The sequence below is a fragment of the Natronomonas marina genome (assembly GCF_024298905.1).
Classification (GTDB): Archaea; Halobacteriota; Halobacteria; order Halobacteriales; family Haloarculaceae; genus Natronomonas; species Natronomonas marina.
Genome location: NZ_CP101154.1, coordinates 1,418,744 through 1,531,726, shown reverse-complemented (window position 1 = coordinate 1,531,726; position 112,983 = coordinate 1,418,744). Strand labels below are relative to the sequence as shown.

At 61.1% G+C, this 112,983-nt stretch carries 109 protein-coding genes and 3 pseudogenes (1 of these 112 running past the window's edge); 65 read left to right on the top strand and 47 right to left on the bottom strand.

Going from position 1 to position 112,983, the window contains the following annotated elements:
* Both NLF94_RS08235 and NLF94_RS08230 read left to right on the top strand, forming a co-directional pair.
* Positions 1–1,148 carry the 3' portion of a hypothetical protein gene (locus NLF94_RS08235; RefSeq protein WP_254840985.1) on the top strand. 46 nt of this gene lie to the left of the window's left edge, so the window shows 1,148 of its 1,194 coding nt (coding positions 47–1,194); the start codon falls outside the window, past its left edge; it ends in the stop codon at positions 1,146–1,148.
* Between the two features lie 20 nt (positions 1,149–1,168).
* Entirely contained in the window at positions 1,169–1,546 is a 378-nt protein-coding gene (locus tag NLF94_RS08230; RefSeq protein WP_254840984.1) for a hypothetical protein, read from the top strand.
* Here NLF94_RS08230 and NLF94_RS08225 read toward each other — a convergent pair whose 3' ends face one another.
* Positions 1,547–1,909, bottom strand: a complete 363-nt coding sequence (locus NLF94_RS08225; RefSeq protein WP_254840983.1) for a DUF5658 family protein — start codon at positions 1,907–1,909, stop codon at positions 1,547–1,549.
* 866 nt (positions 1,910–2,775) lie between these two features.
* Here NLF94_RS08225 and NLF94_RS08220 point away from each other — a divergent pair.
* Positions 2,776–3,801, top strand: a complete 1,026-nt coding sequence (locus tag NLF94_RS08220; protein WP_254840982.1) for a Cdc6/Cdc18 family protein — start codon at positions 2,776–2,778, stop codon at positions 3,799–3,801.
* A gap of 21 nt (positions 3,802–3,822) precedes the next feature.
* Here NLF94_RS08220 and NLF94_RS08215 read toward each other — a convergent pair.
* Positions 3,823–3,963: pseudogene (locus NLF94_RS08215) on the bottom strand (SOS response-associated peptidase); the annotation flags it as partial.
* 104 nt (positions 3,964–4,067) lie between these two features.
* Between NLF94_RS08215 and NLF94_RS08210 the strand changes: the two are divergent.
* The 5 genes from NLF94_RS08210 to NLF94_RS08190 all read left to right on the top strand — a co-directional run bounded on the left by NLF94_RS08210 (position 4,068) and on the right by NLF94_RS08190 (position 7,014).
* Positions 4,068–4,379: a hypothetical protein gene (locus tag NLF94_RS08210; RefSeq protein WP_254840980.1), complete on the top strand. Its 312-nt coding sequence runs from the start codon at positions 4,068–4,070 to the stop codon at positions 4,377–4,379.
* Between the two features lie 5 nt (positions 4,380–4,384).
* Positions 4,385–4,882, top strand: coding sequence for a type II toxin-antitoxin system VapC family toxin (locus NLF94_RS08205; protein WP_254840979.1), 498 nt, complete (start codon positions 4,385–4,387; stop codon positions 4,880–4,882).
* A gap of 229 nt (positions 4,883–5,111) precedes the next feature.
* Positions 5,112–6,053: a hypothetical protein gene (locus tag NLF94_RS08200; RefSeq protein WP_350355853.1), complete on the top strand. Its 942-nt coding sequence runs from the start codon at positions 5,112–5,114 to the stop codon at positions 6,051–6,053.
* Between the two features lie 2 nt (positions 6,054–6,055).
* Complete coding sequence (locus NLF94_RS08195; RefSeq protein ID WP_254840977.1) at positions 6,056–6,370, top strand: DUF8156 family protein; 315 nt, start codon at positions 6,056–6,058, stop codon at positions 6,368–6,370.
* Positions 6,367–7,014: a ribonuclease H-like domain-containing protein gene (locus NLF94_RS08190; protein ID WP_254840976.1), complete on the top strand. Its 648-nt coding sequence runs from the start codon at positions 6,367–6,369 to the stop codon at positions 7,012–7,014. Before NLF94_RS08195 ends, NLF94_RS08190 begins: the two co-directional genes overlap by 4 nt.
* A gap of 94 nt (positions 7,015–7,108) precedes the next feature.
* Here the strand turns inward: NLF94_RS08190 and NLF94_RS08185 are convergent, their stop codons facing one another.
* Positions 7,109–7,501, bottom strand: a complete 393-nt coding sequence (locus NLF94_RS08185) for a winged helix-turn-helix domain-containing protein (RefSeq protein ID WP_254840975.1) — start codon at positions 7,499–7,501, stop codon at positions 7,109–7,111.
* 1,498 nt (positions 7,502–8,999) lie between these two features.
* Here NLF94_RS08185 and NLF94_RS08175 point away from each other — a divergent pair.
* The 4 genes from NLF94_RS08175 (at position 9,000) to NLF94_RS08160 (ending at position 12,750) form a co-directional block, all read left to right on the top strand.
* Positions 9,000–9,824 (top strand): transposase, encoded by an 825-nt coding sequence (locus NLF94_RS08175; RefSeq protein ID WP_254839087.1) that lies wholly within the window; start codon positions 9,000–9,002, stop codon positions 9,822–9,824.
* Between the two features lie 481 nt (positions 9,825–10,305).
* Positions 10,306–10,764, top strand: coding sequence for a nucleotidyl transferase AbiEii/AbiGii toxin family protein (locus NLF94_RS08170; RefSeq protein ID WP_254840973.1), 459 nt, complete (start codon positions 10,306–10,308; stop codon positions 10,762–10,764).
* 1,032 nt (positions 10,765–11,796) lie between these two features.
* A complete protein-coding gene (locus NLF94_RS08165; RefSeq protein ID WP_254840972.1) occupies positions 11,797–12,315 on the top strand; it encodes a DUF7342 family protein in 519 nt (172 codons plus the stop codon).
* Between the two features lie 63 nt (positions 12,316–12,378).
* Positions 12,379–12,750, top strand: coding sequence for a toxin-antitoxin system TumE family protein (locus tag NLF94_RS08160; protein ID WP_434085395.1), 372 nt, complete (start codon positions 12,379–12,381; stop codon positions 12,748–12,750).
* A gap of 371 nt (positions 12,751–13,121) precedes the next feature.
* On the opposite strand, the gene NLF94_RS08155 is transcribed toward NLF94_RS08160, so the two are convergent.
* From NLF94_RS08155 to lhgO, 3 genes are all read right to left on the bottom strand, one after another.
* On the bottom strand, positions 13,122–13,607 hold the full coding sequence (locus NLF94_RS08155) for an NUDIX domain-containing protein (RefSeq protein WP_254840970.1): 486 nt from the start codon (positions 13,605–13,607) through the stop codon (positions 13,122–13,124).
* Between the two features lie 844 nt (positions 13,608–14,451).
* Positions 14,452–15,309: a dTDP-4-dehydrorhamnose reductase gene (gene rfbD / locus NLF94_RS08150; RefSeq protein WP_254840969.1), complete on the bottom strand. Its 858-nt coding sequence runs from the start codon at positions 15,307–15,309 to the stop codon at positions 14,452–14,454.
* Between the two features lie 31 nt (positions 15,310–15,340).
* Positions 15,341–16,546, bottom strand: coding sequence for an L-2-hydroxyglutarate oxidase (lhgO, locus tag NLF94_RS08145; RefSeq protein ID WP_254840968.1), 1,206 nt, complete (start codon positions 16,544–16,546; stop codon positions 15,341–15,343).
* 110 nt (positions 16,547–16,656) lie between these two features.
* Between lhgO and NLF94_RS08140 the strand changes: the two genes are divergently transcribed.
* The 3 genes from NLF94_RS08140 (at position 16,657) to NLF94_RS08130 (ending at position 19,328) form a co-directional block, all read left to right on the top strand.
* A complete protein-coding gene (locus NLF94_RS08140; RefSeq protein ID WP_254840967.1) occupies positions 16,657–17,127 on the top strand; it encodes a dTDP-4-dehydrorhamnose 3,5-epimerase family protein in 471 nt (156 codons plus the stop codon).
* Between the two features lie 3 nt (positions 17,128–17,130).
* A complete protein-coding gene (locus NLF94_RS08135; RefSeq protein WP_256558723.1) occupies positions 17,131–18,204 on the top strand; it encodes a glucose-1-phosphate thymidylyltransferase in 1,074 nt (357 codons plus the stop codon).
* A 194-nt stretch (positions 18,205–18,398) separates the two neighbouring features.
* A complete protein-coding gene (locus NLF94_RS08130) occupies positions 18,399–19,328 on the top strand; it encodes an NAD-dependent epimerase/dehydratase family protein (protein ID WP_254840965.1) in 930 nt (309 codons plus the stop codon).
* A gap of 16 nt (positions 19,329–19,344) precedes the next feature.
* Here NLF94_RS08130 and NLF94_RS08125 read toward each other — a convergent pair whose 3' ends face one another.
* Positions 19,345–20,769 carry an oligosaccharide flippase family protein gene (locus tag NLF94_RS08125; RefSeq protein ID WP_254840964.1) on the bottom strand — a complete coding sequence of 475 codons (1,425 nt, stop codon included), beginning with the start codon at positions 20,767–20,769 and terminating at the stop codon, positions 19,345–19,347.
* Positions 20,770–20,779: 10 nt separating this feature from the next.
* Positions 20,780–21,877: a glycosyltransferase gene (locus NLF94_RS08120; protein ID WP_254840963.1), complete on the bottom strand. Its 1,098-nt coding sequence runs from the start codon at positions 21,875–21,877 to the stop codon at positions 20,780–20,782.
* A 312-nt stretch (positions 21,878–22,189) separates the two neighbouring features.
* On the opposite strand from NLF94_RS08120, the pseudogene NLF94_RS08115 reads away from it, so the two are divergent.
* From NLF94_RS08115 to NLF94_RS08100, 5 genes and pseudogenes are all read left to right on the top strand, one after another.
* Positions 22,190–23,062: pseudogene (locus NLF94_RS08115) on the top strand (IS5/IS1182 family transposase).
* Positions 23,063–23,176: 114 nt separating this feature from the next.
* Positions 23,177–24,541: a sulfatase gene (locus NLF94_RS08110; protein ID WP_254840962.1), complete on the top strand. Its 1,365-nt coding sequence runs from the start codon at positions 23,177–23,179 to the stop codon at positions 24,539–24,541.
* A 1,069-nt stretch (positions 24,542–25,610) separates the two neighbouring features.
* A complete protein-coding gene (locus NLF94_RS08105; RefSeq protein WP_254840961.1) occupies positions 25,611–26,216 on the top strand; it encodes a hypothetical protein in 606 nt (201 codons plus the stop codon).
* 1,210 nt (positions 26,217–27,426) lie between these two features.
* Complete coding sequence (locus tag NLF94_RS20940; protein ID WP_350355869.1) at positions 27,427–27,630, top strand: transposase; 204 nt, start codon at positions 27,427–27,429, stop codon at positions 27,628–27,630.
* A 424-nt stretch (positions 27,631–28,054) separates the two neighbouring features.
* Positions 28,055–28,532: pseudogene (locus NLF94_RS08100) on the top strand (transposase); the annotation flags it as partial.
* A 383-nt stretch (positions 28,533–28,915) separates the two neighbouring features.
* Here the strand turns inward: NLF94_RS08100 and NLF94_RS20935 are convergent.
* The gene (locus NLF94_RS20935) at positions 28,916–29,092 is read right to left on the bottom strand and encodes a DUF4277 domain-containing protein (RefSeq protein ID WP_434085389.1); all 177 of its coding nucleotides are present in this window, start codon (positions 29,090–29,092) and stop codon (positions 28,916–28,918) included.
* 755 nt (positions 29,093–29,847) lie between these two features.
* On the opposite strand from NLF94_RS20935, the gene NLF94_RS08095 reads away from it, so the two are divergent.
* Both NLF94_RS08095 and NLF94_RS08090 read left to right on the top strand, forming a co-directional pair.
* The gene (locus NLF94_RS08095; protein WP_254840960.1) at positions 29,848–30,753 is read left to right on the top strand and encodes a glycosyltransferase family 2 protein; all 906 of its coding nucleotides are present in this window, start codon (positions 29,848–29,850) and stop codon (positions 30,751–30,753) included.
* 669 nt (positions 30,754–31,422) lie between these two features.
* Entirely contained in the window at positions 31,423–32,643 is a 1,221-nt protein-coding gene (locus NLF94_RS08090) for an IS4 family transposase (RefSeq protein ID WP_254841409.1), read from the top strand.
* A gap of 28 nt (positions 32,644–32,671) precedes the next feature.
* Here NLF94_RS08090 and NLF94_RS08085 read toward each other — a convergent pair whose 3' ends face one another.
* Positions 32,672–32,968 (bottom strand): hypothetical protein, encoded by a 297-nt coding sequence (locus tag NLF94_RS08085; protein WP_254840959.1) that lies wholly within the window; start codon positions 32,966–32,968, stop codon positions 32,672–32,674.
* Here NLF94_RS08085 and NLF94_RS08080 point away from each other — a divergent pair.
* From NLF94_RS08080 to NLF94_RS08065, 4 genes are all read left to right on the top strand, one after another.
* On the top strand, positions 32,962–33,522 hold the full coding sequence (locus tag NLF94_RS08080) for a hypothetical protein (RefSeq protein WP_254840958.1): 561 nt from the start codon (positions 32,962–32,964) through the stop codon (positions 33,520–33,522). The two genes, NLF94_RS08085 and NLF94_RS08080, sit on opposite strands and share 7 nt — an antisense overlap.
* A 278-nt stretch (positions 33,523–33,800) precedes the next feature.
* A complete protein-coding gene (locus NLF94_RS08075) occupies positions 33,801–34,025 on the top strand; it encodes a hypothetical protein (RefSeq protein WP_254840957.1) in 225 nt (74 codons plus the stop codon).
* 31 nt (positions 34,026–34,056) lie between these two features.
* Entirely contained in the window at positions 34,057–35,373 is a 1,317-nt protein-coding gene (locus tag NLF94_RS08070; RefSeq protein WP_254840956.1) for a sulfatase, read from the top strand.
* Positions 35,373–36,464, top strand: coding sequence for a glycosyltransferase family protein (locus NLF94_RS08065; RefSeq protein WP_254840955.1), 1,092 nt, complete (start codon positions 35,373–35,375; stop codon positions 36,462–36,464). The genes NLF94_RS08070 and NLF94_RS08065 overlap by 1 nt, the downstream gene beginning before the upstream one ends.
* Positions 36,465–36,754: 290 nt before the next feature.
* On the opposite strand, the gene NLF94_RS08060 is transcribed toward NLF94_RS08065, so the two are convergent.
* The 3 genes from NLF94_RS08060 to NLF94_RS08050 all read right to left on the bottom strand — a co-directional run bounded on the left by NLF94_RS08060 (position 36,755) and on the right by NLF94_RS08050 (position 40,558).
* Complete coding sequence (locus NLF94_RS08060; protein WP_254840954.1) at positions 36,755–37,810, bottom strand: Gfo/Idh/MocA family protein; 1,056 nt, start codon at positions 37,808–37,810, stop codon at positions 36,755–36,757.
* Entirely contained in the window at positions 37,803–38,945 is a 1,143-nt protein-coding gene (locus NLF94_RS08055; RefSeq protein ID WP_254840953.1) for a glycosyltransferase family 4 protein, read from the bottom strand. Before NLF94_RS08055 ends, NLF94_RS08060 begins: the two co-directional genes overlap by 8 nt.
* 350 nt (positions 38,946–39,295) lie before the next feature.
* A complete protein-coding gene (locus tag NLF94_RS08050; protein WP_254840952.1) occupies positions 39,296–40,558 on the bottom strand; it encodes a glycosyltransferase family 2 protein in 1,263 nt (420 codons plus the stop codon).
* A gap of 187 nt (positions 40,559–40,745) precedes the next feature.
* Between NLF94_RS08050 and NLF94_RS08045 the strand changes: the two genes are divergently transcribed.
* From NLF94_RS08045 to NLF94_RS08025, 5 genes are all read left to right on the top strand, one after another.
* A complete protein-coding gene (locus NLF94_RS08045; RefSeq protein WP_254840951.1) occupies positions 40,746–41,714 on the top strand; it encodes a nucleotidyltransferase family protein in 969 nt (322 codons plus the stop codon).
* Positions 41,715–42,613: 899 nt separating this feature from the next.
* A complete protein-coding gene (locus NLF94_RS08040; protein ID WP_254840950.1) occupies positions 42,614–42,904 on the top strand; it encodes a UPF0175 family protein in 291 nt (96 codons plus the stop codon).
* Positions 42,905–43,417 (top strand): PIN domain-containing protein, encoded by a 513-nt coding sequence (locus tag NLF94_RS08035; protein WP_254840949.1) that lies wholly within the window; start codon positions 42,905–42,907, stop codon positions 43,415–43,417.
* A 232-nt stretch (positions 43,418–43,649) separates the two neighbouring features.
* Positions 43,650–44,552 carry a hypothetical protein gene (locus NLF94_RS08030; protein WP_254840948.1) on the top strand — a complete coding sequence of 301 codons (903 nt, stop codon included), beginning with the start codon at positions 43,650–43,652 and terminating at the stop codon, positions 44,550–44,552.
* Positions 44,549–45,802 (top strand): hypothetical protein, encoded by a 1,254-nt coding sequence (locus NLF94_RS08025; protein ID WP_254840947.1) that lies wholly within the window; start codon positions 44,549–44,551, stop codon positions 45,800–45,802. Before NLF94_RS08030 ends, NLF94_RS08025 begins: the two co-directional genes overlap by 4 nt.
* A 118-nt stretch (positions 45,803–45,920) precedes the next feature.
* Here the strand turns inward: NLF94_RS08025 and NLF94_RS08020 are convergent, their stop codons facing one another.
* Together NLF94_RS08020 and NLF94_RS08015 are read right to left on the bottom strand one after the other, a co-directional pair.
* A complete protein-coding gene (locus NLF94_RS08020; protein ID WP_254840946.1) occupies positions 45,921–46,358 on the bottom strand; it encodes a PIN domain-containing protein in 438 nt (145 codons plus the stop codon).
* Positions 46,355–46,651 (bottom strand): AbrB/MazE/SpoVT family DNA-binding domain-containing protein, encoded by a 297-nt coding sequence (locus NLF94_RS08015; RefSeq protein ID WP_350355850.1) that lies wholly within the window; start codon positions 46,649–46,651, stop codon positions 46,355–46,357. Before NLF94_RS08015 ends, NLF94_RS08020 begins: the two co-directional genes overlap by 4 nt.
* Positions 46,652–46,841: 190 nt before the next feature.
* Here NLF94_RS08015 and NLF94_RS08010 point away from each other — a divergent pair, with 190 nt between their 5' ends.
* The 4 genes from NLF94_RS08010 (at position 46,842) to NLF94_RS07995 (ending at position 48,428) form a co-directional block, all read left to right on the top strand.
* Entirely contained in the window at positions 46,842–47,030 is a 189-nt protein-coding gene (locus NLF94_RS08010; RefSeq protein ID WP_254840944.1) for a hypothetical protein, read from the top strand.
* Positions 47,031–47,238: 208 nt separating this feature from the next.
* Positions 47,239–47,433, top strand: a complete 195-nt coding sequence (locus NLF94_RS08005; RefSeq protein WP_254840943.1) for a hypothetical protein — start codon at positions 47,239–47,241, stop codon at positions 47,431–47,433.
* Positions 47,430–47,804, top strand: coding sequence for a DUF7718 family protein (locus NLF94_RS08000; RefSeq protein WP_254840942.1), 375 nt, complete (start codon positions 47,430–47,432; stop codon positions 47,802–47,804). The genes NLF94_RS08005 and NLF94_RS08000 overlap by 4 nt, the downstream gene beginning before the upstream one ends.
* A 435-nt stretch (positions 47,805–48,239) precedes the next feature.
* Positions 48,240–48,428, top strand: a complete 189-nt coding sequence (locus NLF94_RS07995) for a hypothetical protein (RefSeq protein ID WP_254840941.1) — start codon at positions 48,240–48,242, stop codon at positions 48,426–48,428.
* A gap of 84 nt (positions 48,429–48,512) precedes the next feature.
* On the opposite strand, the gene NLF94_RS07990 is transcribed toward NLF94_RS07995, so the two are convergent.
* Positions 48,513–49,637: a DUF1616 domain-containing protein gene (locus tag NLF94_RS07990; RefSeq protein WP_254840940.1), complete on the bottom strand. Its 1,125-nt coding sequence runs from the start codon at positions 49,635–49,637 to the stop codon at positions 48,513–48,515.
* 55 nt (positions 49,638–49,692) lie between these two features.
* Positions 49,693–49,917 carry a YgaP family membrane protein gene (locus NLF94_RS07985; protein ID WP_254840939.1) on the bottom strand — a complete coding sequence of 75 codons (225 nt, stop codon included), beginning with the start codon at positions 49,915–49,917 and terminating at the stop codon, positions 49,693–49,695.
* A 145-nt stretch (positions 49,918–50,062) separates the two neighbouring features.
* Between NLF94_RS07985 and NLF94_RS07980 the strand changes: the two genes are divergently transcribed.
* The 5 genes from NLF94_RS07980 to NLF94_RS21120 all read left to right on the top strand — a co-directional run bounded on the left by NLF94_RS07980 (position 50,063) and on the right by NLF94_RS21120 (position 53,205).
* Complete coding sequence (locus NLF94_RS07980; protein ID WP_254840938.1) at positions 50,063–50,335, top strand: hypothetical protein; 273 nt, start codon at positions 50,063–50,065, stop codon at positions 50,333–50,335.
* Between the two features lie 43 nt (positions 50,336–50,378).
* On the top strand, positions 50,379–51,206 hold the full coding sequence (locus tag NLF94_RS07975) for a DUF6159 family protein (protein ID WP_254840937.1): 828 nt from the start codon (positions 50,379–50,381) through the stop codon (positions 51,204–51,206).
* Between the two features lie 283 nt (positions 51,207–51,489).
* Positions 51,490–51,798 (top strand): hypothetical protein, encoded by a 309-nt coding sequence (locus NLF94_RS07970; protein WP_254840936.1) that lies wholly within the window; start codon positions 51,490–51,492, stop codon positions 51,796–51,798.
* Between the two features lie 253 nt (positions 51,799–52,051).
* The gene (locus NLF94_RS07965; protein ID WP_254840935.1) at positions 52,052–52,732 is read left to right on the top strand and encodes a DUF7342 family protein; all 681 of its coding nucleotides are present in this window, start codon (positions 52,052–52,054) and stop codon (positions 52,730–52,732) included.
* Complete coding sequence (locus tag NLF94_RS21120) at positions 52,732–53,205, top strand: toxin-antitoxin system TumE family protein (RefSeq protein ID WP_491562646.1); 474 nt, start codon at positions 52,732–52,734, stop codon at positions 53,203–53,205. The genes NLF94_RS07965 and NLF94_RS21120 overlap by 1 nt, the downstream gene beginning before the upstream one ends.
* Positions 53,206–53,235: 30 nt before the next feature.
* Here NLF94_RS21120 and NLF94_RS07960 read toward each other — a convergent pair whose 3' ends face one another.
* From NLF94_RS07960 to hemG, 6 genes are all read right to left on the bottom strand, one after another.
* Positions 53,236–53,514: a DUF8152 family protein gene (locus NLF94_RS07960; protein ID WP_254840934.1), complete on the bottom strand. Its 279-nt coding sequence runs from the start codon at positions 53,512–53,514 to the stop codon at positions 53,236–53,238.
* Positions 53,511–54,209 carry a sugar phosphate nucleotidyltransferase gene (locus NLF94_RS07955; protein WP_254840933.1) on the bottom strand — a complete coding sequence of 233 codons (699 nt, stop codon included), beginning with the start codon at positions 54,207–54,209 and terminating at the stop codon, positions 53,511–53,513. The genes NLF94_RS07960 and NLF94_RS07955 overlap by 4 nt, the downstream gene beginning before the upstream one ends.
* Positions 54,210–54,258: 49 nt before the next feature.
* Entirely contained in the window at positions 54,259–54,597 is a 339-nt protein-coding gene (locus NLF94_RS07950) for a hypothetical protein (protein WP_254840932.1), read from the bottom strand.
* Positions 54,594–54,911, bottom strand: coding sequence for a MarR family transcriptional regulator (locus NLF94_RS07945; RefSeq protein WP_254840931.1), 318 nt, complete (start codon positions 54,909–54,911; stop codon positions 54,594–54,596). The genes NLF94_RS07950 and NLF94_RS07945 overlap by 4 nt, the downstream gene beginning before the upstream one ends.
* Before the next feature lie 111 nt (positions 54,912–55,022).
* Positions 55,023–55,187, bottom strand: a complete 165-nt coding sequence (locus NLF94_RS07940) for a hypothetical protein (protein ID WP_254840930.1) — start codon at positions 55,185–55,187, stop codon at positions 55,023–55,025.
* A gap of 265 nt (positions 55,188–55,452) precedes the next feature.
* Positions 55,453–56,040: a menaquinone-dependent protoporphyrinogen IX dehydrogenase gene (hemG, locus tag NLF94_RS07935; protein WP_254840929.1), complete on the bottom strand. Its 588-nt coding sequence runs from the start codon at positions 56,038–56,040 to the stop codon at positions 55,453–55,455.
* 287 nt (positions 56,041–56,327) lie between these two features.
* Between hemG and NLF94_RS07930 the strand changes: the two genes are divergently transcribed.
* The gene (locus tag NLF94_RS07930) at positions 56,328–57,206 is read left to right on the top strand and encodes a CPBP family intramembrane glutamic endopeptidase (protein ID WP_254840928.1); all 879 of its coding nucleotides are present in this window, start codon (positions 56,328–56,330) and stop codon (positions 57,204–57,206) included.
* A gap of 94 nt (positions 57,207–57,300) precedes the next feature.
* Here the strand turns inward: NLF94_RS07930 and NLF94_RS07925 are convergent, their stop codons facing one another.
* Together NLF94_RS07925 and NLF94_RS07920 are read right to left on the bottom strand one after the other, a co-directional pair.
* Positions 57,301–58,815: a phosphoenolpyruvate carboxykinase (ATP) gene (locus tag NLF94_RS07925; RefSeq protein ID WP_254840927.1), complete on the bottom strand. Its 1,515-nt coding sequence runs from the start codon at positions 58,813–58,815 to the stop codon at positions 57,301–57,303.
* Positions 58,816–58,943: 128 nt separating this feature from the next.
* Complete coding sequence (locus NLF94_RS07920; RefSeq protein ID WP_254840926.1) at positions 58,944–61,073, bottom strand: DUF4129 domain-containing protein; 2,130 nt, start codon at positions 61,071–61,073, stop codon at positions 58,944–58,946.
* 113 nt (positions 61,074–61,186) lie between these two features.
* Between NLF94_RS07920 and NLF94_RS07915 the strand changes: the two genes are divergently transcribed.
* The 3 genes from NLF94_RS07915 to NLF94_RS07905 all read left to right on the top strand — a co-directional run bounded on the left by NLF94_RS07915 (position 61,187) and on the right by NLF94_RS07905 (position 64,066).
* Positions 61,187–62,596 (top strand): DUF58 domain-containing protein, encoded by a 1,410-nt coding sequence (locus NLF94_RS07915; RefSeq protein ID WP_254840925.1) that lies wholly within the window; start codon positions 61,187–61,189, stop codon positions 62,594–62,596.
* 109 nt (positions 62,597–62,705) lie between these two features.
* Positions 62,706–63,176, top strand: a complete 471-nt coding sequence (locus tag NLF94_RS07910) for a DUF8163 family membrane protein (RefSeq protein WP_254840924.1) — start codon at positions 62,706–62,708, stop codon at positions 63,174–63,176.
* On the top strand, positions 63,173–64,066 hold the full coding sequence (locus tag NLF94_RS07905; protein ID WP_254840923.1) for a DUF7982 domain-containing protein: 894 nt from the start codon (positions 63,173–63,175) through the stop codon (positions 64,064–64,066). The genes NLF94_RS07910 and NLF94_RS07905 overlap by 4 nt, the downstream gene beginning before the upstream one ends.
* 12 nt (positions 64,067–64,078) lie before the next feature.
* On the opposite strand, the gene NLF94_RS07900 is transcribed toward NLF94_RS07905, so the two are convergent.
* Genes NLF94_RS07900 through NLF94_RS07890 form a run of 3 tightly spaced genes read right to left on the bottom strand, consistent with a single transcriptional unit; the run spans position 64,079 to position 66,442 of the window.
* Positions 64,079–65,125: an AAA family ATPase gene (locus tag NLF94_RS07900; protein WP_254840922.1), complete on the bottom strand. Its 1,047-nt coding sequence runs from the start codon at positions 65,123–65,125 to the stop codon at positions 64,079–64,081.
* Complete coding sequence (locus tag NLF94_RS07895; RefSeq protein ID WP_254840921.1) at positions 65,118–66,164, bottom strand: DUF4350 domain-containing protein; 1,047 nt, start codon at positions 66,162–66,164, stop codon at positions 65,118–65,120. Before NLF94_RS07895 ends, NLF94_RS07900 begins: the two co-directional genes overlap by 8 nt.
* Positions 66,164–66,442 carry a DUF8044 family membrane protein gene (locus NLF94_RS07890; RefSeq protein WP_254840920.1) on the bottom strand — a complete coding sequence of 93 codons (279 nt, stop codon included), beginning with the start codon at positions 66,440–66,442 and terminating at the stop codon, positions 66,164–66,166. Before NLF94_RS07890 ends, NLF94_RS07895 begins: the two co-directional genes overlap by 1 nt.
* Before the next feature lie 123 nt (positions 66,443–66,565).
* Here NLF94_RS07890 and NLF94_RS07885 point away from each other — a divergent pair, with 123 nt between their 5' ends.
* The 4 genes from NLF94_RS07885 to NLF94_RS07870 all read left to right on the top strand — a co-directional run bounded on the left by NLF94_RS07885 (position 66,566) and on the right by NLF94_RS07870 (position 68,813).
* A complete protein-coding gene (locus NLF94_RS07885) occupies positions 66,566–67,087 on the top strand; it encodes an OB-like fold-containing membrane protein (RefSeq protein WP_254840919.1) in 522 nt (173 codons plus the stop codon).
* On the top strand, positions 67,080–67,583 hold the full coding sequence (locus NLF94_RS07880; RefSeq protein WP_254840918.1) for a metal-dependent hydrolase: 504 nt from the start codon (positions 67,080–67,082) through the stop codon (positions 67,581–67,583). The genes NLF94_RS07885 and NLF94_RS07880 overlap by 8 nt, the downstream gene beginning before the upstream one ends.
* Positions 67,584–67,736: 153 nt before the next feature.
* On the top strand, positions 67,737–68,327 hold the full coding sequence (locus NLF94_RS07875; RefSeq protein ID WP_254840917.1) for a DUF7342 family protein: 591 nt from the start codon (positions 67,737–67,739) through the stop codon (positions 68,325–68,327).
* A gap of 3 nt (positions 68,328–68,330) precedes the next feature.
* Entirely contained in the window at positions 68,331–68,813 is a 483-nt protein-coding gene (locus NLF94_RS07870) for a toxin-antitoxin system TumE family protein (protein ID WP_254840916.1), read from the top strand.
* Positions 68,814–68,834: 21 nt separating this feature from the next.
* On the opposite strand, the gene NLF94_RS07865 is transcribed toward NLF94_RS07870, so the two are convergent.
* From NLF94_RS07865 to NLF94_RS07855, 3 genes are read right to left on the bottom strand one after another with little or no spacing between them, the layout of a single operon-like run.
* Positions 68,835–69,503 carry an ABC transporter ATP-binding protein gene (locus tag NLF94_RS07865; RefSeq protein ID WP_254840915.1) on the bottom strand — a complete coding sequence of 223 codons (669 nt, stop codon included), beginning with the start codon at positions 69,501–69,503 and terminating at the stop codon, positions 68,835–68,837.
* 50 nt (positions 69,504–69,553) lie between these two features.
* The gene (locus NLF94_RS07860) at positions 69,554–71,209 is read right to left on the bottom strand and encodes a sodium/phosphate symporter (protein ID WP_254840914.1); all 1,656 of its coding nucleotides are present in this window, start codon (positions 71,207–71,209) and stop codon (positions 69,554–69,556) included.
* Entirely contained in the window at positions 71,202–74,111 is a 2,910-nt protein-coding gene (locus NLF94_RS07855) for an FtsX-like permease family protein (protein WP_254840913.1), read from the bottom strand. Before NLF94_RS07855 ends, NLF94_RS07860 begins: the two co-directional genes overlap by 8 nt.
* A 322-nt stretch (positions 74,112–74,433) precedes the next feature.
* On the opposite strand from NLF94_RS07855, the gene NLF94_RS07850 reads away from it, so the two are divergent.
* Positions 74,434–75,357, top strand: a complete 924-nt coding sequence (locus NLF94_RS07850) for a WD40/YVTN/BNR-like repeat-containing protein (RefSeq protein ID WP_254840912.1) — start codon at positions 74,434–74,436, stop codon at positions 75,355–75,357.
* Positions 75,358–75,369: 12 nt separating this feature from the next.
* Here NLF94_RS07850 and NLF94_RS07845 read toward each other — a convergent pair whose 3' ends face one another.
* From NLF94_RS07845 to NLF94_RS07825, 5 genes are read right to left on the bottom strand one after another with little or no spacing between them, the layout of a single operon-like run.
* On the bottom strand, positions 75,370–76,596 hold the full coding sequence (locus tag NLF94_RS07845; protein ID WP_254840911.1) for an ABC transporter permease: 1,227 nt from the start codon (positions 76,594–76,596) through the stop codon (positions 75,370–75,372).
* Entirely contained in the window at positions 76,593–77,822 is a 1,230-nt protein-coding gene (locus tag NLF94_RS07840; protein WP_254840910.1) for an ABC transporter permease, read from the bottom strand. Before NLF94_RS07840 ends, NLF94_RS07845 begins: the two co-directional genes overlap by 4 nt.
* A complete protein-coding gene (locus NLF94_RS07835) occupies positions 77,815–78,564 on the bottom strand; it encodes an ABC transporter ATP-binding protein (RefSeq protein ID WP_254840909.1) in 750 nt (249 codons plus the stop codon). The genes NLF94_RS07840 and NLF94_RS07835 overlap by 8 nt, the downstream gene beginning before the upstream one ends.
* Positions 78,565–78,618: 54 nt before the next feature.
* Complete coding sequence (locus NLF94_RS07830; RefSeq protein ID WP_254840908.1) at positions 78,619–79,422, bottom strand: NEW3 domain-containing protein; 804 nt, start codon at positions 79,420–79,422, stop codon at positions 78,619–78,621.
* Entirely contained in the window at positions 79,422–81,845 is a 2,424-nt protein-coding gene (locus NLF94_RS07825) for a hypothetical protein (RefSeq protein ID WP_254840907.1), read from the bottom strand. Before NLF94_RS07825 ends, NLF94_RS07830 begins: the two co-directional genes overlap by 1 nt.
* Before the next feature lie 222 nt (positions 81,846–82,067).
* Between NLF94_RS07825 and NLF94_RS07820 the strand changes: the two genes are divergently transcribed.
* Positions 82,068–83,240, top strand: a complete 1,173-nt coding sequence (locus tag NLF94_RS07820; RefSeq protein ID WP_254840906.1) for a PGF-CTERM sorting domain-containing protein — start codon at positions 82,068–82,070, stop codon at positions 83,238–83,240.
* A gap of 49 nt (positions 83,241–83,289) precedes the next feature.
* Here the strand turns inward: NLF94_RS07820 and NLF94_RS07815 are convergent, their stop codons facing one another.
* The gene (locus NLF94_RS07815) at positions 83,290–83,928 is read right to left on the bottom strand and encodes an IS6 family transposase (RefSeq protein ID WP_254840905.1); all 639 of its coding nucleotides are present in this window, start codon (positions 83,926–83,928) and stop codon (positions 83,290–83,292) included.
* A 92-nt stretch (positions 83,929–84,020) separates the two neighbouring features.
* On the opposite strand from NLF94_RS07815, the gene NLF94_RS07810 reads away from it, so the two are divergent.
* From NLF94_RS07810 to NLF94_RS07800, 3 genes are all read left to right on the top strand, one after another.
* On the top strand, positions 84,021–85,529 hold the full coding sequence (locus NLF94_RS07810) for a stage II sporulation protein M (RefSeq protein WP_254840904.1): 1,509 nt from the start codon (positions 84,021–84,023) through the stop codon (positions 85,527–85,529).
* A gap of 155 nt (positions 85,530–85,684) precedes the next feature.
* Entirely contained in the window at positions 85,685–86,965 is a 1,281-nt protein-coding gene (locus NLF94_RS07805; protein WP_254840903.1) for an RNA-guided endonuclease InsQ/TnpB family protein, read from the top strand.
* Between the two features lie 249 nt (positions 86,966–87,214).
* The gene (locus tag NLF94_RS07800; RefSeq protein ID WP_254840902.1) at positions 87,215–87,685 is read left to right on the top strand and encodes a PadR family transcriptional regulator; all 471 of its coding nucleotides are present in this window, start codon (positions 87,215–87,217) and stop codon (positions 87,683–87,685) included.
* A gap of 14 nt (positions 87,686–87,699) precedes the next feature.
* Here the strand turns inward: NLF94_RS07800 and NLF94_RS07795 are convergent, their stop codons facing one another.
* The 3 genes from NLF94_RS07795 to NLF94_RS07785 are packed head-to-tail and all read right to left on the bottom strand — an operon-like array spanning position 87,700 to position 90,727.
* Positions 87,700–89,433, bottom strand: coding sequence for a GMC family oxidoreductase N-terminal domain-containing protein (locus NLF94_RS07795; protein ID WP_254840901.1), 1,734 nt, complete (start codon positions 89,431–89,433; stop codon positions 87,700–87,702).
* Positions 89,430–90,530, bottom strand: a complete 1,101-nt coding sequence (locus tag NLF94_RS07790; RefSeq protein WP_254840900.1) for a hypothetical protein — start codon at positions 90,528–90,530, stop codon at positions 89,430–89,432. Before NLF94_RS07790 ends, NLF94_RS07795 begins: the two co-directional genes overlap by 4 nt.
* A complete protein-coding gene (locus NLF94_RS07785) occupies positions 90,527–90,727 on the bottom strand; it encodes a hypothetical protein (protein WP_254840899.1) in 201 nt (66 codons plus the stop codon). Before NLF94_RS07785 ends, NLF94_RS07790 begins: the two co-directional genes overlap by 4 nt.
* 336 nt (positions 90,728–91,063) lie before the next feature.
* Here NLF94_RS07785 and NLF94_RS07780 point away from each other — a divergent pair, with 336 nt between their 5' ends.
* Positions 91,064–91,636, top strand: a complete 573-nt coding sequence (locus NLF94_RS07780; protein WP_254840898.1) for a hypothetical protein — start codon at positions 91,064–91,066, stop codon at positions 91,634–91,636.
* On the opposite strand, the gene NLF94_RS07775 is transcribed toward NLF94_RS07780, so the two are convergent.
* The 3 genes from NLF94_RS07775 to pdhA all read right to left on the bottom strand — a co-directional run bounded on the left by NLF94_RS07775 (position 91,618) and on the right by pdhA (position 95,440).
* Positions 91,618–93,018: an ACP synthase gene (locus tag NLF94_RS07775; RefSeq protein ID WP_254840897.1), complete on the bottom strand. Its 1,401-nt coding sequence runs from the start codon at positions 93,016–93,018 to the stop codon at positions 91,618–91,620. The two genes, NLF94_RS07780 and NLF94_RS07775, sit on opposite strands and share 19 nt — an antisense overlap.
* A complete protein-coding gene (locus tag NLF94_RS07770; protein WP_254840896.1) occupies positions 93,015–94,199 on the bottom strand; it encodes a thiolase domain-containing protein in 1,185 nt (394 codons plus the stop codon). Before NLF94_RS07770 ends, NLF94_RS07775 begins: the two co-directional genes overlap by 4 nt.
* Before the next feature lie 98 nt (positions 94,200–94,297).
* The gene (gene pdhA / locus NLF94_RS07765) at positions 94,298–95,440 is read right to left on the bottom strand and encodes a pyruvate dehydrogenase (acetyl-transferring) E1 component subunit alpha (protein WP_254840895.1); all 1,143 of its coding nucleotides are present in this window, start codon (positions 95,438–95,440) and stop codon (positions 94,298–94,300) included.
* Between the two features lie 410 nt (positions 95,441–95,850).
* Between pdhA and NLF94_RS07760 the strand changes: the two genes are divergently transcribed.
* The 4 genes from NLF94_RS07760 to NLF94_RS07745 all read left to right on the top strand — a co-directional run bounded on the left by NLF94_RS07760 (position 95,851) and on the right by NLF94_RS07745 (position 102,613).
* Positions 95,851–97,608, top strand: a complete 1,758-nt coding sequence (locus NLF94_RS07760) for an acyl-CoA dehydrogenase family protein (protein ID WP_254840894.1) — start codon at positions 95,851–95,853, stop codon at positions 97,606–97,608.
* Positions 97,609–97,699: 91 nt separating this feature from the next.
* Positions 97,700–98,884: a hypothetical protein gene (locus tag NLF94_RS07755; protein WP_254840893.1), complete on the top strand. Its 1,185-nt coding sequence runs from the start codon at positions 97,700–97,702 to the stop codon at positions 98,882–98,884.
* A 25-nt stretch (positions 98,885–98,909) separates the two neighbouring features.
* Positions 98,910–100,910, top strand: coding sequence for a hydantoinase/oxoprolinase family protein (locus NLF94_RS07750; protein WP_254840892.1), 2,001 nt, complete (start codon positions 98,910–98,912; stop codon positions 100,908–100,910).
* Positions 100,907–102,613 (top strand): hydantoinase B/oxoprolinase family protein, encoded by a 1,707-nt coding sequence (locus NLF94_RS07745; RefSeq protein ID WP_256558722.1) that lies wholly within the window; start codon positions 100,907–100,909, stop codon positions 102,611–102,613. The genes NLF94_RS07750 and NLF94_RS07745 overlap by 4 nt, the downstream gene beginning before the upstream one ends.
* Before the next feature lie 408 nt (positions 102,614–103,021).
* On the opposite strand, the gene NLF94_RS07740 is transcribed toward NLF94_RS07745, so the two are convergent.
* Positions 103,022–103,549 carry a type IV pilin domain-containing protein gene (locus NLF94_RS07740; RefSeq protein WP_254840891.1) on the bottom strand — a complete coding sequence of 176 codons (528 nt, stop codon included), beginning with the start codon at positions 103,547–103,549 and terminating at the stop codon, positions 103,022–103,024.
* A 130-nt stretch (positions 103,550–103,679) separates the two neighbouring features.
* Here NLF94_RS07740 and NLF94_RS07735 point away from each other — a divergent pair, with 130 nt between their 5' ends.
* Entirely contained in the window at positions 103,680–104,147 is a 468-nt protein-coding gene (locus NLF94_RS07735; RefSeq protein WP_254840890.1) for a MaoC/PaaZ C-terminal domain-containing protein, read from the top strand.
* Positions 104,148–104,149: 2 nt separating this feature from the next.
* The gene (locus NLF94_RS07730) at positions 104,150–105,019 is read left to right on the top strand and encodes an amidohydrolase family protein (RefSeq protein WP_254840889.1); all 870 of its coding nucleotides are present in this window, start codon (positions 104,150–104,152) and stop codon (positions 105,017–105,019) included.
* Here NLF94_RS07730 and NLF94_RS07725 read toward each other — a convergent pair whose 3' ends face one another.
* Both NLF94_RS07725 and NLF94_RS07720 read right to left on the bottom strand, forming a co-directional pair.
* On the bottom strand, positions 105,020–108,091 hold the full coding sequence (locus NLF94_RS07725; RefSeq protein ID WP_254840888.1) for a PAS domain S-box protein: 3,072 nt from the start codon (positions 108,089–108,091) through the stop codon (positions 105,020–105,022).
* A gap of 67 nt (positions 108,092–108,158) precedes the next feature.
* Positions 108,159–108,794 carry a helix-turn-helix domain-containing protein gene (locus NLF94_RS07720; protein WP_254840887.1) on the bottom strand — a complete coding sequence of 212 codons (636 nt, stop codon included), beginning with the start codon at positions 108,792–108,794 and terminating at the stop codon, positions 108,159–108,161.
* A gap of 88 nt (positions 108,795–108,882) precedes the next feature.
* On the opposite strand from NLF94_RS07720, the gene NLF94_RS07715 reads away from it, so the two are divergent.
* The 4 genes from NLF94_RS07715 to paaD are packed head-to-tail and all read left to right on the top strand — an operon-like array spanning position 108,883 to position 111,413.
* The gene (locus tag NLF94_RS07715; protein ID WP_254840886.1) at positions 108,883–109,824 is read left to right on the top strand and encodes a Phenylacetic acid catabolic protein; all 942 of its coding nucleotides are present in this window, start codon (positions 108,883–108,885) and stop codon (positions 109,822–109,824) included.
* A 2-nt stretch (positions 109,825–109,826) separates the two neighbouring features.
* Entirely contained in the window at positions 109,827–110,156 is a 330-nt protein-coding gene (locus tag NLF94_RS07710; RefSeq protein ID WP_254840885.1) for a phenylacetic acid degradation protein PaaB, read from the top strand.
* Positions 110,153–110,986: a 1,2-phenylacetyl-CoA epoxidase subunit PaaC gene (gene paaC / locus NLF94_RS07705; RefSeq protein WP_254840884.1), complete on the top strand. Its 834-nt coding sequence runs from the start codon at positions 110,153–110,155 to the stop codon at positions 110,984–110,986. The genes NLF94_RS07710 and paaC overlap by 4 nt, the downstream gene beginning before the upstream one ends.
* The gene (paaD, locus tag NLF94_RS07700; protein WP_254840883.1) at positions 110,979–111,413 is read left to right on the top strand and encodes a 1,2-phenylacetyl-CoA epoxidase subunit PaaD; all 435 of its coding nucleotides are present in this window, start codon (positions 110,979–110,981) and stop codon (positions 111,411–111,413) included. The genes paaC and paaD overlap by 8 nt, the downstream gene beginning before the upstream one ends.
* A 12-nt stretch (positions 111,414–111,425) precedes the next feature.
* On the opposite strand, the gene NLF94_RS07695 is transcribed toward paaD, so the two are convergent.
* Positions 111,426–112,655 carry an RNA-guided endonuclease InsQ/TnpB family protein gene (locus NLF94_RS07695; RefSeq protein WP_254840882.1) on the bottom strand — a complete coding sequence of 410 codons (1,230 nt, stop codon included), beginning with the start codon at positions 112,653–112,655 and terminating at the stop codon, positions 111,426–111,428.
* Positions 112,656–112,799: 144 nt separating this feature from the next.
* Between NLF94_RS07695 and paaE the strand changes: the two genes are divergently transcribed.
* Positions 112,800–112,967, top strand: coding sequence for a 1,2-phenylacetyl-CoA epoxidase subunit PaaE (gene paaE / locus NLF94_RS07690; RefSeq protein WP_254840881.1), 168 nt, complete (start codon positions 112,800–112,802; stop codon positions 112,965–112,967).
* The last annotated feature ends 16 nt before the right edge of the window (positions 112,968–112,983 follow it).

Here is a 112,983-nt window from a genome sequence, read left to right as displayed (position 1 = left end):
GCACAGCATTGAGAACACTCGGTACGGCCGGCGTAGTCGCTACCGGTGCAGGACTGGGGTCGTACATGCTTTCCGGACGGGGTGCCGCGCTCAACGTCGCTATCAGTGCGACCAACCCGTCCTCCGTGGCCAACGATCGGGGGGACCTGTCGAAGGTCACGATCGACCCGACGTTCCGCGTCGAGTGGGAGAACTTCGACACCGCCATCGGCAAAGTGTTCTACGTCATGGAAGCCAGAGTCGGCTCCCAGACCGACTGGTCGCCGGTGTTCCGCTCGACGCCGTGGCTGACGCCCGGTGCGTTGCCCGGCGTCACCAGGACAAAACCTGGAACGACCGGGCACTTTGAGTACACCGACAAGATTAGTGATATAATGTTGCAGTCATCACAGGATCGCAGTGCTGTTGGTGAGGACCCCCGATCACTTCCGCGATCCATTCAGATCGCCAACGAACTCGGGCGGCCCGACTACAGCAGTGCGTCGGGATACCCGAGTGGCGTTGACTCTGACTCCTATCTCGGCGGCGGGTCGGTCGGGTCCGCTGACGATGCCTACACAGAGCTCGACAATGGGAGAATCGCCAAGCCGGAAGGTGAGCCCGCAGAGACCGGCTCATCCACGCTCACCAACAACGGCGGCAGCCTGCCGCTGGTCAACAACTTCCCGGGGGCAGCGAGCGGATATTACGGAGCCGCGTCGGGGACCGACCAGTTCGACACGGGCCAGGATGATTCCTCCACGACAACCAGCGTAGAACTCCGCTACACGTTCGCGCTGCAGACCATCAACGAAAGTGCGGTGCAGTACTTCGTCTCGGGCGACCTGTCGAACGATTACAATGGCGACGTGCCTACAGCTGCCAGGGAAGATCCCCACCTCGAGAACGTTCGGCCATCGGACATCAAGAGCGACAATGGTGGGAACTCCGTCCTAGTTATGGACGGGAACGACGGATATCCCTCGATAGAGGATAACGGAGCCGGCAGCCCGGCTGAAAACAATTACGACGCGCTTCAGGCCGTCGCTGACTCACATCCCGCGGTCATCAGCACGACGGCCGCGTTCGACGTCACCGTCGAGAATCAAAAAGCAGGGAGTGGAGTCACTGGAGATTCCAACACTGGAGCGAGCGGAGGCGGGCAGTAATCACACTGCGAGCTCGGTAGATGGTCCGTTCAAAGGACGACCAGGATTCGCGACGCCGAGGCATCCTCCTGGTGCTGGTGATAGTCGTGCTGCTCGGTGCGGGACTCGGCATCGTCCCGTTCGTGAACGAAGACCAGTCGGGTACTCTGGGCCCGGTGGAATCGACGCCAACGCCGACGGAACCGTCGGGCGACGCACCGCCGACATCGTCGCCGAACGGGACGACGCCGTCACCAGCGGCCACAGACACAGCACCGCCGGCCACGGACACACCGACGCCTGACGAACCGAGTGTGACTCCGGACACGCCGGATGAACAGGAGGGTGGTGACAGTGGGGACACGTCGAGTGATCCCTCGTCAGGAGTGACGGGGTCGAGCAATCCCGACGCCGAGTGATCAGGCCCAGAGAAGCCCGATATTGACCGCAGTGGTGAACACTCCCACGACTGCGAGCAGTACCATCGGGGCGTAGTACAGTACTGCGTCGCGTTCGATACGACTCCCGTAGAGGCTGACGCCGAGACATACAAAAAATACGGTGAGCTTCAGGCCGATCAATCCGGCGTGTCCATACATGCCGACGAGCCACCGAATCAGCACATTCGTCTCGACAACGCCCGGAGTGGAGATAATGGCGATCGTGGACAGACCGTCACCAACGCCGTACGTCAGTAGCGCGATGCCCCACAGCAGGTACCACTCCAGTGGTTCGGAGAGATGCCCGGCCCACGCATCATGGACGGGTTGCGAAGTGGCCATCAGGGCCCCCGATTAGATTCTAACCCGACTGTCATGTCTTTCTGAAACTCCTATACTTTCCAGAACGGTCCCAGCAGTGATATAGTCGCGTTCAGTTTCAGTTCTCGAAAGTCACGGCCGAGATGGGACCGGTGCTCTTCGTGGGCCAGTCCGTGGACCGTCTCGGGGTTGAGCCCCTCGCCTTGTTTCCTCGGTAGAACGCGGTTGAACACGCACCGCTAAGCGCGTGGCATTTCTCCTAACGCCTCAAAGAACGTTTTTGAGGACCCCTCTTGCGATGAGACGCGGAAATCTTAGACCGGACGGTCGGTCCGGACCACCGTCGCCGACCAGCAGCCATTCGGTGCGAGACAACCGGTCTCACTCCGGTGACATCGTTGGAGTATCGAAGGACTGGAACTGATCGCCGACGGTCTCCCTGAGGGACCGCTCTATCGGGTCCCGGTTCGGAGGCAGTCGCGTTAATTACGACGCGTCGAGCAACGGAGGTCATTCTTCTCGAAACAGTACGAGCAAGCGTATGAGAGCGAGACCTATCGCTCACACATCAGGACCGAAAGGCGTAGTGCCTGTGGATTCTAGACGGCATGGTCGGAAATCAAGGCTAACCGGCCCACTGAGCGGTACGGATAATGCCGCCGGGGTCGATCAAGTGTTAATCCCGACGATACAAGTAGCGACTGCCAGCACCATCTTGACAGTTGGTTTAAATTACATCAAATAAGAGATTCCCGGAAACAGCTATTTTATACAGAGTCGCACCACAGCGCTACGTCTATCTTGCCAGATAGGGGCGAAGTAGATTTTCCGGAAACGACCCGGTCACGTTTTTATGACTAGCCTGAAAATCCACCTACCAAGTATAGATGATACGCGATGCTCGCGTCCTCCGTGCCGGGTTCGTCCCTCGGGAGGTCGAGCACCGCGACGCCGAGGTCAACCACCTCTCCAGCGTCCTCGAACCCATCACGAACGGCGAACCCGCCGACACCGCTCTCGTCACCGGCCCCAGCGGCGCCGGCAAGACCTGTATCTCCAAGTTCGTCACCGAACGGCTCCGCGAAGAGGTCCTCGACGTCGAGGCCACCTACGTCAACTGCTGGCGCAACTACACCCGATTCCGGACCCTCTACCAGATCCTCGACGACCTCGGCGCCACCATCGACATCCACCGACAGTCGACGCCGCACGACGAACTCGTCGACCGCCTCCAGCAGCACGACGGCCCGCGAACGGTCGTCATCCTCGACGAGGTCGACCAACTGGAGGACCCGGGCGTCATCTACGACCTCCACAGCCTCCCGCAGTTCGCGATCATCTGCATCGCGAACACCGAAGAAGAGCTGTTCAGTCGCGTCGACGACCGCCTCGTGAGTCGGCTCCGATCCAGCGAGCACGTCAGGATGGACAGGTACCACGACGAGCAACTCTTCGACATCCTGAGCGCCCGCGTGAAGTGGGGCCTCGACGAGGACGTCATCACTGACAACCAGCTCTATCGCATTGCTGATGCGGCCGCCGGCGACGCCCGCCTCGCCATCGGCATCCTTCGAACAGCGGCTAGCACGGCCGATCGCGAGCACCACGAGCGCATCACCGACGATATGCTCCTCGATGCCGCCGAGGATGCTCGCGCCCAGATCAAGCAGAAGAGCCTCGATTCACTCACCCCGCACCAGCGCGTCGTCTACGATATCGTCCGCGACCACGGGCCTCTCGGACCGAGCAAGATTCACGAGTACTATTCCGAGGCAGTTGACGACCCCCGGACGAAACGCACCGTCCGCACGTACCTCTCAAAGATGGAGCAGTACAACCTCCTCGAGGCGGAGGGGACGAGTCGGGACCGAGAGTACTCGCTCGTCGATTCGGCAACCGCATCGCCGATGTAGTGACCGTGACGCCGTCACCTATCACGAACTGAATTCGCCGAGGCCCGATTGCTCGTGGTCCAGCGGCTCGATGACCTGGGGATCGTTGTTGCCGAGGTTGTTGACTCGCGTCGGGATCTCGTAGGCATCCAGATCATCTTTCGGGTACAGCTGGCACACTTTCAAACTGTGGAGGGCTCTAGTCGAGCTCTATTTTATGAACTATTACATGCGAACATCTTATGCTTCATGAGACGCTACATCCGCACGACATCAGGAGGGTCAGGATGAGTAGCAACGATACCAAACACGTCCAAACTGAGTTGAGCGAGGAGGAGTACGAGCGATTTCGAGAATTCGCTGAGGAACACGGACTGTCGCTCAAAGAAGCCAGTCACGAGGCGTTGATTGAGTGGGTCGAACGTCAACAACAGGCCGATCCGAACGATGCAGCCTTTACAGTTCTCGATGAGCTCGATAATTCGTCGCTCCCACGGACAGCACAGACAGACGCCAGAGAAGAAGACGATCTCGTTGAGGAGTGGCACGGCAACGATGAATCGTTCGCTCTCGCTGAGGACCCCTCCTCAAACTCCTAACTCTGATGGCAGAACCAGTTGAGACACCGATTGGCACGGTGACCGCTGAACACTTTCGACCGGGTTCGATACGTCACCAAGTCGTCTGTGGCCCGAAGTTCCTCTATGCGCTGTTCAATCCGCAGGATCAGATGCATCCCATCTCACGTGCATTCATGGATTTTGTCCGCGACGGTGATCTCCCATATCGACGACTGGTCGTGAACGACCATATCGTCGACGAAGCTGCGACCCGCCTCAAAAAACAGGCGTCGATGCGAAACGCCGCGACGTTTCTGACGACGCTCGATAAGAGTGATCTCTATCAACTCGAATCAGTTACTCCGGAGGTATTCGGTGATGCGACGGACACGTTTATTGAATGGACCGACCTCGATGCTTCCCTGACTGATTTCATCGTCGCGTCACACATGGCCGAGTTAGAGGTCGATCACATCCTCACGTACGACCGACATTACGACACCTTCGACGTTACGACGCTCCCCTATCGGAGTCAAAAGTAAATGTTAGCCAACACGATGTTGGTTAACCAACGTGCGACCCAATAGAAGACGGTTTGTTGGTTAAAGACAGTAGCATGAACCACTGGCAATTCAGGAAACGATCTCGGAATCGGTCGATCGATTCAGAAAATACAGAGACTGAACTGGGGTTCGCTTCCATCTCATCCCTTTCCTGAAACGCGGAAACACCACGCCGCGGCTTATCGGGGATGGGGACAACGAATCGGGTATGCGAAAACACACAACATCGAATCGATTGGTAGCGGATCAGCCGACACGGGGCGCTGACCGTAATCGGTCCCTCGCTGACCAGGCCGATCCGCCGACGGGCGAAATGCTACTGCCCTCGCTCGACGACGGCATCACACTGCTCGATGTGAAGGGCGGCCGCGGCATCCCACTCCTGCAGTCGCTCGTGCTCGACCATCTCGTCCTGCACGACGGGCCCGCCTTCTGGGTCGACGCAAACGGCCACGCGACGACGACCACGCTCGCCCGAATCGCGCCTAGTCAACGGTTGCTCGACCGAATCCACGTGGCACGCGGGTTCACCGTCTACCAGCACTACGGCGCCGTCTGTGAGCTCCCGACAGCGGTGAACGAGATAATCCAGTCGTCCACCGCCGATATCGGGGCAGCCAGTCGACGGGCACCAGGTCGCGACGAGGAGACGTCGCCCCACACACCCTCACTGATTGTCGCGCCGGCCGTCGACGCCCAGTACCGCGCCGACGACACACTCTGTGAGACCCACGCCGAGACGCTACAGGCTCGAACCCTCGCCCGATTGAGGAGCTACGCCGACGGGTACGACATCCCGGTGCTCGTTACCCGAAACGAACGAAACGAATTCACCGCGCCGGTTGCGCGGGCTGCCGATCACCACCTCGAATGCGAGCAGACCCGGATGGGGCCACGGGTCGTCGGCAAGGACTTCGAGACGCTCGTCTACCCCGTCGACGACGGCGCGTACTACCAGACGACGCTCGCGTACTGGCAGCAGCTGCTCGCGGCACGCGCCACGCAGGTCGGTATGGAACCGACGACGCCGGCGTCGTCGACGCCGACCCCGGAGGGTGTCGGGACGGGCGTTACAGCTGACGGTGAGACCGTATCGGCCACCGCGGACCCCCTACTGGACGCGTGGAGGGGCGGCTTTGGAGGCCAATAGCGATGGGGCGTACGAACCCAACCTACCGTGATGCACTCCGGGCCATCGAAGAGCGCTGGGCGGCGTTCCGGCGGGCCCTCCGGCGTCGCGACCAGCCGCGATTCGACCGGCTGTTCGAGTACGCCCGCGAGCACGCCGACGCGTGCGGACTGTTGAACCACCAGAACCCGCTGCTGCCGGCACTGCTCAGCATCGATCTCGAACAGGAAGCCCGCCTCGACGACCACGAAGAACGCCTCGAAGAACTCGAACGGGCACTCGAACAACGGGAAGCGAGCCACGAGCGGGAACACCACCAGGATGGAGCCACGGAATGACGGGGCTCGACACCGTTGCGTTCGATATCGAGACAACCGGCTTTGACGTCGACGATCAACTGACTGTCGTCGGGTTCGACACGGATATTGGCTCCCGGATCTTTCTCAATACGGACGGGCAAGCACCGCCGTCAAATCTCGAAGCACGGGTCAACGAAGAACTGGCGACCTCAGTCTCGATATCGGTCCAGCAGACTGAACGGGCCTTGCTGTGGGAGATGAGTACGTTCGTTGAGTCGACACTCGCGCAGCGCGATGCGAAACTGGTCGCATATAATGGCGAACGATGGAACGGCGGGTTCGACCTCCCGTTCCTCCGTACACGGCTCTGTTACCACGAAATCGACTGGCCGTTCACTGGACTGCCGTACATCGACGCGATGGATGTCTTCGAGACACGGTTCAATACGTCGGGTGAGACGCTAACTGGCGTCTACGAAGAGCTCATCGGAAGTGGGTTAACCAGGCTTGATCCGTTCGCAGACAGCAAGGAAGCGGTTGAAGCGTGGGAAGCGGAGAACTTCGAGCCGCTCGTCCTCCACAATGTCGCGGATATCCGGCGGACACGGTCTTTGATGCGGCTAGCAGAGCGATACTGCTCGAAATCTGATTTCTCGATGAAATCGCTCGATCCAGTGGTGTGAGCGGAGTACTCTTTCGGGGCCAGCGTTCTGTGACGACAGCACAGCCAGTCTCCGTTCCGTTGGTCAGTAGCGTATCGACGAACCTCCGCTGGTCTTATGAATAGGCGTCGTTGAACTCCCGTTCACGGTGCATCAGCTCTTCGACACCGTGCTCAAGAATACCCCGCCCCATTGCCGTCGGCCGGTAGTACGTATAGAAGCCCTGGCTGTCAGCGGTCCGCCGCTGGCGCTTGTCGACGAGCCCGACGTCGACCAGTTCGTCGAGATGGTAGTGAAAATTGTGGGATTCGACATCGACCGCGGCCTTGAGATCGGCAGCACTCAGTTCGTCGTTGGCGACGAGCGTGCGGAGGATCCGGAACCGCGTCGGGTGGCCAATCGCCTGTTGCATCGCGAGATACTCCTCGAGCGTCAGCCCGCTATCCTCGGGAAGCGGCGGCTCGGGCTGGCGAACCTCCTCAGTTGGCTGGCGATCGGTGTCGGCCATTTCGGGGGGTCTCAGGTCCTACGTTGGGACGCCACGTACTTGGCCGTTCTCGACTAGAATATTCCTGAAAACACCGATATTTATCACCACTTCGGGAATTCGCCGCAGCGAAACTAAAACGAGCGTTGGAGAGGGATGGTTTCAGCGAATCTCAGGCACAGTCGACTAGTGCGAGAACAAACTGCAGCACTTTCATACAATGTATGAACATCGAGAGGCAGCGCCGCTGTCACTAAGGACCCTATCCGCATACAATATATGCACATGCCGCGAACGACGAGTACGATTCCTGAGGACCTGCATCGACTAGTTGAAGGGAGCGTCGAAGCCGGAATCTTCGAGAACAAGAGCGATGCCGTTCGGTGTGTATTACGGGAGTACTTCGATCGCAACGAAGCTGCTCGCAATGCGGCAGCCGTACATAATTACGACACGGAGGATGCAAGCCTTGGGACAGCAGCTCGGTTAGCGGATGTCTCCCGGTCCGGTATGCGGACGGTTCTTCGCGAGCATAATGTCGAGATCGAAGCCACCGATGAGCCTGAATCGGGGGCCCAAGACGGTGACGCATCCGACAACCAGTCAGCGCTTGACGCCTTCGACCCCTCTGAATAGCGGTGAGTGTCGCTGCGGCTGTACGGCGCACACACCACTATCGGTCGGCGATACGGCTGGAGACACGCTATACTCATCTAGGAACCGATAACTTCCGCGAACACAGAGCGCCGTTGCCCCGAAATAAATGGTTAGTTCCGATTCGTTCTGAATCAGCAGACTGATATCCATCAGGGGGAGCAAGGCAAGTGACATATCACAGTCCAGGAGGCCTGAGCAGGCTAGATCGCTGCGGCGAGCGCGCCGATGGGCGCGCCCGCGCTCACACAGCGGTTGACGCCCGTGTCTGGCTATAGCGGTGCTGTGTCGGCGCTGTGTTCGCACACACGGAGTATCGCTATGCTCTAATACTGTTGTAAATTGTTCTCCAAGATGCTATACCTGCATGTCTATGTGCGGAGGTGATATCAGAGAGTGGTGTCGTTTGAGAGCAAGAGCGTTGATACATTACTTCGGCCGCGGACGGAGCTGTGTCTCGGCGTGAACGGTTCGAAGCAGTACCCTTGAGGGTTAAACGCCCCCGAAATGTAATAATACCGCTGTGCCAAGCAGACTAAGTCGCTTCAACGTTCGTCCTTAGCTAAGCCGGCAGAGTCGAGTGACTGCCGTTTTGCCGAATCGACAAACTCGGATGAGAACCGCTTAGACACCAAATTCGATCTCGGCACCCGGTAACTTCCGTCTAACGACCGTCCCTACGCTTTCATGCGAGTCTTCTTAGCTAAAGACAGATGGTCGCTTCAACAGGTGGCCGGCTGAAACCCGGAATTGTACTCCAGGCAATTTCTGTCTCAAGAGAGGTATTCACTGCTCTATTGAAAATGGAAGACAGCGGCAGGATTACTCCGTAACGGTTTGAGGAAATGAGGTCGAGAAGGCGATTATGGGCGTCGCGTTGCTCGACCTCGTTGAGACAGCACTACGTGTAGCTAAACAAGCGTTGGGGAATCGAGCGGGCAAGCCCGACTCGGGCGGGCTTGCCCGCGAGGCCCACATCGTCGCGCACTGTATTCGCAAAGAAGAAGGTCACAGCTACGCCGAACTCGTTGATCGAGTGAGCCTCATGCCAGCGGTGTGTGATCGGCTCGGCATCCACCCAGACGCACCGCCTGATCCAACCACGTTCTACCACTCCTTCGACCGCTACGCGATGTACGTCTGGCGGGCGTTGCTGCGCATCTCCGCGCAGCAACACCCGCAGTCTGGTCACGCCGCATTAGACAGCACGTTCTTTGAACGGGAACAAGCCTCACAACACTACCTCCAGCGGTGTGGGCGAAGCGTCAAGACGATCAAAGCGACGACGCTGACCGATACAGAATCGTTGGCGGTGCTGGATGTCCACTGTTGTATCGAGCGTGAACACGATACAAGGGCTGGCCCGCGGGTCGTCCGCCGGAACGCGGACGACCTGCGGGCCGTCGCCGCCGATAACGGCTTCCAAGACTGGCACACTGAGTACGAGGTCGCTGCACTGGACATCGACTACCTCGTTCACTACCGCGGTTCAACAGCGAAGGCAACTGCGAATAACGCACTCATCCGGGCAAAGGGCTACACGCAGCGATGGATGGCAGAAACGTCCTACTCGACGGTCAAGCGAACACAGGACTCCGCCCTGCGTTCGCGGTTCTGGTACCGACAGTTCCGTGAGATCGTTCTCTTGTTCGCTCTCAACAACCTCAAGAAGCTCGCCAAAACGTTATGATCCTACTGCCGTACCGCATTTTCAATAGAGCACGAAAAAGAAGTTTCTGGACACGGAATAGAGGTTGACCGGAACTATGACGACAAGGTTCTGAACCACCCTATCTCGGGGAAGCCTATAGACGGCCCGTATATCGAAATAGTGACTGAAAAGCTAAAATAACCAGGAAAGCCAGCTTGTCTCCACAGAACAGGTCCTGACTAACCAGTAGTCTGTAGTGGCTCATATCACCTACAAAACAGTTGTTTCGCCAGAGTCGGTCACAGCACGTACGAATCCAGATATTCGGATCGTGAACCATCGATATCAACGTCCATGTGGATGCGAGTTGGGCTAGTGAGCACTTCCCAGCGACACCGGTAGAAACTCCATTTCGGCAATCGAACACCTGGAATACACGAAGAGCAGGGTCGGCTTCGTCCAGAACTTCCTCCGCGACAGTCAGGATCGAATCAGCGAATCCGAACCCACCAAGTATCGCATGCACGAGGTGTTCCAAGTCTATGTCGATGTGATTCCGGATACCACCGAGCTAGACGGGTTCCGAAACGTATTCGGGTTCAAGCCACCCGCCGAACCGCTCCTGGCACCGGTCTTCGAAGCGGACAAGGGTTCGCCGTTGGCAGAATACGTGTCGTGGTCGCCGTCTGCCGAGAAACGGATCGTCTCACCAGAGTTACTGGCCGCGATGAAAATCCGTTCGCTCCCGGACAGAGATACGCGTCACAAACGAGTGAAGGACCTCGCTGACCTTCACGGCCTCCTCTGGTACGTCACAGACTACACGGACGTGAAGACTGGCGCATTGGAATACGTCTCCGACTCCGATGTGGCGCAATTTGTGGACGCGGTAGACGACTCCATATTTGAAGACGCAGCAACACTACTTCAGATTGAATCACAACTCATTAGCGACTCTATCAATCGGTTACTCCGGTGATCGGTATCCACCGGTGACCGAACAACTGTGTTCACGGGTGAACTACCCCTGGATACTCGCTCCGCGAGCGAGGGGCTTCTTGCTCCCACGACGCGCTGTGCAGAAACAATCGCAGTCCCCGTCGGAGCGCAGTCTTCGCAGGCGTTACTTCGGAATGAGCCACTCCTGACGTCCTGATTATCCCGTAGAATCTGAGCGGAGGCAGGAGACGCTCTGTATAGATGGCGGGGGGGGCGCCCTTCAAGCGTGCCGTACTCGATGAGTCGCTCAAGGAACGTACGGATCGTCGTCGGGTCGAAGTCGGTCCGCTTCGAAGCTACTGCACTGGTGGGTCTGCACGCTGACGAGGCCGCCACCGCGGCGAGTGGTCCTCGGTCGCCCGTCGGTGTCTACGGGGGCGGGGGAGCGAGGCTCCCCAAGATGTGGGATCAGGAGACCTCGCTGGTAGGGTCCCGCTCGCCGGTCGGACTGACTTGCTGGCTCGGTCCGTCGATAGTCCTCGGCCTTGGACTCAGAGCGGTCCCGGGCCATCGAGCTGCCGGCAGCCGAGTGGCGGGTGTCGCCCGGCCGGGCGTCGTAGATCAACTCGATGGCGGCCCCGAGCAGGTCGGGCGGTGTGGTGGCGCGCTCGATGCTCGACAGTTCGGCCAGGACGGGGTGAGTGCCGTTGGGGGCGACTAGACGGCCTGCGTGTAGCCATCGGTCAGTGGGCTCGGAGGTCTGAAACGGACCGTACCGGTGACGGCTTTCACCGATCGAGTATTCGAACGACGATGTCTCGCCGCTCGTCTGCTTGCTCGAAGTGTATCAGCAGCCGTCCACACAGCGCCAGTCGGCTGTTCGACCATATCGAGACAGCGTCCGCGACGACAATCGACTCTCCCCCACGTCAGCAACTACGGTAAAGCCTGGAGTCTTCGCCTCGTGGTTCTGTAAGCAAACTGGCTTGGGTCGTCGACCCGACAATACGGAACTTAAAAAATATAATTTGGCTTCAGAAGAAATATGTTGGATTGACCCGTTGGTCGAAGTATGTCTGACGACGCTCGTCGCGACGGTCCACCCCCATTCGACCGGCCATTCGACGACGAGGACACGAAACAGCGCGTGTACGGCGCGGTCCTGCATGCACGGGAGCCGATGACGGCCGCCGAGATCGCCGAGCGTGCAGACTGCTCGGAAGCGTCCGCACGGACGCACCTATCTTTCTACGCCGACCTCGGCATCGTGATACACCATGACGGCCGCCCAGCGCGATACGAGCGCAACGACGATTACTTCGAGTGGCGGCGAATGAACGAACTGGCGAACGAACACACCGTCGACGAACTACAGGCTCGGGTCTCGGAGCTCACCGACCAAATTGAGGCATACCGCGAGGAGTACGAGGCTGACGCGCCCGCTGACGTCGATGTTCTCGACTACGACGCCGAGCGCGTTGACGACGTGTATGCGGACCTCGGTGACTGGGCGACCGCAATCGAGGAGCGCCGGCTCCACGAGCGTGCTCGCCAGAAGGCGACTAGCTCGACAGCGTCGTCGCACGGCTGACCGATGGTGCCGGCCGACGATGGCGCGAGTCCTGCGCTACTGGACCGGGCGGTGGTAGCGCATATGCGTTCGCGGTTTGCTGGCCGTCGGCTGTGTGAAGCAGTGGACCTCATCGAGGAGGGAAAGCTGTATCTCCGTATCGAACTCGCCGGTGATTACTACCCGGGCGATGCGTCTGCTCGGTTTGAGATTCGATGGTATCGCAACGGCGACTTCACCGTTCACTATCAAGAAGAGCGCCAAGAGAGCGTGTGGAAGTGTCGCTGGGACCGCCACCCCAACCGTCACAACGCACGGGACCACTTCCATCCGCCGCCGGACGCGAGTCGTGCCAACGCAGCAGATGCACAGTGGCCGCCAGACCATCGTGACATCTGTCAACTCGTCCTTGATTACGTCGAAGAGCGAATCGAAACGCTGTGGCAACTGCAGTAGGACCTGACATCCTCCCACGACTTCACAGTAGTTGCTGGATCGGGTGTGTCGGATGAACGCGGCACATCATCCGCGTGTAGCGTGTGCGGGCACGAGGATGACGACAGTCGTGTTGACCGTGGACTGTGGACGAGCGACCGGTGCGGCGGTCGCGCATAGCGATGTGAACGGAGCCGACAACATCAGGCAAGAAACGCTACCCATGACTCCCCCACCCGGGAATGGGGATAGCGGTAACGGCTGTTTGGCCCAGCCACGCGTCATCCACTTCAGCCGGACTCGCGGATTCCAACCGCGAGCACCCGCCGGGTGACGTGAAACCCTAATATCCCAACACGCGGGATTCCCCCGCGTTCACGCGGGGGAGGGGGTCAAACGAGGACGTTGTCCTCGAGATACAGTCGGACGTAGTGGTGCATATCGGGGTCGAGGGCGGTGACAAAGCGGTAGTCGGTGTGTTGGTCGTCCAAGGTAATCTCGTAGTCGTCGTTGGCGGGCCGGACGTGAAAGACCGGATTGACGGTGTGTCGCGAGGGGCTGCCGTCGACGGAACTGGACTCCCAGAAGTGGGCGTAGGGGCCGTACTGGTCGTGGATGGTGATGTCGAGACCCAGCTCCTCGTCGGCGATGCGGTGGGCGGCGTCGGGGAGGCGTTCGCCCTTGTACAGTCGGCTGCCGAGCCAGAACCATACTGAGGGGGTGATCTCACGTTTCGCCAGCAGGAAGCCCTGCTGAGTTTCGAGGATGAGGTCCACACAGACCTGTGGCATCCGTGCGATGAACTCCGCGAAGCGGTCCTCGGGGATGTGTTCGTCGTGGACGTGCATATCCTCGTACGGGGTGACGTCGTCCGGCATTGGTCTGGTGTTCTCGGGAGTGCGGATACAGGCTACGGATTGTGGTGACTGCTGGCATGGGTACCCGTCAATCGCGGCACTCCATTCGCCGGCAGCTGTAGCACGCGTCGGGCGAAAAAATATCGACCGCTGTGAACGTCCCTGGTGGAGGTCCGACCAGATTGAGGGCCGTGGCAAGCGTCACTGCCGGCGGGGTGCTCGGCGAACCGCGCCAGAGTGAACTCGAAACGCTCATCAGCCGTCTCGAAGTGTCGGCACCGTACCGCGTGGTCGTCGGGTGGCTGGGGGGACGCCCACTCTCGAATCGACGCGTTCGTCGATTAGGGGCTAGGATGTCCAGATGTCTTCTCTTAGAAGGAACAGTTCGCCCGGCAATCTTTATAAGTAATCTTCAGGTCAAAATACCGGGGTCTACTCCTCTTGTGAGTGACAGATGATCTGGCATGACCCATCACGAGTCCATCACAGTATGATATCGAGTTGACAAACTAGAGACTCGCACAGGACGCCGATGCAACCTAATCGGAGAATCTGACAATCTCAGTTCTCTTCCGACTCAACCGAGCCAAGGTATCACTGAACATCTAGCGCGACATCAAATCTACGGGGTACCCATCAGGGCATCCATTTTGCCTTCGGAAGACTCGAGTTACGTTTCGACGGCCTGGGGCCAAATCGGGACGGTCTTCCGTGAGCGAAGTTCTCGGTAGTTCACATCCTATTCCGGTGACTACCAAGTGAGACCTTCGTAGACAGTCCCATCTCGACGGTCGATAGCGTGACGGCCAATAAACCAGAAGCGCGCGTATGTTCCAGCTGAAAAGAGATAGTGTCTCTCTTCCATTCAACGCAACTCTTCGAATGCCGATGCAGGGTCCCGGAATTCATAGTCAATAGCATCGTAGAGAGTAGAGGAATCAAGAGTACTATCCGTGGGCCGTGGCGCTTCTTGACCGAATTCTTCGGTTGTGATCGGTTTAATTAGGCCCGTATCGTACCCACACACTTCTGCAAGTACAACAGTAAATTCATACCGTGACATGGACTCGGGCCCTGTTGAGTGGTATAATCCAGTCTGGGTTTCCTCTCCGATACGAAGACATGCTTTCGCCAAATCAGGGGCGTATGTGGGAGATGATGTCTGATCGTCGACAATAGTCAATTCATTATTGTCTTCTAACTCGCCAAGGGCCCACGTTACGAAGTTCTGGCTCGCTGTGCCATAAATAACACTCGGCCGGAGGATGGTCACTTCATCTGCGATACGTGCTGCTCGTTCGCCCGCATATTTTGTCTCAGCATAGTAGTTGATCGGTTGAATCTGGTCCGACTCGGTATACGGTGTTTCCACCGGGTCGCCAGGAAAGACGTAGTCCGTAGAGAGGTAAATGAGGTGAGCGCCAGCTTCGTTTGCCGCAGTAGCGACGTTCCGAGTTCCAGCAGCATTTACACTCCAAGCCTGATTCCGCTTCGTTTCGCAGTCGTCAACTGCGTGGAAAGCTGCTGTATCTACGATAACGTCCGGATCAAAGTCCGTAATGACGGACTGAGTTCGGCCTGCATCCGTTTTGTCCAGCTCGATATCTGTGGTTTCCACCTGGTTATCAAGGTGTGTTGAACGAACGGTGTCCCCACGAGATTCTGCTTGCTCGACAATATTTGATCCGACAAGACCGGACCCCCCGATTACAATGACTCGCATGGATTACCCTCTGTATAGGGCGTCGTAAATCTTACTCCATTTGATCCAGAACCGCCTCTGAAAGGTGGTCTCCGAATGGAAGTGAAGACGTGAGTCCAGGTGAAACCGCATTCAATACGTGGGTGGATTGCGAACCGTGCTCAAAGAGTGGATCTTTGATGAGCGTGCCGTCATCTCGAACAACTTGGGCACGAATACCTGCGTAACTCTTTCTGAAGTCTTCTGTTTCGACTTCCGGAACGAGAGACTGCGATGCCTCAATGAACGCTGCCTTTCGATACGACTTGTTCAACTCATTGAGCGCGACGCCAATCATCTTCGGCGACGCCAAGAGCTTCCAGAAGCCTTCATATTTAAACGTCGATGCTAATTCTGAAATATCGAATTGGGTATTTTCGTACGCCTCCCGTCCGAACGCGAGCACGGCATTCGGCCCGATAATCACCTTGTCGTCGGTTCGTCGCGTGAAGTGAACCCCTAAGAACGGGAGTTCTGGATCTGGCGTGGGGTAAATCATCGTATTCACCAGATTACGTTTTTGAGGGACCAGTTCGTAGTATTCGCCGCGGAACGGCACGATTTGATACTCTTCTCCAACGCCCATCTGATGGGCAAGTTCATCAGCGTATAGTCCAGCAGCATTCACGAGATAGGACGCGCTGATTGTTCCATTCGAGGTGAGAAGGTGATGTGTATCGTCAACTGTTTCGATTTCCTTCACCTCGTACCCAGTGTAAAAGTCAACGCCGCGGTTCTCTGCATCGCCCGCAAGTGAATAGACGTACTTTTGTGAGTCAACAGAGGCGGCTTCAGGGCAGTAGAGGGCAGCTTCGCCGGCAGCGTGTGGTTCGTGCTCTTGGATTTCCTCTCTGGTTTCTAAGATTTCCGTCTCGACTCCGTTTTCTGTCGCCTGTTCTTGGATTTCGGTTAGTCGTTCTCGTTCCTCTTGGTCCGTTGCGACAACAAGAACACCTAATTCTTCGAGAGGGATATCATTATCCTCACAGTACTCTTTCATTCGGCGGGTTCCTTCGGTTGCGAATTTTGCCTTTAGCGAACCGGGAGGATAATTGAACCCTGGATGAAGGACACCGGAGTTACGTCCGCTCTGGTGTTCAGCAAGGTGGTGCTCCTTCTCAACCACACAAATCTCTAAATCTGTCTGGCTGGCTAAGTGATAGGCCACGGAACAACCAACACATCCACCACCTACGATAGCGACATCGTATTCGGACATGTTTGTTCATACTATGGTAACATCTTGAGCGTTCTGCTCTGTCTGACAAATGGTATGACCGGCATCACAAATAGTAAGTGAGATTGGAGCATCGCCCAGAATGAACGCGCATGATACACGATGTGGAAATAGAAGAACTCCAGATTAATGCGGACGAGCGCGGATGTCTCACTGAGCTCTGGCGCTCAGACTGGGAGTTCTTTCAGGGAGAAGACGAACCAACGATGTCCTATTTTTCCGAGACGTACCCGGGAATCATCCGTGCGTGGCATCGTCACCATCGCGGTCAGATTGACCACTTTGTCGTCCCCCGTGGAAAGGCAAAGGTCGGCATCTACGATGACCGCCAGGACTCACCTACACAAGGCGAAGTTGATACTTACATTATTGGGGAAGGGAATATGAACGCAATCCGTGTTCCAGGGGACTGCTGGCACGGGTTCAAAGCAGTTGGTGACGAACGGGTTCTGTTACTTAATTTCCCGACGAACCTCTACGACTACGAGGACCCTGATGAAGAACGACTACCGTATGATACTGATGAAATCCCACTTGACTGGGAAGAGCCTCCTCACGAATAATACATGAAAGGAGTTATTCTCGCAGGCGGAACTGGATCTCGATTGCGCCCGATTACGCATACTGGGCCGAAACAACTCGTTCCGATTGCGAACAAGCCTGTCCTTGAATACGCTGTTGATGACCTGAAGGACGCCGGTATCACTGAGATTGGGATTATCTTGGGGAACAAGGGTCGAGACGAAATTCAAGAGTACTTCGGGGACGGTGCGGAGTTCGGCGTTGACATCACCTATATCGTTCAAGGAGAACCCCTTGGACTCGCGCATGCAGTCGGATGTGCGCGTGACTTCGTCAGCGACGATTCATTTGTCGTATATCTCGGAGACGACATGATGCGCGAGGGCATCGAAGACCTCGTCGCAGATTTCGACGCTGAGGAATACGCTGCAGGGATCGGTCTACAGGAGGTAGACGAGCCCTCTCGATACGGGATTGTTGGGCGAAACGAAGCCGGCGACGTGACCGAACTCGTCGAAAAGCCCGAGGATCCTCCATCAAATCTTGCCCTCATCGGTATTTACCTTTTTACACCGGAGATCTTCGAACAGATTGAAGGTCTGGAGCCGTCATGGCGTGGTGAATTGGAGATTACGGATGCCATCCAAGGGCTTCTGGATAAAGGACATCGTGTTCAGTCACACGTCGTCCATGGCTGGTGGAAAGATACTGGAAAGCCTGGTGATGTTCTGCATGCCAACCGTCTCGTCCTCGACGACATTGAGTCGGACATACAGGGTGAAGTCCAAGACGAATCCTCAATTACGGGCCGTGTAGAGATTGGCGAAGGAACCGTCGTTGAAGAAGGTGCGGTAGTGCGGGGACCTGTGTCGATTGGGGAAAATACCCGAATCAAGTCGGAAGCGTACGTAGGGCCGTACTCCAGTATCGGAGACAACTGCGAAGTGGATAACGTCCACATTGAATCGAGCGTGGCCATCGGTGAAAATACGATCACAGCTGATCGTACTATCGTCGATAGTCTCCTTGGCCGGGAGGCATCGGTGACGACAAATAAAGACAAACAACCCGCAGGTGACCGTCTTGTTATCGGTCAGAACTCGTCCTTGGAACTATGAAAATTATCACTGACACCTGTCCTGACTGTGGGACAATCATCGCCGGAAACGTACTGGAACGGCATCGGGTTATGAAGTGTCCCGGATTGAGTTGTGAGACGGTACGGCGCTTCGATGAATTGCCTGTGGATGATCAGGAGTATATCACAGGTAATCTCGAAAAGTATAGGATGGAGTAGACGGGGTTAAACACTATGACAGTACTTGTTACAGGCGGGTTGGGGTACATTGGATCAAGGCTCATTCGAGAGGTTCCGGATCACCCAGCGTACTCGGGTGAGGAAATCCGGATTCTGGATAACTACCGACAGCCGCGGTTTCACTCGTTGTGGGACCTGCCTTCCTACGCGGACTACGACATGATCCGAGGTGACATCCGCGACGAGGATGATCGGGCTGAGGCTCTCGAAGGCGTAGACACGGTCTTTCACTTAGCGGCCATCACGAATGCGCCCGAGACGTTCGACATCCCCGAAAAGACATGGGATGTGAACCACGAAGCTGCAGTTGCTCTCTTTGAAGATGCTAAGGAGGCTGGCGTTGACGATTTCGTGAATGCGGTAACCTGTTCTGTCTATGGTCGGACGGAAGAAGAGATCACAGAGGAGTTCGACTGTGAGCCAGAATCACCCTATGGAGAGGCGAAACTCGCCGCGGAACAGGAGATGTTCGAGAAGTTTGACGGCGAGATTGGTCTAACTGGGCTTCGGCTGGGGACTGTATACGGTTGGACAACTGGGATGCGCTTCGATACGGTCGTCGATAAGTTTGCGTGGCTGGCCGCAATGGATGAGCCGCTGACTGTGTATGAGGGCGCAGAGGAACAAAAGCGTCCGTATCTACACGTGCAGGACGCTGTTCGGTCCATGTTGTTTGCAGGTGCCGAATTAGGTGATGGTGAAGCATATAACGTCGTCGGGCAGAACGGGCGGTTGCAGGACGTTGTTGATGCTATCGAGAAGCACTTCCCCGGTGTTGAAATTGGATATACTGAGGCTGAACAGTTGAATCAGCTCTCATATATTGTTAGCGATGAGAAAATTCGACAGGAAGGGTTTGAGACGGCATATTCGTTGGATCAGGGGGTTGAGGAATTATCTGACAAATTTAGGGCGTTTATTTAATACGGCGGCGGTTTCACTAGGTTTGTTTTAATCTCTTTACTGTTGATATAGCCCCCGATCTGATTGATTCCCTTGATAAGATGAGGGTCGTATACACTAGGACGCCAAACATAATGATAAGAACGAGTTTAACGCCTGTATCTATATCTGAAATTGAACCTACTGTAGCTACTAAGATTCCCATAATCATACTAGATAAGATGACCCAAAGTATGTCTCTAACTGGGAAGCTTAATGATATATGTCGATTTGAATAGTAGATGTGGAGTGTGGTATTGATTATGGCGGAGACAGCCGTGGCTACGGCAGCACCTATGATCCCTATATAATTTATCAATATTATATTCATGATCAAATTCAGGGCGGAAGATAGTATGGATATCCGTCCTGCAATTCTTTGCTCATTTGTTGCGGATAATAAATGACCATAAATCACGTGTACGGATCTGAATATTTTTTCAGAAGATAGGATTATCAATGGAATCGATGCCATTACAAATTCTTTTCCGAAAAAAATAGTCAGTATCTCGTCTGAGAGGTAGATAACACCGAAAAAGGCGGGAACTGGTAACAGGATACTGGGAATTAGACTATTTGAGGCGGTTTCTTTGATAGTTTCTAAATTGTTATCCGAATATTCCTTACTAATATATGCGAATATCGTGGTTCCGATCGCCTCACTTATTACTGGTAATAACCCGGAGATTCGCCACGCAATTTCGTAGGCTCCGACTTGTGCAGAGGTAAGAAATATTCCTATCAAAATGGTATCGGCCCAATTGTATATTTCTCCAGAAAGATTAAATGCCAAATAGCTATAAGCGGCGTAATCAAATAACGATTTAAAGTGGAATTTAGTCGGGTATCCAGGAGTGATTGAGATTTTAGCTCCTATCCAGAAAATAGAAGTGAGATATGAGAGAAGGAATGCTAATATAAGCCCATCTGATGAAATATTTATAAATAATAGATATATTATTGAACCTAGAACCCAACAAACTTGCCTCCACAATCGTAAGACTGCTGTCTCCCCAACACGGAGCTCTGCATTTAGGATTTTAATACCAGTCTTATACAGCTCACTTAGCCAGATTCCGACAATCAAAAGGTAAATTTCTGATAAATTGAGAAAGTGATTAATAGGCGCCTTTAGGGTGAATATTATAAATGAGGCAATAATCAAGGTAGATATCTTTAATAATACTGATGCTGTTAAAAACTCTCTTTTATCTTCTTTTCCACTTATTTTTTTCTCTGCTGCTGTTTGCACTCCCAAATCCGATATAATGCCGCTTACCGCGACAGTTGCTTGAAATAAGAAGAACTTCCCTATTCCACTGGCACCCAACTTTTGTGAAAATATGGTGATTCCTGCAAACCCAATAATGATGGAGAAAATCCTCGAGATCGTTAGTTTAGACGCAGAAATAGAAAGATCCATTTTCTGGGATTTAACGGTGGTTCTTTATTTCCCTCATCAAATTTTCCGATACAGTTTCCCAATTTAGTCTATTATCTATTAGATTTTTGCATTCTTTTGATAGCTTATCCCCAGATATTTGATTGCTGTGGTATCTACCCAGAACTTCTGGGAATTCACTGATTGTGGCTTCCCAATAATGGGTGCCATCTTTTGCGTCTATCCCTCTGGCGCCAAACGGTGTTGATATCACTGGTAACCCGTATGAAAAATATTCTAACAATTTAATATTTGTCCCACTACCATTAATAATCGGGTTTAATGCGACATCGACAAAAGAATATAGGTTAGACAAGTCTTCAACAAATGAAAGTAAAACGAGATTCGATGGCGTTTCAGACTCGTCAAAATGATCACACACATCCCCAACAATCATAAAGATGAGTTCATCACACATCTTTGCCATCTGAAAAATTTCTTCTACTGCACGTATATTTGGTCTATGACCTCCCCCGACAAATAAAGCGAATGTCTTTTCTGAACTGTTTTGAAATCTCCTCCCCTTCACTTCGACCTCTGTTATACTATCTTTCAAACCAGATCTTTTATAGGTCGCATTGGGGGAAACATAATATTTATCTTTTATATTGAATTCATTTATATACATTTTCTTATCTCTTTCTGATGTTACGATAACCATATCTGCCTCTTCAACAGCCTTCTGCTCAACGGATTTTATTTTGGATAGTATATGGTCTCCTCCTATTGTTCTTTTCACATATGAGAATCTCTCAGCGAGAAAGTCATGGCTAGAATAGATTAGAATTGCATCATCTCTTGAGATATCCTTAATATAATTCCACTGCCATGGTCGTTCGACAATAATTACTTGTGCCTCGTGAGCTCTTTCAACAAGATATTCGGGATCACTCAAGTCCAATATGCTTGAATTATATATATTCGGGATGTCCAAATTTTCAGTTAACGCACTAACCCCTGAATGAATTAGATTTTTATAACGATACTCCGTATAGTTGTCATCAATTTCAAATTCCCCCTCCTTTTTCTCAGAACTGATCCTGGTGTTTGCAAATCTCCATACAGTATCTCCGCTATCCTTTCCGCTCATCAATCCGTGGGTACGGTGGTCGCCTCCGACAGTAGGTGGATAGGCTGAGTAGGGGGAAGCTTGTAGAATGTCCATTATTTGTCGTAGATATTGACTTGCATTGACGATAACCTTTTGATTAGCTATGATCGGTTCGCTCTACTACTAATATAATATAGCGCCTCACTTATAGATAACTTGATATCGAGTTATCAGATATAGACCCATGATATTAAACCTCTAGCACACTAAAAGAACAAAGTAAACGCTGTGGCGGATGAGTTCGATAGGTCGGGGAGACAATATTTCGGTAAACTTATCTTATATATTGGGATGACCGAGACGCAATCACTGTTCGAGAATATTACCTTCGAGTTCCGCCATGAATTCGGCGTGTTCGCCCCAGCGTAGACTGGATGAACATGATACCATTGATCCGGAACTAATACGTGGAATTATCCACTGTTACTATACTGGCATCTACGGGGTCTCTTAGGGGGTGAGATTTAGATCAAGTTGTCTCATCCAGGAGCGGGTATGAACGACTTGAATCAGGAGAAAGGGTCGATTGCTTTCTCATCGATATCGAACTCTACGTTGACAACGTTTTTATCCACCTCACCGAGAACCCCGCTCAAAAAGGCCTGCTTGAATCGACCTACTCATTGATTCAATTGTCGGTTGGGCCCCCGGAAAATGAGTTCAAATGCTATGATCCAACCGTGAGAGAGAGCACGATTACGTCTAGAGCTGTACAATATTTCGACCGGGCAAATAATCTCGGTTCCAACTAAGTTCAGAGAGTAGGCAAGCACCAGAGGAGAATTTTCTATATTCACTCGAAACATACTTTTTACAGTTCTAATCCCGATAATCGGTGACAACACCTACAACGCACTTGACTGGTACAACCATCTGCTGGTCGCAGAGGTCGTGTCAATCGCATCATAAAATCCGCGAAACACTGACGACCGGAAAGACAACGAGTACAGGGTCGAAGACCGAATTGAGGAACACAGCGAAGACGTTAAGCTGAAACAATCAATCTCGGAAGAGACGTACAACAACTGGACAGGATCTAACGAACCGATGACGCGGTGAAGGACTGCGGCCTCAGGCGCGAACGTGCCCGGAGCCGCATTCTCGTACCAAAAGAGGTGTTCGCTGTGTCTCCGGATCGTCGTTGCAATCACCAACTACGATTGAGGAAGCAGACCGGTCTGTGAGAAGCTATTAGATGGATTCTACGTCACACTCTTGTTTTGCTAACACTGACTCCGAAACTCTAATTAGTAGCTCATAATAAGGGTGGACAAGGAGATGGATGACATAATCCTCATCACCGCCGACTCTTTGCGATTTGATTATATCTCCTACTTTAACCCAGATTCTCCTGCGGACACCCCTAATATAGACCGGTTGGCAGAAAACGGATCGGCTTACCAAACTGCGATTGCTAATGGACCCGGTACCGTAGCATCTGTACCTTCGTTATTAACGGGCGAATATAAGCCATCGGTAAAAAACACTACTCCAACAATTGCTGAAGAACTCAGTAAAGTTGGTTATAAAACTGCAGGGTTCTGTCCCAATATCCAGATAGTGGGTCCACATTTATCCCATATGGAATTGCAACGAGGTTTTGACCACTTTGATACTCTGCTAGATGCAGTACGAGAAAAATCAGAATATACTGTCGAGAAGGCCGCTCATGGTGTTGGCTATGTTTCTCATGAAGTCTTCGGTGAAGGGAAAATACATGATACTATAGCATCGATTGTATCATATCTTCCTCTTCCACTAGCGCGACCAGCCCCCTCAGCAGAAGTCATCAACAACTCTGCTTTAGAATGGTTGGATAATGAGGTACCTCAAAACGACTCTTGTTTTATGTGGTTATTTTATTTAGACACCCATGAACCGTGGTTGCCTCCGGAGGAATTCCTCCCAAATGAATACACAGGAGTTATCTCTCAGTATAGAATTCAAGGCCTGAATCGAAAATTCAGATACTTTAAAAATTTAATAAAAGATGCGGAATTGGAGGACATCCAAGAGTTATATTCTGCAAGTGTTGAATATTGGGACCAGAAGGTGGGGGAATTGATTGAGGAGATCAGAGAAACCCGTCAAGGTGATCCAACTATCTTCATAACTTCCGATCATGGTGAATTATTTGGTGAACACGGCGAAGTAAGCCATGGGAATTCACCGTGGGAACCTCTCATCCATGTTCCGCTAATAATTAATGGACCTGGGTTTGGCTCGGTGGACATTTCTGCACCGGTACAAAATATTGACATATCTAACACAATTGGTGATGTTGCACACACAGAGATTCCTAAGTCTTTCAGAGGGTCATCATTATTGGAACGAACTCGGGATGATGAATTTGACAGGAATGGTGTTTGTTCAATCATTAACACAAATTCACATGAAATAGTCTACCATACAGGAGATTGGAAGTATATACACAGAGAAAGCGGATCCCAGTTATATAAAGTAGAGAGCCTCCTCGAAGAAACTGAGGTACCTGATATAGATCATCCGAGCCTTACAACCCAATTGAAGGAAGAGCTACATGAACGAATAGACCATATTGATTTCCACGACGAATTGAAATCAGAAGATAGTAGCGAAGAGATTAAGGAAAGACTTCGATCGCTTGGATATATTGATGACTAATATCGGTAAGAGGTTACTGATTTCGAATTTTCTATTATTTTCGGGGTTAGTTTATGGGATCCGTAGTCAAGAGCCAGCACTCATTATAATCACCTCTGTAATATTGGCTATATTATTTATATTGACTGGTGACATAAAATTCGCAGTTACTTTGGCCGGGTCTTTTCTCCTATTGTATCCTACGCCCACGACTGGCTGGTTGTACGCTCGGGATTCACACATCTCCGCTCTCAAAACCGTCAGGATTATGAATCAAGGTTGGCCAGTCGGTCAATCGGTTTTGGATCGAGGATTTCTTGGCACCCCTTTGCTTCATTTTCTAACTATATCCTCTCATAAAATAACTTCATTAGGGGTTTATCCTTCAAAGTCTGGCCAGATATTAATTACATCCATTCTACCGATAATATTCACTTCCATTTCACTGTTGGCATCATATTTGTTTATCAGACGCTGGCTGCGTCGTTCGGGATCTAATTTAAGAGCGTCTCTTGCTTTCTCACCAGTTCTTTTCTATATACCTTTGTATAGATATAAGACTGGATTCTCCCGGAATTCTTTGGCATTCGCGCTATTTATTTTGGCTATTTATACCTTCTACTGTTGGTATAGCAGAACGAATGACAGACGGCCGTGGATAATTGCAGTAATCCTTGCTAATTGCTTAGTGATTGCTCATCATTTCACATCTATAATTTTCATTTCTTTCACTGTCATTATTTTGGGCTTCTCAACCATTTTTCGCAAACATTTGGAATCTATCTCGACCTTCTCACTCATTTCTGTTTATGTAATTGTATTTTCCATTTGGTATGTGTTACTATATCCTAGTAATACATCATTCATACATAATATATTGAATAGTTTAGCCCTATTTAGGTTGGGTTCCTTAGTTGATTTTTTCCAAACTGAAAGCGCTAGAAGTGGAACAAAAAATGCCGTAAGTAATTCAGCCTACAATACCTATAGGATTTTCTTTAGCAGGTGGATCTATCAATTTGCCATCTCACTAGGAGTTATGTATGCTTTCGTGAAAAGTGTAACACAAAAGTATCCCAATACTAACGATATGGTTTGGTATAGTTCTGTAGTGATATTTGGAGTATTAATTGCTCTTGGGGCATTATTTGGCTGGCTTACCCACGTCATTGGATTCAACAGACTATTTTTGTTCTTTATTATTATCGCGGGCGGAGTTTCAACTCTTGGAATACATATGTATTCAGATTCTGAGAAAGGTGTAAGAGTCTACATTGTGGTCTTATTGATGATTGGTGCAAGTACGGTCCCAGCATACGCGATCTCAGACGCACCTCCTTCCCCGGACCAAATTGATGAATACCAACAATTTCCCCAGACACTGTATTTCACAGGAGAATTTGTAAGTATTCACACTAATACAGGGAAAATAATTGGCGATCTCAATACATATCAGATTGTTTCTACTATGAGCTTAACACCCACTGTAGCCGATATCAAATCATTCCAGGAGGGAGATCCACCTAAAGATAGTATTATGGTTGTTCGAGAAAGTAACTTTAAGTTATATTGGGGATTTACTGGGTCTACCGGTTCGTTCGCTTTCAACCCCGAAGACCTATCTTTTAAGTTATCAAAAAATAGTGTACATAAGGTATATTCCAACGGCAACTCTTATGTATATACAAGAGGATGATGAGTGGTAGTCGCTATCGAATTCTGAATCTCTTCGATCTGTGTTTCCATTAGCATTTGATGCGCTCTATATCAGTCGTGAGGGTAAATCCATGAGAATCCCGACGAAATCCCTAGAGTGTGAATTACTTTATTGAGTCCCAAAGGTCTATTTATCAGATGCACCTCCGAGTACGGCATGGTGACGGGCCTCGGATGCGAGGAACAGGAAAATTGGGATCGTAACCTGACCGACCGAGGTCAACCGAGGCTGCCAGCCCGCAGCGAAGTCGTTCCACTTCACGTATTCAGGACTCCAGAGTACACCATGTCAGCAACCACTAATCACTACTTTGGCATTGACCTCTACAAACGGCAATCTTAAGTTTTTGTTCTCGACGATGAAGCCGAAGTCGTTGAAGAGGTCCGCGTCGCCAACGCGCACCTCGACGAGATTGCACAGAAGTACGCTGGCAGTAGCGCTGCACTCGAAGCGGGAAGCACCTACTTCACCCTTTTCGACTAACTCAACGAAGAGTTGGATGTGAGTCTCACCATTCCGGTCTAGGCGGATTGGCACGAAAATTAGAAACAGAAGAACGACCGCAAGGACGGCCAGAACCTTGCATTGTTCCTTCGGATAGATGAAGTGCCAGAAAGCTGCGTTCCGTCAGGATGATTCCGGCGATTCCGCGCGCTTGCGCCCGGTCGTGATAAGTAGGTAGATAAGCGCTCAGACTTTAAAAAAGAGGTAAATTCACTACTCGATCAGAACAGGGTCATCTACGATGGATCGTTGTGGGGTGAGGAATGGCGTGAGTTCCTGCGTGAACTCACGCTCAAGACGCATCGGAGTTGTTGCTGGAACAGTGCCTGAAAGCAATCGAAGGGCCTTGTTTAGACGCGGAGCAAATCGTCCGCAACGGGCGGTAGGCAAAACACGAGATCGGGGCGAGAGGCACTCTCGGCTGGATACCGATCTCCAGACATAGCTACTAACGGTCCTCCTCATGAGCGTCTAAACAAGGCTCAATCGAAGAGTTCACGGTGAAGATCAAGCGGTTGCAGCGGCGGATCAAAGAGGTAGAGTTGAAGTAGACAAGCTGAAAACGTTGATGTCTGCGCTGGGCATTGTGGCTTTTTCTGGCTTGATGATTCACGGCGAAATCGGTGAAGTAGAGCGCTTTGACCGCGCATCTGGAATCGTGATTTAAGCTGGGTTAGAACCGGTAATCTACGAGTCTGTCTACTCCCCTAGAGAGGGCCGGATTTGCAAGGAAGGAAACGATCATTTGCGGTGGACCTTCGTCCAGTGCGCGAATACCGCCGTCCACTACACGAAGGAACGGTACTTGAGTCAGTTCTACTGGCGGTTAAGCAACAAGCGAAACAAACCGCACAAGGTAGCGATGTGGCAACAGCGCCCAAGCTGTTAGTGGTGTTGTACAACGCGCTCCGGAAGAATGAGCTTTAAGACCCACCGGAGGTAAGCGCCTGAAAGACGCCTCTGCGTCTCTTTTTAACGGTCCAACGCACGATGAGCCTGGTTTGTCGTGTAAAGATGCCCCCACACGGCGGATGCAGTAATGGTTGATTCGACTGCTAGCCATGTGTTTTCATTTTCAGTGAGAGGCAAGCAGTATGTCCGCCAGAAAATCTAAGCCAATAGACGTGGTTTGTTCAAATAGCGGGATTCTCAGCGATGTCATAGAACAAGTACCACACTAAAAAGCAGGGTGAACGCTGAGGTGGATGAGTTCACCGAAACTGCGTGATGATACTTCGGTAGAGTCCTTCTTCAATGTCGCATAAACTGACGCTAGCAATGTTTGAATACCTTTCCTTCGAGTTTCTCGAAGGGTCCTTGACCGATTCGTCGAGCAGGCCGCCCGCCGCGGCCTGCTCATCTTGACCTATTATCGATTCAACCGACGTGACGGCGATGCCCGCTGGTCAAGACGCCTCGAAGTGCTACGATCCAACCGACGAGGAGTACGACGGCTACAACTGTAAAATCGTCTCGACAGGGCAAAGGTTCCGATTGTAGCTGAGTTCACGGAAAGTAGACAGTACTTAGAGAGACGGCGAAGCGTGTCACGCGTGACGCGCTTGCCGTCGCCGAACCGGACTGGATGGTCGGTGACAGCGCCTACGACACGCTTGGCTGGCACGACCACCTCTGGCCGCAGGATTAGTACTATTCGTTCCGTACAACGCGCGTAACACCGACAATATGAAAGACAACGAGTACAGGGTCGAAGACCGAATCGAGGAACACAGCGAGGACGTTCAGCAACTGCGGCAATGTCACGACAGTCGTCATCGTCCCAGGCGCGGTTGATGAGGTCATCGACCGCAGCGTGGGCTCCTGGGAGACGGGAAATGAGAGGGAAGTTGTGTTCGCTTGCTTTAGCAACATTCTCCCCGATGACAGCTTTACTGTTTCCGACATGGACGATCTATTCGTCAGTGGGCAAGCACTGACGAATCTCGGGGATGAGTTCTTTTTTCAGATGGTTTGCGAGCTGTTGCCGTCGAAGATTTCGCTGGTTACGGGAACGCCGCGGTGTGTGACTCCCATACCGATGTTGAACTGTTTGAGGTGGTGATCACCGTTGCGGCTGTATTCTTTTGATGCTGAATCGTCGTGTTCGCTATCCTAATCGTACTCTCCGTGGACGGACTTGGAGGTGGTGTCGGCGTGGACAACTAAAATGTCACTCATTTAATGATAGCGGCTGTAGCAATCACAGAGTTGAGGACTTGGCGTAACCTAGCGTCTGCGATCTTGTCGAGGGGCCAACAAAATCGCCGCTCATAGAGGTCTTCAGCTGAGGCATCGTCACCAAAGAGGTTCTCAGAATCATTGTCTTTGAAGAAGTCGGACAGCAGGTACATCGGCTGTCTTTCGGTCAAGAAATTCATGACGAGGGCCGCATTCAGCTATCCAGTAGAAATGGCAGGATGCTGTTGATCTCACGCAACACTCTCATCGACTACTTCGACGAGACCAAACTCCTTGCAGACCGCGTAAATCGCGGGAAGTGGCCTGGTAAATGATTCTCCAAAGTTGTCACTACCAGCTGTATAGATGGTGATAGCTTAGAAATTCACGGTTGCGTCCGAAAAAGCGATCGTCGAGAAATCTGGGTGTCGAAAGTGAGGAATCAAGACAGTCCAATAACCGAATTTATCGAAGAATAATTCATCCTCGACGACCTATTCTTTTACGAAATCTTGCATGTAACGTAGCCGTCAGACGGGTATCATGCCGTCCGAATATCGAAATCTCAACAATTAACTTCGGCCCGAGGTCTATTACAATATACAGCCGAAGCCACTCGCTTCCATCGATACCGGTTCCGTCGACGTTGATCCTTGGCAACTGAGATATCGGCTATTCGCAACCGTTGCCAGCTAACCGATGCACGCAGTCCCAAACAACTGCATGTGAGATCCGAACGCGTCACTCCGCTAGAATAATTCTCATTTTTTAATCAGACATTTTTACATGTTTTGATTTAGGAATTATATTGTTCGAAACCCTTATATGTTAAATATTTTATAATACTTATATACATATTTCATTTGTAGTGACTAAATGCTAATGTTAATCCGAAAGGTTATGACGGTGTAGTAATTTCGACTCTACAATGAGTTATCCCGTAACAGCATTGGTTTTGAATTGGAACAATTACGATGATACAAGCGATTGTGTAACCTCTTTACAAGATCAAAATTATGATGCATTATCCATTCTTGTTGTGGACAATGGTTCAACCGATGGGTCAGGAAGACAAATTGAAGAAGAACACCCTGAGATAGATGTCATATTCACCGGCGAGAATCTCGGTTTTGTCGGAGGGGTGAATAGGGGAGTAAAGCAGATCAAGCAGTCAACAAAAGAAAATCATATTTGGTTGGTGAATAACGATATCGTCATTGATGATCAAAATCTCCTGGAAGATTTAACTTATAGTTTAGATCAGAATGGTAATATAGGTATTATAACACCAATGGTCATGAACTACCCAGACACAGAAACCATTTGGTTCGATAAGGGGTATATAAATTGGACATGGTTTCGTCGAGGGACAAAAAATATCACTGATCCAAACAACTCACCGGATTTTATTTATAACGATTATGTTCCTTTTTGTAGTTCCTTGATTCGATCCTCAGTTATAGATGAAGTGGGTCTATTGGATGATCGGTTTTTCTTGTATGGCGAGGACATAGATTATTCTATTAGGGTGCGCGAGAACGGGTACAACATTGCAACAGACACAAGAAAGAAAGTTTATCACAAAGCATTTTCAAGTTCTGGAGGTTCTTTCAGCCCAATCCCATCGTATTATGATTCTCGGAACCGGTTATTATACGCTGATAAATATGAAGATAAGATATCTAAAAAGAAATTTTATATATCATATATGCTATGGATAATATTACTACTTGGATATAGAATGATTAATTTAGCTCCATCTTCGTCAATCGCCCTTCTGAAGGGTGTTAAAGATGGTTTACGAAAAAATTGGGGAAAAGGACCTTACCCGTAATTAGTGATGTAACCAAGTGCATCTATTGACGCCGTCCGTAGAAAGATCGGCGTTGCCTCTGACGGTCGGTAGTTCCCATCGTCCCTGATTTCTGACACGATTTCTGGAGAGACATGAACGAGATCATGGTGATCGATTTATCGAGTCGAACAAGGACGGCGATCTTACGCCAGTGTGAGTGCCGTCAGTCCACATAACAGGCGAAGCTAACGCTCACGTACAGGTCTGCCTCTGGACGCGGGCAGCTTCAGCCCGCGTCTACCTCACTGTAAGTTGTCGGGATTCCAACACCGTTGGTTGATGCGTCCCACTTCCGCCCTGACGTGCCTTCAAGAGCGTGGTTAACTCACTGCCGGCCAACTCAAAGCGGGACTATGTAGGTAGTCCTCGCCCGCCGGGTCACGGCGTCGCGAGCAGCCCAATCGGACAACTACATAGAGTTCGATAACAGGAAGCTCACGAGGATGAACAACATCCGAACAGTTGGATGGGGTGTGTTTGTCCGCGCACGCGCCTCACGCATCGTCTCGAAGGCTGTCTCAATGGCTGAGCATCATCCGTCTTTAGCTAAGAGAGGAACCGCGTGACAGCGGCGGCTTATCGAGGCTACTTTTCGAGAGGAATGAGGAGGTATCCGCTGTGCACACAGACGCCTCCTCATCGAGAATCATGCGTCGGCTTACTACGCTGTTTCGCTCCGAGTTCCTCGAAGAGCACGCCGAGGAACTCGGCGTGGTCGAGCGAGAGGGCAAGCTACAGGTTCCAGTCCTCGTGTGGGCGCTCGTGTTCGGCTTCCCCGCAGGCGAGAGCCGAACACTCGCTGGGTTCAGACGCAGTTACAACTCCACAGCCGACGAGACGATCTCTCCCGGCGGCTTCTACTATCGGTTGACGCCGACGCTCGCAGAGTATCTCCGCGACCTCGTCGAGCGCGGTCTCGACGAGGTCGCTGTTCCCGACGCTGTTGACGCTGATATCGACCGATCCAGAGACGTGATGATCACTGATGGAACGGTGCTGCGATTGCACGAGTTTCTCTCTGAGGAGTTCCACGCCCGCCACGAGGAGCAGGCTGGAGCGAAGCTCCACCTGCTCCACAATGCCACCGACCAGACGATCGAACGGATCGACGTGACCGACGAGAAAACACACGACAGCACGCTGTTCAACACGGGATCGTGGCTGCACGGACGGCTGGTTCTGCTCGATTTGGCGTACTTCAAGTACCGCCGGTTTGCGTTGATCGACGAGAACGGCGGCTACTTCGTGAGTCGGCTGAAGAAGAGCGTGAACCCGGTGATAACGGCGGAGTTACCGGAATGGCGTGGCCGCGCCATTCACTTAGAAGGTGAGCAGATTCACGATGTGGTCGGTGACCTCTCGCCGAAATACATCGACGTAGAGGTCGAAACGGAGTTCAAGCGAGGCCAGCACGAAGGAACGCGGTCGCTGGATACGAAGCGGTTCCGCGTCGTCGGCGTCCGGGACTCGGACGCCGACGACTACCACCTCCACATTACGAATCTGCCGCGAGAGGAATTCCTGCCGTCAGATTTAGCGACGCTGTATCGGTGCCGGTGGGAGGTAGAAACGCTGTTCCGTGAGCTGAAGACACAGTACGGACTGGACGAGTTCGACACGAGCAACCCGGATGTCGTGGAAATTCTGTTGTACGCAGCGTTGCTGTCACTGCTGGTGAGCCGTGATCTGTTGGATCTGGTCACCGAGCAGGCCGATGACGAGATCGTGTTTCCGCCGGAACGCTGGGCGGCGACCTTCCGGTCGCACGCCCAGCTCATCCTCCACGAACTCGGTGAGTACCTCGGGTACTCGCCACCGCCACTGCTGGAGCGGCTGATCGACGACGCACAGAAGATCCACCAACAATGACCGATCCTGCAAGAGACGCTCGCTACCGCTACGCAACCGAGGTGTGAGTCTTAGCTAAAGACGAATGGACTGAGCATTTCTGGTAGAAGGTTTCGCCCTCCTTCGGCGTGAGATTTGCCCGATCGCACGCCACGTACGCCCGAACCAAGCAGTGTTTCCTACGGTTGCCCTGGTAGGAGACACACACCGCGAGCGGGAAGTACAGTTCCAGCTCGCTTCCCTCGTACATCACGTACTCCGTCCAGTAGGAGACTGTCATGTCCAGTTTCTCGGCCAGCAGCTTCCCATAGCGGATGATCGGAAGTGCGACTGGGTGCCGTGGCACCAGTCGCTCTTCCGACGCTCCGTGGTAAATCCACGGTCATCGAACAGACCAGCGACGTCGTATGGGAGGGCCGCGACGTGATCGAACTGTCTCTCGACCGCGTGGCTTTTCGATTCATCTCCATGAACGGGCGTTACTGCGGCGACGAATGTTTTCGCACGACAGAGGACCAATCCGGCGAGGTAGCGATGGCACTTTCTGGGGCCATCGCGGGGTTTCGTGAGGTAGAGTTCTCAGGCCTCAGCGTGTGGACAGCCGTGGTAATTCATATCGACGAAGTGAAACTAGATGACCCTCGCCCCCGGCCCGAGGACCATCGCCGCCTGAAAAGCGAAGAGATCGTTAACGGCGGCTTTGAGTTCATCTGCAGGATCGGTGTGCAGTTGTCTGAGGGTGTAATCGTTGAATTAGATTCAGCGAGTGGTGTCAGCAACGGCCTTGATGGATTCCCAATCGACAGCGGCTTTCGGGAGTGTTCTACGAATAATCCCAGATTTGAAGCTGCAGTCTTCGACTCCGGAAATCGGTATATCGGTAAGGAATGCTTCCGCTAAGGTTTCAAGCTCAGCGATCGTAAGAATCGTGTCTGGGTGGTAGAGAAATTCCACAACATCTATCTGGCCGCTTTCTGGGCTTCTAACATCGTCAGTTGTGACTATCTGCTGACTTGATAGGAACTACCGAATATCAAGATGATCCCTTGATTCCTATTTGAAGAGATGTTTACATGCGACAAGCGGTTCTTGTCGAATCGACGATGGCATTCCCTAAACAGTGCCAGTAAGCACTTATTTCCGATGTATTTATACACACCGACTTAGTAAGAATTGGTATGTCAGGTGGAGATACGAAATCTGTCGAAATACCCGAGGATATGTGGGAAGAGATTGATGAACGGACAAACTATACAGAATTTTCTGATGTAGATGAATATATACAATATATCATCGAAGAAGTACTGTATGCTGTTAGGAAAAGAGATGATTCAGAAATTGAAGATATTGATGAGAAGCAAGTCGAAGATAGGCTAAACGCACTTGGGTATCTTAACGAATGAGGTACTTAATCAATATCGATTATGTTTCATCGTGGGAAATACAGTCAAATACATACAACATAAAATGACAAAGCCAAACCTCGTATTCATAACATTTGATAGTCTTCGTGCTGATCATTGCGGATATGTCGGCTATGACCGAAATACTACGCCTAATATAGACGATCTTGCCAATAATGGAATTTCGTTCACAAATGCTGTTTCTCCTGCCTCACGAACTAACCCCTCTATGGCCGGTATATTTACTGGAGAACCGCTTGTTACTCGCGGAAAAGTCTCCAATCCAAACCAATCCAAATATCATTTGGAACGTTATGGGACAATAGCTTCAAGGCTCTCGGAACAGGGCTATTCAACTGGTGCGTTTTGTCCGAATGCATATGCCTCAAGGTATTATGGGTTTGACAAAGGATTCGATGATTTTGAAGATTTCCTATTTGATTCTGGCACTTATCAAAAGGTTTTCCAGAAACACTTGAACGATTCCAAGATATCCACCTCACTACGAAATATTCGGAATCTTATCAGAAAAGAAGAAGCCTTTCGCACCTGGGATACTTATGTAGATGATATGGTAGAGTGGGCAAACAAGCAAGATTCCCCGTATTTCATGTGGGGGTTTTCCCTTGATACTCACTTTCCCTATATCACACCTAGACAACATCGAAAATGGTCGAATTCTTTTTCAACGTATTATTACAATTGGCGGTGTAATAAACTCTTAGATCAATTCGATATCGAAATCTCCGAACGAGATCAGGAGGGTATAAGAAATATTTACGATGATTCAATCCGGTTCGCTGATAAGCTGGTAGGTGAATTACGAGATCGTCTTGATATGGAAAATACAATTTTAATAATCTCCGCAGATCATGGAGAGGCCATTGGTGAGCGTGGAATGTATGGGCATTTTTATCCATCATTATTTGAAGAAAACATCCATGTCCCATTTGCTATCGGGGGTGATATCGACCGGTCTGAGACTATAGAAAAACCAGTGCCACTTACAGATCTGCCGAAGGTTCTCGTGGAGATTGCTGAAACTGGTTCTACCACGTATTCAGGAGCAGAATTAGCTCTCTCATCCGCATATGATGGTGTACGAGATCGAAATCTATTATCCATCAAAATGAACGGTTGGAAGGGGCACTTAGTTAAGCAGGGACAAGAGGGAGATTGGGTATCAACATTGTATGAGCTGAACGAAAAAGGCATTGAATCTCAAGAACCAGTTAAAGATTCACCACTAATGGAAATAATAGATAAAAAGCTGCAGAAAAGAGCTGCCCATGAGGAAGAAATTCTAGATATAAGGGATGTCTGCGCACAGAGATCCGGAGAGTTATAATGAAGGTAACTATAATGGGGCCAGATGAAAGAACAGGTGGAATTGGATCATACACCCACGACTTGGCGTCTAAATTTGGGGATAGTGTGGAAATAAATCTATCCACATTCCCAAATGGGGGAATGAATATTTTGAAATATATTTTAAGTGTAACCTATTCTTTTCGAAGTGATAGTGAAGTTATTCATATCCAACATGAATATGCATTATTCGGTCCATTTAGTATAATCTCTTGGCTGTTTTTCCCCCTGGTCTACATCTTATCTAAAATATATAAGAAGAAGGTGGTGATTACATTACATGAAGTATTGAATCCAGATTTAGTCGGGGATTATTGGATTAAGTCCGTTTATATATATTTAATAAATAAACTAATAGCAAAAAGCTCCGACCATATTATATTTCTTTCTGACACTGCTGAAGAAAGGTTTGCCAATCACAGTGTTAGTTACTCCGTGCTTTCTCACGGAGCAAACTTGGATGTACCGAAAACATCAGAAATAGAGGCGAAAAAACAATTTGGTTATAGTGCTGAGCAAACTCTGATTGTGGAACCCGGGTACGTAGTTCCACGCAAAGGAAGCCACATCATGCGAGACCTTGCGTCTGAACTTGACGAATACGAGTTTCTCTTGGCTGGGGGTTCTCCAGAAAAGCACCAACAATACTGCGACAAAATTAAAGAGAATTCACCCCAAAACTTATATATTACTGGATTTTTGGAACAAGATCAATTCCATTTATCTTTTCGTGCTGCTGATCTTGTACTCCTACCTTATACAGGGACTGAGCAGCAAGGTGTCCTGAATCAAGTAAATCAAAGTGGAGTACTAAATAAATGCGCATCCCATAGTGTTCCAGTTGCTGCAAGCAACCAGAAATATTTCAAGAAACTGAAAGAAAGATACAGTTGTGTAGAAATATTTGATGTGAATGATTTGGAGGACATAAAGTCAACTGTCAAATCTATATTAAAAGATGCACAGAAAAGAAAGAATCTCTCCGCAGCCATTAATGAATATGCGAATAAAAACTCATTTTCACACATAGCTAATAAGCATTCTGAACTATACCATAATTTAGTTGAATAAATTCGGCTAGTGGAACCAATTAGTTTAGGATCTCGCCAGTAGCTTCCGATCACTGAGGAGTTTGTAATATTAGTGTAAAACCCCCAGCTCATAGGCGAACACTCTGCCAACACCCAACGAGTTGCGGGAATGTCAAGTTATTTTTGGTTTGTAAAACAATTTCTATATAGCTTCAGTCTGTGTATTTACTTAATCTAATTGAGAATTGCCAGTCCATTATGAACTACTCGACTAAGGATGTCATGTCTGAGATATCACGTTATCAGGTATAGAATTCGGTCATCTGAACACTACCGACTGAATTCGTTCTCAGCGTAACTATATTCAATCTCACCCAATACAGAGTGACTACCTTGCAGAATCTTATACCCCTGTTCTGGTGTAACTGGCGCAGAAGCCGAAGATTCTATCGAGTTCAGATACTGGTCAAGTAACGTCTCAAACCCGAAGAAGAGATTCCCTTGAAGCATATGTACTCCCGATTTCACAATCCCGGCTCCGAACTGTCCCATTCCAGAAATAGCGGTTTGAAGCACCTCTAGAGGCGAATGCCCCTTCTCTTGACCAACGTGAACGATAATATCCCTAAATATATCTACAACTGCGAGGCGTTCTGTTCCGCAAATAACAAAGAACCATTCGGAGAGGGGTGCATCGAATATCATTGACAGTTGCCCCTGCCTCTCCTCCACTCCCTCGAATGTAGCAGTCACCGATTCCAAAGGTTGGCCACTCCCCTCGCTCTCCTGAACAGTCGCATTTACAACATCAAGACCACCAATAAACGCTTCAATCAGATACAGGAGGTGCGGTGATTCATCGAAAAACAGCCCTCCAGGTAAATCAGTGTACCAAGATGGCAGATCACGCCGTGGACTGCTAAACTGAACGCCCTTCACATACCGAATATCCCCAAACTCCCCATCCTGAACCAGTTGACGTGCCTTCCTCACGGAACGTGAGTAGAGGAAATTATGAACTATCCCAAGTTCCCCGCTTGACTCTTCAGCTGCGGAAATCATATTCTCTGCGTCTTCCAACTCAACTGCCATCGGTTTTTCACAGAGGACATTCGTCCCAGTTTCGAGGGCCCCCGCAGTGTATTCTGCATGGGTAAACGGCGGTGTACTGATCGTGACTAAATCTAAATCCGACGCGAGGAATGATTCGTAATCGTCGTATACATTCAGAATGTCGTGATCCTCAGCAGCTTTCTCCGCATTAGGCCAATGATGATCATAAACTGTGGAAAGTGAAACACGAGGGTTCGCCTGTAAGGCGGGTATATGGCGTTCCGTAGCGATTGACCCACAACCAACCAAACCGACTTCATACTTTCTAGTCATTAGTGACTACCTTACTGTAAACCTTCATTACTCTTTCCGTCCGCTGCTCCCATGTGAGGTTTTCAGTAATGTATTCACGGGCATTTGTTGCAAGTTTCGCTCGTAACTCGTCGTCGTCAAACAGCTCAATAACTGCCTGCGCCACTCCGTCTGGATTGCCCGGCTCCAGAAGAACGCCTGTTTCGTGATCAGTGACCACTTCGGGAACGCCGGCGATTGCCGTAACGACAGGTGGGACACCGGATGCCATCGCCTCAAGCATTGTAAGGGGTAGTCCCTCGGAATAGGACGGCCGACAAAACACGCTTGCACGATCATACATCTCAGAGATGTCATCAACGTAATCGTGGATCGTCACGGAATCAGAGAGACCAGAGGATTGAATCGTTTTCTGAACTTCTTCTCCCAAGGGACCACTTCCGACAAGATGAATCTCCGCATCCGGATGAGAGTCTAAGATCGCTGGGAGTGCGGTGAGTAGATCTTGGATTCCATTGTTATGTACGAATCGGCCGATATACAAGAGTGACGTCCCATTTGTTGGATTCGGTGAGAATTCGTCAACGTCAACTGCGTTCCGAACTACCGCAGTTCGCTTCGCCCTCAGCGATTTTGCAATCAGCTCGGCAGCAGCACTGACACATATCACTTGTTCGCTCCGAGAGATCACGAACCGGCTTATCGTCTGCTCGAACGTCTTCGCTGCGGCACCACCAAAGCCGGAGATCATTCCGATATCACCGAGATGAAGCGTAGTCACCAATTTGTAATCTGCACGGATTGAGTAGAGCGCACCGAGTACTGAGGTATAGAAGAATCGGTTGTGCGCGTGTACAACATCCGGCTGAAATTCTCGAACAACTCTTCTGAACTCACGCAGAGCAGAAACCGAAAACATACTCTGTAACCCAATAGTTTCGGTGAGATCAAAGGCCGAAGCTGTGTAGAATGATATTTCAGGGTGATCTTGCAACTCGAAATCTTGGGTGCCGTCGTCTAACGTGAAAATGCCGACTTTAAAACCTTCCTCAACGAGATGGACCGCTAATTTCTGCACTACTTGTTCAACGCCGCCATCGCTCGGCGGTAAATAATCCGACGTAAGAAGTATTCGATTCTCCGCCCGCTTGTCCATAGAGCACGTTGGATGGCCCCCCCTAAAGTACTAACTTATCCTGATATCCTAAATCGGACAGGTCTAATTTACCCCAGTTGCATTTCACTCATTTATTTATCTCCATAGTCAATTAATCAGAATTATAGGGATTGGTTCACTTGTCCTCTGGAGGAGACAAATTATTCAGGTATATAGGACGGGGGCCACGTACAGTATGCCCACCGATTGGATGGGTCGGGCGACGTTCGGGAGAATCCTCGTGAACCCGTTTGAGGAACTTATTCAGGCTGCTTAAGAGAAACTCCTGCCTTCTATTCAAATATTCTTACACTACCCGACGGAGATAAGATCTTCCGCTTGCAGAATTGCTACTCAGCAATCATGCTCAGGAAGAACGACGAGAAAATCGTCTGTAGCCCGACGACGATCGCAGTAAACGCGCCGAGTGCGCTGGTCGTAAAACCAAGCGGAATAAATCCACTCGCAGCCCACTGGTATACGAGTCCACCGGCTGCAACGGTCCCGACGCCGAAAACCAACAGACCGATCGTCGCTCCCCACTCCAAAGAGACATTCTCGACGAGCGTCCGCGTTATCGGGTCCGTTGGCGTGCGTATCGGATCGCCGGCAACGGCTGCGAATACACCGAGACTAGCGATCTGATATCCGACGATCGTAAACAAGCTGCCGGCGATCATCGAGTTGACCCCGAGGCTCACACCGCTAACTGTAACACCGCTCCCGGCAATGGACATCACAAGGAGTCCGAACGCCCCCAACAGCAACCCCGGAATCGAAAACAGATAGGCGGGGGCGTTAACGAGCATGAACCGGACGTGCCGCCAGCCATCCCGGAAGCTCTCTAGCGTTTCTTCACCTTCGCGCTCGTGATAGACGATGGCCACCTCCTCGATGTGTAAATCCTCCGCACCAGCGGCCATAATCATCTCCGAGGCGAACTCCATGCCATCTGTCTGCAACGCCAGTTCGTCGAGTGCGTCGCGCCGGAACAGCCGGAAGCCACTGTGGGCGTCCGAGACATCGGCATCGTAGAACGCGTTCAAAAACTTCGTCAGCAAGGGGTTTCCAATGTACTGATGCAGGGTCGGCATCGCACCGGGTTTGATTTCGCCTTCCAGCCGGCTGCCCATGACCATGTCGGCGCCGGTGGCCTCCAGATGCTCGAGTAGCCGTGGAATCTGGGAGAAGTCGTACGTCGTGTCCGCATCCCCCATCACGATATAATCCCCACGAGCCTGGTCGAACGCATAGCGGTAGGCGTACCCGTACCCCTTCTCGTCCGGCTCGACGACGATAGCACCCCGCTGGCGGGCGATGTCAGGTGTCCGATCGGTCGAGCTGTCGCTGACGATTATCTCGGTCGGCACGCCAAGTTCGAGAACGGCGTCTTCGATCCAGTCCAGACACGTCTCGATGCCTTCCTCCTCGTTCATCGTCGGCATAACGACGCTCAACGTCGGCCTAACCTCGGACTCTGCACTGACGAGGAGGTCTTCGATCGGTCTCGACGATGGCGTTGCAGCAGATTCGGCTACCGGTTTAGCCCGAACCTGTGTCCCCCCGTCTTGTATGGCATCCCCGTTCTCGGCATCAGCAGTATCACGTTTCATGTGTGGTTCCAATCTTCCATCGAATTGCCCCAACGAGTTGCCCCCAACCAGTACATATCTCGGTTAGTACGTTCCTAACAGTGGGAAGATACATGATAAAATTTCTTCTTTTACTCATGATATACCGGTTCGTAACGACCAAAGACGGCCAAAATAATAAAGCCATTCTATTCTAAACTCCCCATTAATGGATGCCATCGTCCTGGCTGGGGGGTATGCCACACGGCTGTGGCCGATCACACGCAACCGGCCGAAGATGCTGTTGCCGATCGGCGACCAGACGGTCATCGGGACGACGTTCGATGCCCTCGAGCGCGACGAACGTATCGACGACGTATACGTCTCTACGAACGAGAAGTTCGCGGCGGACTTCGAGACGTACATCGCAAACTCGGCGTATCAAAAACCGCAGCTATCCGTCGAAGAGACGACTGCTGAGGACGAGAAGTTCGGCGTCGTCGGGGCCCTCGCGCAACTGATTGATCGGGAAGGATTGACCGACGATACGCTCGTCATCGCCGGCGACAACCTCATCAGCTTCGACCTTGCGGATTTCATCGACACGTTCGCGGACGCCGGCGAACCAACACTTGCTGCCTACGACGTCGGATCGTACGAACGAGCCACATCGTATGGCCTTGTGGAATTGAACGATGCCGACGAAGTCGTCGACTTCCAGGAGAAACCCGACGACCCGTCGACAACGCTGGCCTCGATCGCCTGCTACGGGTTTCCGAGCGAGGTGCTCCCGCTGTTGGACGAGTACCTTGCGGGCGACAACAATCCCGACGAACCGGGCTGGTTCCTCCAGTGGCTCCAGGACCGTGCCACAGTCCATGCGTTTACCTTCGAGGAGGCATGGTTCGACATCGGAACGCCGGAGTCGTATCTGGACGCCATCGCGTGGCACCTCGACGGAACCAACTTCGTTCACCCAACCGCGGACATCGAGAACGCCACACTGGGCGAGAACGTCCAGGTGCTGGCCGGCGCGACACTGGAGAACACGACCGTCGAGAACTCGGTTATTTTTCCGGACGCGACGATTCGCAACAGTGAGATCCGCCGGTCGATCGTAGACCACATGACAGAAATCGAATCACTTGATCTTTCCGGTGCTGTTATAGGGGCCCATACGAAATTAAACGGTGACTAACGCCATGGGAAACGAGATGGGGATCATGATCTGTCACCGGTGTCAACGGCCAGTAACGTCTCCGATCGATGGACCGAGCGGCGAACCGTACCACCGCTCCTGTCTGTCGGATTCCGAATATAAATCCGTCCACCGGGGTTAACCTGGGCCAGGAAAGCCATCCTCGTGCCTACCTGATTTCTCACATCATTCGGTAAGAGAAGCCGTATCGCCCTATACAACGGTTGAGCGTCGGTATCGAGCCCGACCCGTGTTGCTTTGGCTAGAAGAATGAGCGGTAAGAACACACATTCCCCCCAATCGATGTGTTCGAAGTGTTACATTCGGACCGCTCACCCCCGCTCTCACGGGTGTAGACCGTGCGGTTGAGGAAAATTTGGGTTGAAACATATCGATAGAGGCGTGTGGGAAATGCCAGTCGATACACTTCGATAACGGTGTGTCTCCGGCCTTTCGGCGACTGTAGCCGTTTTCAGTATTGGCTATGCACGACCACACAGACGGACTGATCGGAAGAACGCTATTCGAACTCCCCGTACCGATGGCCCGTATTACCTCGAGGAATCGAGCGTCAGAGTTCGATATCTCGGCATGAAGGCTTTCAAGACGGATATCGGGCTGCTGAACCCGCCCTCAAACGATCCTCAGCGAGTGCCTGACGATCCGCCCGCGAACGTTCGTCTTCCGACGTGCGGTCCCTCTCCAGTACCGTGGCGAGGACATCCGCTCGTGCACCGATCAGGGTGCGGACCCGCCCAATTGCTCGGCGCCCCTCGCCGGCCCGAAGACATCCAGGGCATCCTTGCGGACGGGAGCCGCCGATTTCGACCTTGCCAGCTGTCAGGAAATTGGTGCTGGATGCCAAGGCATTTGTATGCGTTGCATACAATGTAAACTCCATGGGAACGATCTCGGCACGCGTCCCCGACGAATTAGAGGCTGAACTCGACGCCTATCTCGAAGACGAAAACCTCGACCGGAGTACGGCCATTCGAAAGCTCCTCTCCGAAGGGCTCGAAGCGTGGCGACGCGAGCGCGCGCTCGATCAACTGGCGGCAGGGACCATCACATTCAGCAAGGCGGCTGAGCTAGCTGGCATGTCGGTCTGGGACTTCGCACAACTCGCCAAGGAACGCGATATCACCTGGGTGGATGATGACCATCTCGACTCGGATCTCGAGGCGCTGTGAATGTGGGTCTTTGACGCTACTCCCCTCATCTACCTCGCCAAAGTCGACCGACTGACGCTCGTCGAGCATCTTGCGGCGTCATGTGTGATTCCCGAGCGCGTCTACGAGGAGGTCGTTGCCACCGGCCGTGAGGAAGGGTATCCGGACGCCCGTCGCATCGAACGAAGCGTCGATACCGATAGGTTCGACATCGTGTCCGTTGGAATGTCTCCGCTTTTGTCCCGACTCCAGACCAACGACAGTCTCAGCGATGCCGATGCCGCCGTCCTCGCCTGTGCCGACGCCCACGACGGGACGGCCGTGATGGATGAGACGTATGGCCGGAACGTGGCGGCGGCCGAGGGCATCACAACGAGAGGAACGGCGTATCTCGTTCTGAAACTCGTAAACGAGGGCACGATGGGTGTCGACGAAGCACGGACCGTGATCGATGCCATGATCAACGAGGGGTGGTACTGTGCGCCCGATGTCTATACCAAAATCATCCACAAGCTCGAGACACTTGCGGACTGAGGTGACATCCTCCGTGCAACAAAATGTCGAGACTTCCCGTCCCGCAGGGTGGGATATTTGCCGGTCTACAGTAGTTGCGGATTGTACATTGAACAAGCCGAAAACAGGAACGGCAAAAAATATCGTATCCAAATATGCTGTAATTTCCTCTCGATAGCGGCCTCTAAAGTTGACACCCTTGGACGGAATACAGCCCTGAAAGTTAACTGGCAGTATTCACACACATTCGCACATGACGCGGCGACTGACCCGTCGGTCATATTTTGGGGCGGTTGGAGCGGCTGCAGTGACAGCGTTGTCAGGGTGTCAGGATGGTGGGATCATCGAGGACCCGGATCCGGACCGCGAGGAGTTACCGACGGACACCCCGACGGCTACCGGGACGGATACCGAGACAGCGACGCCCAAAGAGCCGGAGTGGGCCGTCCGTCGTAGCGGTTGGGGGACAAGGGGTCTGGGCGGAGGTGAAAAAGTAAGCTCGTGTCGGGCGAGTATGTACACTACCCAGGGGTGGCAGCCCTTCGATACGGACCGCGACGCGATTCGAGTCGTCGATGTTGAGTCGGACCAGCAAATCACCATGCAGTACGAGCAGTCCGACGCGACGTTCGAGTTGGAATACCTTACACCGTATCCGTATTTTAACGATGTCGGCGTGGAGTCAGGGGAAATTGTGGAACCGCTCATCGGAACGCGAACGACAGAGGCGTCCTACGAATTCAAGGACGCGACTGTCGAGGGCGACCGAACCATGTTCGAAGACACCGTCCTTTCGTCGTACCGCTTCGAGATCGTCGTCGACGAGGAGGTTGTCGCGCAAACCTCGCCAGTCGAACTCGTCACCGGATACACGTACGAAGCACGCGCGACCGACAGCGAAATATGGGTCGAACGGGGGGAGATCATCCAGCCGGATTGGACCGTCCAGTTTCGCCTCGTCCCCGCCGAGGGCGACCCTGACGATACGGCGGCACTCCTCGACGTGCCCAATCGGGCCGGCAGCGACCGCCTGTCGGTCCCGATTGACCGGCTTGACGTCGCAAGCGGCCGTTACGAGGCCCATTTTGACGTGTATATCGACCCAGAGGAGCCGAAGTTGCTCGGACTCACTCCCGTAGGGGAGGTAGAAGTGTGAGCAGCACCGATGCGAGTCGACTGCGCCGCCGTGACTATCTGTCCCTGATTGGGGGCGCCAGCACGACGGCGCTTGCCGGCTGCGAGTTGCCTCTCGGTCCCGACATCCCGCCGTTCGTCCGGGGGTGGGCCGAGGTGACCGCCGACGAGGAGACGTTCGTCGTGCTGGAGTTCGACGGCGACATCCAGTCGATCGTGGAGAACAACGATATTAACGGCGACGACATCATCACGAACGACGAGGCGACGGATGTCGAGTTGTCGATCGAACCGGTGCCGGCGGACCCGCCATGGTCGGTCCCGGACCGCCGCACCGTCGAGGGTCGCGTCGAGAACTACGTCGTCGAGGACGTGACCTGGACCCTCGAGCTGGAACACCCCCAGACGGGCGAGACCGAAACCAGAGAGGTCCCGTGGTACACGACGGGGCTCATCCACGTCAGCGACGATATCGACGTGGTCGACTCCGACAACGCCTTCGCCGGCCGGTTCCCGAGCGGCTACGCATACGAGATGCCGGGCCTGGTGACCGCACTCGACGACGAGCTCGCCTCGCGTCGGGACTTCGATGGCCTGTTCGAGTACCGTGGCTACGCCCCGAACCGGACGCTCCCGATGGTCGACCACTTCGATTACGACCCGCTGGTGAGCTTGCGGGCCGCGGCGGAGTACCGAAAGTGGTACCTCGCCGAGATTCGGCAACTCTACCGGTACGACTACTACGTGGACAACTCGATCGAGGACGTAATCGAGGTGGTGGACGCCATCATCGACGAGTTATCCACGATGACCGTCGAGAGCATACTGACGGCACCACTCGGTGGGGCTATCGGGGGCGCAATCGACCTGTACAGCGTTCACGACGCCCTGACGACTGAGTTCGAGACGCTCGACCAGGAGACGTTGGGCCTCGAGGAACTCGCTGGCGCACAGGTGAACAGCCCGTGGCTGCAACCGGCAAACGAAATCCTGGGGACAGTCTGGCGCCACAGCATGACGCTTATCGAGCGGAACATGGCGCTTGCGACGGCCGTCGACCGCGAGGGGTTTCGCCACCACCTCTCGGCGTATCACGACCGCGTCGAGAGCGACATCGACACCTGGCGAGGGCTCCGGGACCTTCCAAGCGGCCCGCGCGACGGCCAGTACTGGCAGGCCATCTACAATCACCTGATGCAGGTCCACGACGACGTTCTCCCGATGCTGGAAACCGAACGGACGGAACTCGCAAAGCTGCAGAGTGCCTTCTGAGTCCTCTACGGTCGCTGGTGCCACGGGGAATCGGCTCGCCTTTGCAGTTCCGACGCCAGGCCGTTCCGGAATATCGGCATAGAGTCGACGTGGTTGGTAGGTTGAAGCTACGTGTGCTCTACGCACCGTGATTTCGGAATCGGTGCAGATCGACCCCGATAGAGAGGTCCTCGAAGTCGTCGGCGGCGCCGGCGACGAGGGTCGCCTCACGTTCGTGAGCGAGCGCAACCGCGTACGCGTCGGCAAGGGAGATGCCCCCATCGGCTTTCACTTCTGCTGCCAACCGCCAGTCAGCCGATTCGATGCTCAAACCCTGTCGTGCAAGTGCACGAACGTCCCGGTCAGCGTCCCGCAGCGAGGCGTCCGTCGGCGTGTCATCGACGCCCTCGAAGCGGGCGACGAGATAGAACACCTCACTCGCATTCGCCTCGGTCAGGAAGCCGTCACTGCTGCCAGTGAAGACCTCGTCAAGAATATCGGCGACGACCTCGTGGCCAGGTTCGTTGTACAGAAAGGCGATGATCGCTTCCGTATCGAATACGTACCCGCTGCTCATGTGTCCTCGGTCGGACGTAGCCGTTCAGTTCGCTCTGCTTCCTTGCGCTGTTCTTCATCTTTCATCTCACGAGCCTTCTCCAGTACGTCACCGTGTTCGTGCTCTCCGGAGTGGATTCCATGCAGTTCGTCCGGGGACGGTACTGGCTCGACGATGATCCGCCCCTGCTCTTCGTAAATAAACACCTCTCCCGGCGTCTCGATCCCGAACTTCTCGCGCAACGGCTTTGGGATCGTTGCCTGGCCCTTCCGAGACACGCGCACTACTCTCGGTTCGTTAGTACTACTCGCCATCGTTAGTAGTACCTGTAGTATTCTGTATTACTAAAGCTATGGTAGTCAAACGGTTTGTGAGATCAATAAATCGGATCGGCGTGTTCGACACCCCCTACGATCACTCACTACCGTATGGAAGAAACGACAGCAGCCGAGTACCGGTGGGTCATCCGAGGTGTCTTTCAGTATCGAAACTGTAGAGAGACGTATGCCTGGAGCTGGCAGCTCGGACTCCCTGGCGATGAAAGTTCTCGGGGTAGCCGTGGCGCTCGTCGCAATCGTCGGCTACCTGTATTTCGGTTGGTCGTTCGACGGGGCCGATGGCATCGGTCCGACAGCCATCGGCGCGACAGTTGCAATCGTCGCTGTCGGGTGGACGGTGTATACTCGCGTTTGACCCAGGTTGACCGAGCCTCAGAACACAGTTTTTGGCTACTCGAAGGCAAGTTACCAGCTTCGGCCGACCGAAGCTCGACAGCCGCTTACCAGATACATATATCGCCGTGGCAATAAAGGTTAGAGTATAAACTAATGTGGTGTTATGAGCTAACTTTTATGGCGATATAACGCAATGTCCAAGTTGTATGCCACCATCGAATGGCGGTATGGGCGTCACAGCAATCATGACAGAGACGGACAGGGAACGGATCAGCAGACAAGTGGATGTATCAGACAGCAAGCGATATGAATCGGCTTCCCGCGTGCGGCAACGGATTGGTGAACTTGAGAAAGATGCAGAGATTCTGGAAGAACACCACCCCAAGTTGTACCGGGAGCTTCGAGAGGCCGTGTGTGAATGAAAGACTACGAGGTCACGCCCCCGCCGGATCGTCTGGCCGACCGCGTGCAACTTCGCACAGCGTTCTCGACGGAGCGCGGTACCGTGACGAAGTTCCTGGTGCAGCTGGAATACTGGCTGGAGGGCGACTGGCGTGAGGTCGTCCGCTACGATCACGACCGCGACGCAGCCGGTGGCCACGACATCACCGAGGAAGGCCTGCATCGAGACACCTACCGAGACGGTGAGAAAATCCGGTCGGAAGAGGTCTCACCGCCGATCCCGGGGAACGACGGCTTCGATGCCGCCGAAGAAGATTTACGCGAGAACGTCGAAGGATTCATCAAGAGGTTCGAAAAATGGCACGGAGTGAAAGACAGGAGCGACCTGTGAGCGACGAAGAGTTCGAGTCGATGCCCGAGCGCATCAGCAGCCACTTCGACCGGGTACGCGATCTGGTGGAGCAGGAAACCGGCGACTCCGACGACTCCGACGCCTGAGCGCGGCTTTTTTGTAGTTGACTTCTGGCAGCCATCTGCTCGGAGACAGAGGGTTCAAGTCCCGATAGTCTGTTTTCTGACCAATGGGTGGCGACCGGGAACGGAACGAGGGCGGGCAATTCGAGCCAGAGTACACCGACGAAGAGGTGATCGAAGCGGTAGCGGAGAACGAGCCCGCCGGTACCACCGAGGTCGCTGATGAGCCTGGAATCGCACGACAGAGCGCAGACTACCGCCTTCGCCGTCTTCTGGATGGAAGAAACGACAGCAGCCGAGTACCGGTGGGTCATCCGAGGTTTCTTTCAGTATCGAAACTGTGGAGAGACGTATGCCTGGAGCTGGCAGCTCGGACTCCCTGGCGATGAAAGTTCTCGGAGCAGCTGTGGCGCTCGTCGCAATCGTCGGCTACCTATATTTCGGGTGGTCGTTCGACGGGGCCGGTGGCATCGGTCCGACAGCCATCGGCGCTATAGTTGCGATCGTCGCTGTCGGGTGGACGGTGTATACTCGCGTTTGACCCAGGTTGACCGAGCCTCAGAACACAGTTTTTGGCTACTCGAAGCAAGTTACCAGCTTCGGCCGACCGAAGCTCGACAGCCGCTTACGCGTTCGATTGGTCGTCGGCTCGCACCTCGACCCACAGGTGCAGGTCCCGGTAGGCGTTGTCAGCCGTCGGCTGGGCCGGGACCCCGTCGCGGTACAGCAGGAACTTGACGCGCCGGTCGGACCCGCTGAACTGGGTCGCCGTCTCGGAATCGACGACGAGCGTCCGGTTGCGAATGTCGCTTTCGTTGTGTGGGACCGTCGTCGAGAAACGATCCAGTTCCGTACGGTCGGTGACAACCAACCGTGTCCCGTTCGCCTGTGCGTCCACCTGCGTCTGATTGGCGAGCGGCGTCTGCCGTTCCCGGATTTCGACCGCCTGCAGCTGGACCACCACCGTGTACTCGACGGTCTCATATTCGTTGTTCCCGACGCCGACGTGGACGGACTGCGGCTGGTCCGCAACCAGCTCCTCGGGGTAGTCGTCGGCGACCAGATCACCGGTCTCGTTTTCGGTCAGGACGTAGAACTCGGTGAACTGTTCGCCCTGTTGGGGTACGGCGACGGCATAGACGACACTCGAGGTCGCCAGCAGAATCGACAGGACGAGCAGGACGTTCAGCGCGGCGTCGGCCGTCGAGTCCGGCGCGAACAGCTCGGATTTCCCGGCACCCAGCCACGACCGATACGGAACCCGAAACCGTTCGTCGTCGGGCAACTGCCACCGTCGCTGGGCCGCTACGCCCGTTGCGATGACGGTGAAGGCACTGATACTGACCAGGATCGGGACCAATCGGATGCCGAAAGGCGTGAAGTTCAACGCTAGCCCGATGAGCGGGACGATCGCGATCGAGAGCCCAAAGGAGAGGGCAGTCCGCTCGATGCCGTCGATACCGCGATCCTGCAGGCCGTCGCCACCGTTCGTCTCGGAGGCCGCTTCATCGGCGGCCGCCTCAGCATCCGGCGACGTCCCTTCCTCCGGGAAGAGGGCGGCGATGAAGGCATAGCCGGGCACGAACAGCACGAAGGCAAGCCCGACGACGACGCGAACGGGCGAGTCGTTGACCACCGGCAGGAAGACGGTCAGATTCGTCAAAACGACGAGTGCGAGCACCGCGGCCAGGTCGGCCGGCAGATTCCGGACCGGCGACGGCAGAAGCAACCACAGCCGCTCGCGATTCATATCACGGCGGATGGCGGCGACGGTGAAAAATGAGTCGGTCGACTGCCGCCCTCGGTCAGGCAGCGTCCCTCGGGCAGGTACGTACGCCCAAGACGGAATAAATGGCACAGGAACTCGTTGCAGCAGTGAACAGCGCGATGATCGAGACGACACCCAAAACAGGAGCAACGACGGTCGGTAACCCGATCTGACCGGTGAGAATACCGAGTGACACGATTCCCGTCAGAGCCCCGAGTACGGTACGGACAGCCTGGTCGACTGATCCGACATTTGTTTCCATGGTACAGATGTCGACTGTTTTGACCATAAGTATTTCGCGGTATTGTAATTTGAATACACTTCAGGCGTGCGTCCCAGAGGTTTGCAACAACAGGATCGATTCTCAGTTGGGAAAATATATACTGATTGTAAGCAACGTCACGAACGTGGCACGAATCCCTATCGAGCGACAAGCCCGCCAGCCCCTCCGGGACGGCCTGCTGGTCGCCGTCGGGATTGCGGGACTGCTCGTGGTCGAGTTCGGTTTTCTCCGGGGCGTGGCTGTGCTCGAAACCGACCCCGTCCACGGTTTCCTGTTCGGCTGTGCGCTCGGCACGATGTGTTCGGGCATCTTCCGGGCCACGACCGAACAGGCTCTCGTGTCGACGCTCGCACTCGGCGTCGGCTTCGCAGCCGGTGCCCTCGTTGATATCCCGTAGCCGAATGGAAGGTTTATGTCCCGCCGAGTGAAAGAAGACGAGTATGACAGGCAGATTCAAACGCGGGCTCGCCGTCGTCGACGACAGCGTCGACATCTTTCGTACGAACCCGCGTCTGGCCCTCCTCCCCCTCCTGAGCCTGTTGGCGATCGGGAGCGCCTTCGCGGTCGTTCTCGGTATCGCCCTCCGGTACGGCGCCGTCGACAGCGTCCTGATGAACGACCTCCTCAAGTACGCCGCCATCTTCGTCGGCATCGCCGTTTCCTCCAGCGTCGGGACGTTCTTCAACGCCGCCGTCGTCCACTGCGCCGCCCGGTACTTCCGTGGCGAGGACCCCTCCGTCCGTGAGGGTCTCGAGGCCGCCTGGCGCGTCCGCCGGAAGATTGCCCTCTGGTCGGTCACCGCCGCGACGCTCGGGACCGTCCTGTACATCGTCGACGAAAACTTCGGCGTGTTCGGCTCGCTGGCGCGCTTTCTTTTCGATCTCGCCTGGAGCCTCCTGACCTTCTTCATCGTTCCCGTGATCGTCCTCGAGGAGACGGGCAGTCTGCGAACACTGCTTCGGGAGAGCGGCGAGATTTTCAAAGAGACGTGGGGCGAGAGCGTCACCGCCTCGCTCGGTATCGGGCTCGTGTTCCTGCCGGTCGCCCTCGTCGGGATCGGCGCGGTCGGGTGGGCCTACCTCTTCGGCAGCGGCGCGGCCGCCTACCTCGTCGGTGCCGCCGGCTTCCTCGTCGCGGTGGCCGCCCTGGTGGGCTCGCAGGTCGTCGGCATGGTCGCCCGAACCGCCCTCTACCGGTACGCGACCGACGAGGAACGGGTCGGCCCCCTCGACGGTCGGGACCCCGAGTCGGTCTTCGCCGCGGAGTGAATCAAAGTCGCGGATTCACCAGACACGAGGCGGATGCCACGGGGCTTGACCCCGAGGCGGTTGACGCGACAGGAGCGTTCGATTAGCCACCAAGGGTGTGACTCTGCATATCACAAGTACATAGATATCCCCAGTATAACGAACAAGCACCTATTACAATGGACAAAAAGTGCCAACATCGACCATAAACTCTGGTAAATGTTATTGTTGTTCCGGGCGTTTTATTACATTTAATTCAGATACGCTACTATGTAGTCTAACGTGTGAGGAACGCGATCAAGCAATGGAATCTCACGATACATATCAGTACGTCCTGATGCCGGAGGATTTAGATGAATCCCAGCAGGAGGGTCTCACAGAGACGCTTGCCTCGGAATTCGACTGGGGACAGGAGGCCCAACTGGAAATAAACGAGGCAAAGCCAGTCACGCTGGTCCTGCCGGAACGGATTCCGACGAACGATAAACCAGCCGTCCGCGAACTGTTTGCTGATCACATCAACTACGAACTGGATTCGTTCGAACGAATCATCCTCGAGTTACACGTCACCTGGCCAACGCCAGGATACCAGATCTGTATCGGCTTCCAGTAGCGGTCGAGGGAGTTTTCGATTTGTTTCATGCCCCCACTGGGCAAGCCGCGGGTCGGTAAGTACAGGTGTTTTCAGATGACTCTGCCGACTGATCTCGTTAGATAAGCACCTGAGATGTAGTTTCACTCATTGAAATGGGTGAATTCCACCGTGAAATATGGAGTATCTCATTCTCATACCATCGATATCAAAACCCGTATCCAATATATGCAAGCCAGTAAAATATATGTGTGCTGAAGACATAGCGCAGTGTATGTCTGACGAGCCACTATCTCCTGATGGCCCCGACGAGTTCCCCACCAAAGAGGAACTACCGGACGAACCGGTAACCGTGGATGATATTGACCCGTTCACTGTTGATGATGGTGACTTCGACGACATCGATGACTTCGCAGCCGCAGAGTGGAAAAAAGACACTACTGCGGACGAGCGAATTCGAATGGTAATCAACAGAACGACGACTCCGAAATCCGCGGGCGATGTCGCAGACACAGCGCTGGTCTCAGAAACAAAAGCCAGAACCACGCTCAACAAGCTTGCCGAAGAAGGCACCGTGAGAAGTCACCAGACGGACTCCGGAAAGCTGTACGAGCGAGACCCCGAGTGGCATCTCCTCAAACAGGTTAAACAGCTCGCTGGTAGCGAAACGCTTGTCGATCAAATCCAGCGAGTGAAACGAGAGCTCGCAGGGTACAAAGCCAAATATGACGCAAACGATCCAGAGGAGCTCCTAGTTTCAGACACGGAACTCGACCGAAATGAACTCGACGACATCTCACACTGGCGGACAGCAGAACGAGAACTCAGCCACCTCAGAGCCGCATACCATCTCAAAGAGGCGATAGAGCACGCATATACCGTAACGGAATCGAGGGACAAACGGTCGGGTGATCAGACCACGCCCCCCGATCGCAACCATCCCTCGCTCCAGTAATGGGGATGGGGAACGGCTCTCCGATCGATTCGGGGGCGATCGATGAGAGCGTAGAGCGGATGCGCCGACAACTCGACAGAGGAGTTGTCGACGTCCGATTCCGGTATCGGAAAGGTCAACCGTTCAAACACCGAGACGGTGAAACCCCCAGAGCGGCACGGGTTACTGTCACCCCCGGAATCCACGAGCAGGGTGGGTATTTTGATATTCAGTGGTGGGAGAACGGAGACTACAAATACCACTATCGGGAAGACGGGCTGGAATTCAGGTTCGGGCGCGAAGCAACGAATGGAACCACCAATACGCCAGTACGGCATTTTCATCCGCCAAGCAATCTCGGCGAACACCAACAATCCTGTATCGGGATTGAACAACCACCTAGCCTTGTCACGATTGCTGTACTGAAGACGTGGTGGAAAGCGGTCGAGAACGGTGATAAGAACTTGGTGAACGCGCAGAATGGCTTGCCGTAGTCTAGGAACTCTACGACACCCTCGTAGTGCTCAGGCTGCAGTGCCGCCTGCCAGATGGGCCGCCAGCTCTCTGGCACTGGCGACGTGATTCGCCGCCACATCGTCACCCGTCTGGTCGACCTCGTCCAGCAACTCGAGTACTACGGCTGCCCGCTGCTCGATAACCTCAACCTCACAGCCCCGCATGTCGTCGGCGACGGCTTCGGCCTCGCCGAGCAGGCGACTCGCCGACCGCTCGACGGGGCGCTCTGCGGTCGCGGCCAGGTGTTCGTACAGCGCCTGAGCGTCGGCCTGGATATCGTCGCTCACAGCCGCACCTCCGCGCGGTCGATATCTTCTGCCGTGTTCACGTTCACCCGCCAGCCGCCGAAGCGGACCGTCTCGACGGTGCCGTCGCGCTCCAGCAGCCACCGCACCGCGTCCGTGAGTTCGTACTCCCCGCGTTCGGAGGGTTCGATGGCACGACAGGCCTCGAAGATACGCGGCGAGAAGGCGAAGCAGCCCGTCGTCGCCAGGCGAGACGGTGGCTCGGCGGGCTTCTCGACGAGGTCGACCACCTCGTCGCCGTCGAGTTCGAGGACGCCACCGCGCCGTGCCCGCTCCTCGGAGACGCGGTCGACGAGCAGCGTCGCGTCCGCCTCGCGCTCCCGGTGTCGGTCCAGCACCTCACCAACGTTGCCCCGGAGCACGTTGTCGCCGTTCAACTGGAGAAACGGGCCATCGACGAGCGATTCGGCCCGATGGACGGCGTCGGCGAGGCCGCGCGCATCGGGCTGTTCGACGTAGGAGATGGGCCGACCGTCGAGGGCCTCGCCGAAGCGGTCGCGTATCTGGCCGCCCCGGTAGCCGATGACAACGACGTAGGCCTCGACGTGGGGTTCGAGCGTCTCGAAGACGTGTTCGAGGAGTGGCTTGTCGCCCACGTCGACGAGGCCCTTCGGCTGCTCGTCGGTGAGCGGACGGAGGCGGGTGCCGCGACCGGCGGCCGGGACGAGTCCGTGCATGGAAGACGATTTCGGGGCGCCCTCCAAAAACGCACGCGTTCCCGAGCGCTCAGTTTCGAACGCCGAGGTAGCCGGCTGTCTCCGATGCGATCTCTTCGGTCGTCCCCTGGATTAGCTCACCTTCTCTATACTGAATATCCGCGTGCCGGATAGTTACGACAGTCCAAGGGTTGACGAACGTTTCACGGGGCAATCCGCCGGTTTTGAAGTCCTTCTCGGAAATACGTACCGCGAAGTCTCGTTGGGTCGTCGTGGCTGCCGCGTAAACGGCTTCCTCGTCGCTGAACGGATGCGTACTATCGCTGAGACATACATACGGTCGGTAGTCGTGATCGGCGAACAAATCGGGTCCTTTCACTACATCGCCCCTATCGTACACGGTCGTCATTCTTCACCGTAGTAGTCGTCGGACATCGAGTCCGAACTCGCCTTCGTCTGTGCCGCGTACGATGCCAGCCGGTCGTCGATACCGATAGCCCAGTACCGTCCCTTGTGGCGGACGAGTCCGCGGTCCTCGAGCCGGGACAGAACGGCGCCGACGCTTCCACGCTTGATTCCCGTTGCCTCGTGGAGTTCCGTTTGCGTGAAGGCTTGCTCGTCGTTTTCGGCGAGGAACTGGAGGACCCGATACGGCTGACTCCCCTCCTGGAAGTCGAGGGCGTCGGGCGGGTCCTCGTCGAAACGGTCGATACTGATTGGCATGTGTAATATTATGCAATTCTCCGTAATAAAGGCTTGCCGCTCACCATCGGGTATCGGTCATCGGTCATCGATGAGAAAACCGGTGGCTATCCGTCAGGGTTCAGGTGTGCGTCAGACATCGTCGGTGACGAGGAAGGTTCGGCCGCCCTTCCGTTCGAGGTAGGCGGTTTCGGCTTCCAGGGCGTATCGCTGGACGCGTTCGGTGGGCAGTTCGCTGACCTCGAGAACGCCGTTGTGCGTCGGCTCCGTGGTCGCTCGGCGGGTGTTCGTCGACATACGAGAGACGACGCGTCCCGGGAATAAAGGGGCGAGCCTAGTCCGGAGTGAAAGTGAAAGTGCGGGCAAGCGAAGGGCCAGAAATCGAGTACCTGAAGAACTCGAACAAAGGGACGATGTGTCGCACGTCGGTGCGGAAGTTGTCGGTGACCGCCCCCAGCTATCTGCAGATCAACAGTGAATTTGCTTCTAGCTACCGGCGAGCGTTAGGATCGGTAGTGTGCCGACGATTGTATCAAGACCCGATTCGGACGAGTTCGCTCGCTCACTCCGTCCGCCCCGTCTCGTGTGCCGGCGGGTCGTCGGTCCCGAGTCGACCCTCGACGAACGCGGCGAAGTCCTCCGCGAACGCCTCGACTTCGGTCCAGTCGGTGTACTCGTAGTCCCGGGACGTGTCGACGTCGCCCGTCGCATCTCTGGCGATTCGCTTGAGCAGCAGCCGCTTGAGGAAGCCGTACTTCGAGTAGCGCAACGCGCCGCCGAACAGGCCGATCCGGTCGGGACGCCAGTCCGACTCTTCGAGGAGGTCGTCGACGTATCGTGCCGCCTCGGCCCGCCGTTCGGGGTCGTCGACCGCCGACGACAGCGACACCTGAAAGAACGCGGTCGGACGCGCGTTCAACGCCTCCCGGTTCGTTCCAACGAACTCGTCGATGCCCGCGTGGTGCTTTCCGACGTGGATCGACGACCCGATAAGGACGGCGTCGAACGTCTCGACGTCGAACGCGGGACGCTCGTCCACGTCGACCGTCTCGACGTCGTGGCCGCGAGCCGTAAGCGTCGCTTCGATCCGTTCTGCGACCGTACGCGTCTGTCCCTCGCCCGTCCCGAACAACACGAGAAACCGAGCCATGGCGGGACGTACTGTGCCGGTCGAAGTAAGCCTGCGTCCGGTTCTCGAAACGGGAGAACGACCCGAGATGCGTTCGTCACGACGGCGACGAGGCCGAATCGCCTTCGGTCGTTCCACTCGCCGCCGTCGTTTCGAGGTGATCTCCCGGCGTTCGAGACTTCAGCCGCCAATCCGCTGTACTCCGCCGTTATACCGGACTGTTTTCTCGAATTCGAAGCTGTTATGCGGCAGATAAAACCATAACACGACATACATAGTTATCAGCGTCGCCCGGCGTATCACGGCCCATGTCGGGAACCGTATCCTCCTGGGTAGACGAGCACCCCGTTGCTGCCTTCGTCGTGGGTGCTTACGCCTTCACCTGGGTGATCTCCGCCCCTGCCGCGTTCATGGAGGAAGGGTGGACCCCGTGGATCCTCATCTACATCGGTAGTTTCGGACCACCGGTGAGTGCGGCGGCAGTGACGTGGTTGCGGGGTGACGACGTCAAAGCGTGGGCGAAACAGATCGTTCGGTGGCGGGTCGGCTGGTTCTGGTGGGTCGCCGCTTTCGGAGTACCGGTCGCTATCGTGGCGGTTACCACGGTCGTCCTCTGGGCTATCGGCGGTCCGGTCGACCTCGGTCAGCCCTTCCAATCCCCCGTTTTGATCGCCGTCATCTTCGTGTTCGGTCTCACGGTCAGCGGCGGATTGAACGAGGAGCCGGGCTGGCGTGGGTTCGCACAACCCCACCTGAACGACCGGTACGACGCACTACCGGCGAGTCTCGTCGTCGGCGTTGTCTGGGCCGTCTGGCACCTCCCCTATTTCGTCATCCCCATCACGCCCCACTCCGGTTTCACCGTCGTCAATCAGGTCGGCTGGTTCGTCAGCATCGTCCTGCTGTCGGTCATCCTCGCGTGGGCCTACAACGGCACGGGCAGCGTACTGATCGTGATGGTCCTCCACGCGATGGTGAACACCGCGGACGTACTCCTTCCGCTGCCCCCGGAGTCCATCGTCGTCGAGGGAGTCATCGACGAAACCGCCGTTGCAACGGTCACTGTTACGCAGCTTGCGGTCACACTGCTCGTCGTCGTCGCTATCGTGGCGTACTTCGGGCGAGAATCACTCGCTCGCGGGGAAATCCCGGGAACGAGGTACATCGAAGGGAAAACGGGAGCCTAACACACGGACACGACCGTTACAGCGGTAGCAAGGCGAAAGCCCACCCCTTCAGGGGTGGGAGGAGGTCAAGTGCGAGCCGCCCCGGGAGAACTGTTCAGTACACCGCGTCGACGATGGACTCGTCTAGCTCCACGAACTCGCGCAGGTACGCCCGTCGTTCGGCGCGCAACTCCCGCAACATTCTGTCGGGGTCCTCGGCGTGGTGGATGAGATCGAAAGCGCCGATGTCCATCCCCGGCACGTCGTCGGGCACCGTCAGCCCCGTCGTCTCGTCGTCGGTCCAGTCGACGCGCCCGCGGGCGAGTTCCCGCAGGATCGTCACCGAGTCCTCGACGCCGACGTCCTTCGCGTTATCGCCGACGTAGCCGGTGTTGAGGACGAAACAGTCGACCTCCAGATCCGCGATGAGGTCGCGGAACCGGTTGCCCTCCTCGCCCTCTGGGCCGACGATGAAGGGGTTGGTGCCGACGACCCGGATGGACTCGCCGGCCGCCGAGGGGTCGCCCGCGCTGGTCTGGATGGACTCGCCCAGCATGAAGGCGGCGGCGGCCTCGTCGGGCGACAGTTTCGCCACCGGCGGCATCGCCGGGTTGCGCGTGATGAAGAACACCTGGTCGACCGACCCGAGGTCGATGTCCGCGTCGGCCGACGCGAGGTGTTCCCGGAGCACGACCGCCCGCCCGTTCGTCGTGTGTGCGTCGCTGTCGAAGTCGACGGTGCCGTCCTCGTCGACGTCGACGTTCTCCAGTATCGCCGACTCGTGGGTAGCGGCGTCGTACAGTGCGGGCTGTTCGTCGCGGTCCAGCCCGATGGTCTTGATGTAGAGGCCGTTGCCCTCGCTGCCGGCGACGGTCCCGTCGGGCAGCAGCGCACAGACGTCGTCCTGCAGCATGACGGCGTTTTCGGGGTCGTCCAGCCAGAGTCCGTGGGCCGTCAGCGTCGACTTGCCGGTCGCCGACAGGCCCAGGAATAGCTGGCCGACCGTCCGGCTGTCGCCGTCCTCGCCCTGCAACCGGACGCGCTTGGAGCCGGCGTGCAGGCCCAGGCCACCGGCTTCCTTGGCGCGGCGCATGAACAGTCGGAGGAAGGACTTCTTGGCCTCGCCGGTGTAGTCGCTGCCGAGCACCGCGGTGATGCCCTCGTCGGGCAGCACGCGGATGGCTATCTCCTCGTGGTCGGGCACCTGCACCGTCAGGAAGTCCGGGTCGGCACCCTCGGGTGCCGGCTCGAACAGCTTCGCCACCCCGAGCGCGATGCGGCCGTACTCGCGGGGCACGTAGTACCGACAGCAGTAGGCGTGCTCGGCGTGCCGCCCCACCTGGCGGTCGAGACACACCATCTCCTCGGTGCGAGCGTACTCGAGGGCCGTCTCGACGTGCTCGTGGTCGGCCGCGTCGAACTCGTCGTCGATGGCGTTCTTCGTCCGGTCGGCACACCGGGAGCGCTGCTCGCTGACGTATGCGGGCGAGCCGAACTCCGTCGTCGTCTCCAGGTCCGACGAGAACTCCCGGAGCCGTTCGGGCGAGGGATCGTACACGACGTTGTCGGCGTCGACCGGGTCCGGTAGCGCCGTCTCGAGTTGGGCCGGTCGCAGCCCCGTGTCAGACATCGTAGCGGGGTATCACGGGGAGGGCAAATAAGTCTCCTCGTTGTCGGCGGGACGGTCATCCGATCGTCGAAGGCCGACGGGACGGATCGACGGTTATTCCCGATGAACGGCCTTTCGCGCGCTCTCTGTTACCGTTCGTCGCCGGACCCGCCGTCGGTGGCGGCTGACGAATCGAGACACTCCGCCGCGGCCTCGACGGCCGACTCCGCCGTCGTCTCGTCGACGCCGCTCGGTGCGAAGGCCGCCCGTTCGTAGGCCTCCGTCAGCGTCTCGAGCGCGGCAGCCCCGTGCTCCGGGAGTTCCGAGCGGACGTCCCGATAGAACTCCCAGTGGGTTCGCGTGTCACGCTCCGTGTCACCGGTCCGCCGGAGCAGCTCGCTGCGAACGGCGCCGTACCCGATACGCACCGCCTCCGACGGGGCGCCGTCACCGAGTCGCTGGCGAGCGACCGCCAGAAAGTCCGCGTCAGGGACGGCAATGTCGTCGGCATCGGATGCTGTGTCGCCCCCGGTGCCAACGGGCGGCTGGTCGTCGCCAGGGGTCGGCTCGTCCATGTCGTCCTCGCCGTCATCGGATGCAGTCGTCTCCTCGTCTGTCTCTTCGAGTAGCCGCCGTCGGGCGATCAGCGCCGCTGCTGCGATGGCCAGGAAGCCGACAACGCCGCCGATTCGTAGCGCGTTGTCCGTCAAGAACGCCCTGGCCCGCTCGACCGGACCTCGGCTGGCGTCGACCGTCGTCCCGGCGGTGGTTTCGAGGTCCTCAGCCTGCAGGGTTCGTGTGGTCGTGACCGGCGCCAGGTTCGAATCCGAGTTCGCGTAATCGGCGGCGACCGACCACTCGCCGGCGTCACCGGTCGACCGGGGAACTCGTCTCTCGTAACTCCCCAGTTCGTCCGTCGTCGTGGTCCGTCTGATCTGCCCGTCGACGTTGACACCGACCTGTTGGGCCGAAACCGGCTGGCCGTCCGCTGTCGTCAGTCGCCCGGTCAACACGAGTTCCTCACCGTCGAGCAGCCCCTCTATCGTAATCCGAGTCTCGGTTTCGAGAACCGTCACCGACTGACTCTCGGAAACCGGCGACAGCGCTGTCCCTTCCCTGGAGACCCGGACGGTCAGTTGCCGCTCGCCGTCCGGTACGTTCGCCGGGACTGTCCCGTTGAGGCTGACACTCCCGTTATCGGCAGTCCGGTTCCGGGCGATCCGTTCGTCACCCAGGAACAGCGCAACCGGGACCGACGCCGCAGGCACCCCCTCCAGCGAGACGGTCGCCGTGGCCGGGACGCCATCCCGGAACGCCACCTCTTCGACATCCGTCGTGATGGACACCGACGGCTCGACGGCTTCCACGGACACGTTCGCCGTCGCGTTCGAGTCGAGGTACTCCGCCTGGGCTGCCGGCCGATAGGCGGCGGTAATCGTCGTCGGACCCGTCTCCGTCGTCACCGGTCTGTACGGCGCTGTATAGGTGCCGTCGGTGTCGGTTCGCGTCGTGGCGACGACTCGGCCGTCGACGACAAGCACGATGGTCCGATCTGCAAGTGCCGTCCCGTTCTCGTCTACAAGCGTCCCACTGACCGTAGCCGGCGACCTGAACGATGCGGTCTCCGAGGCAACGTCCGCAGTCAGGTCCGTCGGCGTGAAGACGTCACCCTCGACTTGTCTGGTAGTGGTTTCGACCTCGGCAGCTAGCTCACTCGTGCTATTAATTGCCGACCCCATATCCCGGCCGGTCTGGGCCTCCAGCTGTCGAAACAGGTCGGTCAACGAGAGGCTGAGTTCCTCGATCCGATCGGAGCGGTTCTGCAGTTCGCGGGCGAGTCTGCGAGCGCGCTGGTTGTCGCCGGCCTCCTGGGCGGCCTGATACTCCTGGTAGGTCTCCCGAAACTCGTTTGTTTCGTTGACCAGTTCCCGCTGCGTTTCGCCGGTCTCTGCCAGCGTTTCCGTGGTTTCGTTACTGCCCGTTCGCTCGCGCTCGACGGAACCGTACTCCGAGAGATATTCGGGATACTCGCCGTCGAGTCGCTCACAGGCCACGGATTCGGTAAGAGAGAGGTTCTCGGCACAATCGAGGTTGATCTCGGTCATACGGCCGCCGAGCCACTGCTGGACGGCCGTGAGATTCCCATCGTCACCGACGTCGTCCGGATGCTCGTGCTGTGTGTCGTGTTCGGAGGCGCCCGTGATGGCGACGCCAACACCACCGAGCAGACAGACCCCCACCAGAAGCCAGACGAGGACTGCGGGGCGCACTGGTGACACGGTTGTTACGGAACCTCAGACCACGACGGAATAAAAACCCCGCTTTTCCCAACAGTCAGAATCGACCACCATCGACCGGTGAGTTGAACTGTGGTGGCTCCCACACCGGATGCATGCGCCCGACGCGCCGGTACTGGGCAGTCGTCGGTTTGACCGTCCTGCTTGCAGTATCGGCGTGGCTGTTCGACCAGCCGACGCTGCTCGTCGGGGTCGCCACCCTGGGCGGGTGGCTCGTCGCCTCCGCACACGCCTTTCTCGTTACCGTCACGGACGTTGACGACAAGCTCGAACTCGAACTGTCGACGCCGAACACGCGAGTCCCCGTCGACGCTGGAACCGAACTCGGGTTCGCTGGCCAGCAGATCGACGCCTCGGCTGCAGTGACCGCCCGGCTACGACTCCCAGCGGGACTCTCGACGACGGGCGACGGCGACGTGGCGGCCATTCGCCTCACCGACGATGGGCCAATGACGAGCGTCGTCGTCGAGACGCCGGTGGCCGGGCGATTTACCGTTCCATCGCCGGAGATCACCGTCGTCGACGGCGCCGGGCTGTTCACCGAGCGTTTCGACCGGGGGCCGTCGCTGACACTGACGGTCGAACCACGCCAGCCGGACGACCTGACCGTCGGCGCTGGTGGCGAACGGGTGGCCTCGTTGGGTGGGCAACAAGCCGACGAGCGCCGCAGCGAGGGCATCGAGCCTGCCGAACTCCGCGAGTACACCCCCGGCGAGAACGCGGGACGGATCGACTGGAACGCGACCGCGCGACTCACGGAAACGTACGTCCGCGAGTTCGAGGCCCAGTCGGCCATCGAAACGGCCTTCATCGTCGACGCCCGCTCGACGACCGCGACCGGGCCGGACGGCGAGACCGAATTCGATTATCTCAGAGAGGTTGCACTCGGTCTCCTGTCGCTGTTTCGGTCCCACGAGGACCCCGTCGGTATCACCGTCATCGACGACGAGGGCATCGCCTCGCTGCAACGACCGTCGAACGACTCGGCCGCCTACGAGGGCGTTCGTCGCCGACTGCTGACCACCGGGCCGACCGAAGGCGAGGTCCGCCCGCCTCGACGGCTCGATAGCCGGTCGTCGCTGGCCGGGCGCCTGGTCGCCGTCGACGCCGAGGACAGCGTCTTCATCGAGACGCTCACGGCCTGCGTCGACGAACGTCGACCGCTCCCGCCGGACCGTTCGCCGCTCCGCAGCGCCGTCCAGGCGCTCGGAGACAACGCCGGTGGCCGGATCGTCCTCTTTACGGACGACACCAACCGTCGCGAGATTCGAGAAGTGGTGGAAGCGGCCCGCGACGCCTCCGACAGCGTTCTCGTCTTTCTGGCGCCGACCGTGCTCCACGAACCCGGTTCCCTGGCCGATCTCGAAGCCGCCTACGAGCGCTACACCGAATTCGAGACGTTCCGGCGCGAACTGGACCGGTTGGGCGGTGTCGAGGCCTTCGAGGTCGGCCCTGGCGGGCGCAGCGAACGCCTCCGGAAGGCCAAACGCACCGAAGCGGCCTGAGCGACTACGCCGAAACGCCCCGAGATCCCTCCCCGGCCGGGGACCAGCAGGCGGTCCGGGCGGTGACGGACCAACACGGCTTTGAATCCGGTACTCCAGATAGAGGACGATGGCAGAAGGCGTGCTCGCTCGCGGCCGCTGGACGAAAGGTGACGCACTCGTTGGAGTCGTTATCCTCGCGACCGGCGCTGCGATGGTCTTCGAGGGCGGGATTCTCGGTGCTGGCGTCGCTGCAGCCGTTGCCGTCCTGTGGATTGCCGCCGGAACGCCGTATGCGTTCGTCCTCGGGCAGGTCGGCCTCGTGGTCGGACTCGATGGTGGACCGACGACGACGCCGATTGCACAGGCCGCACTCGTCCTCCTGCTGATAACGGACGTCACCGTCGACCGGACCTACGCGGCCGGGGCGGCAGCGCTGGCGGTCGCCGCACTCACCACCGCCGTACTCCTGTACGCCGACCGGGCGCTGACGGGCACGGAGACCACCGGCTTCCTGATGCTCGCTACCACTGCCGGTGCCGTCTACGGCATCCACAGATACGAACGGGTCGCACTCGGGCTGGCAGGTGACCCCGAATGAGCGCCGATGTCGAGATGGTCGACGACGACACAGCGGCCGACACCGACACGGCCGACGATACCGGGACCGACGAGGAGTCGCTTCTGGTACGTCTCGAGGCGCTCGAGGACGAAAACGAACGGCTCCGCCAGGAGCTGTCGGCGGCCCGCCGGACGAGCTATCGGCGAACGGCGCTCGGCATGGCATTCCTCGGCGGGGTCGGCCTCCTCGGCGCCGTTCTGATACCGGGTCTCCGTGACCTGCTGGTCGTGCTGGGTGCGACCGGCCTCTTCGGCGGGTTGCTCACCTACTATCTCACGCCCGAGCGGTTCGTCGCCGCCAGCGTCGGCGAGGCGGTCTACGCCACGCTCGCAACCAATCTCGAATCCATCGCGGGCGAACTCGAGCTCTCCGATACGAAGGCCTACGTGCCCGTCGATGGCGACCCCGCCGTCCGGCTGTACCTCCCGGAACAGCCGCTGGAGACCGGCGGTGTGCCCACCACGACCGACCTCCGGGATACCTTCGTCGTCACGTCGGCTCACCGTGGCCTGTCGCTCCGGCCGTCCGGCGACTCGCTCCGCCGGGAGTTCGTCGAGGTCACCTCACCGGTCCCGGAATCGCCAGCGGCCCTGATTGAGGCCGTCTGTGAGGCACTCGTCGAACAGTTCGAACTGGTCGACAGTGCCGACCCGGACATCGACGACGCGGGCCGCGCGACCGTCCGCGTGACCAACAGTGCCTACGGCCCGGTCGACCGTCTGGATCACCCGGTCGCGTCGCTGTTGGCCACCGCGTTGGCCGACGTGACCGACGAACCGGTCGAGCTCGAGGTAGAATCGACTGACGAGTCGGCGTATCTCGTCACCTGCCGGTGGGAGGCGGACAACACGACCGACAGCGAAGACTGACCGGGCGACGCCTCAGGCGTCGTCGGCGGGCTGGGACACCGTGGTTGTCGACCCGTCCGTGGCGACCTCCGTGGACTCGCCGTCGACCTCGACGCTATCGGGGTCCGGTGTGAACCCGTCCGTCGGTGGTTCGACACGGTCGAGGACGTCTTCGATGACGTCGTCCGGGTCCACGTTCCGCAGGTTAGCGTCGGCGTCGAGGACGAGCCGGTGGGACAGCACCTGGTACGCCAGATCTTTCAGGTCGTCGGGAATGACGTAGTCGCGCCCGTTGATAGCTGCGAGGCCCTTCCCGGCGTCGATGAAGGCGATCGACGCGCGCGGCGAGGCGCCGTGTTCGGTGGCGTCGTGGTCCCGTGTCGCCTCTGCTATATCGAGGGCGTACTCCTTTACAGCCCCCGCGGCGTGGACGTCTGAAACGGCCTCCCGACACTGCATTATCGTTCGCGTATCGACGACGCTGTCGATGTCGTCGGGCCCGAGATTGGGATTGTCGTCGAACCGATCGAGAATCGCCCGCTCGTCGTCGCGTCCGGGCGTGCCGACAGTTATCTTCAGCTGGAACCGGTCCCGCTGGGCTTCCGGAAGGGAGAACACGCCGTCCATCTCGACGGGGTTCTGTGTCGCTATCACCAGAAACGGCGTGGGCAGCGACATCTCTTCGCCGTCGATCGTCACCTGCCCCTCCTGCATCGATTCCAGCAGTGCGCTCTGGGTCTTCGGCGTCGCACGGTTGATCTCGTCGGCCAGTACGACGTTGGCGAACACCGGGCCCCGCTCAGTTTCGAACTCGCCGGTCTGCTGTCGATAAATGCGCGTGCCGGTAATGTCCGCCGGCAGCAGGTCCGGCGTCATCTGGATGCGAGAATAATCCAATCCGATCGCCCGCGCGTACAGTCTCGCTGCCGTGGTCTTGGCGATTCCCGGGACACCCTCGAGCAGTACGTGTCCGCCGGTGAGCGAAGCGATTGTCAATCCCTTGATGAGGTCCTCCTGCCCGATGAGAACCTTTCCGACCTCATCACGGACCGACTGGTACATGTCTGCGGGGCTACTCATCGTCCCCTCGTTCGGAGTTGATAGATTTAATCCCTTTCATGAGTCGCTGGATTCGCCCGCGGTCGAACTCCGGGTGGCTGTCAGCCGCCGACTCGGCTAAAAGCTCCGGGGTAGGTCGTCGGTCGAACGCCTCGTCGTCCGTTCGGTCGAAAACGCCCCGTTGCCAGACGAACACTACGAGCAGGCCGAGACCGACGGTCCCGAACTGGAGCATCGGTGAGCCACGGATGGCAAGCAGCACCGAGATTAGCGGCGGCACGCCACCGCTGTGGGAGGCATCGACCAGGACGGTATCGTCCTCGGAAAAGAGGTTCCGGGCGAACTGGCGGTTGCCCGGCTGCTCGGCCATGACGTTGATGAAGGCGCTCGGGTCGCTGACGACGACCACACGGCCACCAGAGACGTTCTCCGTGGTCGCCACCGGATAGGTGTCGAGCTCCTCGTCGTCGTCCACCTCACCGTTGCCGTTCCGGTCTAGATAGCCGAAGTCGGAACTCGAGACGAGCACGGTCGCGTTGCCCGCCTCGACGCTGGTTCCGTAGTTGAGCGTCAGCGAGTTGACCCCCTCTGTCAGCGGGTGTTCGGCGACCGTCGTTGCCCTCGGGAGTGCCGGGGCTCGATAGTAGTTTCTGTCGTCACGTAGCAACGCACCCTCGAGGCGGGCGTCGGCGCCGAGCGCCTCGAGTAACGCGTTGCCGGTCCCGTCGCGGTCGGCCACAAGTAACGTGCCTCCGCGTTCGAGGAACCCCTCGATCCGCTCGAGCTCTTTTGCCGTGTAGGGTTCATCGGGCGCCAGCACGACCGCGACCGTGTCCTCGCCGTACGCCTCGTACTCGGAGGTGTTCGTCGAGACGACCGTCTCGGCGCCGGCCTGATCGGCTATCTCCCGGATGTCGGTCGTCCCCTCCCAGGAGGGGTTGAACGAGCCGAACGCCGCGACCGAGGTTGCCCCGCCGAACACGAGGGCGGCGACGGTGGCAATCGCAAACCCGACGAGGATCGCTCGTGGCGTGTCGATGTCGTACCCACCGAGCTTCATTATGGAAGCACCCCCGGTGGCAGTATCTCGAGGATGCGTTTGACGACGACGTACGCGAAGACGAGCAGGCCGGCGGCGATGAGCCACGGAAGCCGGCGTCGCCATCGCGGCGAGACCGCGACCGGCGCCGTCAACTCGACGACGACCAGAAAGCCGATGAGCGAGACGACGAAGAACAGTTCGTAAGACAGCGAATCCAGCGCCACGAGCAGGATGGCCGCCGTCAGCATCCACGCCACCTGCGCGTGGACGAACCGTCGGCGTCGCCGGGTCTCCATTGGCGACCCCTCGGGCGCCCTGGTTTACCAACCTGTCGGCTCGGCCGTGCCGGCGGCCGAGACTCCCGACGTGCTTCGACCGACGACGAAGGAGTTACACGTCTCCCTGTGGAACTGGACCCGATGACGAATCCGACGGAGGCGGACGGACCGTGGCGCAGGGCCGCGGCGCTCGCGGTGCTGGTCGTCGCACTCGGCGGCATGCTCGTGTGGGCCGGCACCCTCTCTCCTGTGGCGACACCGCGGGACTACCCCGGCGAGGACAGCGTCGGCCCGGACCCCGACGCCTACGTCGGCGAGCGCGTCACCCTCAGCGGGACTGTCGTCGGGACCGACCCGCTCCGCATCGAGGTGCCGTACGGAACTGGCGAGTCGTTCACTGCGACGGTTCGGGGCGTCGAGCAACCCGCTTCGGTGGGCGACCACGCGACGGCGTTCGGCACGCTCGAAGACGACTCGACGCTGGCTGCCGAGCGGGTCATCCTCCGGGCGCCCTGGGAGATACGGTACATGTACGGTGTCTCCTTCGTCGCCGGCCTGTGGGTACTCGGCCGGACGCTGCGCCGGTGGCGGTTCGACACCGACCGACTGGCGTTCGTCCCCCGCGAGGAACCGCTGGCCCTGTGGGGTGGTGGGGATGCCTGACGTCCTGACCCACGTCCTGGTCGGCTATGTCGTCGGCTCGCTCTTGGCCGCCCGCTACGACCGGGTCGGTCCCGCAGCCGTCACGCTGGTGATGGCCGGCGCGCTGTCGCCCGATTTCGTGAAGATAAAGCTCCTCGTGCCGTCGCCCTACGTCGAGGCCGCACTCGGGGTTCCCTTCTCGTGGGCGCCGCTGCACGCCGTCGGTGGGACCGTCGTGGTCGCGCTGGGGTCGGGACTGCTCGTCGCCCGCCAGCACCGTCGGCTGACGGTCGGCCTCGTGGCGCTGGGGGCGGCGACGCACCTGTTTCTGGACGGCCTGCTCGTCAAGCCTAGCGGCTACGCCGGCCAGTTCCTCCTGCCCGTCTCGACGTACCGGGCGCCGGCCGGCATGCTCTACCTGAGCAGCGACCGCTGGCCCACGGCCGTTGCCGCGGCGGTTGCGGCCGTCGTGTGGGCCTGGACGCGGTATCGAACGCGATGGAATCGGGCGGACTAAAATACCCTCTTCCGTGCGCCGACGACTGTCGTCGTGGGTCGCGCTTGAGGGCCCGTTCTTCGAACACGCTCCCGATGACGCGACACCGTCTCCCGGTTTGGAGGAATATAGTACTGTCGGAAGCCCTATATTACTTCAACACGAAAGGCGCACATGACCGATCACACCGGCCCCGATGAGTTCGACGATATCAACGAGAGGGTTGGCGCGGAGTGGAAAGCGGAGACCACTCCGTACGAACGCGTCCGTGAAGTCATCAGTCGTTCCTACGACCCGGTCACCGCGGCCACCGTCGCCGACGCTGCCCGCACCTCGCCGAAGACAGCACGAAAGCATCTCGACGCCCTCGATGAATCGGGGTTCGCCACTACCGGTACGGGCGAGAACGGTGCCACGACCTACCGGCGGTCACCCGAGTCGCTCGTCGTCGAGCAGGCCGCGGATATTCGGGAACACGTCTCGACCGATGAGTTAGTAGCCCGCGTCTCGGAAATGCGTGAGCGCATCAGCGACTTCCAGACCGAATACGGCGTCGAATCGCCGGAAGAGCTGCTCGTCGACCGGACGAACGAAACCCTCTCCGAGGCGGCCACAACCCACGAAGATATCGATGCCGAGACGATACGGGAGTGGCAGACGACACGGCGCAACCTGGCGTTCGCCAACGCTGCGCTTTCGATCGCCAATGCCGAACGGTTCGTCGGCGACGACCCCCGACCGAATGGAAGCACGCTCGCCCAGTAACCAATGGGAAAGTACGGTTCACCGGGTGAGGACCACTCGCTCAGAGGCGCAACCGACCGACCAGCACTCCTCGCCATACGGGACGTGTTCAACGCCAACGAACCGCTCGCATCCGCGGAGTTGGACGACTATCTCGACCCCAGAACGCTCGAAGTCACCTTCGACGAGGGCCTCTGCGGCGCCGACACGGCGCGCATCGACGTCCAGTGGACGACACGAGGCGACTACAAGTTTCACTATACGGATTCACGCGGAGTTGATCTCCGGTGGGACAAACATCCACACGATGGTGAGTACGTCGACGCCCCCGGGCTCGAGCATTACCACCCGCCACCGAATGCCACATCCGACCCGAAAGAGGTCGAGGCCTCCTGTATCACCCAATCGCCGGCGAAGCTGGTCACTCGGGCAGTCCTCAAACTGTGGCGAGTTGCCTACCACGCCGAATCGGTCGCTCCTCTGAACGCAGCAAGCAATCCGCCATGAGAACCACTATCGACCGTGGTTTCAGTCGGTCTGCAGCTCCCCGCCGGTGAGCTCGTACCGCCGTTCGAACTGGCTTTCGAGGCCGCTGTCGTGGCTCACGACCACCAGCGCGGTGTCGGTATCGGCCTGCAACTCGAAGAGCAACTCGAGGACGCTCTCGGCGGTGTCGGGGTCGAGTTGCCCGGTCGGCTCGTCGGCCAGCACGACGTCGGGCCGGTTGACCAGGGCGCGTGCGATGGCGACGCGCTGCTTCTCGCCGCCGCTCAGCGTCGCCGGGTACTGGTCGCGGCGGTCGGCGATGTCGAGCCACTCGAACAGCGTCTCCAGCCACGCCTCGTCGGGACTGCCGTCGTGGTTGCCCGGCAGCGCGGCGTTCTCCCAGGCCGTCAGGTCCGGGACCAGCTGGAACTCCTGGAAGACGACGCCGACCGTCTCGCGCCGGAGCCGCGACCGTTCCCGCTCGGACAGCGAGGCGGCGTCGGTGTCGTCGACGTACAGCGAGCCGTCGGTCGGGGGCAACAGCAGCCCCAGCACCTCGAACAGCGTCGTCTTGCCCGCGCCGCTCTCGCCCCGGATGAGGGCGCGCTCGCCCGGGGGAATCGAGAAGGAGAGGTCGTCGAGGACGCGCCGGTCGCCGCGCCGGACGCCGAGGTCGACCGCCCGCAGGACCGGCTCCGTGCTACTGGCCATCAGCCCAACGGGGGAGGGCCGCCCGCCTAAGCCTGACGGTCGACCGCACGTCAGCACGCTGGCCGGTCGTCCGAGGCGGGAACCGACAGTGCGATCGACTCCCACCCGTTCGACGTGTAGACGACGTTCCGTTCGGCGAGGGTCGTCTCGTACCTCGCTCGATTCGTCTGCTCCGGCGCGGCGGGCCAGAAGTTCGCACCGTTGGTGACCCACCCGTCGAAGGACAGCATCGGACAGCCGGGCGGCGGGCCGCCTCGGAGCCACGTCCGGGTTGGGCCCAGTGCCGCACCGTAATCGAAGATGGTGCCTCCGACGCGGCCCGGGCCGTGGTCGGTCGTCCACCGGCCGTCGACGTAGGTGGCGACGTGCCCGACCGCCTCGAACTCGGACTCCGGGGTCGTCCCCGGATAGTCGAGCGTGTCCAGCGCGACGAACGCCAGCGGCGCGGTCAGGAGCGTGCTGACGGCAAGCACACCGACGAGCGCCGCGCGCACGCCGCGACGGCCTGTCACACCACGGGCCCGCCACGCGACGCTGGCGGTCGCCAGTCCGACGAGGACGAACGCGGGAACGTGAAGGAAGGCCTGTCCCCGGATGGCGGTGGCGAAGAACTCCGGCGTTAGGCTAGCCGTCAACGAGAAGTAGATGACGACCAGCGGCCCGCCGAGGAGTGCAGTCACGAGAGTCGCCGTCTCGTAGCGGCGCGACAGCGCGAACAGCCCGTAGCCGGCGAAGACGACCGGCACGAACAGGAAGGACACGAGAAACAGGATGGTCGGCGGCGACTGAATCGTCCCCGGAAAGACCGGCCGGACCACGTTGACGGCGACAAGAACGAACAGAGCACCGAACGGCAGGAAGAACAGCGCCCGGCGTAGACGCGTCGAAATGACCTGATACCACACGACGCCGACGATCAGGACGACGACCCACCCGACGAACAGGCCCGGGTGGCTGCTGACGCGACTCACGTACGCGACGCCGAGAATACCGAGTTGCTCGACGAGTTCGTAGTAGCCAGCGAAAAGCATCCAGAAGCCGCCGACGAGACTGCTACCGATTACCGCGGTCCGCCGACTCGGTCGGCGAGCGAATTCGGCGCCGACGAGCGCCGTCAACACCAGCGCCGCGTTGAAAGTGCTGAACTTGTGGACAATCGGGAAGAGCAGCAGGAGCATCACCAACAGCACACCCCACCGAACCGTCCCCCGTCGCACGAGCAACCGGTGCATCGAGACGATTGCGATGAGCGCGAACAGCTGTCCCAGCGGTTCGGGGTCCGGAATCGAGGTGTGCCGGAGGAAGAGCCCCTGGACGGCGAGCAGGAGCCCACAGGCCAGCACCGCGGTCCGGATCTTTCGCGAGGGCCACCCCAGGTCCTGACCCAGACGGCGGGTGAACGCCATTGCAAGGAGCGGGATGGTCGCACCCACGACGGACATCATCGGCTGGATGGTATGGAGTGGTCGCTCGCCGATTATTATCGCTGTCGAGGCTGTCAGCGTTGTAATAGTCGGAAAGTCGGCACGCAGCGCCGGCGAAATCGGCAGGTGGCCGGAGGCGACCGTCTCCCTGGCGAAACTGGCCACTGCGAACCCGTCCAGAACGTGCGGCAGCGGGCTCCAGTACAGCGGGATCGTCCGCATGGCCGCGGCGACGGCGAAGACGGCGAGACCGACCAGCAGGTACGACCGGCGGTCACTCACGGACGGCACCCCCGCTTTCGCTCCCGCTGCGGTCCCGGAGGAGGGCGGCCGGCGACGCCCGGACGATGGCGACGGTCGCGAGCGTCGCACTGACGGCGACGACCGCGAGCGCAGTGGCCGCGACGCCGACCGCGACGAGGGGGTCGATGGCCGGGAGCAGTCGGACGCCGAAGACCGTCAGCACGCCCGCGCGGTCGAGCCCGACGAGTCCGACCCCCGCCAGCACGGACGCGAAAACCGTCGCCACGACGCCCACCCGGAGCGCGTCGTCGACGACCAGCCGGAATATCCGGGCCGGCGGCGCGCCCGAGGCGCGGTAGACGCCCAGCACCTGCCGGCGGGCCCGCACCGTCGCCGCGAACGTCGCCGTCGTCGCGCCGACGGTCATCGCCGCCGCGAGGCCGACCAGGGCGACGGCGACCAGTTGCAGGTCGCCGAAGGCCACCTCGATGGCCTCCCCGAGCGGCGAGGACCCCTCGCGGCCGCTCGTGGCTAGCGCGGCCGAAATCCGGTCGTCGCCGCTCACCCGGTAGGAGAGGTTCCCGACCGCTCGCCCGTCCACCGTCGCGGTCACGTCGTACGTTCCGGGCGGTCGCCGGTCGAGCCGCCGGGTGACCGTCCGACGCTCGCTGGGCGCAAGCTCCAGCCGTCGCGCCGTCTCGCCGGTCGGCCCGCGGACCGTCACCTCGGCCCCGAGCGGTTCGGTCCAGGGGTTCCGCACCTCCAGACTGGCCACCGGCCGGACCAGCACGTCGGGGTCGTCCGGTGACAGCTCCAGGGTCGCCGTCGGCCGCTTCGAAACGCCCGCCCGGACGCTCACGGTCGCCCGCGCGGCCGTCTCGCCGTCGCCGGCGACCACTTCCCGGCTGCCCGTCCCGTTCAGCGGGATTCGGACCGTCCCGTCGTCGGTGGTTCGTCGCTCGGTGTCGCCGACTCGGACCGAAACGTTGGCCCCCGGCGACCCGCGGGCGTCGACCACCTCGACGAGCGGGCGCGACCCCGGCGGCGCCTCGGCCGGCAGTCCCCGTATCGCTAGCTGGTCGGGCCGCTGGACGCGGACCCGCTTGCGGGTCTCGCCGGCCGCGAGGTCGTAGCTGCCGGGCGAGACGGGTCCGAACTCGATCCGTCTGGTGGCGGTGCCGCCGGCCCCGAGGTCGACCGAAAACGACCGCCGCTGGCCGGCGAACCGAACCGCGACTGTCTCGTTCGCCGCCGCGGGGTTCGTGTTCGACAGCGTTATCTCGACCACCGTCGGCTGGCCGGCGACCGGTTCCTCGACGGTCGAGAGCCGCGTGACGACGATGCCCTCCTCGCTCGTCTTCGGCAGCCGCGAGGCGCGGACGACGTTCACCTCGCCGGACCCGACGTTCGAGAGGTGTCGGGCCGTCCGGTGGGAGACGAGCAGGGCCGCGCCGTCGGCGCCGTCGGCCTCGAAGCGCCCGACGACGTGGATTCGGGTCACCGCCGAGCGGGTGCTGCCGCCGACCGTGACGGTGTCGCCCACCTCGAGGTTGCCGCCGAGTTTCGTCCCGACGACGGCCTCGTCGGGTGCGGTCGGCGCCCGCCCCTCGACCATTTCCGCCCCCGAGATGGACGCGAAGTCCTCGTAGTCGACGCCGCGCATCGGGAGCGGCCGGCCGTTCCGGACGCCGAACAGCAGTATCTCGCCGCTGGCGTCGATGTCCCGCTCCTCGAGGCCCTCGACGTAGCCGGCGGGCACCTGACTGGCGACCGGATGGCCGGCGCCGGGCTGGGAGATGGTCGCCTGGTCGGTCGTGGCCAGCGGCGCGACGACGGCGGCAGCGCCGACGAACACCGACGAGACGAGAAGGAAGGCCGTCAGGGTGGCGGCCGTCGGGACCAGCGCCCGGGCATCGAGGACGCGAAGCGGCAGGAGACCGTCGTCGCCGGCGTCCCGGGCGACGACGCGGGCCGGCGGGACGACCGCGGCACGGCGGGCCGCCAGGAGACCGCCCAGCACCGCGACGACGACCATCGCAACCACGAGCGCGCCGAGGAAGGCGGCTATCTCGCGGGTGATGGCGACCGACAGCGAGGTGGGCAGGCCGACCGCGACGGCGACGTTGACGGCCGCGTTGGTCGCGATGACGCCGAGAGCGTACCCCAGGGCGACGCCGACGGCACCGACGAGACCGGCCCGGAGCGCGAACAGCCACAGCACCGTCCGCGGCGTCCCGCCGGTCGCCCGGACGACCCGGATGTCCTCGCGGCGGTCCGCGACCGTCATCCGGGTCGTGCTGTAGGCCGTGATGGCGACGAGCAGGCCGCCGGCGATCGCGATGAGGCCGACGATGCCGAGCATCTGCTGGGTCCCGGTCGTGAAGAAGCGCAGCACGCCCCGAAGCGGCGTCTCGCCGCCGGTGCCGGCCTCGGCGTCGACGACGAACGCGCCCGTGGTCCCGAGTTCCTCGACCGTCGCCGGCCCGACCGCGTACCAGTCGGGTGCCAGGATGGACCCGCTCCGTGGTTCGACGTCGACCGAGACCGTCGTCTCGCCGTCGAGTCGGTGCGTGGCAGGAGCCTCGAGGCTCCCCCGGGTCGGCCCGTCGCCGACGAGGCGCCGCTCGCCGAACGTCCGGTCGGTGTCGGGCGGGACGCCGACCGCGTAGGTCCGGTCGCCGTCCGGGTCGGTCACCGCTGCAACCGGGAGCACGACGTCCTCGCCGTCGGCGGCGGTCTCGGCGGCCCCCGCCGACCCGTAGTAGGTCGCACTCCCCGGCGAGTCGAGTTCGGCCGCGATGGCGGCCGTCTGGCTGCCCGCGGCGAAGACGAAGAGCACCGTCCCCACGAGGAAGGCGACGGTGACGGCGACGACGAGCACCGCAAGCCGGTCCTGGCGGGACCACCGAAAGAGGAGCGTCCGGCGGTAGCTCACCGGCACCACGCCCCGTCGAACCGCTCGCCGACCCCCGTCCACTGACTCTCCCGTCGCATCAACTGTACCAACAGTGGGCGATGGTGGACATAACGGTTTTCGAAAGTGTGCGGCCGGTCGGCAGCGACATCGGAGCGTCTCGCCGCCAGCCCGTCCTGAATCCGGGTTTCGCCGGCGGCGTGTGAGTTGTTCGGTCTCCGGTCGCCCGTCCGGCGCCGGTAGGGTGGCCGCGGGCGGCGCCCGCGACGCCTCGGGTCTCGTACGGTTGCATCGTTCGATACGGTCGGTAGCCTGACGGTGGAGGAATTCGATAGTCGAACGCAAACGTATGACACTGTTCGTCGGGTCGGTCGACGGCGTCTGGCGCATCGACGACGAAGGGAGCGAAGGGGACCGGATGCTCGCGGCCGGGGCCGGGCCGCTGACGGTCTGGCGCGTGAAGCGCGCCGACGGGACCGTCTACGCGGCGTGCGAGGCCGGGCTGTTCCGCTCCGCCGACGGCGGCCACACCTGGGAGGACCTGGACGTGCCCGCGACTCCCGTCTTCTCGGTGGCCGTCTCGCCCGACGGTCGGGTGTACGCCGGCACGCACCCGCCGAGGGTGTACGTCTCCGACGGAAAGGGCTGGACCGAGTGCGAGGCGCTCCAGGACCAGCCCTCGCGGGCCGACTGGGACAGCCCCGTCCACGACGAGGGGCAGGTTCGCCACCTCGACCTCCCGCCGAACGTGCCCGACCGGGTGGTCGCGGGCGTCGAGCGGGGCGGCGTCCACGTCGGCGACGACGGCGGCGAGACCTGGACCGAGCGCCGCGAGGGCGTCTGGGACGACATCCACCACCTCCACCGCGTCGACGCGAGCACCTACTACGCGTCGACGGGAACGGGACTGTACCGGACGGACGACACCGGACGCTCGTGGACGCGACTCGACGACGGCCTCGAACGGTCGTACTTCCGGGAGGCGTTCGTCCACGAGGGAACCCTCTACGCGGGCGCGACGATGGGCCCCTCGACGACGTGGCGTGGCCCGGACGGGGCCGAGGGAGCGCTGTTCGAGTCGGCGGACCGCGGCGAGACGTTCGAGTCGGTCGCCTACCCCGGACAGGGGACCGAGGCCGTCCTCGCGTGGGCGAGCGACGGGACGCGCGTGTACGCGGGCACCGACCGCGGGCGAGTGCTCGTCCGCGACGACGGAGAGTGGCGACGGTGGGCGAGCGTGCCGGCCGGCATCCGCTCGCTCGTCTGGGTCTGAGAGGCGGGCCGCTCAACGCGGCAGGTGTTCGATGGGCGAGACGCGGACGGTTCGCCACCCCGCGACGACGGCCCCGATGACGCCGACGACGAAGGCGAGGCCGACGCCGAGGCCGAACACCCACCGCGGGGCGTCGATGATGTCCTCGAAACCGAGGTAGCCGACCGCGAGGTTGATGCCCTCGATGCTCGGGGCTGCCAGCAACAGTCCGATGCCGGCTCCGATCCCGCCGACGACGAGGCCCTCGACGAGCGTCACGACCAGGAGCGTCGACACGGAGACGCCGCTGGCCTTCAGCGCCGCCAGCTGGCGCCGCTGGTGGTAGACGAGCAGTCCGAAGACGTTCGTCACGATGGCGATACCGCTGGCGACTGCGAGCGCCGCGAGGGTCACGGCGCTTGCGATGATGGCCGACTGGCTGCGCAGGATGGCCTCGAACTGTTCGCTGTTCGTTCGGATGGAGAGGTCCGGGTACGACGCCGCGAGTTCCTCTCTGACTCGCTCGTCGTCGGCGCCGTCCTCGAGTTGGATGATGATCGTCGAGGCGGGATCGACGCCGGTCGACCCCGACACCTCCTGCAGTTCCGAGAGGTGCATCACGACCGTCGGCGCGCCGATGAACCGCGCGACGTCGTTCGTCAGGCCGACGACGGTGAAGCTGTTCTCGTCGGCCGCCACCAGCGTCCCGCCGACGTGTATCTCGTCGCCGACCTCGATGTCCAGTTGCTCGGCCGCCCGCTTGTCGATGAGCACCTCGCCGGACATCGGCCCGTCGTAACTGCCGTTGGCGTAGTGGGCGTCGCCGCCCGAGAACGTCCGGCCCTCCTCGATTTCGAACCGCGAGCCGTTGCCGGTGGTGCCGGCCCCGACGATGGTTTCGTACTCGCCGGACTCCTCGCCGACGTAGACGGTCTGGAAGGCGACGGCTCGCGCCCCGGCGACGTCCTCGTGGTCCTCGATCTCGCGGGTCACCTCGTGGGCGTCGAGCAACTGGTTGTTCACGCTCCCGACGGCGCCGGGCGCGAAACTGGACGGGCCGGCCGTCGCCCACAGGTCGGCGTCGATCCTGGTGACGCCGGCTTCGCCGACCGACAGCGCGCTCACTCCCACGCCCGTCAGAACGACGATGGTCACGACCGCCAGGGCGACGCCGACGACGGCAAGCGCCGTCCGGACCCGGTAGTGCCGCAGTTGTGCGGCCGCGATGCCGAACGCCGCCCGGAGCCGCGAGCCGATCATCCGAAGCTCACCTCGTCGGTCGACCGCCGGCCGATAAAGAGGAGGTACGGTACCGACAGCAGGCCGATGAGGATCGAGACGGTCATTCCGACGGCCAGCAGCCACGGCTCGAAGACGGCCACGGGGGTCCCGAACCGCCGTCGGGCAATCTCGTTGGCCAAAAGCGACCCGCCTGTCCAGACGACCAGGGCGAGATAGCCGCCCACGACGGCCAGGAGCAGCGTCTCGATGCCGACGAGTGCCGCCCGGCTTCGTCCGGAGACGCCGATGGCCGCCATGACGGACCGTTGCTGGCTGCTGGCGGCGATCTCGAACCCGAAGGTCGTCCCGACCAAAAGCGTCCCGGTGATCAGCGCCAGGATGAGCGCCGAGGCCGCCATCGCCAGCGGCAACTGCTGGTCGATGGCTCGCTGGGCCAGGAGTCCGCTCTCGGTCTGCACCTCGGCGTTCGGGTAGGTGGCCGCTATCGCCGCTCTGGTGTCGGCGGTCGCGGTCGGCGCCGAGACGACGATCTGGTCGGCGGCGTCGCTGTCCTCGGCGCCGACGACCGCCTGGAGTTCGCTCAACCGGACGACCGCGATGGGGAACTGGCTGATGCCGGCCTGCTTCGGGGGCGAGATGCCGACGACGCCGAAACTCCGGTTCGTCGTCCGCGGCGAGACGGTGGCGCCGTTGCCGACCCCGAGCGTCTCGGCGGCCGCCTCCGACAGCACCATGCTGCCCGTCCACTCGCCGTCGTAGTCGCCGCCCGCGTAGTAGGGATCGCCCGGCGACAACTGGACGGACGACACCGGCGTCACCGAGCCGTACCCCTCGGCCGGGACGACGCCGACCGCGAGCACGTACTCCGTGGTCCCGCCTTCGGCCTCGACCTCGACGAGTTCCATCAACATCGGCGAGGCGTACGCGACGTCCTCGCGGGACTGGAGTTTCCGGGCGGTGGTGTGGGTGTCGGCGAAGCGGGCGCCGCCGACGTCCGTGACCGCGCTGGAGGCGTTCGACTCGGGAAGTATCCAGTAGTCGACGCCGTCGGCGCTCGTGGCCGGGCCGGTCGCCAGACCGATGCTCACGCTCGTCACCACGAGCAACAGCGCGACCGGAACGGCGATGCCGGCGACACAGAGCCAGGTCCGGTAGCGTTCGCCGGTCGTCAGCCGGCCCCGGAGCCGCGCGACCGCCAGCCCGACCAGTCCCCGCCAGCGGGCCCGTCGCGTTCCCTCACGCATCGACGACCACTCCGTCCCGGAGGCGGACCTGCCGGGAGGCAGACTCGACGACGCGGGGGTCGTGGCTGGCGACGACGACCGCCCGGTCGTCGGCCAGTTCCGAGAGCAACTCGAGGATCGAATCGCCCGTCGCCGTGTCGAGTTCGCCCGTCGGCTCGTCGGCGACCAGAAGCGTCGGTTCGTTGACGAGCCCCCGTGCGATGGCGACGCGCTGTTTCTCGCCGCCGCTCAACTGGTTCGGCCGGTGGGTGAGCCGGTCGCCGAGACCGACCCGCTCGAGCAGTTCCGTCGCCCGCTCGCGTCTGGCCCGCTTGCCGACGCCGCGCTCGACGAGCGGCAGCGCCACGTTCGCCCGCGCCGACAGCGACGGCAGCAGGTGGAACCGCTGGAAGACGATGCCGACGTGCTCGAGGCGGAGCGCGGCGCGGCGCCGCGAGGACATCGCCGACGTGTCCGAGCCCAGTAGCCGGACGGTCCCCGTCGTCGGCGTGTCCAGCGCAGCCAGCAGGTGCAGAAGCGTCGTCTTGCCGCTGCCGCTGGCACCCGTCAGCCCGAGGAACTCGCCGGGGGAGACCGAAAGCGAGACGCCCGACAGCGCCTCGACGCCGTGGGCGTCGTCGGAGCCGAACCAGCCGCCGTTGCCACCGTACACTCGGGTTACGTCGTCGCAGGCGACGACGACCTCCGAGTCGGAACGGTCGCCATCGGACGACGTGACGCGTTCGGACTCGGCGTTGCTCATCTGGAAGTGAGCGAAGCGACGTAAGACTACGACAAAAAGGCTCCCCCTACGGGGTTACTCCTGTTGGTTGAGCGCGTAGTAGGCCACGCCGGCCACCACGGCGATCAGGATCAGCACGACCAGGAGGATGAGGAACGTGCTGACGCCGTCGTCGTCGTCGGGAGTGTCGGTCGGCGTGTCCGGCTCGTCGGTCGGCGTCGCCGTCTCCGGCTCGTCATCGTCCGTCGGCGTCGCCGTCCCTGGCTCGACCTCGTCGGTCGGCGTCGCCGTCTCAGGCTCGTCGGTCGGCGTCGCCGTTCCCGGCTGGTCCGTCGGCGTCGGGGTGTCCGGCTCGTCGTCGTCATCGTCGTCGACGAACGTCGGCGTCGGGGTGTCCGGTCCCGGCGTCGGCGTCGGTGTCGGCGGCTCCGGCGTGGGCGTCGGCGTCGGTGACTCGACGGTGATCGTCGTCGAATCCGAGTCAACCGGGCCGTTCTGGTCCTTGCCGACTCCCTCGACGGTATAATCACCGGTCTGGGCGTCGTTCGGGATCTGGAACGTCACCGACGGTTCTTTCGAGTCGCCAGGCTGTATGGTCTGGAAGACCCACTCGGATTTGCCATCGGAATACGTTCCTCCGGCGTCGCTGGTGCTGACTACTGTCCAGTCGCTCGGAATCGTGTGGTCCAGGGCGTAGGCGCTGTCGTTGTTACCCGTGTTGGTGATGGTGAAGTCGACCGTCACTTGGTCTCCGGGCTCGGCCGTGTTCGGACCGTCCGCAGTGACTGTACCAGGCTCTGCAATGACGGTTGCAGACAGTACTGAACCGACGATGAGCAGTGCAACGATGCCGGCCGCGACCTTGAGCTTCGAATCCATCAGTAAGTCACCTCCGTGCCGGGCCGCCAGAAGTCGTCGATGAGCGTCAGGATACCGGGCTGCCCGTTCTGGTCGAGCGTCGGGATCGTCTTCCCGCAGGTGTCGGGCACCGGTTCGTCGACTCGCCAGTAGGTGTCGATTGCGGTCAAGATCTCGAGTGTGTCGATTTCGCCGTTGTTGTTCGTGTCCACGCCCTGGGGGATGGACTGACAGACCACTTCGATGGTGCCGTCGCTCGTACTGAATCGGCCGTCACTGGCGTTGGCTGCGTGAACGTACCTGTACGTGCCATTCGACTGGAATCCGCTCGTGTCGATGGTAACTGTTTCGCTGCGCTCGGCGCTCGTAATGGCCGCGGCGTCACTATCGATGATCGTGAATCCACCGGCGACGGTGACGTTGTTCAGCAGGCCCTCGAGCGGGCCGTCGACCTCGATGGTGACGTTTTCGGTCGTCCCGTCGGGACCGGTCAGCGTGCCCTTCAGAGTGCCGTTGTCGAGCGTCAGGTCGCCCGAGTCGAAGCTGCCGTTGACGTCGATGACGAGCGTGCTGTCCGTGAAGTTGTCCTCGTTGTAGAGGACCACTGCATGGGTGAAATTGCCATCGTTGAAGCCGGCGTCGACATCGAAGTCGACGCTACTACCCGTGTAGACCTCCGGATCGTTCGGGCTCAACTGCCCGTTTCCGGGATCGGCCGTCGAGGCCGTCTCCCGGACCGCGATGGCCTCGAAGCCGATGGCCGTGATGTCGTTCTTGTGGACGTTGCCGGTGAGGTTGCCGTTTTCGAGCGCGTAGCCCTCGCCGACCTCGTTGGCCGTCAGCACGGCGACGTAGGCACCGCCGTCGGAGGGCGTGAACTGGACGCCGCTCGGCAGGGTTCCGTCCGAATCGAGCGTGACGTTCTCGACGGCGACGAACTCGACGCTGTCGGTGCCGAACGTCCCGGAGCCGCTCAGCGCGTTGAAGTCCGCAGAGAACAGGTCGTCGACGCTCGCGGAGTCGTCGAGGCCCTGGCCGGTCACCCGGGCGACGAGCACCTGACCGTCCTGGTTCGCGTAGCGGGTCGTGTTGGCGCCCGTCGTCTCCTCGTAGGTCACGTTGACCTGCTGGTTCTTCTCGTGGACGTTCAGTTCCTGTCGGTTGATCGGGACCTGGCCGTCCTCGGTGTCGACGAACGTCGGGATGTTGAGGATGCTCTGGGCGGCCGACGCGCTCGTGCTGCGGAGCGGCAGTATCGAGCGGTCCCAGACGCAGACGCCGACGAAGTCCGTCGCCGGACCGCCGAGCGTCTCGCCCTCGAAGTCGGTTTCGACCGTCTCGTCCGGCACGGGGTCGACGTGCTGGCCGTCTTCACAGGACCGCTTGCCGCCGATTGAGGGCGCAAAGCGGACGTTCGAGACGCCGCTTTGCCCCTCGGAGACCGAATCGCCGTTCCCGTTGGCCGCGACGCCCAAGACCGGGTCCTCGAGGTCCGACGAGGTGGCGCTCGAGGGGCCGGAGGAGTCACCCCAGTAGTTCAGCCGCGCGTCGAAGACCGTGTTGGGATTGTCGTTCTGGACGCCGACGCCGTTGTTCCGGATGAGGTTGTAGGAGACGTTGACATCCGACCGTGTGAGGTCGGTGCCAACTGCGCTGTCGACCAACACCCCGTCGCCGTTGTTCCTGACGAGGCTCTTCGTGACGGTCACGTTGTCGTAGTTGCTCGCGCTTCCAGCCGCGATTTCGACCCCGGCGACGGCGTTCCCTTCCGTCGATCCGATGTCGGCCCGCTCGATTCTCGTATCACTCAACGTGCCCGTGCTCCCGTCCAACAGAACGCCGACATCGGACTCGTTGACGAGCGCCTCCGAGACTTCGACGCCGGTCACGGTCCCGGCGTTCTGGGTCGCCAACTCGATGCCCTCCTGGTTCGAAGAGAGCGCGACGGTGTCCACAGTCGCGTCCGAGAGGGTACCGCTGTCGGCCGACAGCGATACACCGGTACCGCTCTCGTTGACGGCCGTCCGGTTGACGTTGAGGCCGGCGATGTCAGTGGATGCTGTCGCCGCCGCTGCCACGCCCGCATCGCTGTAGTTCGTGATGGCGAACCCTTCGATGGAGACGTCGTCGGCCTGGACGTCGAACGCCGTTCCGTTGCCGTCGACGTCCCGCAGCACCGTCAGGTCGGCCGTGGCGGTCGAGTCCGGCTTGTCCGCGACGATACGGACGGACTCATCGACGGTCACCGCCTCGTTGTACGTGCCCGGACAGACGACGATGGTGTCGCCCGCACTCGCGGCGTCGACGGCGTCCTGAATGTCGTCGTGTGTCGCCGCGCCCGCGTCACAGTTCGGGTTCGGCTGTGTGTCGCTGACGATCTGGTCCTGTGCAACCGCCGTCCCGGCTGCACCGGCCGCCAGTAGCGCCGCCGTGGCTACCAGCATCAGTAATATTCTACTACACCTACATACCCCGTTAGTCATAGCCTGAACAGCTATCCGAACCGACTAAAATGTTGTGCACGCGCGGATTAACGAACGCCACGACTTCTGTGATGTTTCCGGCCAACGGGGCGACCGAGCGCCCGACGTTAATCCCCGCCAACTTCTCGGTAAACGTGTACGTAACCAAACGGTTATGCCCACACAGTATCACACGGTTGAAGTATGAGAAAAGCGCTCGTAGTCGTCCTGATTTTCGCCCTGTTCGGCGGCAGTCTGGTCGCCGCCCAGGGTGGATATTCGGTCTCGATAGGCGGCAGCACGACAGACGTTCCGTCGACGACGGTGTCGTTCGGCGGCGGAAGCCACTCGATCAGCGAGGTCGCGGTCCGCGACCCCGGCGGCGACGTCAGCATCGATGCAGAGGGGCCGGCCGACGCGACCTACGACGTGAACCTGTACAATTCCGACGGCGACGTCGTACAGTCCTCCAGGAAGGGCGGCGGCAGTACGACGACCGACTTCGATCTCGACTGCTGTTCGCCGGGCACCTACGGGGTCGCCATCTACGACAGCGAGGTCAAGGACGTCGCAGCCGTCGTGGTCGCGGGCTACGACGTTAGCCTGGAGCTTCCCGACAGCGCCGAGCAGAACTCGACGGTCACCGTAACCGTCGACCTCGACGAGGCGGGCGGCGGTGCCATCGAGGACGTCAAAGTCGTCCTGAGCGGGAACGGCGAGGACCTCCGGACGACCGCCCAGAGTCAGGGCGACTCCACCTACGAGGCGACCGTCTCGCTCGACGACCTCCCGACCGGAGGCTACGACGTCTACGGCGTCGTCCGCAGCCCCAGCGAGTTCGAGAACGACCAAAACGAGATCATCGGGCTCAGCTCGGAGCAGTCCCTCACCGTTACCGAGGAGTCCGACGACCCCGGCGAGCCGACCCCGACACCGACCGACACGCCGACGCCGACCGACCCCGGCGAGCCGACCCCCACCGGTACCGACGACGGGACGACGACCCCGACGGACGATACTGACGACGGAACGTCCGGTGATGACGGGGACGGATCGGACGGTAACGGCGACGGCGACGAGAACGGCGACGGGACGACCGACACCGACGATGAGCCGTCCGACGGTGATGGTGACGGCGAAGATGGCGACGAGAACGGCGACGGCGAAGATGGCGACGAGAACGGCGACGGCGATTCGTCCGACGAGAACGGTGACACGCCGGGCGACGATACGTCGGACGGCGAGACGGCCGGCACCGACACCGGTGGGGCCGACGAGGTCGACGACACGGAGACGGCCTCCGACGGTGCCGGGTTCGGCGTCGCGGTCGCCGTCCTGGCTCTGCTGGCGACGCTCGTCGTGGCTCGCCGGCGGTAGCGCCGTCGGTCACGGGACGACCGCCAGTACCGCAGGACGGTCGGTCGCGTTAACTTTGGCGTGAGTTGTGCCGGACGGCGAGGGCTTGGAGCCATGATTCTGCTGTCGACGGCTCGACATGGGTGAAACTATTTGCAAACGAAGATGTTCGTCGTTCTATTTCCCAAAAGACACGTTCGATGGCATTCCGATTCCCGTGTGACATCATCTGGAATCGGTACCCGTCTTCGTCGAGGACGTTCACTAGATAATCGGCGTCATCGACAAGAAATTCGACGCCATCTAACCGATATTGCCGATGCAGCTCGGCCAGAAACCACCGCGTCGTCTGTTTCGTAGTAGCTGGAAACAGCCTAAACTGCAAGATTTCGTTCGTTTGGGGATCGACGGCCCCGTACAGCCAGTAGTCGTCGCCATTGATGCGGATCACTTTCTCGTCAACCGCAAGTTGATCCGCACTCACCGTTGACATCGGCTGTAGATCGGCCTTGTGCACCCAGTTGTGAATCGCGACGTGACTACGATTGACTCCCAATTTATCGAGAAATTGACTGGCATCTCCCGTTGACATACCGGCGAGATGACACCGGATGCCCACTTGAATCGCCCACTCGGGAGTCCGCCGCCGCTCCACAAACGACAAGTCAATCCACTCGATACATCCGTTGAGGCGGTCGAATTCTGCCATAAGCACTCAGAACTCGTCCGCCTCATCCTCTAACTTAACGCGACCGGACGGTCCGGCTCGGGATTTAAGGGCGGTCCACTCGACCACCTCGCATGGAGTTCGTCGATGCCCTCCAGTCCATCCTCGACGGCTACCGGTCCCGGCCCGCCGAGTTGCTCTCCGTGTACTTCCTGTCGCCGGCAGTCACGCAGGTCACCCGAGTCGTGACGTACGCCGGCCTCGCGGTCGCGTACGCCTATCTCGCGGTGACCGGTCGGCTGTCCCGGTTCCGGTCGGAGTTGCGGACCGCGGGACCCGACCCGCCGGGCCCGAACGCGGACTTCGAGACGATCCAGCGGTGGTTCGAGGCAGTCGGGCCCGCCTTCGAGCGGCTAGTGCCGCCCGAGGTGCTCGGCATCCTCGCGGTGACGGTGGTGCTGACGGTGGCCCTCTTCGCCGTCCTGTACGCCGTCTCGACGGCCGCACAGCTGTCCTGTTGCCGGGCGATCCTCCACGACGAGCGGGGGACGGTGGCCGCGATAGCCGGCGCGAGGCGTCACTGGACGACCCTCCTGGGGCTGTTGGTCACCGAAGTCGTCGTGGTCCTGCTCGTGACGGCCGTCGCGGTGGCGCCTGTCGTCGCCCTCGCCGCGTCGCCGGCCGCCGCACTGCTGGTCGGCCTGCTCGTCGGCCTGGTGTGGCTCCTGGCAGTCGTCGCACTCAGGGTCTTCTTCGCGTTCGCCGCCGTCGCCGTCGTCGTCGACGGGGTCGGCGTCCGCGGCGGGCTCGGGGGGAGCCGCCGGTTCGTCCGGTCGAACCCCCTGTGGGTGCTCGGCTACGTCTTCGCCGTGGTCGGGGTACTGGCGCTCGTCGGATCGGCGGCCGCCACCGGCGGCACGAACAGCGGCGCCGTCAGCGCGCTGCTCGGCTTCGTCGTCGTCTCGCCGCTGCTGGACCTCCTGAAGACCGCACTGTACGGCGACCACGCCGGTGGTATCGCGCCGCCCGAGACCCCCGAAGCCTCGGTGTTCGACCAGCTCCGGGGCGGCGTTCGACGGGGCGTCGACGCGATGACGTCGTTCGTCCGGTCCCGACCAGGGCTGCACGCCGTCGCCGCGCTTCTCCTCGTCGGCGGGGGCCTGGGCGGCTGGGCGCTGGCCGGCCCCTACGAGGGGTTGGTGAACGCCTCCATCGAGGCCCGTCTCGAGAACTACTCCCCGGCGACCGCCACGGTGGCATTTGCGGCGAACAACACGGCCGTCGCCGTCAGCAGTGCGATGTCGGGGCTGGCCCTCGGGGTGCCCTCGGCGGTCGCGCTGCTCTTCAACGGCGCGGTGATCGGCGGGCTGGCCCGACTGGAGGTCGCGCCGCTCGCCTTGCTCGCCTTCGTCGTCCCGCACGGCGTCGTCGAGATTCCGGCACTCGTCGTCGCCGGCGCCCTCGGACTCTCGCTCGGCGGCACCGGCTGGCGTGCGCTCGGCGGACGCACGACCCGCGAACGCCTCGCCGAACGGCTCGAAGAGGCCTTCTGGATACTGGTCGGTGTCGCCGTCCTGCTGGCGGTCGCCGGGATCATCGAGGGCGTGTTCAGTCCCTACTACTTCCGGCCGTTCGTCGGGTAGGAAGTGATTACGTATGGCGAATCGAGGAGAAAGCCTCGCCCTTTAGGGCGGGGATGAATCCGACAACCCCTGAACAATCCACCACTCGATTGCACGGCAGGATATTCCACGCTCGAACACATACCTTCAAGTAAGTTTGACTACATAGGTTACGTATGGCGAATCGAGTCGTCACCCGCACCTACACTGCTTCCATACGGAACCAGCAACAGGTGTCCGACGACCTCGATTCGCTCGGGTTTGCCGCTTCAAAACTCTGGAACGTCGGACGGTGGGTCTGTGACCGCGTGTGGTCAGAGATAGGCCACATCCCCGGTCACAACGAACTCACCTCGTACCTCAAGTCGCACGAACGCTATGATGACCTGCACTCGCAGTCAAGTCAGCGAGTCCTTCAAGAACTCGCTGAGGCGTTCAACGGCTGGTACAGCAAACGACGCAACGGAGACACGAAAGCAAACCCGCCGAAGTACCGAAAACACGGCGACGAACACGCGCGTTCAACTGTCACGTTCAAAGCCGCTGGCTTCAAACTCGACACCAAGTATAACCGCGTCCGACTCTCGAAAGGCTCCAACCTCAAGGAGTATTGGTCGGACTTCATCCTCTGCGAGTACCAGACCTGGCCCGACGTAGACCTCTCCACCGTTGAGAACGTCCAACAGGTCAGAGCCGTCTGGACGGGTGACGAGTGGGAACTACACTTCGTGTGCAAAGTCGAAATCGAGGTTGCGGAATCACCCGGTGAGAAGACCGTGGGAGTTGACCTCGGTATCAACAACTTCGCCGCGCTCGCCTACGAAAACGGCCACAGCGAACTGTACCCACTCAACTGTCTGAAGCAGGACGACTACTACTTCAGCAAGCGCATCGCTCGCTGTGACGACTCCGACTCCGAGCAAGCCACGCGGCTGAACCAGAAGAAATCCGGTCGCCGCACCCACTACTTCCACACCCTCTCCAAGCACATCGTTCAACGGTGTGTTGACGAAAAAGTAGGAACGATTGTGGTTGGCGACCTCTCTGGCATCCGTGAGGACGAGGCGAACGGCGGGTCGAAGAACTGGGGCACGCACGGGAACTTGGACTTGCACTTGTGGGCGTTCGACCGGTTCACCGACCTGCTCGACTACAAAGCCGAGATGGAGGGCATCACGGTGGAACAGGTGTCCGAGCGTGACACCTCGAAAACGTGTTCGTGTTGTGGTCGCAAACGTGACGCGAACCGTGTTGAACGCGGGTTGTACGTGTGTGATGAGTGTGATACGGTGGCCAACGCGGATGTGAACGGTGCTGAAAACATTCGGCAGAAAGTATCTCCGAATCCCGCTACGGATGGCGGTGATAGGAGTAACGGCTGGTTGGCACAGCCATCGACGTTCTTGTTTGACAAGGAAACTGGTGCGTTCGCACCTCAAGAACAGGTCACGTCGTAAACCACAATATCCCAACGCGGGAATCCTCGCCCTTCAGGGCGGGGAGGATGTCAAGTACCACTCGGCTCGGCCGAATCACCCAGTCCGACCGTACCATTCGGTACGACCGTATCACCTAGCCCGACCGTATCACCTAGCCCGACCGTACCATTCGGTCCGGCGGAGCGACCGGCTTTTTCAGCCGGCGATAACACTGTCGCCCATTGATGGGGGCGGGGACCGTCAGTCGAGCTATCCGGTGGGCACCCAATGAGTATGGATAGTCAAGACGGCGTCTCGGCGAAGCAACTGTATCAGGAACTGGGATCGGACGACACCGCGACCGAGGCCCCGGAGGGGGAGAGTTCCTCGGAGCGAATCGTCGCGGAGGTCCGGGCGGAACTCCCGGTCGACCGGGAGTTCCGGTTCGACGAGGACCTCCTCAAGAAGTCGCTCGACGACCTTCTGTTGGTCCTGATCGCCCTCCAGGACGGCGGTGCCCACGGGAAGGGTCTGATGGGCGAACTCGCCAGCAGCTTCGACGTCCACCTGAGCCCCGGAACGGTCTATCCGAGACTGCACAGCCTCGAGGAGGAGGGGCTTCTCGAGGTGCACGAACTGGTCCAGACGAAGAAGTACTCCATCGCCGACGAGGAACGGGTCCGACGGCGTGTCGAACGGACGCTCCAGCACCACCTTGCTATCGGGAGCGTCTTCCACGCCGCCCTCGCGGAGATCTGAGTCCTGCCGCCGCCTCAGAAGTACCGATCCGCGATGCGCTCGGCGGTCCGCAGCGCCAGCGCCTGACCGGTGTTCGTGGGGTTGGGGCCGCCGACGCCGTTGGCCAAAGCCGAGTGGTCGGCGACGAACAGCCGGTCGACGTCGTAGGCCTCACACGCCGTGTCGACGACCTTGCCCATCGCCATCGTCGAGTGGAGGTGGATCGCCGTCGGCGGCGAGTCCGACCGGTGGACGTGGTCGGCGCCCGCTTCTCTGAGGATCTCCGTGGCGATCTCGGCCAGCCGGTCCCGTCGGCGCACGTCGCCCTCGCTTGGGACGTAGTTGACCAGCGGGACCGGACCGTGTTCGTCGGTGACGCCGGGCGCGACGCTGACGCCGTTGCGCTTGTGCGGCCGGTCGTCGGTGACCACGAGGAGGGGCAGCGCCTGCCGGTACCGCGAGAGGAACCGTTTGAGTCCGGTCCCGGCCAGCCGGCCCTGCGAATCCCAGGGCGCTTCCGAGAGGTCGTTGCTGAACGTAAAGCCCGACGCGGAGGCGCCGAACCCGAGGATCGACGCGATGCCGGGGCTGGAACCCGTCGTCTGGAGCATCCCCACGCCGGGGTAGTCGAAGCGGGCGGCGATGGTCTGGCCCTCGTGCGGATCGACGGTGGACCGTCCGAGCTTCTCGTCGACGAGTTCCTCCTCGAAGAAGCCCATGACGTTGTCGCCGAAGTGGATGGTCATGCCCTTGCCGACCCACTCGTTTGGAGGGAGCCCGGAGTTGAGCCACAGCCGCGGCGTCTCGACGGCGCCGGCCGCCAGCACCACGGCGTCGGCCGACACCGTCTGTACCTCGTTCGACCAGGTGTCCTTGAATTTCACGCCCGTGGCCTCGGGGTCGCCACCCAGCGAGCGGTCGACCAGCACGTCCGTCACGAAGGCGTTCGGCCGGACGGTGACGTTGCCCGTCTTCAGCGCCTCGGGGACGATTCCGATGGCCGACGTCTTCTTGGCCTTCTCCTCGTACGGTGCGCCACGGGGCGCGGGATTGCCGAGGAGTTCGTGGGCGGCCAGCGTGTGGCCCTCGACGGGCTCGACCGCCTCGGGGTCGGACGGGTGCCGGAAGTTCCCGTCGTAGCCGCTGTCCGCCCGTAGCTTCCGATCCGGCCCGGCGATGGCGTTGGGCTGTGGCCGGTAGCCGACCTCCGTGACGTTCCTGTCGGTGACGAGGTCGTAGCCGGCCGACTCGGCGCCCCGGAAGAACAGTTCCTCCTTGGCGGTGACGGGCGCCGGCTGGACGTCCAGTAGCTCCTCCATCCGCCGGTAGTACGGCAGCAGGTCCTCGTAACTGATCGCGTCCGGCCAGTGGGGCTGTTCGTCGATGGCGGCTGGGTAGGCTCGCGGGTGGTTGCCCGTGTAGATGAGCGTCGTCCCGCCGACGCCGGCCGCCTGGATCGTCACGCCGGATCCGGGGAACTTGCGGAACCAGAACCCGCGCTCGTGGTCGGCCGGCCCGAACAGCAGCTTCTGGACCATCTCCAGTTCGCGGGTGGTGAACTGCTCGTCGAGCAACTCCCCCGAGAGGTCCTCGGGGCTGCTGGAGGTTTCGCCGCCGGGCTCCTCGGTGGGCTTCTCCCACTGCTTGTTCCCGTAGAATGGACCGGCCTCCAGGACGAGGACGTCCAGGCCGAGTTCGCCCAGCCGCCAGGCCGCGACCGGTCCGTCCCCGCCCGCGCCCACGATGACCACGTCGTAGTCGTCGGTCACGGCGGGTCACCTCCGAGGATGCGGGCGACGACGTCCCGCAGGAGGCTCTCGGCCGGCCTCTCTTCGTCGAGTCCGACCAGCCCCTCCGTGAGACTCGCGGGTAGTTCCTCCTCCTCGGGGTCGACGCCGACGTCGCCGGTGACGGCGGAGACGGCGTCCCCGACCGGCCCCTCGGTCGCCGGCGTGCCGTCCGTCGAGAACACCTCCTCGTAGTCGCTCGTGTCGTAGTCGTTCTCCCGGAACTCGCCAGGGCGGGCGCGAAGTCGTCGCGGCTCCTCGCCCGGGGTCGCCGTTCCCCAGACCGACCCCTCTCCAAGCGGCTCGCCGGGCGCCGACCAGAAGCCGCGCAACGCGGCCGCGCCGTCGATGATGCCCGGGAAGTCCGTCTGCTGCCAGCTCTGGATGTCTTCGCCGGAGAACTCCCGCTCGCTTGGCGGCCGGGTGATGTCCTCGTAACCCTGCCACTCGCTGTAGTAGATGACCTCGACGAAGGCGACGACGAGCTGGCCGACCAACGCGAGGTCGATCTCCGCGACCGGACCTGGGAGAAACGCGGTGTCGAAGTCGATAGCGTCAAGCAGTTCGACGGCCTCCAGCCGGTCCCTGCGGGACAGCCCGGCGAAAAGGGACTGCTGGAGCGCCCGCTCGGGGTCGTCGGACAGCTCATCGACCGCGAGCAGGTCGTCGACGTCGAGCAGCCCGAGGACCCGTTCGAGGCTCGGCGGTTCGCTGTTCCGGCCGGTCGCCACCAGCTTCAGCGCCGCGACGTCCAGCACGACCGCCAGCGGCTCCGACAGCGGGAGGTTCACGTCGCCGTCGCCCAGCGTCCCGAACGTGAAGATGGAGTCGACGAACTCGATGAGGTACTCGTCGAGCCCGACGTCGATACCGCCGGGGACGTGTTCGGGACCGAGTTCGCTCGCCAGCTGTGGCGTCCGTGGGACGATAGCATCGACCACCGCCCGGTAGGTTGCCTTCGCGTACGGCGTCGACGGGAGGTCGGGGGTCGCCGTCGCCGGCCGTGCGAGCAGGCCCGCCGCCCCGGCCGCGCCCGCTCCGCGGATGACGTCGCGGCGCGACAACGAGTACTCGGTCATCGGTTCGCCCCGGAATCGGTCGCGTTCCCGATCGACTCGACATCGACGTGGCTCGGACAGCCGACGCCGTCCAGCATCGAATCCCACTCCCCGAGTACCACCCCGTCGCCGCTCGCCGCTGCAGCGCCGGCGAGGAAGCCGCTTGCGAGGACCACGCTCACGAACGGGACGAACGCGCGCCGCCAGTAGCGCCTCATGGACGGTGAGTTCCCACGGCTGTATAAGATTCAGCTTTTACCCGTCACTATCCGGCTATTCAAGTAAAACTTCGAACTGGTTGTGTATTTTCCCGGCGCTTGCGGACCGCCGGGGCGCCCGCCCACGTCGCTACACCCCTCGCCCGCAAACCGTGCCGATTCACCGGGGAGCCGACGGTGTCGGGTCGTGAGACCCGAGTATCCCCACAAGCACCGTCGTCGTCGGGGCGATCCGGTCCCCCGAAAACGGAGTGACTGCCCCGGATTCTGGACCCTCAAAGAGCCGTTTGAGCATCCGGCACCCCTTTTCCATTAGCCCGCGTAGTCGACGACGAAATGAAACGACGGAACTTCCTCGCGGCCGCCGCGGCGTCGACGACCGCCGCGGTCGCCGGCTGTCTCGGGACCGGTCCTGCCGACGACGAACCGGCCGACAACGCGACCGAGGACCCGACCGACGAGCCAACCGCCTCGCCCGAACCGACCTCGCACGGGCCCGAACTCGCCGACGACTCCTTCGAGGTGACGGGCGTCGAGTGCGGCACGGAGTACGGCGACCACGACGTGACGACCGAGGACGGACGCGTCACCGTCGAGGGAACCCTCGACGGGCGCAACACCTGTTACACCGCCGAACTCGTCCGCGGCGAGTACGACGACGCCGAGGACACCCTCTACGTCGAGGTCGAGGCCGTCGAGGACGACGACGCCGCGGCCTGCAACCAGTGTATCGTCGAGATACACTACGTGGCGACCTTCGAGTTCGAGGGCGGCGAACCGGGGACCGTCCGGGTAGAACAGCGCGGCGAGACGACCGGTTCGAGTTCGGCGAGCAACAGCGTGAGCGCGGGCGGCGATGACTCCGAGGAGGGGACCGACACCGAGACCCCTCAGTCGGCCGACGACTGACCCTCGGGCAGCGCCTTCAGGCCGTAACGCGGGACACCTTCCTCGACGTAGATCCGCCGTGGGACCGCCCGGACGCGGTCGCCCACCTCGGCCTCGCCGACGACCTGTATCGGCAGCGAGACCGCGCCGTCGCCGGCGTCGAACCTGGCGATGGCGACGCCGAAGGCACCCTGCCGGGCCTGCTGTTCGGCGAACTCCGGCGGCGCACCGCCCCGGCCGATGGTGGTGGCGGCCTCGACGACGCCGACGCGGGCGGGCGCTACGGTCTCGAACTCGACCAGCGCCCGGCAGTCCGGGCAGGCGCCCTCCGGCGGGAAGGCGACCGCCTCACACTCCGGGCATCGACCGGCCTCGTGGCGGTGTCGCTGGGGGAGGCTGCGACGCCAGGTCGGCACCGGGACGTGCGCCGCGCCGCCGTCGGGTTTCTCGCCGACCACGTCGCCACGCCGACGGAGGTAGGCGGCGTAGTCCAGCTTTTGCTCGCCAGCCAGCGACGCCTCGACCGGCGCCGTCCCCTCGATGCGGAGCGCCGTCGCGCCCGCGCCCGACCCCCAGGCGACCGCGAGCGTCCGCTCGTGGCCGGACTCGAAGGCCCGGGCGACCCCCAGCGGGACGCTGGCTGCGGCCGTTTCGCCGAGTTCGGAGACCGTCTCGACGGCCGCGATGGCCTCGGCGTCGAGGTCCGTCCGGTAGGGCAGTTTCCCGTTCGGCGCCTGGACCGCGACGGCGTCGCACTCCCCGGTCGCGTCGTCGTCGAGCGCCTCGACGGCAGCCGCTATCGGCTCGGTGAACGCCGCCCGGTCGTAGGTGCCGACATCGAGCCCCTCGACGTCCTCGCTGCCCGACCGGCGGAACCGAGTCCCGGGCCGAACTTCGGCCGCCGTCGCGGTGTCGACGACGGTCGCGGGGGCGTCGGCGCCGACGAGGAAGGCGGCCGCACCCGCCCCGGCGGCGTGCTCCCGTGTGTCGTCGGGTTCGCCCGCCGGACAGTCGGCGGCGACGACCAGCGCCGGCCCCTCCCGGCCGAGGGCGTCCACCAGCGCGTCGACGCCAGCCCGCGTGTGCCCGCCGTAGAACCGCCGGTCGGCGTCGGCCGGCGCGTCCAGGTACGAGCCGAGCCGCGGCGTCAGGTCCTCCTCGGCCAGCGGCGGCGTCGTCGTCGCAAGCGACAGCGATTCAAGGTCGCCCCCGTCGGCCCCGGCTGCCGACAGCGCCCGTCGGGCCGCCTCGACCGCCATCGTCAGGGCGTCCTCGTCGGCGTCCGGCACCGCCTTCGTCTCGACGCCCGGAGCGTCGAAGCTCCCCCAGGCGTCCTCGAAGGCCGAGGCGGGGATTCGGTTCGCCGGAGTGTACGCGCCGGCGCCGAGAATCCCGCGGGTCACGCCGACCCCTCCCGTCGGTCCTCGCGTTCGAGGACGTGGACCACGGCGGCGCCGCCGGAGCCGCCGACGTTGTGGGTCAGCCCGACGGCGGGCGCCTCGAGCTGGCGGTCGCCCGCCCGCCCGGTCAGCTGGTCGAACGCCTCGACGAACTGTCCGGCGCCGGTCGCGCCGATGGGGTGGCCCTTCGACTTCAGGCCGCCGGATGTGTTGACGGGCAACTCGCCGTCCGGTCGCGTCGCGCCCGAGGCGACGTAGGGGCCGGCCTCGCCGCGCTCGCAGAAGCGGAGGTCCTCGTAAGCGAGCAGTTCGGCGATCGAAAAGCAGTCGTGCACCTCGGCGAAATCGAGGTCGTCGGGGCCGACGCCCGCCTGCTCGTAGGCGGCGTCGGCGGCCCGCCGGGCGGCCGGGATCGAGGTGTAACTGTCCCGCTGGAACAGGCCCACCCGGTCGGAGGCGGCGCCGACGCCCGCGACCCGAACCGGGTCGTCGGCGTACTCGTCCACGACGTCCTCGCTGGCGACCAGCACCGCGGCTGCGCCGTCGGTCGTCGGACAGCAGTGATACAGCGTCAGCGGGTCGGCGACCGTGGGCGCGTTCACCGCGTCCTCAAGCGTGCAGGTAAAGTCGAGTTGCGCCTTCGGGTTCCTCGCGCCGTTGTCGTGGTTCTTGACCGCGACGTGGGAGAGCTGTTCGGCCGTCGTGCCGTGCTCGCGCATGTGGGCCGAGGCCATCTGTGCGTAGACGCCGGCGAAGGTGGTCCCGGAGAGCCGCTCCCACTCGGTCTCGCCGGAGACGCCCAGCCAGTACCTGACGGCGTCGCCGGAGAGGTCGGTCATCACCTCGACGCCGCCCGCCAGGGCGAGGTCGGCCATCCCCGACCGGACCGCCATCACCGCCTGCCGGACCGCGTAGCCGGAAGCGGCACAGGCGTTCTCGACGCGAGTGACGGGCACGCCGTGGATCCCGGCGTGTTCGGTGACGGCCGGGGCCGAGAGTCCCAACTGGCGACCGCCGACGCCGAGCGTTCCGACGTAGGCCTCCTCGACGTCGTCGAGTTCCAGTCCCCCGTCGACGCTGTCTTCGGCGTTCTCGACGGCCGTCCGGAACAGCGACCGGTAGCTCTCGTCGGGGAAGGAACCGTACGCCGACTGCCCCGCCCCGACGACGTATGCGTCGCGCATACCGGCCGGTCGGTCGTGAGGGTATTAACAGTAGTTGGTGGTGTGGATCGGTGTCGGGTCTGCGGTGTCGCCGAGAGTCGGCGCGTGGTCCCTGGGGGTCACTCCTCGTCCAGGAGCGCGTCGTCGCCGTGGCGCCGTCGCAGATCGGCGAGGTACGCCTGCTGGTTGCGAACCCGGGGCGGGGCCTCCTCGTAGGCGTGTCGGAACAGCTGCTCGGGGTCGGGTTCGTACGCCGTCGCGCCGTCGACGAGTCGAGCCACCTCCGCTTCGGCGTCGGCCCGGACGGCCGCCACGCGGTCGTCGTCCAGCAGGCCGCGGTCGCGGAGGAACCGCTCCATGCGGTCGATGGGATCGCGCCGCTTCCACGCTTCGACCTCCTCTGGATCACGGTACGCGCTCGGGTCGTCCGCGGTCGTGTGGGCGCCGTAGCGATAGCAGATCGTCTCGACGAGGGTGGGTCGGCGTTCGTCGGGAGCGGGGTCGCGGGCCTTCGCCCTGGCCGCCGCGGTGACCGCGTAGACAGCGAGCGGGTCCATCCCGTCGACCTGAACGCCCGCAAAGCCGTAGGCGTCGGCCTTCCCCGCCAGACTCGCACTCGCCGTCTGTGCCTCGCGGGGCACGGAGATCGCCCACTGGTTGTTGTGACAGAGGAAGAGCGCCGGCACGTCGAAGACGCCGGCGAAGTTCAGCCCCTCGTGGAAGTCGCCTTCGCTCGTGGCGCCGTCGCCGAAGTGACAGCAGACGACCCCGTCGTCGCCACGGAGCTTCGACGCGAACGCCATCCCCGTCGCGTGCGGGATGTGACTCCCGATCGAGATGTTCAGCGGGAAGACGTGGCGGTCGGCCAGCCACTCGTTGCCGATCTCGTGGCCCATCCAGTACAGCAGGTACTCGGGTTCGATGCCCCGCACCACGACGGCGCCGTGCTCGCGGTACTGGTCGAGGATCCAGTCGTCGTCGGCCAGCGCGTGCGTCGACCCGATCTGTGCGCCCTCCTGGCCGGCCAGGGGCGCGTAGGTCCCCAGCCGGCCCTGCCGCTGGAGGCTCACGAGCCGCTCGTCGAGGTGCCGCGAGAGCACCATCTCGGCGTACATCGTCACCAGCTCCTCGTCGTCGAGGTCCGGAACGGTCGCCCCTTCGACCACCCGTCCGTCGGCGTCCAAGATCCGCACCGTCTCGCCGGGGTCCCCCGAGAGATACTGACGGTCCGTCACGGCGGATACGATGGGGATGACCGACATAACCCTTGGCACGACCGGGCGGTTGTCGTGGGAGGATGTCAGCGAGTTTGGGTATACAAGATGATCCGTCGTCAGTTACTGGCGGAGTCCACGTCCGTCAATTCGGTCCAGTCTAGCGTGCGGAGTTCGACGGCACAGATCTCACACAGAGGTACGGTCAGGTTCTCCCGATCGCTACCCTCGGCGTCGAGGACGAGATCGTGTTCGGTTACCGACCGCTCTTGATGATTACAGAGAATACAGACAGTCACTGATACGTATGTCGGATTTCAACCGGTATAAAACGACCATTTTTTGATCATCTGGGTGAGCGGGATTTCGCGGAACTGGTTTTGGCACCTCACGAACGTGTTCCCGTTCCGTTCAGGAATCGTGACAACGCTTACGTTGCTCTCCCCGCACGTTCGGGTATGGCCGACCCCATCGACTACACCGCGGTCGACCGCCGCAACTACTGGGAGCTGAACCGCGCCCTCCAGCGAACCGTCCGGCGGCGCTGCGGAGCCGACGCCGACCGCGACGCCCTGCTCGCCGAGTTCGGCGGCCTGATGGGAACGACCGTCACCGACAACGCCGACATTGTCGAGGAGAACCCGCCCGAACTCGACACCTACGACCGACGCGGCGAGGTAGCCAACGAAGTGACCCACCACCCGGCCCACCTCGAAAACGAGCGACTGGTCTACGAGAACGGCGTCATTGCGAACCTCTTTTCGGCCCCGCCCAGCCTCGACGGGCCGCTCGCACACGTCGAGCACTTCGCGCAGTTCTGCCTGATGGACCACACCTCCAGCGTCGGCCTGAGCTGTCCGGCCGCGATGACCGGCGGGGCCGCCCTGGTCCTCGAAAAGTTCGACGACGGGACGCTCTCGGAGTACTACGACGCGCTGACCGCCCGCGACTACGACGAACTTGCGACCGGGGCGATGTTCCTCACCGAAAAGCAGGGCGGATCCGACGTGGGCGCCAACGAGGTGCGCGCCGAACCGACCGACACCGAAGGAGTGTACGAACTGCACGGCGAGAAGTGGTTCTGCTCGAACGTCGACAGCGAGGCGGCGCTCGTCCTCGCACGGCGGCCCGACGCGCCCGACGGGACCGAGGGACTGTCGCTGTTCCTCTATCCCGGCGTCGGGGCGGGCGACCGCGACGCCGTGCTGTTCCGCCGGCTGAAGGACAAACTCGGCACGAAGAGCGTCCCCACGGGTGAGGTCGAGTTCCGCGGCGCCGAGGCGTACCTCGTCGGCGAACCCGAATCCGGCTTCAAGTACATGTCCGAGATGCTGAACATGGAGCGGCTCTACAACGCCGTCGGCAGCGTCGGCGCAATCGGGCGGGCGCTCCTGGAGTCGAAGCTGCACGCCTTCGACCGGGAGGCCTTCGGCGAGGTGCTGGCCGACCAGGCGCTGATGCGCCGGGACCTCGTCGACATGGCCGTCACCCACGAGGCGACGATGGCGGTCACCTTCGAGGCGGCCGCCCAGTTCGGCGCCCGCGAACGGGCGGCGGGCGACGCCGACGCCGAGGCGGCCTTCCGGCTCATGCGTATCCTGATTCCGGTCGTCAAGTACCGGACCGCACGGGAGGCGGTCGAGGCCGCCTCCTACGCGATGGAGATACGCGGCGGCGACGGCTACGTCGAGGAGCAGGTCCACCCGCGGTTGCTGCGGAACGCCCAGGTGCTGCCCATCTGGGAGGGTCCCTCGAACGTCATGGCGCTGGACGTGCTGCGGTCGATGCTGTCGGAGCTGTCCCACGAGGCGCTGCTGTCGACCTTCGAGGCGCGACTCGACGACGTCTCCGACCCCCGACTCGCCGACACGAGGGCGACCGTCGAGTCGGAACTGACGGGGCTGGCCGACGCCTTCGAGGCGGTGGCGACGACGGACCGGGACGGTGCCCAACTGGCCGCCAAGGAACTGGCCGACTACGTCTTCGACGTGGTGGCGGCCGTCCTGCTGCTGGAGCGCGCCCAGTGGCGCCTCGAGGAGGCCGACGACGCCCGCGAGGCCCGCGTCGCCGAGTGGTTCGTCCGCCGGGAACTGGCCGCGCCGGACGCCCGCGGCATCGGCGACGGCGAGCGCCTGCCGCTTTCGGCCTTCGACGCCATCGTCCGGTACGGCCGCGCCGAACCCGAGGAGCGAATCGAGGCGGCGGCCGACGACTGAGCGACCGGGGGCCGGCACGTCGACGCCCGCCCCCGTTTTGAGCACTGAGCGGGAGCCAACGGCTTAGTGACGCCGGGGCGACGGGCCGTGCATGTCCTCCGAGCCCTCCAGACGGCGGTTCCTGGCCGGGATCGGCGCCGCGGGCCTGCTCGCGGGAACCGGCTGTCTCCGCCGCCTCCAGGCCGCGGCGACGACGGTCGACTACCCCGCGACGCCCGCCCCGGACTACCGGCGGTGGCTCCCGGCGCCCGGAACGCTCCCCGACGGCGAGACCTACGACGCGATGCACCTCCGGCTGGCCGACCTCGTCGGGAACGACGACGTCCCGGGGCAGGCGGCGGGGTTGCGGAACCTCTTCGCACGGACCGGGCGGGCGCCGTTGGGCGTCGACCCCGGCCGGATACGGGCGGTCGTGAAGGTTGCGCTCGTCGAGGCGACGACGCTTCTCGGCTCCTTCGACCCCGGGAGCGTCGGGGCGGCGGCCCGGAAGGCGGGCTACGAGCGGACGGGGACGCATCGGGGCTTCGAACTCTACGAGCGTGCCGACGAACCACACGCCCTCGCCGCGAGCGGGACGGCAATCGTCCAGGCGCGGCACGACGAGGCGGCGACCGTCGCCCGGCGCGTCGTCGACGCCGGGCGGGGCGAAGTCGACCGGTACCACGAGGTCGACGACGGCTTCGAGCGGTTGAGCGACGCCGTCGGCGGGACGCTGTCGTGGGTCCACGGCGGCGACGGCTTCGACGCGCCGGCGGGGGTCGACCGGTCGGCGACCGGCCAGGCTCTCGTCGACGGGCGGGTGTTCTTCGCGCTCGTCTACCGCTTCGAGAGCGCCGAGGCGGCCTCACCGGCGGCGATTCGGGAGGCGGCGGCCGGCAACGGACGCCTCCCGCGGATGGCGCCGCTGGACGTGACCGTCGACGGCCGCCTCGGCCGCGCGGAGTTCGCCCGCGACGCCGCGAGCGTCCTCGAGGAGCGCCCCCTCCAGCCGATCGTGGCGTGGGCGTTCGACCGCGAGGCGACCGCCGGGCGGGTGACGGTCACCCACCGGGCCGGCGACCCCGTGCGGGCCGACCGGCTGTCCCTGCGGACCGACGACGGCCCCACCGGGCGGCAGTTCGCCGACGATCACGGGACGGTGCGGCCCGGCGACGCCGTCACGGTATCGGTCGAGACCGGCGAGGACCTCCGGGTCGTCTGGGAGGTGGCGCAGTCGGCCTCGACGATGGCCGCATCCCGGGGCGGGGGGCGCAGTCGGGGACCGTCGTCACCTTGAGGGTGTGGCCGCCCGAGGTGGGCGTATGCAGACGCGCCTCGCCGCCGACGTCGGCGGCACCTTCACCGACCTCGTCGCGGTCTCGGACGGCACCGTCAGCGTCGAGAAGGTCGCCTCGACGCCCGACGCCCCCGAGCAGGGCGTCACCGACGGCCTCCGGGCCATCGCGGACCGCGCCCCGCCGGAGTCGGTGGCCTACTTCGCCCACGGCACGACCGTCGCGACCAACGCCGTCCTCGAAGGCGAGTTCGCCGAGACGGCGCTCGTCACCACCACTGGCTTCCGGGACGCGCTGGAAATCGGCCGACAGGACCGCCCCGACATCTACGAGTTGCACGGCACCAAACCCGAGCCGGTCGTTCCCCGCGACCGCCGGTACGAAATCGACGAGCGACTGGACGAGCGGGGTGAGGTGCTCGAACCGCTGGACGAGGCGAGCGCCGAGGCGCTGGCCGAGCGCATCGACGCCGAGAGCGTCGCCGTCTCGTTGCTCTTCGCCTTCGAGAACGCCGATCACGAGGAGCGGGTCGGCGAGGCGCTGCGGGCGGCCGGCATCGACAGCGTCTCGCTGTCCTCGGCGGTACTGCCGGAAATCCGCGAGTACGAGCGGACGCTGGCGACGGCGCTGAACGCCGCCCTCCGGCCGCGGATGGACGCGTACCTCGGGCGGCTGGCGACCGACCTCGGCGCCGCCGGCGTCGAGGCGCCGCTCCGGGTGATGGGCTCGGACGGCGGCGTCGTTGCCGCCGACGAGGCCCGCCGTCGCCCCGTCGGGACGCTCCTGTCGGGACCGGCCGCGGGCGTCCGCGGCGCCGCCCACGTCGCCGGGCGCCTCGGCCGCGAGGACCTCCTGACGATGGACATGGGCGGGACCTCCTGTGACGTCTCGGTCGTGACGGACGGCGAACCGCTGGTGACGAGCGACGTCGAGGTGGGCGAGTACCCGGTCGCGGTCCCGATGGTCGACGTCCACACCGTCGGGGCGGGCGGCGGCTCCGTCGCCCGACTCGACGAGGGCGGCGCCCTCCGGGTCGGTCCCGAGTCGGCGGGCGCCGACCCTGGCCCGGTCTGCTACGGCCGCGGCGGGACCGACCCGACCGTGACGGACGCCCACTGCGTGCTCGGCCGCATCGACCCCGGAGCCTTCCTCGGCGAGGTCGGCGGCGCAGTCGACGAGACCGAGGCCGCCCTCGAGTCGCTCGGCGACCGCCTCGGCGTCGGCCCCCGGGAGGCCGCCGCGGGCGTGCTCCGGGTCGCCGACGCCAACACGGCGCGGGCGCTCCGGGTCGTCTCCGTCGAGCGGGGCTACGACCCCCGGGAGTTCGCGCTCGTGGCCTTCGGCGGCGCCGGGCCGCTGCACGCCGCCGCCGTCGCCGCCGAGGTCGGCGTCCCGGAGGTGCTCGTCCCCCGGTCGGCGGGCGTGCTGTCGGCGTTCGGCCTACTCGTCTCCGATGTGACCCACGAAGTCGCCCGTTCGCGCGTGCGGCCCTGGGGCGCCGTCGCGGCCGACGACCTCCGGGCGCGGTTCGAGCGCTTCGAGCGCGAGGGCGAAGCCCGCGTCCCCGACGGCCTCCCGGTCGAGCACGACCGCTACGTCGACCTCCGCTACGAGGGGCAGTCGTTCGACCTCCGGGTGCCGGTGCCGGAACCGGTCGAGGCGGCGACGCTGTCGGCCGTCGCCGACCGCTTCCACGAGCGACACGCCGAGCGGTACGGCCACGCCGCGCCAGGGGAACCGCTGGAACTGGTCGCCGTCCGGGTCCGGACCCGCGGCGTCGTCGAACCACCGACCCTGGAGGGGCCGCCGGAATCCGGGGCCCTCGAGGACGCGATTCGGGAGACCCGAACCGTCCGGTTCGAGTCGGACCACGAGACGCCGGTCTACGACCGCGAGCGGTTGCCGGCCGGCGCGAGCACCGGGGGTCCCGCAATCGTCGAGGGGCCCGACGCCACGGCGGTGGTCCGGCCCGCCGACCGCCTGACGGTCGAAGAGGACGGCACGCTCCGCATCGAGGTGGGACGGTGAGCGCCGACGGCGGGACGAACGGTGACAGCGACCATGGCGGCGTCGACCCGGTGACGCTGGAGGTGGTCCGCAACGCCTGTGCGTCCGTCTGCGAGGAGATGAACGCGACGCTGGTGCGGACGAGTTTCTCGCCGAACGTCAAGGAGCGCAAGGACTGCTCGTGTGCGCTGTTCGACGCCGACGGTGCCCTGCTCGCGCAGGCGGAGAACCTGCCGGTCCACCTCGGCGCGATGCCGTTCTCGGTGGCGGCGGCCCTGGAGGCGTTCCCGCCGGCGGCGCTCGAACCGGGCGACGCCGTCCTGCTGAACGACCCCTACGAGGGCGGCGCCCACCTGCCGGACCTGACGCTCGTGACGCCGGTGTTCGTCGACGAGGAACTGGTGGCGCTGGCGGCCAACCGCGCCCACCACGCCGACGTCGGCGGCGCGACGGCCGGCAGCGTCGGCGCCGACTCGACGGAGATATATCAGGAGGGACTCCGCATCCCGCCCGTCAAACTCCGCGAGGGCGGCGAACCGAACGCCGCGGTCTACGACCTCATCGAGCGGAACGTCCGGACGCCCGAGGAGCGACGCGGCGACCTCCGGGCGCAGGTGGCCGCGAACGAGACCGCCGTCGACCGCGTCGGCGAACTGGTCGGCCGCTACGGGGTCGAGACGCTTTCGGCGGCATTTGCGGAGGTGCAGGACTACTCCGAGCGGCGCATGCGGGCGGAACTCGGCGAGATTCCGGACGGCGAGTACCGTTTCGAGGACGTCCTCGACGGGGACGGCCACGGTGCCGTCGACCTGCCGGTCGTCGCCACCGTCACCGTCGACGGCGAGACGGTGTGTGTCGACTTCGCGGGCACCGCCGACCAGACCGCCGGCCCGGTCAACGCCGTGTTCGCGGTGACGGCCTCGGCGACCTACTACGCCGTCCGGGCGGTGACCGATCCCGACATCCCGCCGAACGCGGGCTGTTACCGACCGATCGAGATAGAGACCCCGTCGGGCAGTCTCGTCGACCCGGAGCCGCCGGCGGCCGTCGTCGGCGGCAACCTCGAGACCTCCCAGCGGGTCACCGACGCGGTGCTGGGCGCCTTCGCCGAGGCCGCCCCCGAGCGGGCCGTCGCCGCCGGCCAGGGGACGATGAACAACGTCACCTTCGGCGGGGCCGACGAGGCCGGCGACCCGTTCGCCTTCTACGAGACGCAGGCCGGCGGCTTCGGCGCCCACGCCGCCGGCGACGGGATGGACGCCGTCCACGTCCACATGAGCAACACGCTCAACACGCCCGCGGAGGTGCTGGAGACGGCCTATCCGCTCCGGGTGCGCCGGTACGCGCTCCGCCCCGATACCGGCGGCGCCGGGCGGTTCCGCGGCGGTCTCGGCCTCCGCCGGGACATCGAGGTCAGGACCGACGCGGTCTGTAGCCTGCTGGCCGACCGCCAGCGGCACGCACCCTACGGACTGGCGGGCGGCGGCGACGGCGCGACCGGCGTGACCTACCTGCTGGACGACGACGAGGAGCGCCGTCTCGACGCCAAGTCCACCCACGACCTCGAGGCGGGCGACACCGTGAGCCTGCGGACGCCCGGCGGCGGCGGGTACGGCGACCCGGCGGAGCGTTCGCTGGCGGCCATCGAACGGGACCTGCGCCTCGGGAAGGTCTCCGAGGCCGAAGCCCGGGAGGCCTACGGGTACGACCCGGACGACGAGTAGCGGGGCCGCTGCCGTCCACCTGGCGTTCCGGTCAGCAGTTTCGAGGCGGAGCCCCCGGCCTCACGGAGCGAGGGCTTCCGACTGGTCGGAAGCGCGACGCGAGTAGGCCGGGGAGGAAGCCGACACAGTAGGGAACAACCACTGGTATTGTCGCTGATGGACTCGCCATCCGATACGCTTTTTTCAGGGGCTACCATCCCAGCAACCAGTGATACCGTCGCACACGTCGCCGGTATCACAGGCCGCAGTAGCCCGGCCCCCGAATGGTGGGGACACCGACCCCGACGGTCGTTCGGTACGGGCGAGGAATGACCTTCCTCCCCGGCGACAACTGACGGCGAGTCCCACATCAAAGCCCCTCCCTCAACGAGCCAGGTCGCAAGACCGAGCGAAGTAGGGCGGGGTCGGTTACACCGTCAGTTCCGCGATACGGTAGGCGGTGTCGTCCTGCACCGTTCCCGGATTGACTCCCGTGACCTCGCGTGCGCTCCAGTAGATCCGGATCGTCACCCCGTCTGCGCTTCCGACGGGATCGAGATACACCGTCTCGCCGGCCTCCCAGGTGTCGCCGATGCCGACCTGCGGCGGGTTCGCGCCGGTCGATTCGGTGAACTTCTCTCGGCTGCTCGCCTGGGCCTCGTCGGCCGGCGTGGCGGTTCCCGGCGCCCCGCCGATGTCGAGGTCCGCCGAACCGATGACGTAGAGGTGCTCCGTCGCCACTGCCTGCCCGGACGTCAGCGTGATCGCTACCGTCTTCTCGCCGCCGTCGTCGACGAGTTCGTGCGAGAGCGTCACCCTCGGCGCCGGTTCCTGCTGGGTCTGCCCCAGGCTTATCGCCAGCACCGAGACGACGGATGCCAGAACAACGACTATCGAGACCAGCAACACGACGCCGATCACCGGCGACACCGCCCTCTCTTCCCCACGGGACTGCATGTACGGCAGCTTTCACCGGCACTGACTTGAGGACGCGCCACGAATCGGCCGGTGAGTCGGGCGACGTTCGGCCGCGACGGTGGCGGCGGTTCAGGCAAATATTATCAGGAACCCGCGCGAGTACCACCCCATGCCGTACAGCTACGAGCCGCACTACTTCGAGGACATGGAGGTCGGCAAGACCTTCGAGAGCGCCGGACGGACGATCACGGAGACGGATTTCCGGATGCACTCGATGTTCACCGGCGACTGGACGGAACTGCACACGAACAAGGAGTACGCCGAGCAGGGGCCGTTCGGCGCCCGGATCGGCCACGGCCCGATGACGTTCATCATTGCGACGGGGCTGTTCCAGCGAACCGGCATCGTCGAGCGGACCGTCGTCGCCTTCCTCGGGATGAATTACATGGACGTCCCGAACCCGGTGTTCATCGACGACACCGTCAGCGCGGTCTACGAGTGCGCCGAGAAGCGGGAACTCGACAGCCGCGACGACGCCGGCTACGTCGAGATCGACACCCACATGACCAACCAGGACGGCGAGTCCGTCTTCGAGGGCGACATGAAGTTCCTCTTCAAGCGGCGGGACGCCGAGTAGCCATGCTGGAGGTCTTCGAGGGCGAACCCCGCGCGGTCGACACCCACGCCCACCAGCCGACGAGCGTCTTCCTCGAGGACGCCGGCGGCGAGATACTGCAGGACGCCGCCCGGAAGTTCGGCGCCGAGATGGAGACGAAGAGCTACGGGGAGATGGTCGCCGAGTACCGCGAGGCCGGCGTCGACCGGACGGTACTGCTCGGCTGGGACGCCGAGACGAACACGGGGAACCCGCCGGTGCCGAACGACCACGTCGCCGAGGTGCGCGACGAGTACCCCGACTTCTTCGTCGGGTTCGGCTCCGTCGACCCGCTGAAGGACGACCCCGTCGAGGAAGCCCGCCGCTGTGTGGAGGACCTGGACCTCTCGGGGTTCAAGTTCCAGCAGATAGCCCAGGGCTTCGCGCCGAACGACCCCCAGCACCGCGAACTGTTCGACACCATCGAGGAGTTGGGCGTGCCGGTCGTCTTCCACGGCGGCAACTCGACGCTGGGTGCGGGCGCGCCCGGCGGCCGCGGCCTGCGAGTGAAGTACGGCGACCCCCTCATGGTCGACGACGTGGCCGCCGAACACCCCGAGCTGGACATCCTGCTCGCCCACCCCGCCTTCCCCTGGGAGAAGGAGCAACTGGCCGTCTGCCAGCAGAAGGGCAACGTCTACATGGACCTCTCGGGGTGGCTGCCGCGCTACATCGACGATCAGGTGCTGCAGTACGCCGGCTCGGTCCTGCAGGACAAGGTGATGTTCGGCACCGACTACCCGATGATAGAGCCCGAGGCGTGGCTCGCCGACTTCGCGGACCACACCGACTACCCGCCCGAGGTCCAGCGGAAGCTGCTGTGGGAGAACGCCGAGGCGTTCCTGGGGCTGTAGCTACTCCTCCCGCGGGAGCGTCAGGACGACGGCGCCCCCGTCGTGGTCGTCGTCGAACGAGAGGGTGCCCCCGAGCGCGGTGGTGGCGTACCAGGCCAGCCACAGGCCGAGGCCGCGGCTGTGGTTCAGTTGCGTGATGTCCGTCTCCCCGGTGACGACCGCCCGTTCGCGGTCGGGGATGCCGGGGCCGTCGTCGAGGATCGCCAGCCGAATCGTCTCGGCGTCGACGGAGCCGGTCACCGTCACTGTCGGAGCCTCTCCGCCGTGGACCGCGGCGTTCTCGACGAGTTCGGCGACGGCCTTCTCGAAGAGGTCCCCGCCGTCGACGCTCGCATCCTCGACATCGACCTCGAAGGTCGCCGCCGCGTTCCGCTCGCCGGCCGCTGCCACGGCCTCCTCGACGGCCCGCCCGAGGTCGACGACACGCCGGTCGCCCCGGTCGACCGACAGGGCCCGCTCGATGTCCCGGACCCGTTCGGCGAGGGCGATGATGCGGTCGATGGCGTCGAGCGCGCGGTCGGCGTACTCTTCGGTCTCACCGTCGAGTTCGGCCGCGAGCAACTCGAGGTACCCCTCCACGACGGTCCCGGAGTTGCGGAGGTTGTGCCGCAGGACGCGGTTCAACATCCCGATTCGGCGCTCGTTGAGTTTCCGGTCGGTGATGTCGGTGTAGATGCCGAACGCGCGGGGTCCCTCCTCGCTTTCGGCGTAGTGGACGCCCCGGAAGAGGAAGGTCCCCTGGCCGTCGGCCGTCTCCCGGACCACCTCGGTCGGTTCGAGGAGGTCCGAGGGGTCGAGGACGTCGAGCCGTTCGGCCTCTTCCCTGTGGTCGTCGGGGACGATGAGGTCGTTCGTCGAGCGGCCGCGTGCAGTCTCGCGGTCGACACCGAACGTCTCCGCGAAGGCGGGGTTGACCTCCCGGAGCAGCGGGCCGTGGTCGGTCAGCACGGCGTCGGTGATGGGGTCCGGCGACCGCTCGAAGAGGCTCGAAAAGCGGGCCCGCTCGGTCTCGAGTTCGCTGCAGTCGCGGACGACGCCGACGGCGCCGTCGAAGCGGTCACCCGGCAGCGACGACAGCTCGATTTCGACGGGTAACTCGCCGTCGGGCGTCCGCAGCGCCGCCTCGAAGGTCCGGGAAGTGTCCGGGGCGGTCCCGCGAAGCTCATCGAGGACGCCCTCGGGACCGGACGCCCCGGCAGCGAGGAACGCCTCGGCGGACGTTCCCCGGGCCGTCTCGGGATCGACCCCCAGGACGGTCGCCAGCGGCTCCGTCAGCAGTCGGACAGCGCCGTCGGCGTCGAGGACGAACACCATCTGCTCGACGTTCTCGTGGATGGCGCGGTACTGGTCGAGCCGTCGCTCCCGGCGGGCGCGGTCGAGCGCCGCCCGGACGTTGGCCGCCAGGATCTCCGCCAGCGCGCGCTGGTCGTCCTCGAACTGGGTGTCGGCCCGCGTCCCGACGGTGACGGTCCCGTGGTCGCCGAGCGGGAGACAGTACGCCGCCGCGATCGCCCCGGCCTCGCCGGGGAGTTCGGCTTCGGTGCCGTCGTAGGCCAGTATCTCGCCGCGCTGGAACGCCCGGCCCGGGAGGCCCTCGCCCGGCGCGTAGCGGGGTCGCTCGTCCATCTCGGTGGCGACGGCATCGCTCCTGGCGGCGGGGTAGAGGACGTCGGCCTCCTCGTCGTAGAGGCGAACGAGAACGTACTCCAGGCCGAGGACGTTCTCGGCAGCGTCGCGGCCGATGGCGGCGATGGCCTCCCGGTCGTGGGCGGTCATCAGTTCGCCGGTCGTCGACAGCAACGCGTTCAGCGCCTCCTCGCGGCGCTTCCGTCGGGTGATGTCCTGGAAGAGCACCGACAGCCCCTCCTCGGAGGGGTAGGCGCTGACCCCGAACCACGTCTCGAGCGGTTCGTAGTAGGCCTCGAAATCGACGGACTCCTGGTTCTCCATCGCCCGCCGGTAGTTCCGCTCGAAGACCGTCCCCTCGGCGCTGGGGACCGCCTCCCAGAGGTTCCGTCCGACCACCTCCTCGACCTCGGAGGCGGCGGCCGAACGGATTATTTCGGCGCCGAACTCGTTGAGATAGGTGAACTCCCAGTCGGCGTCGAGCGCGAAGAAGCCGTCGTCGATTCGCTCGAGGACCGTATTAAGACGGTCGCGGGTCGCCCGCAGTTCGGCCTCGCGGTCCTCTCGCTCGAGTTCGTGGCTCACCCGCTCGACGAGCAACTCGACGAAGGAGCGCTCGACCGCGGAGAAATCCACCTCCCGGGCGGCCTCGTCGGCGAAACACAGGGTGCCGACGGTCTCGCCGTCGACGGTTATCGTCCCGCCGACGTAACAGCCCAGGCCGTACTTCTCGACGGCTGGGTCCGCGCGCCACTCGGGGTCGCTGGCGGCGTCGGTCACGGTCAAGGGACTCTCGGCGTCGATGGCCCGCCGACAGTACGTCGTCGACAGCGACGCGACGCCGCCGGGCTGGATTTTCGGGTGGTCGCCGCGCGCGCTGACGACCTCGAAACGGTCGTCAGCCTCGTCGACGGACGCCAGGAACCCGATGTCGAGGTCGAGGTACTCACAGCCGACGGCGAGCAGTTCCTCGGCCAGCGCCTCGAAGCCGTCGTGGTCGGCCGTCGAGACGCGGTGGAGGTCCCGCAGCGCCCGCTCGTGTCGCGTCTCGGCCTCGCCACCGTCGGCGCGAACCGCCGGCGGTCCCCCGCTCGCGGAATCGTCGGCGATGGCCCGTATCCGCGCGGTCAGCGACCCCTCGCTGCCCTCGAAGGCCCCGATCGGTGCGTACTCGACGCCGAGACGGGACACGGCGGCGCCGACCTCTGGGTCGGCCCGCCCCGCGACCACGACCGGCAGCGACGGCCGGCGCCGGCGCAGCGACTCGACCGCGGATTCCCACCCTTCGTGGGGCACGACGACCGCGCAGTCGACCCGTTCGGGGACGACTGCGTCGACCGTCGAGACCCGCCGTACCACTCCGTCGAAGTCGGGTAGCGCCGCGATGCCGTCGTCGAAATTCCCGACGCACGCCACGCGAACGCTCCGCTCGAATTCGGCAGTCACTCGTCGGGTGTAGACCGCCCGTACGGAGATAAATATACTGCCCGACACAGGAACGATAAGGGCGGCTTCAGTCGAGGACCTGCCGGAGGAGCGTCGCCTGCCCTCGCCGGAGTCGTTCGAGGAAGGCGGACTTCGAGACACCGAGTTCGGCCGCGACGTCGGCGGCGGTGACGGCCTTCGGGACCTCGAAGTAGCCCATCCCGTATGCGGCTTCGAGCGCCTCGGTCTGGGCGGGCGTCAGGTCCCAGCGGGCGTCGACGCCGCCCTCACCTTCCTCCCGAAGCGGGGAGATCCGTTCGAGGCGGACGCCGACGGTCTCGCCGGCGGCCTCGAGCACGCCGCTCAGGACGTCCTGGCCGACGACGGCGCCGACGTGGCGCTCGGTGCCCTCCCGGTAGCCGACCGACTCGACCAGAAAACCCTCGTCGATGAGCCGGTGGACCACGCACCGTTCCTTGGAGAGACACCGGTAGGTGTACTCCCCGCCCGTCTCCGCCCGGTGGAGGTACCTGATCCGGTCGTCGGCCTCGAGAACCTCGGCCAGTTCGGGGTCCGGACTGGAGAACCGCAGCAGCGTGTAGCCGTCGCCGCGCCGCAACGGCGGGGCGGCCTCGACGGTCGCCTCCGCCGCCCGGGAGGCCTCCGCCAGCGGACAGCCGTCGCCGGTGACGCGGAACTCGACGACCAGACACTCCGAAATCACGCCGGACGTTGGGGTCGCCGAGTACTTAAAACAGCCACATGAACGGGTGAATCAGTATGTGGGAGGCTCCCCCTAGTTAGGTGTAACGATGGATCTCGAAACGGTCACAGAGCGAGCCGGGCCGCGGGAGTTCGGTCCCGGCGACGAGATGCCCGAGGAGTACCGGGAGGCGGCGACCCGGATGATACAGTTCCACGCCAACAGCGAGATCATGGGCGCCTACATCGAGCGGCCGTTCATCCGGCAGGCGCCGTCGCTGGACCGCAAGCTCGCCGTGAGCGCGCAGGTACAGGACGAGATCGGTCACGGGCAACTGCTCTACCGGGCCGCCGAGGAACTCGGCGTCAAGAGCCGCGAGCGGATGCTCGAGGAACTGGCCAGCGGCGAGGGGAAGTTCCTCAACTGCTTTCACTACCCGCTGGACGACTGGTACGAACTGCCGATGATCATGTTCTTCGTCGACGGCGCCGCGATGCGTCGCCAGGCGACGCTGAAGCGGACCTCCTGGGAGCCGTACGCCCACGCCATCGACAAGATTTGCTTCGAGGAGGGCTTCCACATCAAGCACGGCGAGGACATCCTCCGGACCATCGCCACTGGGAGCCGGAAGGATCAACAGCGCCTCCAGGCAGCCTTCGAGAAGTGGTGGCCCCGCATCCTGCAGTTCTTCGGGCCGACCGACGACGACTCCACGCACGGGGAGTTCGCCATGGAGGTCGGCCTCAAGACGATGAGCAACGACGACCTGCGGAACGCCTTCCTGAACGCCTACGTCCCGAAGGCGAAGAAGTACGGCCTCGAGTTGCCGGAGTACCCCCGCGTCGAGTACCACGAGAGCGACGACTACTACGAGGTCTACGAGGAGGATCTCGACTGGTCGGAGTTCTTCACCGTCGCCAGAAACGAGTTGCCGACCGGCGCCGGACAGATCGAAAAACGCCGGCGCTCGCAGGCGGCCGTCGAGTGGGTCCGCGACGCCATCGAATCACCCGGGCAGGGCGGGGCAACCCCTGCGGCCGCCGACGACTGACCATGAAGTGGGAAGTGTTCCGCCAGGAGAAGACGAAGGACTACCACACCCACGTCGGGAACGTCCACGCGCCGAACGCCGAGATGGCCAAGCAGTACGCCCAGATCATGCACGCCCGCCGGAAGCCGGCCAACAGCCTCTGGGTCGTTCCGAAGGAGGAAATCGAGGAGGTCCACGCCGACGAACGGGGCGTCGAGATGGGCGGCACCACCCAGAAGGAGTACCGCTGGGCGACGAACTACAACACCGACGAGACGTTCGCCGAGGAGATCGAGGACAGCCAGCGCGAACAGGAGGCCGCAGAACGGGACCTCGCGGAGGCGGACCGATGACGCTGGGCGCCGCCGACGAACTGAACGACCGCGAGCGGGCGGCCGTCGAGGCCGAGTTGCGGTGTCTCGCCGACGACGAGTTCGTCGCCGCCGAGCGCTATACCGAGTGGCAGGTCCGCGGGCCGACGCTGGAGGCCGACGTCGCCGTCGCCAACATCGCACAGGACGAGTTGGGTCACGCCCGCCTGTGGTACGACCTGCTGGAGGACTTCGGCCACGACCAGGTCGACCTCATCTGGGAACGCGACCCGGCGGACTTCCGGCACGCGACGCTCCTCGAGCAGGGCTTCGCTGAGGGCGACTGGGCCGACTGCATCGTCCGGGGCTACCTCTACGACACCTTCGAACGGCTCCGGCTGGAGTCGCTGGAGGAGACCACCTACCCCCGAATCGCCGACCGCGTCGGGAAGGTGCTCGGCGAGGAGGAGTACCACCGCGAACACGCCCACAACTGGCTGGAGCGACTCGCCGAGGACGCCGAGGGGCGACGGCGCCTTCAGGCCGCCCTCGACCGCCTCTTTCCGCACGCACTGACGCTGTTCGAGCCGACCGACCACGAGGAGGCCATCGTCGACCTCGGCGTGCGGCCGGACCCCCTCTCGGAGTTGCGGGCGGAGTGGCGCGACATGGTCACGCCGGTGCTGGGCGGGCTCGGTCTCGACGTGCCGGTCGCCGACCACGAGGACCTGCTGCCGGCGGCCCGCGGCCGCGACGGGAGCCACACCGACGACTGGGCGTCGCTGTACAACGAGTTCACGTTCACCTACGAACAGCTCGGGCGCTCGGAGGCGCCCGCACTGATGCCCGACCCCGACGAGGCCGATGTCTGAGGACGTCCCCGAGGTCGACGTCGAGGACATCGAGGCGGGACCGAGCTACTGCGCATACACGGAGTACGAACACGGCGTCGACGTCGAGGCGTTGCCGGCGACGGGCGCCGACGCCGAGGGCCTCGATGCCGCCGTCTGGGAACATCTCTACGAGGTCGAGGACCCCGAGATGCCCGTCTCGGTGGTCGACCTGGGGCTGATATACGACGTGACCGTCGAGGACGGGACGGCGACGGTGACGATGACGCTGACCTACACGGGCTGTCCGGCCCGCGACTACCTGACCGAAGACGTCCGGCAGGCCGCCGCCCGTGCGGAGGGCGTCGACGACGCCGAGGTCGAACTCGTGTGGAGCCCCGAGTGGAGCCTCGAGATGGTGACCGAGGCGGGCAAGGCCGACCTCCGGGAGTTCGGGGTGTCGGTGTAAGTTAACCCACGGCTAAAGCCGTGAGCTTTCACCATGGACTCCCGCTCTGGCCGAATCCGGCAGGGGTTTGACCCCGTTCGCGTTCAACATCCCGGTGTTCAAGCGCACACCTACGGGTGCGCCTCCTTCGCCACCAATTTGGTTGCGAAGGAGCCTGTAGCCGATGTTCTTGGCCGCGTTGTAGTCCGCGTGGTTCTCGTACCCACAGGCCTGACAGCAAAACGTGTCCTGTACGGGGCGGTTGTCTTCGTGGGTGAATCCACACGACGAACACCGCCGGGACGTGTTCTTCGGGTTCACCTGCTCGACCCGGATGCCGCGCTCTTTAGCCTTGTACGAGACGTACTCGTACAGGCGACGGAACGCCCACTCGTGGAATCGCCGGGCGTTGGGCATCCGGTCGCGGATGTCCGTCAAGTCCTCGAAGGCTATCACCGTACAGCCGCTCTCGGCGGCTTCCGCGACGAGTTCGTTCGCCACGCGGTGAAGGTACTGCTCGAAGCGGCCCGTCTCCTTGCGTCCGACCGCTTGGACGTTTTGGTGTGCCCACCGCGACCCGCACTCTTGGAGGGATTTGCGGCGCTCGACGTACTCCGTCCGCCAATGGTTAAATTCGTCGGCAGACCAGAACACGCCGGTCGAAGTAACGGCGATGTTCTCGACTCCGAGGTCCACGCCGAGAACCGTTCCGTTCTCGACTGGTTCGGGGTCGTCCACGTCCGCCTTTGTTCGGACGTGAAGGTAGAAATCGCCACGGCGGTAGTGGAGTGTCGCGCCGGTCGTCTCCCACTCCTCGGAGTGCAGATACTTCGAGTGGGGCGTGTCACGGTTTTCGTCGGGCAAGACGTACTCGGCGGTGACGCGGCCATCAACGGTGGACAGCGAAGCGTGGTCGTCGTAGAACGTGGCGTTGCGCTGGTTGTATTCGCAAAACGGCGTCGTGAACGTCGGCAACGAGGCGTGTTCGCCCTTCGACCACTTGGCGACCACACTATCGAGCGCATCGACAGCACGGTCACGAGCCGATTGGACGTGGTTGCTATGGAGCCGCGTCTGCTCGCGTACCTCGTCGTAGGTTATGTCGTGGAGGACCGACGAGCGGGTTTCGACCCACTCGCCGTCCCACGCGGCGTCTACGACGTAGTTAGCGGCCCACAGGAACTCGTCAATCGTCTCGTGAAGCAGGTCCGCCTGTTCGTCGGTCACGTCGAGTTTGACCGGGACGGTTCGGCGGACCTCCATACTAATCACAACAAGAATCATGGTTAAAAGTATTAATATATCCCGGTGGGGGAGTCAACCTGCCACCGGCAACGGCAGTAGTGTAATCAAGCGAACGCGCTTCCTCCCACCCCTGAAGGGGTGGGTTTCCGCGCTGTGGTATCTATGAGGAACCGGCCGGACCCCTCGACGGACGTCGACGGCGACGACCCTGCGGAGTGTCCCTACTGCGGGTCGACGGACACCGAACGGGAGCACCCGAAGGGCCCGTCGCTGTGCCGCTCGATGCACTACTGCAACGAGTGCAACGAGCCCTTCGAAGCGTTCGGGTGACTGAAAGGACCGTTTG

Excerpts from the sequence above, each read along its gene's own strand:
- NLF94_RS08230 (WP_254840984.1), top strand. The coding sequence starts at position 1,169 with ATGGTCCGTTCAAAGGACGACCAGGATTCGCGACGCCGAGGCATCCTC.
- NLF94_RS08225 (WP_254840983.1), bottom strand. The coding sequence starts at position 1,909 with ATGGCCACTTCGCAACCCGTCCATGATGCGTGGGCCGGGCATCTCTCC.
- NLF94_RS08220 (WP_254840982.1), top strand. The coding sequence starts at position 2,776 with ATGATACGCGATGCTCGCGTCCTCCGTGCCGGGTTCGTCCCTCGGGAG.
- NLF94_RS08210 (WP_254840980.1), top strand. The coding sequence starts at position 4,068 with ATGAGTAGCAACGATACCAAACACGTCCAAACTGAGTTGAGCGAGGAG.
- NLF94_RS08205 (WP_254840979.1), top strand. The coding sequence starts at position 4,385 with ATGGCAGAACCAGTTGAGACACCGATTGGCACGGTGACCGCTGAACAC.
- NLF94_RS08200 (WP_350355853.1), top strand. The coding sequence starts at position 5,112 with ATGCGAAAACACACAACATCGAATCGATTGGTAGCGGATCAGCCGACA.
- NLF94_RS08195 (WP_254840977.1), top strand. The coding sequence starts at position 6,056 with ATGGGGCGTACGAACCCAACCTACCGTGATGCACTCCGGGCCATCGAA.
- NLF94_RS08190 (WP_254840976.1), top strand. The coding sequence starts at position 6,367 with ATGACGGGGCTCGACACCGTTGCGTTCGATATCGAGACAACCGGCTTT.
- NLF94_RS08185 (WP_254840975.1), bottom strand. The coding sequence starts at position 7,501 with ATGGCCGACACCGATCGCCAGCCAACTGAGGAGGTTCGCCAGCCCGAG.
- NLF94_RS08175 (WP_254839087.1), top strand. The coding sequence starts at position 9,000 with ATGGGCGTCGCGTTGCTCGACCTCGTTGAGACAGCACTACGTGTAGCT.
- NLF94_RS08170 (WP_254840973.1), top strand. The coding sequence starts at position 10,306 with ATGCACGAGGTGTTCCAAGTCTATGTCGATGTGATTCCGGATACCACC.
- NLF94_RS08165 (WP_254840972.1), top strand. The coding sequence starts at position 11,797 with ATGTCTGACGACGCTCGTCGCGACGGTCCACCCCCATTCGACCGGCCA.
- NLF94_RS08160 (WP_434085395.1), top strand. The coding sequence starts at position 12,379 with ATGCGTTCGCGGTTTGCTGGCCGTCGGCTGTGTGAAGCAGTGGACCTC.
- NLF94_RS08155 (WP_254840970.1), bottom strand. The coding sequence starts at position 13,607 with ATGCCGGACGACGTCACCCCGTACGAGGATATGCACGTCCACGACGAA.
- rfbD (WP_254840969.1), bottom strand. The coding sequence starts at position 15,309 with ATGCGAGTCATTGTAATCGGGGGGTCCGGTCTTGTCGGATCAAATATT.
- lhgO (WP_254840968.1), bottom strand. The coding sequence starts at position 16,546 with ATGTCCGAATACGATGTCGCTATCGTAGGTGGTGGATGTGTTGGTTGT.
- NLF94_RS08140 (WP_254840967.1), top strand. The coding sequence starts at position 16,657 with ATGATACACGATGTGGAAATAGAAGAACTCCAGATTAATGCGGACGAG.
- NLF94_RS08135 (WP_256558723.1), top strand. The coding sequence starts at position 17,131 with ATGAAAGGAGTTATTCTCGCAGGCGGAACTGGATCTCGATTGCGCCCG.
- NLF94_RS08130 (WP_254840965.1), top strand. The coding sequence starts at position 18,399 with ATGACAGTACTTGTTACAGGCGGGTTGGGGTACATTGGATCAAGGCTC.
- NLF94_RS08125 (WP_254840964.1), bottom strand. The coding sequence starts at position 20,769 with ATGGATCTTTCTATTTCTGCGTCTAAACTAACGATCTCGAGGATTTTC.
- NLF94_RS08120 (WP_254840963.1), bottom strand. The coding sequence starts at position 21,877 with ATGAGCGGAAAGGATAGCGGAGATACTGTATGGAGATTTGCAAACACC.
- NLF94_RS08110 (WP_254840962.1), top strand. The coding sequence starts at position 23,177 with ATGGATGACATAATCCTCATCACCGCCGACTCTTTGCGATTTGATTAT.
- NLF94_RS08105 (WP_254840961.1), top strand. The coding sequence starts at position 25,611 with ATGGTTTGGTATAGTTCTGTAGTGATATTTGGAGTATTAATTGCTCTT.
- NLF94_RS20935 (WP_434085389.1), bottom strand. The coding sequence starts at position 29,092 with ATGTACCTGCTGTCCGACTTCTTCAAAGACAATGATTCTGAGAACCTC.
- NLF94_RS08095 (WP_254840960.1), top strand. The coding sequence starts at position 29,848 with ATGAGTTATCCCGTAACAGCATTGGTTTTGAATTGGAACAATTACGAT.
- NLF94_RS08090 (WP_254841409.1), top strand. The coding sequence starts at position 31,423 with ATGCGTCGGCTTACTACGCTGTTTCGCTCCGAGTTCCTCGAAGAGCAC.
- NLF94_RS08075 (WP_254840957.1), top strand. The coding sequence starts at position 33,801 with ATGTCAGGTGGAGATACGAAATCTGTCGAAATACCCGAGGATATGTGG.
- NLF94_RS08065 (WP_254840955.1), top strand. The coding sequence starts at position 35,373 with ATGAAGGTAACTATAATGGGGCCAGATGAAAGAACAGGTGGAATTGGA.
- NLF94_RS08060 (WP_254840954.1), bottom strand. The coding sequence starts at position 37,810 with ATGACTAGAAAGTATGAAGTCGGTTTGGTTGGTTGTGGGTCAATCGCT.
- NLF94_RS08055 (WP_254840953.1), bottom strand. The coding sequence starts at position 38,945 with ATGGACAAGCGGGCGGAGAATCGAATACTTCTTACGTCGGATTATTTA.
- NLF94_RS08050 (WP_254840952.1), bottom strand. The coding sequence starts at position 40,558 with ATGAAACGTGATACTGCTGATGCCGAGAACGGGGATGCCATACAAGAC.
- NLF94_RS08045 (WP_254840951.1), top strand. The coding sequence starts at position 40,746 with ATGGATGCCATCGTCCTGGCTGGGGGGTATGCCACACGGCTGTGGCCG.
- NLF94_RS08040 (WP_254840950.1), top strand. The coding sequence starts at position 42,614 with ATGGGAACGATCTCGGCACGCGTCCCCGACGAATTAGAGGCTGAACTC.
- NLF94_RS08035 (WP_254840949.1), top strand. The coding sequence starts at position 42,905 with ATGTGGGTCTTTGACGCTACTCCCCTCATCTACCTCGCCAAAGTCGAC.
- NLF94_RS08030 (WP_254840948.1), top strand. The coding sequence starts at position 43,650 with ATGACGCGGCGACTGACCCGTCGGTCATATTTTGGGGCGGTTGGAGCG.
- NLF94_RS08020 (WP_254840946.1), bottom strand. The coding sequence starts at position 46,358 with ATGAGCAGCGGGTACGTATTCGATACGGAAGCGATCATCGCCTTTCTG.
- NLF94_RS08015 (WP_350355850.1), bottom strand. The coding sequence starts at position 46,651 with ATGGCGAGTAGTACTAACGAACCGAGAGTAGTGCGCGTGTCTCGGAAG.
- NLF94_RS08010 (WP_254840944.1), top strand. The coding sequence starts at position 46,842 with ATGCCTGGAGCTGGCAGCTCGGACTCCCTGGCGATGAAAGTTCTCGGG.
- NLF94_RS08005 (WP_254840943.1), top strand. The coding sequence starts at position 47,239 with ATGGGCGTCACAGCAATCATGACAGAGACGGACAGGGAACGGATCAGC.
- NLF94_RS08000 (WP_254840942.1), top strand. The coding sequence starts at position 47,430 with ATGAAAGACTACGAGGTCACGCCCCCGCCGGATCGTCTGGCCGACCGC.
- NLF94_RS07995 (WP_254840941.1), top strand. The coding sequence starts at position 48,240 with ATGCCTGGAGCTGGCAGCTCGGACTCCCTGGCGATGAAAGTTCTCGGA.
- NLF94_RS07990 (WP_254840940.1), bottom strand. The coding sequence starts at position 49,637 with ATGAATCGCGAGCGGCTGTGGTTGCTTCTGCCGTCGCCGGTCCGGAAT.
- NLF94_RS07985 (WP_254840939.1), bottom strand. The coding sequence starts at position 49,917 with ATGGAAACAAATGTCGGATCAGTCGACCAGGCTGTCCGTACCGTACTC.
- NLF94_RS07975 (WP_254840937.1), top strand. The coding sequence starts at position 50,379 with ATGACAGGCAGATTCAAACGCGGGCTCGCCGTCGTCGACGACAGCGTC.
- NLF94_RS07970 (WP_254840936.1), top strand. The coding sequence starts at position 51,490 with ATGGAATCTCACGATACATATCAGTACGTCCTGATGCCGGAGGATTTA.
- NLF94_RS07965 (WP_254840935.1), top strand. The coding sequence starts at position 52,052 with ATGTCTGACGAGCCACTATCTCCTGATGGCCCCGACGAGTTCCCCACC.
- NLF94_RS21120 (WP_491562646.1), top strand. The coding sequence starts at position 52,732 with ATGGGGATGGGGAACGGCTCTCCGATCGATTCGGGGGCGATCGATGAG.
- NLF94_RS07955 (WP_254840933.1), bottom strand. The coding sequence starts at position 54,209 with ATGCACGGACTCGTCCCGGCCGCCGGTCGCGGCACCCGCCTCCGTCCG.
- NLF94_RS07950 (WP_254840932.1), bottom strand. The coding sequence starts at position 54,597 with ATGACGACCGTGTACGATAGGGGCGATGTAGTGAAAGGACCCGATTTG.
- NLF94_RS07945 (WP_254840931.1), bottom strand. The coding sequence starts at position 54,911 with ATGCCAATCAGTATCGACCGTTTCGACGAGGACCCGCCCGACGCCCTC.
- NLF94_RS07940 (WP_254840930.1), bottom strand. The coding sequence starts at position 55,187 with ATGTCGACGAACACCCGCCGAGCGACCACGGAGCCGACGCACAACGGC.
- hemG (WP_254840929.1), bottom strand. The coding sequence starts at position 56,040 with ATGGCTCGGTTTCTCGTGTTGTTCGGGACGGGCGAGGGACAGACGCGT.
- NLF94_RS07930 (WP_254840928.1), top strand. The coding sequence starts at position 56,328 with ATGTCGGGAACCGTATCCTCCTGGGTAGACGAGCACCCCGTTGCTGCC.
- NLF94_RS07925 (WP_254840927.1), bottom strand. The coding sequence starts at position 58,815 with ATGTCTGACACGGGGCTGCGACCGGCCCAACTCGAGACGGCGCTACCG.
- NLF94_RS07915 (WP_254840925.1), top strand. The coding sequence starts at position 61,187 with ATGCGCCCGACGCGCCGGTACTGGGCAGTCGTCGGTTTGACCGTCCTG.
- NLF94_RS07910 (WP_254840924.1), top strand. The coding sequence starts at position 62,706 with ATGGCAGAAGGCGTGCTCGCTCGCGGCCGCTGGACGAAAGGTGACGCA.
- NLF94_RS07905 (WP_254840923.1), top strand. The coding sequence starts at position 63,173 with ATGAGCGCCGATGTCGAGATGGTCGACGACGACACAGCGGCCGACACC.
- NLF94_RS07900 (WP_254840922.1), bottom strand. The coding sequence starts at position 65,125 with ATGAGTAGCCCCGCAGACATGTACCAGTCGGTCCGTGATGAGGTCGGA.
- NLF94_RS07895 (WP_254840921.1), bottom strand. The coding sequence starts at position 66,164 with ATGAAGCTCGGTGGGTACGACATCGACACGCCACGAGCGATCCTCGTC.
- NLF94_RS07890 (WP_254840920.1), bottom strand. The coding sequence starts at position 66,442 with ATGGAGACCCGGCGACGCCGACGGTTCGTCCACGCGCAGGTGGCGTGG.
- NLF94_RS07885 (WP_254840919.1), top strand. The coding sequence starts at position 66,566 with ATGACGAATCCGACGGAGGCGGACGGACCGTGGCGCAGGGCCGCGGCG.
- NLF94_RS07880 (WP_254840918.1), top strand. The coding sequence starts at position 67,080 with ATGCCTGACGTCCTGACCCACGTCCTGGTCGGCTATGTCGTCGGCTCG.
- NLF94_RS07875 (WP_254840917.1), top strand. The coding sequence starts at position 67,737 with ATGACCGATCACACCGGCCCCGATGAGTTCGACGATATCAACGAGAGG.
- NLF94_RS07870 (WP_254840916.1), top strand. The coding sequence starts at position 68,331 with ATGGGAAAGTACGGTTCACCGGGTGAGGACCACTCGCTCAGAGGCGCA.
- NLF94_RS07865 (WP_254840915.1), bottom strand. The coding sequence starts at position 69,503 with ATGGCCAGTAGCACGGAGCCGGTCCTGCGGGCGGTCGACCTCGGCGTC.
- NLF94_RS07850 (WP_254840912.1), top strand. The coding sequence starts at position 74,434 with ATGACACTGTTCGTCGGGTCGGTCGACGGCGTCTGGCGCATCGACGAC.
- NLF94_RS07845 (WP_254840911.1), bottom strand. The coding sequence starts at position 76,596 with ATGATCGGCTCGCGGCTCCGGGCGGCGTTCGGCATCGCGGCCGCACAA.
- NLF94_RS07840 (WP_254840910.1), bottom strand. The coding sequence starts at position 77,822 with ATGCGTGAGGGAACGCGACGGGCCCGCTGGCGGGGACTGGTCGGGCTG.
- NLF94_RS07835 (WP_254840909.1), bottom strand. The coding sequence starts at position 78,564 with ATGAGCAACGCCGAGTCCGAACGCGTCACGTCGTCCGATGGCGACCGT.
- NLF94_RS07830 (WP_254840908.1), bottom strand. The coding sequence starts at position 79,422 with ATGGATTCGAAGCTCAAGGTCGCGGCCGGCATCGTTGCACTGCTCATC.
- NLF94_RS07825 (WP_254840907.1), bottom strand. The coding sequence starts at position 81,845 with ATGCTGGTAGCCACGGCGGCGCTACTGGCGGCCGGTGCAGCCGGGACG.
- NLF94_RS07820 (WP_254840906.1), top strand. The coding sequence starts at position 82,068 with ATGAGAAAAGCGCTCGTAGTCGTCCTGATTTTCGCCCTGTTCGGCGGC.
- NLF94_RS07815 (WP_254840905.1), bottom strand. The coding sequence starts at position 83,928 with ATGGCAGAATTCGACCGCCTCAACGGATGTATCGAGTGGATTGACTTG.
- NLF94_RS07810 (WP_254840904.1), top strand. The coding sequence starts at position 84,021 with ATGGAGTTCGTCGATGCCCTCCAGTCCATCCTCGACGGCTACCGGTCC.
- NLF94_RS07805 (WP_254840903.1), top strand. The coding sequence starts at position 85,685 with ATGGCGAATCGAGTCGTCACCCGCACCTACACTGCTTCCATACGGAAC.
- NLF94_RS07800 (WP_254840902.1), top strand. The coding sequence starts at position 87,215 with ATGAGTATGGATAGTCAAGACGGCGTCTCGGCGAAGCAACTGTATCAG.
- NLF94_RS07790 (WP_254840900.1), bottom strand. The coding sequence starts at position 90,530 with ATGACCGAGTACTCGTTGTCGCGCCGCGACGTCATCCGCGGAGCGGGC.
- NLF94_RS07785 (WP_254840899.1), bottom strand. The coding sequence starts at position 90,727 with ATGAGGCGCTACTGGCGGCGCGCGTTCGTCCCGTTCGTGAGCGTGGTC.
- NLF94_RS07780 (WP_254840898.1), top strand. The coding sequence starts at position 91,064 with ATGAAACGACGGAACTTCCTCGCGGCCGCCGCGGCGTCGACGACCGCC.
- NLF94_RS07770 (WP_254840896.1), bottom strand. The coding sequence starts at position 94,199 with ATGCGCGACGCATACGTCGTCGGGGCGGGGCAGTCGGCGTACGGTTCC.
- pdhA (WP_254840895.1), bottom strand. The coding sequence starts at position 95,440 with ATGTCGGTCATCCCCATCGTATCCGCCGTGACGGACCGTCAGTATCTC.
- NLF94_RS07760 (WP_254840894.1), top strand. The coding sequence starts at position 95,851 with ATGGCCGACCCCATCGACTACACCGCGGTCGACCGCCGCAACTACTGG.
- NLF94_RS07755 (WP_254840893.1), top strand. The coding sequence starts at position 97,700 with ATGTCCTCCGAGCCCTCCAGACGGCGGTTCCTGGCCGGGATCGGCGCC.
- NLF94_RS07750 (WP_254840892.1), top strand. The coding sequence starts at position 98,910 with ATGCAGACGCGCCTCGCCGCCGACGTCGGCGGCACCTTCACCGACCTC.
- NLF94_RS07740 (WP_254840891.1), bottom strand. The coding sequence starts at position 103,549 with ATGCAGTCCCGTGGGGAAGAGAGGGCGGTGTCGCCGGTGATCGGCGTC.
- NLF94_RS07735 (WP_254840890.1), top strand. The coding sequence starts at position 103,680 with ATGCCGTACAGCTACGAGCCGCACTACTTCGAGGACATGGAGGTCGGC.
- NLF94_RS07730 (WP_254840889.1), top strand. The coding sequence starts at position 104,150 with ATGCTGGAGGTCTTCGAGGGCGAACCCCGCGCGGTCGACACCCACGCC.
- NLF94_RS07715 (WP_254840886.1), top strand. The coding sequence starts at position 108,883 with ATGGATCTCGAAACGGTCACAGAGCGAGCCGGGCCGCGGGAGTTCGGT.
- NLF94_RS07710 (WP_254840885.1), top strand. The coding sequence starts at position 109,827 with ATGAAGTGGGAAGTGTTCCGCCAGGAGAAGACGAAGGACTACCACACC.
- paaC (WP_254840884.1), top strand. The coding sequence starts at position 110,153 with ATGACGCTGGGCGCCGCCGACGAACTGAACGACCGCGAGCGGGCGGCC.
- paaD (WP_254840883.1), top strand. The coding sequence starts at position 110,979 with ATGTCTGAGGACGTCCCCGAGGTCGACGTCGAGGACATCGAGGCGGGA.
- NLF94_RS07695 (WP_254840882.1), bottom strand. The coding sequence starts at position 112,655 with ATGGAGGTCCGCCGAACCGTCCCGGTCAAACTCGACGTGACCGACGAA.
- paaE (WP_254840881.1), top strand. The coding sequence starts at position 112,800 with ATGAGGAACCGGCCGGACCCCTCGACGGACGTCGACGGCGACGACCCT.